Origin of the sequence: Psychromonas arctica DSM 14288 (assembly GCF_000482725.1) — a bacterium.
Classification (GTDB): Bacteria; Pseudomonadota; Gammaproteobacteria; order Enterobacterales; family Psychromonadaceae; genus Psychromonas; species Psychromonas arctica.
The window spans coordinates 318,173-433,515 of the sequence record NZ_AXWP01000001.1 but is presented as its reverse complement, the minus strand read 5'-3'; the positions used below and the strand labels follow the sequence as shown (position 1 = coordinate 433,515).

Genomic DNA, 115,343 nt, shown 5'->3' with positions numbered 1-115,343 from the left:
GTTGGTGCTATTTCCTATAACTTAATACTGGTTATAAACCATAAACCGGGCCGTTATAGCGCCAGATAGTACAAAATAATGGAATTAAAGAGCATGTGGTGTACCTGAATCGCATCGTTGTATTTCAATCAATCCAAGCTATATTGCATAATATGTTCGTAACAAAAATACCAATATAAAACCTAAAATCATCATAAGATAAGAGTTTATTTTATAGTTTGTATAATATCGGTCAAGGATGAAGCACATATGTTCAGGAACAAAGCGCTAGAAATTAAAATAATAACAACGTCATAAAAACCACTAAAACCATAGCCAGAAAATCAAAGAATTAACCAAAAAAAGGTAACACTAAAGGAGAGCAAAGGTCTCTCCAGTAAATACTACGTTTTTTGTTTTTAACCAAGCCAACGACGAAATGATCGCATATATTAATAATGTTGTGAGAAAAATTAAAATCATTGTCCCCCATTAAAATCACAGCCCCCAAGAAACATAGCGCCCTAATAACTGCCGTGTAGGTTGATGTTATTTTTGCGGCTTTTTCTTTTGCAAAGACGATGATAACCGTAATACATCCATTTAATTAACTTATTCCGTGGTTAAGTTATTGAAATTCATCACCAAGGTTTTCTCGTTTTTTATGGCCACATTTTTTACAAACAACATACCTGTCAATGAGATCTAACGAAGCTCCAGCGGGGCTCACTGTGCCTGCAAAAAATCCAGATAGGAAAGCTTTAAATTGTTCTTTTCTACTGTTACCGTACTTTGAAGGCTTCTGCTTGATAATTTCTCTATGCTCAGTTTCTTCACCGCAATGATCGCAAAATTGCTTTAACATTATTAAAATCCCTTTCCCAGGTTTATCAGCTAACGAGGCTTTATAATTTATCATTCTCGCTCGAATTTTAATTATAAAAATTGTACCACTATAAACACAGTATTTTATCTTTTATTGAGATTCAAATAGATTATTGAGTTTTCGATAAATGATTGATTAAATTGAGTTGTAAAGACGTTTGTGAGGCTAATTAGGCTGTGTTATTGAGCCTAAAGGGCTTTGCCCTTGGCTTGATGTAAACTATTCCTTAACTTTTCGTCGTTATAAGGAACAGTATGAACAAAACAGTGCATTTCACATTAACGATTTATTAGGAATAGACTTTATCTTGGCCCAGGTTCGTGAATTTATTAATGCCTTAATCACTTTAATATTAACTACCTTGTCGTTTCTATGGTTGATATTGCAGCATGTGTTATCCAAAGGGTTACAGCGAGTAAGGGGTTATGTTTTTTACGTAGGAGTCTAAAAAAATTGAGATTACGCATATTGATTAATTATGGATTAGCCAGACTCACTTAAAAAAGTTAAAAAAAACAAACCCACTAAAAATCAATTCCGCAATTTGCTATAAATAGTGATCAAATAAAAGCGTCACTTCCCATCAAGGAAGTAATAGATAATTCGGTAAACACCATGCTTCTCTTTACCCTAACTCGCGACTCGAATCTTCCGCAAACCATCTACCTTGAATCACATACCCTGCTTCGGATTTGACGATAATTATGATTTAAACAGTCTAAACTATTCATCACTGAGGTGAACATCTCGATATTTCTCATATGTTTTTTATTCTAAAAATATACATTTTATTAATTAAATGTACGTAAGTAAGTAAGGTATAAAAAGCCAGATGATACGAGATAAGAATGAGCTACAACGACGTATTAAACAGAATGCTTTCGTATTAACAGTGACCACTACACAGCGAAAATATGTGCTTAAAATTCTATGCAGAGTAAACGACCCAAGGTTGTATATATAGAATTCAAAACTATATTCACTTTGATCCAAAAAACGTCTATTTGCTCGTCATCATGCGAATGTGTTTTTTTCTTTCTAACCAGCTAGTATCAAGAAAGAGCTAAGAAAGCATCAAACAAGCATTCCTACTTCTATAGTTAACATAATAGCTATTTCTTTATATAAAATGATAGCTATCATTGGCTCTTATTGGATTGGTTTGTTGTTGTCGTTGTAGTTATAATAGTCGTTGTCGAGATTCAATTAAGTTAAAGAGAATATACATTATCAAATGAGCAATCTTATGCCCGCCATTTTATTGAGCAACCCATGCTCGGCGTTTGCTGTTCTGGGCCTTGGCCGGTGTTAGCTATCAAACGCATTGCATTGATTAGTTCAGGTACCCTATTTTCTGCGTCAGCCATGCGTGCATCGTCTAGTCGTCCTCGATATTGAAGTTCACCTTTGCTATTAAACCCAAAGAAGTCTGGCGTACATACTGCACCATATTGCTTAGCAATTGACTGATCTTTATCGATTAAATAAGGAAACGTAAAAGCATATTTTTCAGAAAATAATTTCATATTCTGCGGTGAATCAGCTTCTATATTGTCATAATCGTTAGACATAATGGCCAATACATTAATACCATCTGCAATCAGTAACTTTGCATCGTCTGCTAGGCGATGGCCAATGCGCTGAACGTATGGGCAATGGTTACAAATGAAGACAATTAATAAGCCTTTTTCTCCTAGTTGTTCGCTCATTGTGAACGTCTCACCAAAGGCATCTGTTAATGTAAAGTCAGTGGCTTTCCAGCCAAAATTACAAATTGGTGTATCGAGTAACATAATTAAAATCCCATTGTTAAGTTATAAAATGACTGTTTACAGAGCAATACTGTGAATAAATCTTAGATTCAAAAAACAAAATCTGATTTAGTAAAAAGTGGGAGAGCAGGTTCAAATCAACTTTATCTTCCCACTTTAGTATCATGATTAAACTATGTGATTCATAAGTAAATTAAGTGCACCTTCATTGTTAGACACAAACAATGAAGGTGCACAGAATAATTTTTAGTCTTTTTTAAGATAGCCAGCTTTGAAATCGCTTAAAAACCTTCTAAAACAATCTTACCAATTGAACGACCTGTTTCTAAAAGCTCATGCGCTGAACGTAGGTTCTCGGCATTAATCGCGCCTAAGTGTTGGCCCAAAGTTGTTTGGATATAGCCTTGGTCAATCAAATCTGCTACACGGTTTAGCAATTTACTTTGTTCATCCATATCTGCTGCATTAAACATTGAACGAGCAAACATGAATTCCCAATGTAGTGAAAGACTTTTCATCTTCAACTTAGTCACATCCAACGCTTCTGGATCATCAATCATCGCTATTTTACCAAAAGGTGCCAGTAGCTCTGTATAGCTTTCAAAGTAACTATCCGTGCTATTTAAACTAGCAACATGTGTTACTGAACCAAGGCCTAACGCTTCTATTTGTGGTAATAATGGTTTGGTATGGTCAACAACATGATCAGCACCTAATTTCTTAACCCAATCAGAAGAACTAGCACGTGATGCGGTCGCAATAACAGTGGCGCCGGTAATGGCTTTAGCTAACTGTACTAAGATAGAGCCAACACCACCCGCAGCACCAACCACTAAAATAACTTCTTTAGAAACATCTTTTGAATCTGGGTTTTGTTGTTTAATAGCAAGATGTTCAAACAATATTTCATAAGCGGTGATCGCCGTTAATGGTAATGCCGCTGCTTCAGCATCTGATAAGCTTTTTGGTTTGTTACCCACAAGACGTTCATCAACTAATTGGTATTCAGCATTACAACCTTGACGCGTAATATCACCTGCATAATAAACAGTGTCACCTGGTTTAAAGTTTGATACTTCGTCGCCAGTTGCTACGACTTCGCCTACTGCATCCCAACCAATAACTTTATGTTCGCCTTCTAATGGTGCCATATTTAAGCGCACTTTATAATCAGCTGGATTAACCGCAATCGCTTTGATTTTAATTAATAAGTCGCGGCCTGATGCAATAGGTTGTGGTAACTCGATGTCTGTTAAAGATGCAACGTCGGTAATAGGTAATGATTTAGTATATCCAATGGCTTTCATAATATGTTCCCGTTAAATGTCTGTCTTATGTTTAAATGAATGTTTAGATGAATGTTTGATGGGAAGTATAATAGCCCTTGTTTTATTCTCATTAAACAGCACAAGATTTGAAACATTATCAAAAAATATTGGAGAATATACTATTAGAAAATCTACAAGTTATTCTTAAAGTTGCAGAGTTTCGCAACAGTACCTCTGCACTACCTCAGCATGACAAGAGCCGCTGCGATATAACCACTGAGCTGTGCTTTATTTTTCATAATAAACTCTCGAACATACCCACCACACGAGTAATCCGCGATAGTTTGAAAGAAAAGCTCCCAATGTATCAAAAAGTGTTTTGAAAAGTTTTTTGAAAATCTATGTCTTAAAGAGTTGATTGAAAAAAGGATGATGAACAAATGTATTCTTAACTAACATTTTTTAACTAAGGTGATTCTGAGTTAAGAAAATGTTGGATAAACATTAGTCAACGTTTAAGTTAAATAGTGAAGTCATTGATAGATATTTACCTTCAATAAGGTAAACAACACTCACTACTCTTTAATGCCATGTTGTGAATAAAAGTGCATTGAAGAACACTTAACAAAAAAACAGCTTAATAGTGATAAAAACTCAATGTATGAACTTATAAAGATAATTCAACTTAAACAATTACAATTTATCGGTTTTAAAAACCAATAAATTGAATAATTACAGCTCACTTAAATACTAGGGATAATAATTAAAACCAGTCATCTTCACTTTCTAACACTTTAATCAGGTGTTGCTTTAAGTTTGCAATATTTAACTCTTTTTGAGCGTATCGAATCAGATACACAGGATAAGAAAACTGCGGAGAGTCTGGTGTCAATTCTAAGATGCCTTGCTTTATATATCTGTTAATGACCCTTGTACGAAAATAGCCGCTACCTCCACTTTTGAGCATCACTTGCAAAGCCACAGGCCCCAAACTAATCGAAATATTGCTTCTAGCTAACTCTGGTAAAGCAGAATCGTGTAATTTTTTGAACTTGTCACCCCAGTCTACAAAGAGATATGGGAAAGGTTTATTGACGGATTGAACCCTGACTAGCTTTTCATCTAACAAATGCTCTACCACAATAGGTGCGCTATATTCTGGTTGATGTACAAGCGCAATATCTAACCCACCAGCGCGTACTTTTTCACACATTTGCTTGTTATCACCCACCTCAATGGTTATTACCAACTCTGAAGATGTTTCGTTTAAATGAGAAATGAGTGTTGCAGCTATGGGGTTCCATAACGTTAAGTCTACGCCTATCGCTAAGCTGCCTTTGACGGTTTCCGGTAAGGGTAAATCTCGTTTTGCAGCGTCCCACGTTTGCACAATTTGGGTGGCGTACGATTTGAAATGCTCACCATTTTTAGTTAATGATGCCCCACTTTTGTTACGCGTAAATAAAGCACACTGTAAGCTTTTCTCTAACGACTTTATACGCGCTGTTACTGTTGTTTGTGTGACATTCAGCTCAACAGCGGCGGCACCAAAAGTGTTCAAGTCGCAAATAGTCAGAAACGTTTTGGCTAATACATAATCCACTACACCCACCTTTATATGAAAATATTGAATAATAAATCGATATATTATTCATTATACATGATTCATTCATTTCCTATATCCTAACGCACCAAAGAAGTGCTCACGACCAATAATGGTGCACACTTAAATCATCGATTTATTTCAGGAGAATTATATTAATCCTTTTAATATTGTTAAGTCGTCGAATCTTATTCATCTATTCACGTTATTCGGGGTTTCTATAAGCGGCACAACAAGCATTTTTATCTATTTGATCAAGACAGCGCTAACAATCGTCCAACTGGTTAATCGTAAGGTCACTTTCTGCTTGTTTTATCGATTTAGATTAGGAAATGACTGTAACACTCAATACAACGCGGTGGGTTTTACTGAATGATAAATAGCGCATTTACCAAAGAGATAAAATTATTTTTAGGTATCCCGACAATAGGCCCCACTTTTAAGGAGATCATTGTTTCATCATTCACTGCTTTATTAGCGACACTTTGTATTATTTATATCTCCAAAGATGTATTAAGTTACTTTAATGTGCATGCCAATATTTATATATTAATCCCTATTGCAGCCACTTCAGTTCTTGTGTTTGTTGTGCCTCATGGTGCCTTATCTCAGCCTTGGCAAGTGATTGCCGGTAATCTCATTAGTGCGTTTATCGGAGTGACTTGTTATCAATATTTAGGTCAAGATCTAGCAACCGCTGCGGCTTTGTCTGTATCAATCTCGATCATGGCGATGTCATTGTTGAGGTGTGTACATCCGCCAGGTGGAGCCACTGCATTGGGGGCCGTTTTAGGTGGTGATACGATCCACCAATTAGGTTATAGCTACTTACTGATTCCAACATTATTAAACTGCTTAATCATCATTTCAGTGGCTATTGCTTTCAACTATCCCTTTCACTGGCGTCGTTATCCGTCTCATTTATATTACAAGTACAACCTAACTACCACTATTTCACCGGGTGCCCGAACCAATGAAGTTACCGTTGAAGATTTTATGAAAGCGGTAACTGAACATGGATCATTTATCGATATGACCGATGAAGGTTGGAATGAAATCTTTGAAAAAGCCAAGCAACATGCTGAATATGATAACGTTCACCCGGACACGATTGAATTAGGTCAACGCTATAGCAATGGCAAAATAGGGAAAGAATGGGAGATAAGGGAAGTACTAGCAATAGATAGAAAAAAGACAATAAAATACCTGGTGTTGGCTGGCGAACACACCAATTTGTCTGGCTCATGCTCAGTTAACGCGTTTACGGCTTGGTCTAAGTTTAAAGTTACAAAAAATGATATCGGTATATGGTCAAGACTTCATTAAAACTTGGCCATATACATGCCAACTTTCATAACTGGCATCGCTAATTGCATGGAAAGCATTGATATAAGAGTTGATTAATCAAGTATCAATGCTTTAAAACATCTATCCACCCACCTAAGTGTCCCTCATGCATTAACGAGTCTCATTTTTAGGCTACTTCCTCACTGCATAAATTTATTTGAAATGCATTTTCAATGCTGGTATGTATAAATAACCTAAAAAACTCGCCTTTTAATACTGACACGTTACAATTATTTAATATTTCATTAACTAACAATAACGAGAGAAAAGCAATGATTGAACGTCAACAAACTAAACAACGCATGAGTCGTGTAGTAAAACATAACGGCACTGTATACCTATGTGGTCAAGTCTGTGCTGATGCGACTAAAGATATCAAAGAGCAAACACAAACTATGTTAGATAAGGTAGATGAGCTATTAAAAGAATCAGGTAGTTCACGTGAACATATGCTATCTGCCACTATTTACGTTAAAGATATGGCGTTACATTTTGCTGGCATGAACGAAGTTTGGGATGCTTGGGTTCCTGAAGGTCATGCACCTGCGCGCGCCTGTGTTGAAGCAAGTATGGCAAGAGATGTCTTGTTAGTTGAAATATCTGTGATAGCAGCGGTTAAATAACAATCGCTTTAACATTTGGCTGAATATGTTACCTGAGTAAACATGATGCTGAATAACCATATCGATGTTTACAGACCCTGTAAATAATAAGTGTGTACTGTAATAGCATCGATATGTTCTCCTCTTTTTTACCGTTAGGAAAACTGAATGAGTTCTTTATTGCCGACACTACATCCTGTATTTGTTTCACAATTACCTGCAGATACTGAGTTAAGTAATACCTGCCGTAGTGTGGAGCATGCTGCATACTCATACGTTACCCCAACCCCCACTAAGTTATCTAAAATTATATGCTGTAATACTGAACTTGCTTATACACTCGGCTTTAGTGACGCGGCATTACAATCAACTGAGTTTTCAGAGTTAATTAGTGGTAATAACCTGCCATCGACTATGCAGCCCTATGCAATGAATTACGGCGGACATCAGTTTGGTCAATGGGCTGGGCAATTAGGTGATGGCCGAGCGATTAACTTAGGTCAATATTCATTGCTTAATAATGGTGCAGAAAGAAAAGAATACGTCACGTTACAACTTAAAGGTGCGGGGCAAACTCCCTACTCTCGTCGCGCCGATGGCATGGCAGTACTTCGCTCATCTGTCCGTGAATATTTATGTTCTGAAGCTATGTACCATTTAGGCATTCCCACTACTAGAGCGTTAAGCTTGACCTTAACTGGTGAAGAAGTCGTACGCGACAAATTATACGATGGTAGCGCGGCTTATGAGCCCTGCGCCATCGTTGCCCGCGTTTCTCCTTCATTTTTACGTTTTGGTTCGATTCAATTACCCTCTACTCGTGGTGACTTGACCTTATTAAAACAAACCGTCGCATTTAGTATTAATAATGATTATCCAGAACTGCTGCCTTCATCGGGTGAAATTGATAAATCTGTTTATTTGCAATGGTTTCAAGAAATTTCTCAGCGTACTGCTCATTTAATTGTTGAATGGATGCGCGTAGGTTTTGTACACGGTGTATTAAACACCGATAATATGTCTTTAATTGGTGAAACTATTGATTTTGGTCCCTATGGCTGGATTGATAATTTTGACTTAAATTGGACTCCTAATACATCCGATGCAGCAGAGAAACGTTATCGCTTTGGACAACAGGGGTATATTGGGCAGTGGAATTTATTCCAATTAGGCAATGCTATTTACCCTTTAATTAATGAAGCAGAACCTTTGCAGAAATTATTAAATGATTACAATCATATCTACCAACAAAAATGGCTAGCAATGATGCAAGCAAAACTGGGTCTCGAAGCTAAGCCCAAAAACAGCAAGCAGAATGAAACGGATTTACTATTGTGTAAAGCGTTAGAAAAAGTAATGTCATTGGTTAATACCGATATGACGTTATTTTATCGTCACCTTGCTACTTTTTCTCAGCATACGGATATTACAGACCGAACTGTATTATTAACCCATTTTGCGGCGTGTTTTTATCAATTAGAAGAAATTACACCTGAATATTTAGAACAGCTTGCAGAGTGGCTAAGCCAATATCAAACACGATTAAGCACTCAACAAGTTAATGACGAGCAACGGAAAGAGGCCATGAATAAAGCGAACCCTTGTTATATTTTGCGTAACTTTCAAGTACAAGAAGCGATAGAACTCGCTGAACAAGGAGATTATTCTAGGGTGTTAACCTTGGCTGAATTATTAAAGGCACCTTATCAAGAACAGAAACAGTATCAAGAGTTTGCAGTAAAACGCCCGGATTGGGCGACTAATAAATTTGGCTGCTCTGCGCTTTCATGTAGTTCATAGTTTATTATGTAAACTCACAATATCAGCATAAATATAAGCCTCAATATTTAAATTTATGTTACTTTAAATAAATAGACTTTAAGTTGATATGTGTTGACATTTGGTATGTGTTGATATTTGACACTATAGTTGATATAAGACTCATATTATCACTTAATATACATCTCTAAATGGGTATTTATGGCCGAAACGATGACAGAGGCACTATCTTTATCAGTACAACATGTAATGTTGTCTCCTGATAGTTCACAGTTAACATTAAAGGTTTTTCAAACTGAATCAGTGATCTCTGTTGAGGATATTGTTCGTCTATTACAAAATCCTACACTACCACGCTATAAACTCAATATCGATGGCGTTAATAAAGCTATCGCCGTTTTTACTATGTTGCGTGAAGGATTAGGCGAAAGTGAGCAAGAACAAAGTATCGACTTCCCACCTATTGCGATAGCCAATAAAGTAGATGCCATATTACATATAGATATAGATAACGATAAAATGAGCGCTTACGCCAGAATTACAGTCGCCTATGGGGGGAAATCAATCACCTTAGAGGATATAAAAAAGCGTTGTGAGCAATTAGATATTAAGTTCGGCCTATCTACGCTGTATATAATTCAACTATTAGATATTTGCAGACATTCCTACCCTGGCAGAATATATACATTAAAGATAGCTAAAGGCCTGCCTCCTATTGACGGAACCGATGCTCAGTTTAAACAATTAGTCAGCACCGATAATCATCGTAAACCTGCTCCTACTATTCTGCCAAATGGCAAGGTTGATATGCTTAACCTTGGTGAGTTTATCACCGTTGACGTGGGTGCTGTGTTAATGCAAAAAACACCTGTTTATTTAGGAGAGCCTGGTAAAACAGTAACCTCAGAAACAGTACCGCAGCAACAAGGCATAGATCATCCTTTTGTCATAAATGACAATGTGCAAATTAACCCAGCTGACCCGCTGCAATTAATCGCGACTAAATACGGCGTACCAATCGAAAAACAAGGTTTTATTAGTATTGATGATGTACTGCTATTAGAGGAAGTCACTAACAAAACAGGTCATGTTGATTATAACGGTACCGTAGTGATCACTGGCGATGTAGAAAAAGGGATGAATGTTAATGTGCGAGGTGATGTAACAGTAATGGGAAGGGTTGATTCTGCTCATATAACCTGTGGTGGTGACTTAACCGTTCAGCAAACTGTTATTGGTTACCATAAAAATACTGAAGAAGAACAGTTTAGTTGTGAAATCAATTGCCAAGGTAATTTCACAGGCACTCTTGCGCAATATGCTCGTCTCAAAATTGGTAAAGATTTGTTGTTAAGTACTCAATTAATTCATTGTGATACTGAGTGTGATGGTTCAATTAAAGTACATAATAAGTCATTAACAAAAGGGTCGATTATTGGTGGGCTCACCAAAGTAAAAAGTAACATAATAACGGCAATAATAGGTACAAGTGGTAGCACAAAAACGATCATAGAGTTGAAGGGTGATGTATCTAATTTAGAAAAAGTGAAAGACGTTCAGTTACATGATTTACAGTTAGTAAATAATTTTTTAGATAAATTTAAACAAGCAGATAAAAAAGCAGATGCGATATTGAGCATCGCTGAACGTAAAAAAGCAAAGCGTCAAATTATGCTAGAAAAACAGCAGTATCGAGATGCGAGCGATCGAATTCAAAATGAGATGGCAATAACTAAATCCGACATCGAGGCAAGTTACAACTCCTCTTTTATTACAGCAACTAGAAAGCTATTTAGTGATACCACGGTGTCATTTGGGAATCAAACTTGGTGTAGTAATGAAGAATATGGGCCAAGTACGGTCTCATTATTTGATAAAAACCTACGCATATCACCTTATGAAGCTAGCTAGAATTTATTTCCTATCAACCGGAACATATATTTATATGTCATATTATGCTTATAAACATACAAAATTAACAATATCATTCTTTAATCCCTTAAATTTAGCGTTCCCCCTCTAGCACCGTAAGCAATTACAGGCTAAAATTCTTGCCATTATTTTTCCAGACAATCATTTTAAGAAAAAAGAGAGCATTCAGATGGGAAGAGCATATCAAAACAAAAAAGAGTCTATGGCTAAAACTGCAGGCGCTAAAACTAAAGTTTATTCTAAATACGGTAAAGAGCTTTATGTAGCCGCTAAAAATGGCGGCTTTGATCCAGAGGGTAATCTAACACTTCGTCGTTTGATCGACAGCGCTAAAAAAGACCAAGTACCTGCTCACGTTATTGAACGTGCTATTGAGAAAGCAAAAGGTGGTGGCGGTGAAGATTACGAACGTGCTAGTTATGAAGGTTTTGGCCCCGGAGGTTGCTCTGTCATTGTAGACTGTTTAACTGATAACGGTAACCGCACATGGACTGATGTACGTAACTGTTTTAATAAAACAGGTGCTAAAATTGGTTCACCCGGCACAGTTGCACATATGTTTGAACACCAAGCTGTATTTGTATTTGCAGGTGAAGATGATGAAGCCGTTTTAGAAGACCTTATGATGGCTGATGTAGATGTCGTTGACGTAGTCAGTGAAGATGGAAAGATTTCCGTGTTCTGCCCTCACACAGAGTTTAACAACGCTAAAATCGCATTGCATGCGAGTTACCCAGATGTAGAGCTTGAAGTTGAAGAGATCACTTACGTACCACAAACAGATACTGAGATAACAGAAGAACATGTCGAGAAATTCGAGAAATTTATCGAGATGTTAGAAGATTGTGACGATGTACAAAACGTATATCATAATGCAGTTTTGCCAGAGTAGTTATTAACAGTTACAGACTCTGATAAAATCGATTAAACCACACTCTGTGTGGTTTTTTTATACCTGTGATCTAATACTAACTCCGCTAATTAACTGCTCAACCTTGTTGGTTGAAATGATGCATTTTTCCTGCGTAATCTTTGTTCACATAATTAATGGGTTTGCTATCAATTAGTCGAGCACATTTTTTGCATAAAAAATGCCACTAAATAGTGGCATTTTAATAACTAACGAATAGTCGTTTAATGGACCAACGGTTTAACCATTAATTAATCAAGTGTTTTCAATTGTCTTTCATATTTATCGAACTGAGCTGTTACTTCAGCTGATGGTTCATCAGTGAATAAACTCACTGCTACGATAGAGATAGTAGCAAAAATCACCCCTGGTACAATTTCGTATAAATCGAATATACCACCAGATAACTGTTTCCAAAGAACAATTGTAATCCCCCCCACTAACATACCTGCGATAGCACCACTTCGGTTCATACGTTTCCAATATAAGCTTAAGATAAGTACCGGTCCAAATGCAGCACCGAATCCAGCCCAAGCATAAGAAACAAGGCCTAATACAGAGCTATCAGGCGACATTGCGAGATACAAAGCAAGTAATGAAATAAACACGACACCTAAACGACCTACCATTACAATTTCACTCGACGTTGCATTAGGTTTGATCAGTTGTTTGTAGAAATCTTCAGCTAAAGCAGACGAAGAAACTAATAATTGTGAATCAGCAGTACTCATAATAGCTGCTAAAATAGCCGCTAATAAAATACCAGCGATAACAGGATGGAAGATAGTGTTCACTAATACCATGAATATTTTTTCGTCATCTTCAAGGCCGCCAGTTAATGAGTTGTTCATATACAACATACCCACTAAACCAACTAATACCGCACCAGTCATTGATAATGCAGTCCATATCACAGCGATACGACGTGCAGTGGTTAAGTCTTTATTACTGCGTGTTGCTTTAAAACGCGCTAAGATATGAGGCTGTCCAAAATACCCTAATCCCCACGCAACTAAAGATACAATTGCAATCCAAGATAAAGGCTCACCATCAACACCATTCCAAATAGATAACAGCTCAGGGTTAATTGCATACAAGTCAGCAGATAATTGATCCACCCCACCGTTCATCGCTGCAATTGGCACAATTAATAATGCCGCTGACATTAATAAACCTTGCACTAAGTCAGTCCATGCTACCGCTAAAAATCCACCAAATAGCGTATATGAAACGACGCAGACAGTACCGATAATCACAGCAACCGTATAATCCATAGAGAATACTGTTTCGAATAATTTACCACCGGCCACTAGACCTGAACTAGTATAGAAAAGGAAGAACATAAGGATAAAGAAAGCCGCTAAGCTTTGCACTATTTTTGACTTATCAGCAAAACGACGTGATAAGAACGCTGGTAAAGTTAAAGAATCGTTAGCCGTAATACTATAAGTACGTAAACGTTTAGCCACGATCAACCAGTTTAACCACGTTCCAGCTAATAAACCGCCTGCCAGCCATAATGATTCTAAACCAGCAGCATAGGCATAACCTGGCAAACCTAACAACAACCACCCACTCATATCCGATGCACCTGCAGATAATGCTGCTGGCCATGGTCCTAGGCGGCGTCCACCTAGGAAGTAGTCCTTCGCATCAGAGGTACGCTTATAAGCATAAATACCAATAGCTAACATCATGACGAGGTACACCATAAATGTTGCTATTATAGTAAAATTATTTTCTATCATAGATCACTCCGTTTTTGATCATTAATGCTCTCATTGCTCACCGCAACCTAAAGCTAATAAAGTAGCGTTACCACCTACCGCAGTGACATTTGTCGACAACGTTTTTTCGGTAATAAAGCGTAATACTAAATGTTGATCTCGTACTGTTGGTAACAGTGCTAAATCCGTTTCTGCAATTAATTGAGCAATTTGTCCTGTTCGAGCTGCTAACGCTTGATTCAAACTAATTGCCTGTGCCTCATTACCTACATAGCCAACACCGGCAATATTAGGGTCTGAAATGATAGCCTGTAATGCTTCCTTTTCGTTTACGATGAACACGGGCATTTCAACACCAGATAATGAACAAGCTTGCTGTAAACTCGCGACAATTTCCTTATTATTAGAGTTAGATATTAATAAAACACTATTACCTGCAATTAATGCACAGTTTAATAGCCCCACTAATGCAGGAACGGAGGAGTCCTGTTCCATCATCATCAAAAATATGCCCCGACCAGAGGTGCTCAGTATATTGCTCTCCCCCGTTGGCCCTGGCATCATTTGCGATTCTGCGATTAACGAAACAGCTTGGCGATTATGAAATTCAATCACGTGTGCCGGCGTATCACCAATATTTGGATTATCTTTTAAACGCTCACCCCACTGGGCAGTGATCCCTATGCGTTGATGTATATTGATATCATTCCATGTTAACCATGATTTTTTTGCTTGCTTGATCATTACAGTTACTGATTCTGACATGGTACTTTCTCCTAACATGAACTTACGATTTGTTGAGTAAAACGATGTAAATAACGTGGACCACCTGCTTTAGGGCCAGTACCAGATAGACCTTGGCCACCAAAAGGTTGTACACCTACTACGGCTCCTACTTGATCGCGGTTGATATAACAGTTACCCACTCGGCTCATTTCTGCGATATGTGTATAAGCTCTTTCATTTCGGCTATGCACACCCATCGTCAAACCAAAACCAGTGTTATTAATCTGTTCAATCACGTTATCTAATTCAGCCGCTTTGAAACGGATCACATGTAAGATTGGCCCAAACTGTTCTTCACTTAATTGCCCAAGATTATCAATCTCGATCGCTGTAGGTGAAATGAAGTCACCTTTTGCACAACTGTCATTTAAAGCCACTTGTGCTAATAACTTATGTTCAGCGGTCATTTTTTTAAGATGCGCATTGAGTTTGTCTTTTGCTGTTTTATCAATAACAGGTCCCACATCGGTGCTATGAAGATAAGGTAAACCAACGGCAAGTTCTTGCATTGCTCCCTTAATTAATTCAATAACACGTTCTGCAACATCTTGTTGAATAAATAACACCCTTAATGCCGAACAACGTTGCCCTGCAGAAGCAAAAGCTGAACGAACAACGTCACGAGCAACTTGCTCTGGTAATGCAGTACTATCAACAATCATTGCATTCTGACCACCCGTCTCTGCTACAAAGGTAGCCGGTAATAATGGGCGTTTAGCTAGATTGCGGTTAATCACTTGCGCAGTCCCCGTAGAGCCTGTGAATACAACACCCGCAATACGATGATCAGCGGTTAGCGCAGAACCAATTTGGGCACCATTACCGGTTAATAATTGGATACTTTGGCTAGGGAATCCAGCTTCAAGCATCAATAAAACAGTGCGTACAGCAATTAACGAAGTTTGTTCTGCAGGCTTTGCAATCACTGTATTACCAGCCACTAACGCGGCACCAATTTGACCGAGGAAGATAGCTAACGGGAAGTTCCAAGGGCTGATGCAAACAAACACACCTTTACCTTGATGGCGAATTTGTTGCGTAATGCCATCAAAGCTGACATCTGTTTCAGCATTCGAGAAGTTATCAACGGCTTGTTGAGCATAATAACGACAGAAATCTACTGCTTCTCGTACTTCATCGATACAGTCATGAATTGTTTTACCTGCTTCATGGTGACATAAAGCAATTAACTCAGGCATATTCGATTCAAGTAAGTCAGCAAGTTTATACAAGTACTGAGCACGTTGCTGTACTTCGGTATTAGTCCACTCGGGGAAATATTGATGTGCAGTTGTTAGTGCTTGTTCAATCATCTGGGTTTCAGAAAACACAACAGACCCAACACTAATCGTACGGTCGTAGGGAGCTGTACATTGGTAAACGTCTGTTTTCTCAGTAACATCATTGTAATGAGTCCCATCAACAATCGGCCCCATTTTCCAAAAATGGCCTGTGAATGCTTCCACTTTTTTCTCAAAAGGAAGTGCTTCGCTTTCTATGTCAATATTTACACTGAACGAGTTTTTACGATCAGGGAAAATAGCAGGCGGTAATTCAATTAAACTATTATGCAATGATTGACGCTTCAATAATGTTTCAACAGGATGCTCAATAAGTTCAGCAATAGGACAATCAGCGTCAACTAAACGATGTACAAATGAACTGTTTGCGCCATTTTCTAATAAACGTCTCACCAAATAAGGTAATAGATCTTTGTGGCTCCCTACTGGGGCATAGATACGTACATTACTATTAGACATGGTCATTACATGGTTATATAACGCATCTCCCATGCCGTGTAATCTTTGAAACTCAAACTCTTTGTGAGTCGACATCGAATTGATAGCGGCTATCGTGTGTGCATTATGGCTAGCAAATTGCGGGTAAATAAGGCCCTTAACATGTTCGCATAAAAGAAAACGTGCACAGGCTAAATAAGAAACATCAGTTGCTTCTTTACGCGTATAGACAGGATAAGCCGGGTAACCATTTTGTTGAGATAATTTTATTTCACTATCCCAGTATGCCCCTTTCACTAAGCGTAAAGGAATAACATCACCTTGGGATTTAGCTAATGCAGCCAACCAAACTAAAACAGGTAAAGCACGTTTACTGTAAGCTTGCACCACAATACCGAACTTACCCCAGCCTTGCGTCTTTGGATCTCGGTATAATTTTTCAAATAATGCCAATGAAAGCTCAAGACGATCCGCTTCCTCTGCATCAATCGTTAAGCCAACATTTAAAGCACGTGCTCTTTCTATTAAAGATAACACCGAGTCAAACATTTCAGTCATCACGCGTTGTTTGTTAGCTGGCTCATAACGAGGATGTAACGCAGATAATTTAATCGATACCGTCGCGGCATTATTAGCCTGATTTTTATTAATAGACTTGCTGCCTACTGACTCTATAGCGGTTAAATATGCAGCGTAATATTTTTTGGCATCACTGGCAGTTAGCGCTGATTCACCAAGCATATCAAAGGAATAACTGCAGCCTTTGTTAGTAAACCCTTTACCGTTCTTTTGTGCTTCATCGATATTGCGGCCCAATACAAACTGGTGCCCCATTATTTTCATCGCTTGATGCATGGCTTTACGAATAACAGGCTCAGACATTTTATTAACCAAGCTATTAACAACATTGGTTGTACTATTGGTTCTCGTTTTCTTTAAATTAACAATTTTACCCGTTAATAAAAGACCCCAAGTTGAGGCATTTACAAAAATAGAATCTGATTTTTTAAGATGAGATTTCCAGTCAGCAACACTGAGTTTATCTTTAATTAAGGCATCTGCAGTTGCTGCATCAGGAATACGCATTAATGCTTCAGCTAAACACATTAATAAAATACCTTCTTTGGTATCTAAACTGTATTCTAGTAATAATGCATCAATCATCTGCACAGCATTTTTATCTTTACGCACACGCTTAATCAAATCCGTCGCATAATCTGCCATCGTATTTGATTCATCTTTAGATGGCGTAACAAGTGGTATTAATTGCTTTAAACAAGCAGACTCATCAACCATATACAATGGTGAAATATGCGCCCAAAGCGTTGCTAGCTCTGTATTTATAAAATCTTTGTGCAACACATCCGTTGCAATAAATGATGACATACCCAACTCTCCTAAAAGTCATAACACCTGTTAATGTTATGTTATGCAAATGTAACTAAGCACGGATAGTATTGGTAAAAGTTTTTAAGTTCTTACCTAAAACTACGATTTATATGTCAAAAAGTACGATCGATTTTTTTTTGTGACCTGAGTCATGGAAAATTATAATCCAGCTTTATAAAAAAATGATTAATTATGCGCGGATTTTAGCTATAAATAGCATTTATGCCCTCTGCTATAGTTATATGTTCTTAGCTCGAACATTAAGGTCAGGTTTAACCTGATGACTTTTGAAGTGGTGATTGACTATAAAGAATTGCAAGAGCCCCCCTCCCTACTTCTAAGCCAGTAAAGGCATCCGTTGAGGTAGAGAAGTTAATTAGTTTGAAGTAAAAAGGTTGTTGACGTTATTTCGATGGTTGAATTATTAGCGGTACCGAGAAGGAGAAGTTCCCTGAAACTTAGTGAAGGTGTGAGTAAAACTGCTTTGATTAGCAAAGCCACTGGCACTGGCGATCATCGCTAATGTCAAAGAGCGGTCTTCTAGTAGCTGTTTTGCAAGATTCATTCTCACTTGCATGATGTATTGATGCGGGGTCATGCCCATTTGTTGCTTAAATAATAAGTGAAATTGACTTTCTCCTAAGAACACACAACCGGCTAGCTGAGCGACACTGATCTTAGTGGTAATGTGTTGAATAATAAAATTATCAATCACTTCTATATTAATGCGATTCTTTTTACTTAGGTCGGTTTTAATATGACGCTGTAATAAAGCAATGATTGTATTTTTACATGCTTCTGCCACCAATATATCATCAGGGGCTTGGCGCATCTCTTTTACTAATAACTGTAATAGTATTTGAAACTGGGTATCTAATTTAAAATATTGATTAGAATGAATCAAAGGTTGAATATGTTGAGCGGTATAATTATCTAATTGAGACTCAGTGGGTAAATTTAGTGTTAATATTTCGGCAAAGCCTAAACCATTAAAAGCATGATCAGATGAGGCAGTCACCACACATCCCTGCCCTGGTATAATAATATTCTGCATACCTTCTATGCTAAATTCAGAGTTACCATTTAATGCAATCACTAATTGATGATGATCGTGGTCATGATGCTGTATTTCATTGGGTAAAGTTATGACTTCAGCCGGTCGGATTAAAACAGTTTCAATTAGATTCATAACTCACTCCTTGTAATGCGTAATATTAAAAATCCAAATATAAAAGCGAAATGTTGAATTACCTAATAAAAAAATTATATTTTTGAACGACTGTCATTAAGTGGTCATTTATTAGCAATAAAATGAGCGGTTGTTAAGCATTTTCAAAAGCTAGCTAACAACCAGCAACTTGTAACTGATAATTTATGATTGATGATTGATGATTGATGATTGATGATTGATAACAAGTACAAATCGAATTCATTGTTGTGCAACATGACATTACTAATAAAATTGTATACAGATTGATAAAATGGACATGAACAAAAATCAAAAGCAGTAAATTGATAGGAAGGTTAAAACGGGTTAATTAGAGTATGCAAAATGATAGAGGCTAGTGACACAAAGTAAACGTTTTATATCAACGAACAGGGGCAACTGACATCCAATCAGCCCTCAAAATAAAACACTGCCGGTCTCAAACGATTATGCTGCTAGGTAGACATTGCCCGATTGTAAAATTTAATCATTGTTGTATAAATTAAGAAAACCTTTAACACTAAAACCATTCAAGAACTGGTCGCCTATTTTCAATACAGGTACACCTCGGTATCCCGTTTTTGCAAACTCTTTTTGGCCAGCAGCACTTTTAACATCAACTAATCTAAAGTTTATTTTTTGTTGCTCAAGGTATTGTTTAGCTGTTTTACAATGAGGACAATTTGCCATCGTATATAATGAAACACGTTTCATTTTAGGGATTCCTTCGGTTCAAATAATAGGTGCTTAATTTGAAATTAAAACGCCTGTGAACATGCAATGAAGCATGGTGACGGCACCACTATAAACACAGGCGAAACTTGTAAGAACGCACATAAATAACAATCAAATGTGTAAAATTATTTGCGCTTTATGGTCTAATGACCGCAACCTCCTTTTGCATGTGCATGGCCGTGTGATAACTCATCTTCAGTTGCCGCACGTACGCTGACTACTTCAATGGCAAATGTTAAAGTTTTACCGGCAAAGGGATGGTTCAAGTCGCAATCTGCATTAAAACGTCCTACTTTAACGATGGTGACTTCTTGTTTACCCTGGTTAGATTCAACCACAGCAGTCATACCAGCAGTCCATTTCTTTGCACCTTGTAAGTGTTTAATCGGAATGCGTTGTAACGCACCTTCACGACGTTCACCATAAGACTCTTCAGGAGATAAGGTTACTTCAAATTTTTCACCAACTGTTTTATCTACAAAGGCTTGCTCCATTTTTTCAAATAGACCACCGCCGCCGTGTAAATAAATAAGCGGATCATTACCGTTACTGTCTTCTAATAACTCATTACCTTCTGTTAAGCGATAATGGAATTCAACGACACTGTTTTTAGCTATTTGCATTTTATATCCTTGTTAATTTTTTTGTTACTAAATAATTGATATTGATTAATTGTTACTAAACTACTTTACTAAACTATTGTCACTATGCTTTTTTACTAAGCATTTTTTACTAAACATTTCTTACTAAGTAATAGTTGTTCTGCTAATAACACTTAATAGGTTTAATTGAATAGTTCAACCACGGCCACAGGAATTTGGTGGGCTAAAATATGCTCTTGCTTAATGGTTTTTTTATGTTCACAAATTGTAACAAACAAAGTTTGACAATCTTCTGATAACGTTTTACTTTTCAGGTAATTAACTGATTGAATTTGATTATAAAAATCTTTTTCAATGCCGCTAATGTTGAAGGTTTCAAGCGACTTTGCTTGAACCGTCAAGATTTTATTCGCACCGCTACTTAAAGCAATTTCTAATCCTTTAGGGTCTACATCCGCAAAACATAATAGCTGATGTGAAGCTGTAAATGATCGAAAAAACGCATAGGCTTTATGGGTGCTTTGTATTGCTTTTTGATCACCGCGATACAGCCATAAAGCATTTTTTAAATGTGCTGCATTATCCATGAAAGCTAAATGTTTTAAATTAGCCATTACCGCTAGGTTTTCAACCAGCACAATATATTGATGTTCTACACTGTTAATTTTAGAGGCATTAACATATAAACCCAATGAAGAAATCGAACCTACCTCTATCTCCCGACCATTGAGCTGTAGTGTTTGTAAAGCGTTAACCAACACAAAGTCATTACTGACGGAGAAGGCATTAAATTTTTCATTATTATGGCTCAAAGCGTTATCGACACGCGTACTTTTATCCGGAAAGTGCTCAAAAAGCAAATCAATGTGTAACTCTCGTTGCACTAATTCAATGATAGCTGCCCTATCTTGTTCAGTATAAAACCACCACCCATCTTGAATACGCCCAAGACGATGAGTATCAACCATCCAACGGCAACTTTGGGTTGCTTTCACGGCACCGAGATCGGCGCGAAGATGCCTTGCAAAAAAATCATATTGTATTTTATTGAAATGGGAATGACTCATTCTATTCAGCTATTCATTATCGTTATTGCGCTTAGCTCTTTAGTTCAAGCAATGTCACTAATTATTAGCTTGAGAACTTCGATTCATATGGAATTTAATTGTTTACCTTTACAACAATATCACTGTACGACCAATTATGGGAAATACCCTGTAATTGCTGACCCTTAGGGCGAATATCTATCAATGCTTGTTGTATATTAGTTAATTTGCAATAACTACTAAACACTAATTCAACCCAAGGTGTCGGGTCGATATGCTGCTGTTCGCTGTGCCATTCCGGTAACGCTTGTTGCCAATATTTTATAGCAGAAACGGGGTTACCTGTGGTAATTGCTTGCTCAAATAAACGTTCTGTTTGCTCTTCGAAATAATCGTAACTGAAACTCATTGCAACATTAGCAATCAATTCAACTTCTGATGTTTCACGTGCATTAGGCTTAACTACTGAACTCAATTTACGCAGTGATTGCACAATTTCAATTAATGCAGTTTCATGCGCTGTCTCTTTAACATTGATATACGACTTAATCGGCATAGGCGCAGCAAAACGCAATGGTTTCGGTAACGTTTTGTCTTCAAACACCTGTTCATTAATTTCAAATTCAGGGTGTTTGTGAAGATACCGTGCCATATTGCGTAATAGGCTTGCCTGTTTTTCATCGCGTCTTAATTTAAATAAACTTAAGCGCATGCTATCAATGATGTAACGTAACCTTGGAAGGGTCTGATTAAACCAATAGATGAAACCACTAATTTTACGAGCCAGTTCAACCGGGCAAGCCCAATTCATCCATTCATAACAGGTTTCAGGGTCAATCTGTTGCAACTCAGTTAATAGCTTTTGTGCATAGGTTAAAGCACGTTCGTTTTCACGAACCTTGGCGCTAATAGTAGAGACAAAACCAAACTGACTAGAAATGGCATAATGCATATTATCTAAGCTGACATTTAAGTTATCTTTTGCTTCATAAAGTAGATCATCAAATTGATCTAAGTAATATTCTGCGTCCTCTTGTTGGTCACCAATCACTGATAAACGGTAGTCGTTGACAGTATCTTCCAATACATCAATCACTTTACCCATATCAGTAAGTTGACGATAACTACTTTGTTTGCGCATTAATCGGTTTAACATGCGTTTTAGTTCAGCACTAACACGATAATCACCGGGTTCATCGTCCGGCCTTAATAAAGATTTTTTATGTAAAGCAGCTATTTTACGTGCATCACCGCCATCGCCTTGTATCGATCCGAATACATAGGCTTCAGCAAGCAATTGGTCGTTTGAACCAAGTTGACGTAATAACTCCGCAACATCTTTAGTATCGTAACCAGCCATTAAAACAATAACTCTTCTTGTTGTTGCTGTTCCGTTTCGGGTAACTCTATACGCTCTGAGTCATTCAAAAACTCAATCAACAAATAGATCAAATCAAAACGAGCCGTCGCAAAATAACGACTACTTCCAGCATTCTTACGCACAAAATACCCTAACTCTTCAAGCTTATGAAAAACAAACACTAGCTGTTCGCGGCTTTCTAACTTATTGGTTTTAAAAGGCCGTATAGCAGTTAAATGACGCAGTTGCTCACGTAACGTTTGATCATGTTCAAAGGGATCAAACAGTTCATTAATATTAATGATTGATTTAGCGTGGATCGGTAAATCAGTTTGGCTGGCAGTCAGGATAAGCTCTAAGAATTCCACTAAAGGACGAAACATACCTCTAATATCAGTAAATAAAGTAGTCAGTTCGGCACTATTATTGGTATCCACTTCGTTAAAAGTACAATAATAGGCATCGGCACTGTCTAAGTACGTTAAATCACGATCTAAATTAGACAAAAAATCTGAGACACGATCCTGATTAGATTGAGCCTGTAAAAATAGGTATTCGTCGGCAAACCCTGTTTCACAAATGACCGCTCCTGTTAGTAGTTGCTGAACAGTTTGCTTAAACATTTTGTGGCTCCTTTGTGATCATATCTATATCAGTGCTTGATGCCGGCTGTTTACTCTCTGTATTAGTCTGCTCACGTTTTTCTTGTGTACTGACATTAACGCTTACGTCTGTACTTGCATTGTCATGTACTTGGCTATTGAGCTGTTCGGCTACTTTTTTACGTTGTAGCAACAATTCATCTAACCGAGAAGTTGGAATATGCGCATGAAAAATCTTATTATCTTTAATCTTATAATGACGTTGATATAAAGACAAAATATGCCTATCTGTAGAAGGTGAAGCTGATAGCATAGTGATCGCATTATCGTTAAACATGGTCAATAATAGGTCGATATTTTCTGCAGCAAGCTCACCTAATTCATCCACCGGTAAAATAATTTGTGTTTTTGCATCACTTTCACCTCGTAACATACCCAAAATACCCGCATATAAAGAAAGCATTGCTAAGTAGGATAAGCCAGTAGAACTGATTTTTTTCAATTGTCGCGCATTACGAGCATGTTTTAGTTGCCCTTTTTCTGAGATAGTAAACTCTATATCAAACAATTGGTGATGTGCTAATGCAAAACCATCGCTGGGTAGATAAGTAGATAATTTTTGCATCGCGACAATTAAGTCATCGGGAATATCACCCACCCCTTCTCGTAAATCATCACGATACTTTTCAAACAACTTTGCAAATTGTTGTAATGGGCCCCAATAATCAAGTTCTTCTTGTTTCATCACAGTATTAACATTAATGTCCGCTAATGCTTCGAAGTGAGCCAGCTTAGTTACGTTGCTTGATAACTGTTTGCCAATACTTTTGATACGGCGCGCAAAGTTTTCTATATGCTGATAAAACTCATTGATCATATTCGCATTGACTGTGACTAATTGATAAGTATTCTTTTGCTTTTGAGCGGCACTGCTTAATAAATCAGCAATTGGATGCTGGTACTTAAATAGACTACGAGCGCCTTCATAAATATCATTATCGGACACTAATTTGATCCAGTTTTCATACAATTCACTGTTGGCATTATGCTTAGCAAAGGCAGTATTAAACTGGGTAATTTGACTTTGTAGTCGTTTATCAATGGTTTTAAATTGTTTTATCCAATCGCCACAGAATGTCACGGTTAAATCGGCACTGTTATGCGGTTCAGATTCACTTAACGACGCTTCGATACCGTATTGCTCACACTCTCGTTGCGCTAACCCTAATTGTAATAACAGATCGGCATCGTCATTTAATTGTTGCGATACTTTCTTAAATTGTTTCTGTTGCTCACTGATTAAATTGTTTTTTTCAATTTTTAAATCCGCTAAGCTATTTTCTAAACCACGCTTTTGGACTTCTCGGTTTTGGTTTTTTTCAACTAATTGGTCACGATGCACATAACGTTCATTCATAAACTGCTGGTATTCACGGGCTTTACGCGCCCACACAGCACACTGTTCTAGTTTTTCAATTAACTCTACACGTTGTTTAATGCGCTTATCGACTTCACCATCAGGATCTAACTCTTCTAATGCCCGATCGCGTTGTTGCTTATAATCTTTTTGTCGTGTTTTAGCGCTATCTTTAATAGATGCTAACTGCTCTGCTAATTGCTCTAACTGGCTATCTCTATCGGATTCAATGACCATCCGTTGATCAAGCATTTGATTACTCAACTCAAAGCGTTGCTCTTGCTGCAATACTTTAAACTCTTCAAGCTTAGTATGTTGATTCTTAATTTGTGTCGTGAGCTTTTTAATATTGTCTTCAAACGCTAATGCCGCTTGTTTTAAATAATGTTGCTTTTTAAGCTCAAGATTTTCTTGTTGTACTTTGAATTGTTGGCGTTTTAATTCTACTTTTTGTAAATTTTGTTTACGTTCGCTGATTAAAACCTGTTGATTAGCTATTTGCTTCGTCAATTCATTAAGTTGAGACTCTAGATCTGTTACCTTTTTAATCAACGTTGCAATTTTTTGCTCTACATCACTTAATTTTTCTCTAAGTTCGTTTTCATTAAGTTGTAAATCATTGTCTTGCAGCTGATCTAAATCTATTTTCAATCCAAATAAGGTTTCTGCGCTATCCGCCTGAGAAACCCATTGAGGATTAAGATCTTTACGTGCTAACTGTTGAGCAGATAACACTCGTCCAATATTGTTTTTCCAACCTACCGCGTTTGGCTCATTGCTTAAAAAATGTTGAAGCGAGTTAACTTCTGGTAAGAGTTGTAGCTGCAATTGCTGGCGTGACTTTTTGACATCTTCAAGCTGGCGATTATGTTGTTTATGTTGCTCTAAGAGTTGAATACGTTGTTTTTCTAGCGTATTTAACTGATCATTATCAGAGCTTAATACCTGTAAGCAGTCACTCAAGTTATCTTTAACTTCTGACATACTGACTTGGTTTACTTCAATCTCAGCCCGTAAGCTTGCTTCAACGGTAATATTTTTCTTCGCTAACTGTTCCATTTTAAGCTGGTTTTGTAGCGTTTGCAGGTCCATATTTATTTTTAAAAATGACTCGTTAAGTTGTTCATTTAATTTACTTAACTGCCCTTGATAGTTTTCGGACACGACTGATAGTTGTAGGTTAGATTGCTCTTTAATATGTGAGACTTGCTCATTATTACGCGCTTCATCTTGTACTTTTTGCAAGGTTAACGATTGTAACAATGACTCAAACTTAGCTTGGACTTTATTTAAATTACCTTCAAATGCTTCAATAATTTCATTTACATCATTTAATGCTTGTTGGTAACGCGGTGCATTATCGGCTTGTAATTGATAACTCGCTGCGTCATTTTCATCAAACTTTAATTTATCGTCATCTAACAAATCAATACGGCTTTGATCTGCTTCTATCTTTGCCGCTATTTGGCTTATTTCAGTTTGCAGTAGCAGGCTTTGTTCTTTTAACTGTTTATCTAGGACCGTTATTTGATCTCTAAAGCGTGCTTTTTGATCACTACGTTGTTGTTGTAACTCAGTGATATTTTGCTGGTGCGCTAGCATTTCCGCATGCAAATGCTGCAGCTTAATCAATAAACTGTCTAACTGCGTAAAATCTGTTTGCCATAACGCAATTTTATCACTTACTTTTTGAATAGAGCGGCTAGCTTGGATGTCAGCTAACCATAAACTAATATCTTGTTTATTAAGGGTGATTTGTTCTTTTTCTTGCCCCACGCTGCGCGCGATGTGATCACTAGCGATAGCCACCAGCATTTGTTTAACCGCATCAAAGTCTAGATTTTTTTCAATCGTACCGTTCACTACTTTGTCTAGATGAGGAGTCGCTAAATCACTGAATGAGAAACGATTTTGTAATTGACGAACCTCTTTAACTTTACGACCACTACGTAAGTTTTGAATTACTTGTCGGTATTTATCAACGCCTAAATAGTTAGAGCATTCAACACCTAAATTTCGATAAGCTCTTTCAACTTCAGAGACGGTCAACGGGAAATGATTTTCACCAATAAATAATCCACTTTCAAAACCACTATCAATGAATTTAAATTGCACTCCGCGCCCATCTGAACTGGCAAGTGCCATACATGTTTGACCACCAGGTCGTTGGTATTCATAAACCAACATACTCGAGTCTCTTGGCAAATAATAATCAGCAAAGTTTTTAGCTTGATCCACTTTACTAACTATTTCACTGGGTCTCATACCATAAAAAAGTGGTAGTAAACGCATCAAAGATGTTTTACCAGCACCATTGGTACCTTCAAGTTGTGTATGACCAGATAAGTCTAATTCGTTAACCTGCCCTTTCCAAAAGCTATCGATAATAATAATGCGTAATAATTGATAGGCCTGTTCTGCCATGGAAAATCCTTGTTAACTTTAATTATAAAAACGTTTGTTTATGAAGCAGTCATATTTAAATGAATAAATACAACCGAAAAAACAGTGAAACTTATCTTGCTTAATAAGGTTTGTCGACCAGTTTCAAGCAACACTTCGTATTAATCTCTGTAAATGCAGAATATGTAACCAATACGATTGTTACTAGATTAAGAATCTGGTTTATTCAAGCTAATTATAAAAACACTTAAAAACATAAGTCCCCAAAAATAGACTTATTTAAAATACCAATTACTTATTAACTAACAAACAACTCGCTAGAAGATCAGCAAAAAAAGGGCTCCCCTTTTTATTTAAAAACGCAATATTTCTATCCGGAATCCCTTCCACATCCGGATGAGCGGCAATGGCTTTTTCCATACTACTCTCTCGAATGAGATGTAATGTAGGATGTGGTGAACGATTGCTATAATTAGACGCTGCACTTTCATCATCACCAGCAAAACAATAATCAGGATGAAAATGAGCTAATTGATAAACGCCTTCATAATGGCTCATTTGTAGAAGATGGTTGGATAAATACACCAGATCTAAAAAGTGTTCAAAATCACTACAGGCTTCACTCAAAATTAGTAATGTAGTTTCAGTCTCTGGATGTGTATCTAAAAATTCACATTCAACCGTTAATCTATCTAATACACCTTCAATTTCAGTACTGGCTTCTTCACAGTAACGAATACTGCCACGCTCCACCTCTCTTTTAGCAAATGGACAAATATTATATTTAACAATGACGTTGTTAACCCAAGATTGCGTACTACTAATTACGTCCACGTGTTTCCCTTTTTACAATGTTGCTCTTAACTTGAATGCTTGATTCTTAAATAGTGTCTAAGTGTAACGCTTTCTGTGCGCTTTGATAACCTAAGGCAATCATCTCTTTTGCACGGTCAAACTCTAAAGTGCCGCAAGCATTTCTAGGGATCACTATATTATAATCGGCAGGATAAGCCGCCAACTTCAAACGTGCAATAGTACTTTGCATCGCATCAAAGGCTTGGTCTGCAACATCATAAGCTTTCCATGTCGGAGGTTTACTATTTGTTAATGCTAAATTATCCCCAAACTGCTTGATATAGTGACCAATTTTTTGCTGCAATGGTAAATCTTCAATACTCTCTACAACATCTATTAAGGTGTCAGGTTCGACTCTATCTAGATCAATAACGCCGCCCAGATTAACTGCAACAGTAAAATCCGTATTATCGCTAAATGTAGGGGCAATAGGCACCGGGTTTAACACACCGCCATCAATCAACTGCACACCTTTGCGCTCAACCGGCGTAAAAAATAAAGGCAATGAAATAGATGCGCGTATTGCATCAAATAAGCAGCCTGAATTAATCCACACTTCTTTCTCATTCTTAATATCTGCGGCAACAGCTGTAAATTGAAGCGGCAGGGCTTCGATGGTTTGATCTCCTAATAACTTGAATAGCGTATCAATGATTTTATCGCCACGTAATAATCCACTAGTACTCCAAGAAAGATCTAATAATGAAATAATATCTAATTTACTTAGCCCACAAACCCATTGTTCAAATTCATCTAATTTTCCCGCAGCAAATACACCGCCAATCAGGGCTCCGATTGAGCAACCTGATATAGACTTTATTTGATAGTTGTTTTCAACTAACCACTTAATAATACCAATATGAGCCAACCCCCTTGCACCACCGCTACCTAACACCAGTGATATACATTTTTTTTGTTCGGGACTTATTTCAAGTACATGATTTTCAGTTACCATATTAAAATCCCTGTCGTTATGAACCTTGGCATATTAACCACCTTTTAATGTTTTGTAGCAATTCTGCATTAGGAACTTTACAAAGTGAACAACCATTTATATTATTGTTTTTATTTATCTAACACTCTACCTTTACTAACGTCAGCTATTAACATTGCTTTATTTGAACCAATGACATTTAATGATGGTCCTAGTACTTAGTTTTTGTCAGCATATAAAGTGTTCAGGCCTTATTTAACAACAACAAACAACAATTGCCTATCTTTGCTTGTCCGTAAGTACTTAGCCTGTCATACTTTTAGCTTACTATTTTTTTAATCATCAGGATAATCATGACTAGTTTCTCAACATCAATTCATCAAGTGGTCACTACTGCTTTAGCGGATTTGCATGAAGCACAATTAAAAGGGAAAATCCCTAAAAATCCACTCAGTGAAACGCATTTTCTAGCGGCATGGACAACCAATGCGATGAAGAAAAAACGTTTTGAAAGTGATGTGTTGCCGACGTTAAAAATTTGGCAACGTAAAGCTCGTAGTTTAGGAAAAAACGCGGCTTTAGTTGAAACTTTTCAGGCAATTAAAGCACACTACGAACACGTTTTTGACCAAGATTTAAAAGCAAAACCTGTTTATAAACAACAAATAATTGATTTTTGTGACAAATTAACTGGCCTACAATGGATGGTCAATACTGACCTTGAAGTGGGCGAAAAGTTAAATCGACATAGTGCAGGACAAGCATCAATGATTATTTGCAACCAACAATTCGAACAATATTTTGAAGATGGTTTATTAGTTAAACCTATTAGTTTATATATACGTGGTGATTTACCAGAAGCATTACAAGCCGCTTTTGAACAATCATTGTTACTTTACAAAGTGACTGATTATAAATCTAAGGTTAAATATCATGGCGAATATATTATTTACAACAATAACGAAGGTGAATTTTTACCTGAATTATTGATAGCTTAGTAATTTTAAAGTGTTTGCTTGGTATCACTGTGCAAACACTTTATCACTTTCTGTTTAACTGCAGATTAAAAATGTGTTTTAAATAAAAATATCAACATAAAAATTTATCAACATGATTAATTTAAGGCCTTCATAATCGTTATAGGTTAACTTCAAAATATCACAGACGCGATGAGTCTTTTATCTTCAATCAACAAAAATAAGATCAATAATAATGACAAAAAATACTGCCAACGATACCAATATTGATATTGATATCGAATCTCACTCTTTTATCGCGTCTGTATTGCGTCGTTTTATCTGGATCTATTTATTGATAGCAACAGCTTTGGCACTAACCTTGGCATACATCCAATTCCAATATACTCAAAATTTAGAAAAAACAATGCTAGCTCAAGAAGAAGCATTTGTGACTTCTACTACCCAAGCACTACAAAAAGAGATGCAAGTTCAATTGATGGTGTTACAAATGAGCACGCGTTCCAAAGCACTGGTTGATTTTCTCGAAAATGGCACCCTTGCAAGAAAAAAAGGCTTAGAGTCCCTATTTGCTAATTTAGCATCTACGTTTCTTCGTTACGATCAAGTAAGACTGCTGGATATTGAAGGTAACGAACGTATTCGAATAAACTATATCAGCCCTTCAGTAGAAATAGTCAAACCTGCTAACTTACAAAATAAAAAACATACGCATTATTTCCGAGAAGGTATTAAACAACCAAAAGGTAAAGTTTATGTATCTCCGATGGAGCTTAATGTAGAGCATGGTGAAATTGAATTTCCCTATAAACCTGTTATACGCTTTGCGACGCCGGTTATCAATAAAGCAGGTGAGACAGTCGGTTTAATGGTGATGAATTATCTCGCCACTGAATTATTACAAAACTTTAGAGACCAAATGGAGCTACGTATTAACGGTCAAGGTATGTTAATAGACCCTGAAGGTTACTGGATAAGTAATCATGATAGAAGCAATGAGTGGGGAGGAAGTCTTGATACGGTCACTCAGAAATTTCAAGATCAATATCCACAGGCATGGCCTACAATTCAACAAAGTGACAATGGCATCTATCGCTCTGATCGAGGAATATTTCGCTACATATCGATCAATCCTTTTAGTTTAGATAGCATCGGTAAATATCAAGCAGAACAAGCAATTAACCTTTCTGTAAGTGAACAATCTAGGCAACAAAATAATTGGAAATTAATTATTTTCTTACCCTATGATGTAATGAATCAAAGTTCTTTTTTTTATAAGCCTGTAGGCCGTGTGATCCTAGCTTCATTATTCATTGGTTCCGCTGCTATTTTGTTACTGCTTTTGATCATGTCAGAACAAAAACGTAGACGCCTACGTTACGACTTATTCATCAAAAATGAATTAATTGATTTATATGAGAACGCGCCCTGTGGTTACCACAGTTTAGATAAAAATGGCTCAGTGATAAAAATGAACCAAACTGAGTTAAATTGGTTAGGTTACACACGTGATGAAGTTATTGGATCATCTTTTACTGATTTTTTAACCAAAGATAGTGTCCCTGTATTTAAACAGTTTTTGAAAAATCTACACTTTGATAAAACCATAGAAGGTGTCGTATTAGAGGTTCAATGTAAAGATGGCCATACCTTTTTCGTCTCTACGTCGGCCACTTCAATTCTAGAAAAAGGTTATTTTGCTATCGCCCGCACCTCTGCATTTGATATTACAGAACGGATTGAACTGGAAAAGCGTCTTGACCACATTGCTAATACCGATGTGCTCACAGAAATCAGTAATCGTAGGCACTTTTTCAGGCAAGCGAGTCAAATTTTAGAAGCCGAAGATCATGTTTCTTTACTAATGATAGATGCCGATCATTTTAAAAGTATTAATGACAATTTCGGACATGATATCGGTGATGTAGTCTTAAAGTTTATTGCGACTTCACTTCAAAAAGCATTACCTGAGGGGGCTATTTTGGCTCGAATAGGCGGTGAAGAGTTTGCCATATTGACGACAGGAATAGATAAAAAAGACGCTTTCGAAGTAGCAAATAATATTTGCGAGCTATTAGCGAATAGCAAGATAAAAATAGATGATCAACTAACGATTGAAGTAACGTTATCAATCGGGATTACTCAACGTATTAACGCTAACGAAGATTTAAATGATCTACTTAAACGCGCTGACGTTGCACTGTATTTCGCAAAAACAACAGGACGAAATAAAGCAGTCCAATCCACAGAAGAAACTGAAGCCTAATACTTAGGTCTAAAAAGAGATCTTAAACTGAAGTTATTAATGTAACTTCAGTTATTTGCCTTCAGTTATCTGCCCTCAATTATATACCTTCATAAACCTACCTTCATAAACCTACCTTCATAAACCTTTCTTCAGTCAATAACTTAGATTCGTATAATAAGTCATCAGTCTAAGCTAAATTGCACTTTTATTTGTTGCATTAAATAGGTTTCTCTTTGAATTGATAAACCCTGCTTTTTGTCGTTTAGCATGGTGTTAATATTATGTTGAATAGCATCGTCGATGTTAACCCAGCACACTTGCATACCATTATTAATTTCATAGTCTTCCAGTTTATTGGCACCAAGTTGCTCTCCTATTTCGCAGCTGTAGCAATACGAGAGCATATGCATGATAGAACATTCAGGATTATGCTTATCACTCTTATGTGGCCGATACTCTTCATATAACCCAAAAGCTTGAACACCCCTTATTGCGACGGCACCGGTTTCTTCTGCCAGTTCCCTTTTAAAGCCAGTCAATAAATCTTCGCCTTCATCGACACCTCCCCCAGGTAAGGAATAGTCGTTATAGCGCTTAGTGAACATTAATAAAATTTTGTTATTTCTAATCACTATCGCTCTTGTTGCGATGCGAGTAAAACTTTGATGATGACAGGGGGACAAGTTATCAATTTGTATCGAAGGATGAACCACTCGTTGCAGTAAACGCATTACACTCTCTAAGTTTATTATATTTAATGCGTCCTATTTTAATGAGTAATGTTAAATTAACCAAAAAAATGAACAACCTAAAGCAATATAATGATTAATTTTTTATCTCATTCGCTTAAAAAATATACCTAACTACACGAGTGCCCTTAAAATATCGATAAGACATCTAACATAGAGCGTCATCACAGCTCAATAATAGGTGATGATGTATTTTTTGACCGAATAATTCGTATTTAACCTTAATGTGTATCATAATCACACGATTATTTTATATTAAAATTTAGGTAGTGGAGGAAATATATGGACATTAACGGCAGTATTAACCTACATAGTCAACCAATCACCATCTTAAGAAATACGCCTGAAACCTCTGATCTTAAATACCTAGCAGTAGAGACTCAAAAACAAACACAAAGTGTTGATGAAGTAACAACACAGCAACCAATATTACAGGCGCAAGCACCCAGTGAAGATGTGATCAGTTCAAGAGTTTCTGAATATCAATCGCTTACAGCGAATAATCAACTGCAAGATGATAAATCGATAGGCAGTTTATTAGACATAAAAATTTAAATTCATATTTACAGCAGGAAATTTGTGCAGTAATAAAGTTTAGTGATAAATCGGCATATAAATAGGAATAGCAAATTTATGGATATATCAACAGCTCTCCCACTTCCTATCAGTATTACAACAAACTCAAAAATAGCAGATACTGTCGTTTCCTCTGCCAATATTTCATCAGAGACAGTGAACGCTCAAGTAATAAACTCTAAATCAGTGCCAATACAGCCAAACTTACAAGGGCTCTCCCCCTCAATATCAACAAATCAAACGCCGACTTACCAAAGACCAACTATTGATGGCAGTATTAAAAATGCTAATCAAATCGCAACACCTCAAGAAAATAAAGGATCATCACAGTCTGATTCAGAAATAATTTAAGAAACAGAGCGAGTTGAAGATAGCAAACAAGAAACTAATAAAGAAGTCTCCGAGAACGATTCAACTAGCTATTCAAGTAGTCATTCAAGTAACGACCAAAGTCAGACATATAGCGAAGCTGAGTTAGCCGTAATAAGCTCTTTAAAGACACGTCATGATGAAGTAAATACCCATGAACAAGCGCATGCTGCTGCAGGAGGCCAGTATGCTGGCTCACCAAATTATAGCTATCAAACGGGGCCTGATGGTGTAAAGTATGCGGTGTCAGGTGAAGTTTCTATTGATACATCGCCTATTGAAGGCGATCCTGACGAAACATTAAAAAAAGCGCAACAAGTTAAAGCAGCAGCTCTTGCGCCTGCACAACCCTCATCTCAAGATATAAAAGTGGCGGCTGAAGCAGATCAAATGGAGACCCAAGCACGCAGTGATATCTTAGCAGAAAACCACCCTGATGCCTCTAGTGATAGCACTCATGAGCATTCGTCAACGGGCTCTGCAAGCGATTCTTCAGCTGATAACACAGATACACAACAAAACCTGACCAATTCTCAGAATATAGAAGCGACAGTTTCCAGTAATCAAAGAAGAAATAATAATGAGCTTGAAGATAAAAGCCAGGAAATAGCAACAAATAATAATATGATTGCGCGGCGTTTACAGATTAATAATGTATATCAAAGTATCAGCATTAGTTCTAAGCCCTATGCTAGCTTCAATGTCCAAGTATAAAGACGTAACAGATTTTAAATTTCACTATCCAATTCCAGTCTACATTTAGAAAAGCATTATAGAAAACAGTTATAGAAAATAACACTTCATTTTGTATTACAATTTAAACTTAGAATTGTGTACACCCTCACAAATATTGTACTAAAAATTCGGTATCTATTTTAAGTGTTTAATCATTATTGGAAATAAATGGCTCTCTCGTTATGCTTTCAACTACGTGCAGTTTAATAAAAAAACAGTACAAGCCACCAAACTAACCCTTTAAAAACAAAGCCATTTTTAAATGTCATTTATGCTCTTTATTAAATAATTACATTGCTGTCCATCTAATTCTTATTAAAGATTTACTCGTAATTTTTATAAAACAATATAAATGTGCGCTTCATTTTTTAAATACAGAGATAAGTGTTGATAGTGACTATTTACAAAAAATCAATTTGTATTACAATAAAATAATTGATGCGTAGGTATTTTGAGTATAAATTAACTATCAATCAACTTTAATCTACATTTTATCAATGAATAATGCTTCACATTTATTGCAGCATAAACTTAACAAGTAGTGAGAAAATAATATGTCTAAAAAAATTGCTTTAATCACTGGTGCAACTGGTGGTATTGGTTTCCAAGTAGCTAAACGTCTTGGTCAAGATGGTTACACTGTCGTGCTAAATGGTATTGAAGATGAAGTTGGTGCAGCACGTGTTGCAGAACTTAAAGCTGAAGGTATCGAAGCTGAATACTACGGCTTTGATGTCACTAATGATATCGCTGTTACTGAAAATGTTAATGCGATTGGAAACAAATACGGTCAAATTGATGTTGTAGTTAATAATGCAAGTGGCCTTGGTGGTCGAAGTTCTATCGAAGAAATGACGACTGAATTCTTTCGTTTTGTAATGGCATTAAACTTGGATAGTGCTTTCTTTGTCTCTCGTGCTGCCATCCCATTTATGAAAAAAACCGAAGGTGGCTCAATTATTAACTACACTTCAAATGCTGCTTGGAATGCAGGCGGACCTGGTGCTGGTATTTATGGCACATCAAAAGCTGCTGTTCACACCTTAACTCGTGCCCTGGCTAAAGAATTAGCACCAGCGGGTATTCGTGTTAATGCAGTTTCTCCAGGAACCATCGATACACCATTCCATCAACAAATTAAAGATACAAAACCCGAAGTATTTGCATCATGGAAAGATAACATTATGTTAGGTCGTCTAGGGCAACCTGAAGATGTATCTGGCGTGATCTCATTCTTAGTCAGTAAAGATGCAGCGTTTATCACCGCTGAAACAATCCAAATTGGTGGGGGTCAAGCTCTAGGAATTTAGCCTTAATTTAATAACATTATTTAAAGCATTAAAAACCTCATATCCCCTTCAAAGGGCCCAGAGGTTTTTAATGTTAATGCTGACAACGCTAGGTATAACAATTTCTGAATGCCGCTTAGCACATTAGTCTAAAACCTGCTCTGTTATGCCAGGAAATGATGACTAACATTTAACGAAACAAGTATCAGTTATTTAGGTACACAAGCTAAATTAGATGCTGCAGGTAATGTAAGAGAAAATTTTCTTTGGCGAGAATAAGCAATCCCAAATAACCCCACCGCTAACAAAATAATAGATACAGGTTCTGCAACACTTGTAGGTACAACAGCTTCACCCGTACTCACAAAGTTTCCACTAATATTTAGCGCATAATCCGTTACATTATTAGCACTATACCAATTATTGCGATAACCAAATTTGTTATTTTGAGAAGCGGTAATAGCAACGGAGTAATCACCCGCAGCAAGATTAACAGTTATAAAACTATCAAGACCGTATCCACTATCATCATCGTATTTAATAAGGTCCGCCCAACTTAAATCCCCATCGTCTTTAAACAAATATAAAATACTATCGAATTGGTTATATTTGTTGTATTTGCTATTCCACCAATAATAATTATTATTTTTTTCTGCTGCAGATATAGTTACCTTTCCCGTATCGAAGGTAGAAAAATCATACCAATCTGCTTCACCATATTTTAAAGTACCAGTCTCGGTTATCAGCCCTGCATATGTAATATTAGGCAGCAGTAAAAAAAATAGAATACCGATTATTGATTTTTTCATTGCATTTTCCTTCATAAAATTAACTGTTATACCAATCTGGGTAATAAATTGTCTATTGAGGCGTTAGGGAAAATGGATGATAGCAAGGCGTTGATTGCAGTAACTAGTTATTGTTATTGCAAAATCAACAAGGAAGCTAGGATTCATTTTAACAAGAATAAGTAACTAGATGATTACTTAGATTGGTATTATATTCAATTATTGTAAACTAATTTTTTGATAAGATAAAATAAATACTCAATAATGGCTACTTCCTAATAATAAAAAAAGAGAAACAATAAGTTATCGATTTGAAGTAATGAAGTAATAAAGTAATAAAGTAATAAATTGTGTTTTTATACCATATTTGTATTAGTTGACCAGGAGAGTTTGCAGTTGCGACATTCCTTTTTTTTCACATTGCACACTATTGCGTCCATTATTTTTAACGCGGTAAAGTGCTTGATCCGCTCGATGAAATAAGTCTTCAACCGTATCTGTATTATGATACTCACTAACACCAAAACTACAGGTTATATAGACTCCTTTTGATAATTCTGTCTGGCTAATTAATTGACGAAGTCTTTCGCTGAAATTTAATGCTGCTTCAATGGCTATACACGGTAATATTAAAACAAACTCTTCACCGCCCCATCGTGCAAAAATATCTACATCTCTGATATTATTAACCACTGCTGAAACCATATTTTGTAACACTTGATCTCCAATTTTGTGGCCAAATGAATCATTAATGAGTTTAAAATGGTCAATATCGAGAATGACCAAGCTTAATGCGTGTTCGTATCTGTTAGCGCGGGAGATTTCGCTGTTTAATGCTTCCTCGAATTTTTTACGGTTTGCAATGTTGGTTAAAGAATCAGTATTAGCTAAGCGCTCTATTTCAAGGATCTTTTCTTCAAGTAGTTTGTTTTTTGCTTCTAATTGCTCTGTTTTGATTGAGATTAATTTCTCGAGAGTGACATTACCTAAAGCTAACTGTTGGTTTTGTTCAAATAGTGAAAGTTGTGCTATTTTTTGTTGATGAATATCTTGATGAGCCCCAATAATTCTGGCAACAGAACCATCGGGGTTGTATTCAACTACTTTAGATCTATCGGTGATCCATAGGTAACTACCGTCAGATTTTCGGCAGCGATAATCTATACAATATGAATCAGTTTTCCGTGTAATTATTTTTTCAAAGCTCTGCATCACTTTATCATAATCCTCTTTGTGGATTACATTTTCCCAAGTATATACATTTTGTTGAAATGTCCCGACGTCATAACCTAGCATCTTAAACCAAGCAGTACTTCTAACTACCCTTCCCGTTTTACCATCCCAATCCCAAGAACCTTCTGCAATAATATCTAAAATACAATTCAAGGTTTTATCTGCATCAGCAATTGTTTTGTGCTGATAGGTTTTATGTTGATAAGTTATATGAGATGAGCTTGGATCAATTGATTTTGTATCTAAAGGATCAGGTGGTGATGAATGAGAATATGCATGAGGATGACGACTTGGATTACTTTTACTCATAGGGAATACTTTATCATTAAAATTTAATTATTAGGTTTAACGCATCAACAGAAAAATGCTAATTACTAAACCAATGTAAGCCTTGCATCAAAGGTAAAAAAGCGTTCAAAATAAGGAAGCTATAGAATCAATCAAATTTTACATCAATTATATCAATCGACACATACTGTCTATGCAAAAAATGAATTACGACCTCATGCTCGATTATATATTTTTATATAATCGATTTTGTAAGCTCAAGTAATCTTTTAAGGCCAGGCTTTCCAGTTTTAGTTCCCTTCTATTACTTTTATTCATTTTTTTATAATGGTTAATCAATTTATTTAAATAAGCTTCATGACTAGCTTCTGACTTCCAAAGCTTATTACCCGTTACAGATAGCGGCTCACCTTGCAGTTGATTAATCAACATAAGTTCGTAGCCTCGATTATTTTCAATAATCAATTGTTCTTGTTTCAAATTAAAGCCTAGCTCAATTAGCGTCAGTCGTAGCTTGTAGGTGTGTTGTACAGGGCACAAAAGAAAATCTATATTTTCTCCTGAATAGCGTTGCATTAATCGAGTTATTATATCAATCATCAATTCCCCACCGACACCACTGATAATGACTAAATTTGCAGGCAAAATTTTATCAGATGGAATATCGCGATTATCCATTTCATCATACTCATCGTTTAAGTCTGAACGCTTTTCGCTTTGTAACACGTATGATTCAAGCTTCCTTATGGGCTCCAATTTTAACTCTGCAACATCCTGACACAAGGCTTGCCATTGGCTTCCCGCGGGAAGGTGATGAGCATATTTAGTTAATTTTTGTGATAATGACTCAATCAGCTCAGGTACAACATCTACAAAATTAACCTGTTTGATTAATCCATTTGCTAAGATTTTAAAGCCTAATAATCCATGATCACAGCAACAATCCCAAACAACCTGATAAGGTTGATTGGCCATTTTTGACAAGGCTAATAAACGTTTGTTTAATTTCATTTTAAAAATCTTTATCAGCTAGGTTGTTTAATGTTTTTCATGGTCAATGCAATCCGTTTACGGTCTTGATCAACACTCACCACTTCCACATTAACTATTTGCCCAACTTTAACGACTTTATGAGGATCATCAACAAAACAGTCAGACAACATGGATATATGCACCAATCCATCTTGATGCACCCCGACGTCTATGAAAGCGCCAAAGTTTGCTACATTCGTCACCACACCTTGTAACGACATATCCACTTCTAAATCACTGATTTTTCCAATACTTTGATCAAATTCTGCAACTTTAAATTGTTCCCTTGGATCACGGCGTGACAGAGTCAACACGGCTAAAATTTCTTGATAAGCCGACATATTTGATTGTTGATGGCTATTTGGGAGCTGATTTATTGCCGAAAGTGACAATGCTTCTGCACCATTATTAAGTACAACGTCTTGAATTGTTTTATTATTAAGCGCAATTAATTGTTTTGCTAATGGGTACTGTTCAGGGTGAAGTATGGTTTCATCTAAGCATTCATCCCCTCCATTAACAGTCAAGAATCCTGCTGCTTGTTGAAACGCTTTAGTCCCTAAACGTGGCACTTTAGTTAATGCCTGACGTGATTTGAAACGGCCATGTTGCTGTCTATATTCAACAATATTTTGTGCTAGCCCTGCATTTAAACCCGCTACGTGTGTCAGTACATTCGGAGAGGCAGTGTTTAAATCGACCCCTACTTTATTTACACAATCTTCGACCACCGCTTGTAAACGCTTTGCTAATAAAGTTTGTTGAACATCATGTTGATAAAGGCCAACACCGATTGCCTTAGCTTCAATTTTGACTAGCTCTGATAAAGGATCTTGTAAACGACGAGCAATAGATACTGCCCCCCTTAAGGTAACATCCAGTTCAGGAAACTCGTCTGCGGCTAATGCCGAAGCAGAATATACCGATGCACCAGCTTCACTAACTGATATAGCTTGAATATCACTGTTCAAAGTCGTTAATATTTGTGCTATAAATTGCTCGCTTTCACGTGAAGCGGTACCGTTTCCGATAGCAATTAGTTCGACATTATGTTGCTTAATCATCAGTTCAACAACATGTTTCGCTTGCTTTGTTTGCAATTGAGGTTGATGTGGATAAATAGTATTAGTTGCAATTAATTGACCGGTTTTACCTACAACAGCTATTTTACAACCACTTCTAAAGCCTGGATCTAACCCCAATGTCACCTTTTCACCTGCCGGTGACGCCATTAATAATGCACTTAAATTACTAGCGAATTGTTCAATCGCGTCATGGTCAGCTTGTTCTTTTAATTGAACAAAAATTTGCTTTTCTAAACTCACTGATAACTTTGTTCGCCATGCCTGGTCAATGACTTGTCGGGTCCATGAGTCATGGTCATCTTTAGCAAGGTATATATTGAGATGTTTGGCTATTAAGGTTTGGCAATAACTATAAGCTTTTTTATCTTTTTGAAATGGATCTGCATTGATTTTAAGACGAAGATAACCTTCTGCTTTACCGCGTAACATCGCGAGTACACGATGTGCTGGTAGTCTATTTAAACGTGAATTAAAGTCAAAATAGTCTTTAAACTTAATTGCTTCATCACGTTTAGATTTTACCACCACTGAAGACACTTCGCCTTGTTCAAATAAATGCAGTTTTAATAAATTTGTTAATGCAATATCTTGAGCTAATTTATCAACTGCAATCGCTAATGCACCTTCTAATACTTGTGTACTAGTGGTAAAGCCTTTTGCACTATTAATATAACGTTGTGCGGCCTTAGTTAATGGTTGCTTAGGTGAAGTCCAAAGTTGATCGGCTAACGCATTTAATCCTGCTTCTTCGGCTAATTTTGCTTTGGTGATACGGGTAGTCTTAAAGGGCGCATAACAATGTTCAAGACTGACTTTATCTTGTATTGCTTGAATTTCATTTTTTAGTTTACTGGTTAATTTACCTGCTTTATCAATTGCTTTTAAAATGCTTTGTTTACGCAAAGCTAATTCTCTAAAATAAATTAGCTTTGTCTCTAATAAGCGTAATTGATTATCATCTAAGGATTGTGTTAGGTGTTTTCGATAACGAGCAATGAATGGCACTGTATTGCCATCATCTAATAAATGAATGGCAGCTTCTACTTGAGAGGGTGAAATCTGACATTCTTTTGCTAATTGATCTTTGAGTTCAGAGAGTTGAGTAACAGAATTAGGCATATTAACGATCTTATAATCAAATAAATAGCGGCTATTTTTAGCATACTTGCATGATGTTTTCGACTTACTTTTATTTTACTTTCTATGAAAAAGGATTTTCTCTACCACGGTTAGCACATTTTCCATGTGAATTTTAAAACAATAAAAGCCTTAAAATTACATTATTTTAAGGCTTTTATTGTGGGCTAATAAGGGGGTGCTAAGCAATTGAAGGTTTAATATTCCAGTTCGCATAGCTATCTACATTTTTCACTTTAAGGTCAGTTGACGTACTCAGGTCAATCAACTCTGTTTGCACGTGTTGTTTTGTCTTAGTATTAAAGAAAATCTCTACAATTGGTTTTAACATATTATCTTTTATTTCAATCACGGTTGCTAAATAATCATTGTTTAATAACACAATCGATCCCGCGGGATAGATACCTACCGACTGTATAAATTGTTGTACTAATTGCGGATTAAAATGACTGCCTGATCCTTTTAATAAAAATTGAATCGCTTCAGAAGGCTTTTTGCCTTTGTGGTAACAACGGTCTGCGGTTAGTGCATCGTAAACATCAACAATCGCCGACATTTGACCTGCCAAGCTTATTTGGTCTTTATCTAGACCAAGTGGATAACCGTTACCATCGTATTTTTCATGGTGCATCGCCGCAACATCCATTGATATTTGTGACAAACCTTCGGTTTTTTCAAGAATGATACGGCTATGTACTACGTGCTCTTTCATGATCACAAATTCTTCAGGCGTTAATTTTCCTGGTTTATTTAGTATATGATCTGGCGTGAGCGTTTTACCGATATCATGTAATAACCCACCTACTCCTACTGCACAAATAAACTCATCAGATTTGCCCATGCCTTTTGCGAAAGACATCATAAGCACAGAAAAACTGACCGAATGTTCAAAAGTATAATAATCCATATTACGAATATGAGTCAGTCCAAGCAAGGCATTTTCGTTACGTAAAACCGATTCGCTTAGTTTTTTAATGACGGGTTCAACTTGTTCTAATTCAACGCATTGCCCCATTTTTGCACTATTCATCACACCACTAATAAACTGTCTTGCATCTTCGAAGGCAACTTTAGCAGATTCCAATTCTTCTTTAGCACTTTTAGTTTGTTGTTTTACCGAGGCTTCGGCTTTTGATTGAACGGTTTTATCAAGTGAAACGCCTGACCCTTTAGTCGTATCAATTTCAACCCATTTTATTCCCGCATCACGTATTTTTGAAATATCATTTTTAGATTTAAGTAAGAACTTAGTCGAAGTAAAGGGATTGTTTAACCAACCAACCACAAGGTGATTAATGTACATACCAACTTGTAGTTGGTCTGTAGTTATTTTTTTTATCATTTTAATCCTTAACGACCAAAATATTGGTTAATAATAGCTTCTAGGTTATCTTCAAGCTGCTCTTCAAAATGCGTATAACTTTCACCAAATAGAGATAAATATTTTGTAGCCTGCTCTTGAGTCATTGTTTTATTGCCGAGTTGAAACTTCATTTCACTTAATGTTTTGTCAAATCTAGGTACAATAAACCAATTTAAATAATGCGATGCACTAGCTTGTAATTGCGTTTGAGCAAATTCACAGAACTCATTAACATATTCTTTTCCTTCTGGTCCTAGCGATCCAGGTTCCATTCTAAAAATGACCGTCATTTTTTTTTCTGGAGTAAGATTATTAAGCAATGACATTATCGACCTTTCATTAGTAGTGTTACAAAAATAAATCATATAAAAAAATTAATGATTTAAGAGTATAAAATTAGCATAACTTTTAGATTTTTGTGGCCCTTAACAAATTAAATTTTGTTTCAGATCAATTATTGAGAAAATAATAATTTTAAGAGTTAATAGTCTTTACTAGGTACAAATGGCTTGGTAAAGACTATTAACTCTTTATTTGCATAAACTACACTAGTTTTATTGAGTACAGAGTAGATACAAATGGTTAAGTTAAATGATTGAATGCTGTTTAAATTTATTTGCTAGTTGTAATAATGCCTTTTCACTAATCATTTCAACATTGTCTGCACTGATTATATTACCTTTGTTAATGAGCACAGTGCGAGGAAAACCATGTCCTCCAAATTGCTCAATTAACCCACCTATTTCAGGGCTGATATATTCTCCTTTAGTTTCTTGAGCAATTAACTCAAATACGGACAAATTATATTCTGCAACAGCAGCAACAAATGACTCAAGATTAAGGCGTTGATCTGTGCAATCAGAGCACCAAGTGGCAGCTACATTTAAAATGAATGAATCTTTATTTAATATTTTTTGTTCAAATTCACGAACGCTGAGGGTTGCGAGTTGGAGAGACATTTTGTATTTCCTATTTTATTGTTGTTTTTTATGCGGTTTTAAGTATTGAATAGAAGTAATAATTACTTGTGAGTGTGCATTCATTAACAAAAACAGTTGAATGCGAGAACAGTGCTTTGATCAGTAAAGTAATTTACGGATCACGCTGAATAAATAAGGATCACAGCGAGACATTCAATAGTAAAAATAGCATTCTGAAATAACCAAACTAATAACAAGTAAATAATATTCACTCATTCTATAATAACAAAATTGTATTTACTTAAATAAAAGACCGTAAAGCAATATTTAATAGCACATAAAAACCAACAATATAGTCAATGAAAAGCGTAGAACACAGTCTTTTTGATTAAAAAAACATTAGACTGATGCAAACAACAAATAGCAAAAATAACAATAGGAACGAATAAACACCGTTAATAAATAAAACACATTTATTAGCAGTTATGTTTTTCATACATTATAAATGGATTTTGTTATACTGCGCGTTGATTTTAAGCGTATAAATTAGGTAACAATATGAGTGTTGATGCAGCAGGTCTATCTGCGAATCTTTTAAAGGCAGTGAAAGCCTGTGGTTATTCAAAGCTAACCCCAATCCAACAACAAGCAATTCCAATCATCAAAGCAGGACATGATGTTTTAGCAAGTGCACAAACAGGTACCGGCAAAACAGCTGCATTCACCCTTCCTTTATTGGATATTTTAGCTAAAAACCAACCTGATAATATTGGCACTTCACGTACTATCAAAGTACTTATTTTAACACCGACACGTGAATTGGCATTGCAAGTAGCAGAGAATGTTAAACAATATAGTCAATTTCTGCCTCTTACATCAGGAGTGGTAACAGGTGGTGCAAATGTATCACCTCAAAAACAAATGCTTAAACAAGGTGTAGATGTGCTGATCGCAACACCTGGGCGTTTGATAGAACACGTTAACGCACGCCAAGTAGATTTAGCACATATTAAACATCTAGTTTTAGATGAAGCAGATCGAATGCTGGATATGGGGTTCCTAACTGATATTCAACAAATTACTAATATTATTAAACAAAAACATCAAACACTCATGTTTTCTGCGACTTTTTCTAATAAAGTAAAAACTCTAGCTAATAAAATTTTAAATACCCCAAAAAATATTGAAACAGCTAAGCAAAACTCAACATCTGGCAAGGTTAAGCAGCAAGTTTACTGGGTCAGTGAAGCGCGTAAACGAGAGTTATTATCTGAGTTGATAGGTGTTAAGAACTGGAAGCAAGTATTAGTTTTCGCGGGCACCAAAGAAAGTGCCAATATACTCGCACAAGAATTGAAGTTAGATGGCATCAAAGCCGCATTATGTCATGGTGACAAAACACAAGGTGCTCGTAATAAAGCAATTCAACAATTTGTAGAAGGCAGTGTTCGTGTTTTGGTCGCTACGGATGTGGCAGCACGTGGTTTAGATATTCCAGACTTACCTTACGTAGTTAACTTTCACCTTCCATTTTTGTCTGAAGACTATGTGCACCGTATTGGTCGAACAGGACGAGCAGGTAAAAGTGGTAATGCAGTATCGCTAGTAAGCCCTAAAGATGAACAATTTTTAGATAATATTGAAACATTAATTGGTCGAAAATTTGAACGAATTGTATATCCAGGCTACGAATTTAACAGTACAACGGAAGTACAACAAGATGGTAAATCGTTCAAGAAAAGTCGTTATAAAGCAACTCAAGAACGTAATCAGATGGTAGAAAAGCGTAAAGCAGAAAATAAACCGTCTGCCGTACGTCGTGCAAAAAACAAAGCCAGAAAAGCACGTTAATAAGCACTATTGGTAACACTGTACTACCTTATTACAGAAGTGAGGTAGTAACACAATTGACTAATTTAATTTTCAATCCTCTCCTATTAAAAACTATGCGTAATAATTCTTATCAAGGATCAGTAAATAGATTAAATTCAAAAAACTGTTTACACAACAACTTAGTGTTTAATGAGACAAACCTATCTGAATTTAAAACAGATAATTTACAAATTTGAATTATAGAAATAACGTCGACAAGCCCTTGCCTCCCCTCTTTAACAGCTTTAATGAAAATTTGTAAGTGTTAATTAAACCTATAACGCTAAGTCATTCCTTCTTCACATAAAAGGTAAAAGAAATGTGATATCCCTGTAATTCAAAGATATAGGGTTGTAACATTATTGAAATACCTTATTGCATGGAATTAATTATAAGAAACCCCTTATTTGTAATACAATATACCTAGAATTTTAATTTATTAGAACTAGCTCACACCTTTTTATGAGCAAATTTTATTATTTATACTTATAATAAAATTCCAACACTTATTGGAGAGAATATGATCACTTTAGGCGAGTACATTATTGAAAAACAACATGATTTCCCAGAAGCTAGTGGGGAGTTAACGGGGTTATTAGGCGCAATTCGTTTAGCAGCCAAAATTGTTAACCGAGAAATTAACAAAGCCGGTATTGCTGACATTATTGGTGCCACAGGTATTGAAAATGTCCAAGGTGAAACACAACAAAAACTAGATTTATACGCTAATGATAAATTTAAATGTGCACTAGAAGCTCGCGGCGAAGTTTGTGGTGTTGCTTCTGAAGAAGAAGATGACTTCGTAAGTTTTGACAGTGAGCGAGGTATAAATAGTAAATACGTTGTATTGATGGACCCACTAGATGGCTCTAGTAATATTGATGTGAATGTTTCTGTTGGTACTATTTTCTCAATCTACCGTCGTGTTAGCCCTGTTGGGACGCCTGTGACACTAGAAGATTTTTTACAACCAGGTGTTAAGCAAGTCGCTGCTGGATATGTCATTTATGGTTCATCTACCATGCTTGTTTATACCACCGGTAACGGTGTTCACGGCTTTACTTGTGATCCATCTCTAGGTGTATTTTACCTATCACATGAAAATATGAAGACGCCTGAAACAGGTAAGTGTTATTCAATCAATGAAGGTAATTACTTGAAATTCCCATTGGGTATTAAAAAGTATATTAAGTTCTGTCAAGAAATTGTACCAGAAGATAACCGCCCTTATACCTCTCGCTACATTGGTTCATTAGTTGCTGACTTCCATCGTAATCTATTGAAAGGTGGTATATTTATGTACCCATCTACGGCACAAGCTCCACTAGGTAAGTTAAGATTGTTATATGAGTGTAATCCAATTGCATTCCTTGCAGAACAGTCAGGTGGTATTGCAAGCACAGGTACGAAAAGAATTATGGAAATTGAGCCGTCTGAATTACATCAACGTGTACCATTTATTTGTGGAAGTGCTGGTATGGTAAAAGATGCTGAAAAAATGATAGCTGATTATCCTGAAGTATAAATGGTTTTGTTCTAACTATATAAACACCGTAAAAATGCCAAACTTATGTTTGGCATTTTAGTATCTATATTAAGACTTTTGAGCTAATTGATTCAGTCTTTTAACATTCATTAAAATGCCTAATAACAATTAAAGTCCACTGTAGTAGTAGACATAAGCGCTCCTTAATAGGAGAAGCTATACATGCGTATCAATATTATTACCTTTACTACCTTCCGGCATAGGCGGAATTGACTCTAATAATTGAGTTGCCTGTTGCTCGGCTTGGTCATTGCTCTTTTTTAATAAATTAACATTGACCGTTTCCAGCGTATTTATTTTAGTTTGTTCTGTTAGCACACTGCCAACGACACTCATATCCATCAATATTCTCCTTATCTGTACCTTTGATAGCTTCATTTTTTATGTCGAAATCTGTTAACTTCTATGCAGCTTATTTTTCATATTGACTTGTAACAAGCAGCTAAAAAGTAATTAAAAATGTAGCGGCATGATATGTTATCGACAGAAACTCATATTTCTTGAGTTTTAAAGATAAAAAAAGGAGCTAGGCTCCTTTTTAGTAGCTGAACTTCAGCATTAACTTAATTCAAGAAAAAAGCAATTAAATCTTAATGTCATTAACGTACTGTTGCTTCATCTTCTAATTCATTTTCTTGTTGCTCATGGTTTGGGTTTAATCCATCAACAATAACAGCACAAGCCGCGTCACCGGTAATATTCAATGCAGTTCGAATCATGTCAAAAATACGGTCCAATGCAAACAACAATGGTAACCCTTCTATCGGGATCCCTGCTGCTAATAAAACGGCAACGACTAAAAATGACGGGCCAGGAACACCAGCTTGACCAATAGCACCAATAGTGGCAGTAAAGATAATAGCGGCATAGGCTCCAAAGGTTAAATCGACATTAAATACCTGAGCAAAAAACACAGCTACTAGGCCGTAGTAAATAGCGTTACCGCTCATGTTAATAGTCGCCCCTAGGGGTAACACAAAAGAGGCTGTAGAGTTATTGATATTAAGTTCTTTCTCAACCACATCCATTGTCACTGGTAGGGTTGCCATAGAAGAAGCAGTGGATAATGCAACCGCTTGTGGGGCTTTCATTACCGATAAAAAATGACGTACAGAAACTTTAGACAGTAGTTTGATTAATAATGGGTAAAAACCAAAACCAAATATAAGGATTGCCACTACGTAAACGACAAATAACTTCATTACCATGGTAAGTACATCAAATCCAAACGTACCCACAGCTTCTGCCATTAGACCAAAAACACCAATGGGTGCAATACGCATCACTACATTAATCATCCAAACAAAAGCATCAACTAAAGCCGATAACGCAGACATTAATGGCGCTGACTTGTTTTTATCTACTTTAGACAGCGCAATACCAAGAAATAAACAAAAAACTAAAACTTGTAGAATATTTGCATCGTTTAAAGATTGAAAAATATTGGTAGGAATCATGCCTAATACTGTCGCAAAAAATCCAGGTACTTCACCTTTATCTGCATATTCATTAGAGAACATTGAATGCATGCTGCTTAAGTCAACCCCAACACCTGGTTGAAACAACTCACCTAAACCGATTGCTAACGCAACTGCAACAGCAGATGTGAGCATAAAAAATGCAAAAGTACTGATCCCAATTTTACCTGCCGCAGGGCTATCGCCTAAATTAGCGGCTCCGGTAATGATGGCAGCTGCTACAAGTGGTATCACTAACATTTTAATAAGATGAATAAAGATAGAGCCCAATGGAGCAAACACCTCTGCACCTGGTCCCATATAAGCACCTACAGCAGTACCTATTACCATTGCAATAACGACTTGAGTACCTATGTTAGAGAACACATTTTTCTTAATTTTAACCACGCTGAATCCTTTTATTGTTTTGATAACTAAATTAAACTAGCTCTAATATTGAGTAACAAACTACCCTAAATAGTGTAATTGAAACTGATAACGATCAATCTTTCTGCTACCAGTGATCATTGTCTCAATTTTATAGTGATAGATCACACCTTGATATACCAAAGCGAAGCAGAATCTGTCATATTGACCATATTTACTCAATTATTTATTTCGTCTCTTTTTATTAGGAAAAAACATATGAAAATCACAGGATTATTATTATCCCTGGCAATTAGCCCTCTCGCTTTTTCAGGTGAAATCATCGCCAATAACGGTATCAGTGTCCTAGCTGTAAATGGTGTAAAAGTGGAAAGCTCATTTTTAAGCGATAACACGATAGAAGTGAAAGATGGCAAGCAACAAATTGCCGTGAGATTCAGTAAGAAGTTTGATATTGACGATAATCGTTTTACAGAAAGTAGACCGTTTTTGTTAAATGTAGATGTGAACGGTAAAACAACTATTTCAACTGATAAAATGTATAGCGCTGTACAAGCAGGTCAAAAAATTCAAGCAGGTTTAAACTGGTATGTTACTAATGATAATGGTAAGTACCAAGTTGAAAACCCCACTGAATTACATGGTAATGGCTTGTTGCCATACAGTGATATCGAAGCATTAATCGCTGACACAAATCGAGATAACAATATAGATGTTAGTTCTGGCACCGTTAAAAAAGTAACCACAAATAGCTTAATTGATGAATATAGAGCAGCAACAGTTGAGCAAAAGAAACAATTTAAAATATGGTTGATCAACAACGAAACACGCTAAACAATTAGATAAAAAAATATTTTGTAAAATGCTTTATAACAATAGCTTTGCAGGAGATGGTTTATAAACAATGCATATTGAACATTAATAATACTGTTCATGGCAAATTAACCTCTCCTTATGCAGCACCACTTAGTATCACCGCATGCCGCGGTATAGCGACAATGCATGTGATAAGCGCTGTAATAATAGTTAAGACATAGTGGGTGAACAATACCTTGGTTACCTACTACGTCTAGTTTTTTGTATAGGTTAGCGATATAAACCTGGAGCAGAATAAGGCACTGACTCGAATTCCATATCTAGATTTGAAGTAATTTATAACTGTTACTTTTATGGTGAGCCAGTTATCTAGCAAGCTATTTTTTGTACCAAGCAAAAAAATTTAAAGCAAAACATAATCATTGTTTGCCCTTTACTATTTTTCTTTATCTAGTTTTTTATTTAAGGTGTCGATAAAATAAGGAGATTCATGTGATCACAGTAGAAACCCCTGCAAGTTTTGAATGGAACGAATCAAATAGTCAGTGGGTAAAAAATTATTTAATACCTAAAACCCCCCTATTATTATCTTTAACTCAGGGTTTAGGAATCGATATTAATAATATGTCTGAGACACAATTTAAACAACTTTGCCAGTTACTTGAAACCACGGCGGAAGGTCGTGAATTACGTAATAAAATGTTTAAAGCTTGGCGAAGTAAAAAATCACGTGATAGTGATGATGGAAAAAAGCTATATACCTTTAACTTATCTATTAAAGCGGGTGATCAGCTAAAAAAAGTTGCCAAAAACAAAGCGTTAAATAAAACCCTAGAGTCCCTTATTTTTGCCGCTAAAGAATCTGCACGTGATGAAAATAAAATGCAGCAAAAAATTGATAGCTTAAGTGTGGAAAATGATAGATTAAAACAGCAGCTATCCGAAACACAAAACCAAGCATCAAACGGCAGCGATATCAATAACCTTGAGTCTTTAATTAAAAATGACTTACAAGTTGCTGAATTAGCAAAGTTAGAAAAATCTCAGCTGATCAAACAAATTTTATTACTGAAGAGGAAGTTAAACAAATAGGTATAGTTGTTTAACTATTAATGGGCATAATAATAATATAGCTAAGCCATAACTATTTATGGCTTAGCTATCTATTTCTATCTCTTAATAATTTATTTCTTAATTATTAGCTCGCGAATTAAACGTTCCAAGGGTTACTTGGGTCATACTTAGGCTCCGCTTTATCAGCTTTTTTATTTGCCACTTTATTATCGCGCATCGGATGTTTACTATCTTGTCTGCGTGATTGATGACTTTGGCGCTTTTCATTTTGTCGCTCTTGAAAGGCCGATGCTGCTTTAGCTTGCGATAACTCTATTGATTCAATGGTTAGTTTCATTGGGGACAAAGGTACAATACCATGCTCAAAGCCTCGCTCACGAGGATCTAAGTGGAATTCAGCATCATTAGGTTTGGGCATACGTTTAAAACGATACAAGTAGAAACTCTCTAACTTTAAACGGGCCCATTCAGTTTTTTGTAAAAACTTCAAACTGCCTTTAATGCTTGGGTTCACGTCAAAACATTTGAAACGTGTTGCTGCAAATAAAATTTTCCAACCATAAAACTCTACTAGTTCTGTTAATAATGTTTCTGTTTTCAAACCATGAAGTGGGTTGTTTTGTTGTAATTCGGCAGACATGTTCTTTCCTAAGGGTATTAAAGGTATTTCAATAAACAGATTAATAGTTAATGAATCAAAGTATTAGATTAGTTCAGGTTTTAAATAAGCTAAACGATGACAGCATCTACTATTATTTTTCAACCGCATTATAGCAGTGATTTCAAGTAACCGTCATTGGCTTTATGACAACTGCGTGTTGATTAGCGTCATTTCTACATGTTCAATTCCATCTTCATCATAGGGTGATGAGCAAATAATAAAACCCAATGACTGATAAAAATGTTGCAGATGAGATTGAGCTGATATTTTAATAGCAGGTGCTTGCATTTCATCTTCTATGAAATGAATCGCCTTTTGCATTAGTTGCTTAGCAAATCCTTTGTTACGTGCATTAGGGGCAACGACTACTCTCCCTATGGCAACTTCTGGGTAACTTGTACCTGCAGGCAGTACGCGGCAATACGCTACTAAATCATCATCTTCTTCAGACATTAATAAGAAATGTAATGCCTGTTGGTCTAAATTATCGGTGTCTGCATACAAACATTGCTGTTCAAGTACAAAAACGTCTTGTCGCAGTTTTAACACTTGATATAAACGTAACGCAGATAATTCTGAAAAGAATTTAATTTCCCAACTTAACATGCGCTATTCCTTCACTATCTGCACTATTTAACACCCCAAGGATTACTTGGGTCATAAACTGGTTCCTTTTTAATGATATCTGCTGATTTTTCATAAATACGATATTTACAGGCAATATCAACACGGTCAATCATTGCATCGGTGATCGGTTTAGGTTCACCTGGCATTTGATCTTCTGGAATATTTCGGTCTCTAGGTGGTTTAGCTAATAACTTTGGTTCAGGATATGGATAAGCCTTAAATTCATACAAATAAAAAGTCTCGACTTTTTCACGAGCCCATTGATTGTTACGTAAAAACTTACTGGTTGATTTCATTCCAGTGTGAAAATTAAAGCGATCAATCAATAATGCATCACTCAAACCAGGCCACGTGTAATGTTCTGATATTTCAGTTAATAACACTTCTAATTTTAATCCATATAATGGATTGTTTTGTTTTTTTACGGTCATGTATTACTCTACTTTTATATTTGTCTGATACTTTCAGCATAACTTGGTATTGCTAATAGTTTATTTTATTAAGATAAAAAAGAATGTGCCGGATGATAATTTAATAAACTGTTGTGTACTGTCACACCTTGGTATTTGAGTTGATTGATACGTTCTAAATATGCCGCACCAGTTAATAAATGTAGTGCTACATCGACTGCATTACGTTGTTGGTAATCGACTAAATAACTGTCTTTTACCCAACTGTTAAAGGCGCCCAAACTCGGTCCAGCCCATATTTGATAGTCCATTTCACGCCCCTTTTCACCAATATTAGACCAACGAGATGACAATCCTAAATACCAACGAAAAATAAGTGCCATTTTACGTTTTGGGTCATTCAATGCTCTTGCTAACATGTCAGGGTCACGCTCATGGAAAAAGGCTTTGGTAATATCCCAAACTTGGTCGAGGTTTTGACGGAAGATTTGTTTCTCTACTTTCTCTCGCTCAAGTGCCGGTATTGCTTCGATACTAGGGTAGTTACTGTATAACTCATAAAGTTTATTCGCACGCATGGCAAACATTGAGCCACGTTTTACAACTTGAAGCTTAACCCCCATTTCAAACATATCTGCAGCGGGTGCCATGGTGACATCGGCCATCTCTATATTCGCCAATAACTTTCTGGTATGTTCTGACGCCCCTGCTTCTACACAGGCTTGATTGACAGAGCCTAACACAATATAAGCTGCGCCCATATTGAATGCAGCAAGCGCAGACTCGGGGGTTCCTATCCCTCCACCCGCACCAACACGCAGTGGCGTCACATAGTTATACTTGGCTTGAAGTTGATCTCGCTGTTTTAGAATTGTCGGTAACAAAGTTAAAAAGGGGCGATTATCCGTGTGCCCACCAGAATCAGCTTCAGCTGTTATATCGTCAGCCATTGGTACCTGCAGTGCGAGCTCTGCTTGTAATGCAGTAATTTTCCCCGCAGTAAGTAGTTTTGTTAAAAACTTTTGCGGTGCAGGTGACATAAAACGTTCAGCAACTTCAGTACGAGATACTTTTGCAATGACTTTATTTTTAATCGCAATACTGCCATCTGGATTTTGTGAAAGACCTGCGACTCTATAATGTACAATGTGTTCTGTTAAAGCTAAAAATGCGGAAGCTTCAACGGTGTTAACACCTAGTTTCAAAAATCGCTCTACAGCACCAGACTCTAATGCCGGTTCGCTAGGGGAATGAATTAAATTAACCGCAAAAGGTCCGTTAGGTAAAGCGACTTGAATGCGTTTAATTGACTCTTCAATGACGTCTGGAATAAGGCCAGCAGCGCCAAATGAACATAGCAAGCCAGCTTTACCTAGCGCAATTACCAATTCCACAGAGGCAATACCATTCGCCATCGCCCCACCGTGATAGGCATATTTAACGCCATGTGCTTTTTTAAACTCTGCAGAACCAAGTTCCTCTGCTTTAATCGATTGAGCAAAAGCCAGTACTGGTAAAACAGAAGCTGACTCAGGTTGTACATCCTCTTGATGGCTCATAAGTTGATGAGTTACTGCAATCTCATTATTCAGTTTAGCTAAATATAACGGCTTATCAGTGGCTAATAATGCTTTTTTTAGGCTAACAGGGTCATCGCTTAATGTTGAGGCTGCGACTTGCCAATTCCAATCAATTTGCTGTTTATTGATCTCGATAAGTGCTGCTTTATTAGTTGATTGTGTCATTATTTTTCTCTTTAAGCTTCAACGATACTTAGGACAATGTCTTTCACTTGATAAATTCGTAATCCATCTTTGGATAGATTTGCATCCCCTATTAAGCGAACTTCGGATGTTGTCGTGATAATTTCTTTTAAGTGAACATCTACGTTCATTTTTTTATTAAGTGGTGTAATTTGTCCTCGATATTTCCACACTACTTTTGTCGTCGGGGCGATAAAGCGAGGGGTAGTGAACTGTTTACCTAAATCATTTGTTAACGCATAACATTGTAGCAACTCGATAATGGCTTCAACCCCTAACGAGCCAGGCATCACCGGATCTTGATGAAAATGATAACGGAAGAACCAATCGCTCGCATCGATAGTACGCTCTCCATAAATATAAGCTAATTTGTGTTCACCGCCACCTTCTACAATACTAACGCTATCAACAAAATTTAATTGTCCACCTGCTAGACGGTAATTTGGTTTCTGTGCTGTGTCTGTGAATAAATTAAGCTTATCATCGGTGAGATCTATCTGCTTGATATCGGTTGCAGCAATATTATGATCAACAAACCACGGTTTAGTCACTTGACCGTTATCAATCCCTAGTTGGTTGGTCAATGATTCGGCACTAAAATAACCAAACACAGCACCACCACGGTAAATTGTGTCACCATCGACACTCAAATCAAAACTAAAACTTTGAATGATAGCGCCACCAGCCATGCTCGTCGACAATAAAACAGATTTATTGACAATGGTTTTACCTCGTAAATCGAGCTGTTTAAGGATTTCTCCGTGACCATCTAAATTACGAAAGTAGAGATCTTTTTCTGGGTACTTTAAGGTTGTCCCCATATAGGCTGAAATGAATCCATTAGGTTGTAGTGCAATTTCCATTAATAATGAATAAGGCATCCAATCGCTACAGCTGTTTTTAGTAAAATACCATGCATCGTCAGGTACTACATATTCCGCTGTACAGCTCGCTGGAGTTTTAAAGTCCATACGCTTGCCCTGCACGTCAATGACCTGAGTAACAACCTGTAAATCCCCGCAGGGTGTTCGTGGAGGCGTTCTACCTTGGTAAACATCAAAATCGTGCCCGAAGCATTGGCTTATATTACCCGTTGCAAACTCAAACATGTGCCAAGGTGAAAATGGCACGGTATCGGGTTGTCTGTTTTGACCACTAATATACGGTGCTGCAAAATGTTGAATGGGTACCACCCCTTTATTAGTGGCTGCATTAAAGTCAGATTCAACACGCATTAGAGGACGATTAGGATGTGAAAATGGTTTAATTCCTCTCTCATCAACAATCTGATAATTAGTACTTTGGTTTATCACTGAATCTTCGACTGCGCTATTCTTAGCAAAAGTAGTCGATTTAGCCGTAGGTATAGTAGCGGACTTATTAGCCTGTTGTGCGACGGTCACCTTTGTCACATTGTTAGGTAAGCTCACTGGAAAAGGACTAGTATCATCTTGTTCTTTGATTTCCATGCATAAATTTTTAAAATCAACGACCACTTTTCGATCCAAGATAATATCAATATTTGCTTTAATAAATGGACGCGGTGACATACCAATCGCAGTCACTTCCATTCGATAAGTTAAGGTATTTATTTGCGGCGTTACTTGCCCTCGGCAACGAACCGTTTGTGCTTCACCCGCCATCGGTTGGAAGCGTGCATTATTAACGTTACTATTCATGCCTAGCCACAGCATAAAGAACATTGCCATTTGACCACAGCCTTCGGACATTAACGATCCAGCCATGACTTGATCATCTTTAAAGTGGCAAGGGAAATACCAATGTTCAGGATCTAATTGTTTTTGCCCTTCTAATAAACCTAATCCCCAATGCCCACCATTTTTATCAATGTGAGTGATCCGTTCAATCATCAAGAATTTTTCAGAAGAAAATTTCAATGAAGGATTACGACCTTGTTGATCATAAGCATCACCAAAACATCCTTTTATATCACCATGCACTAATTTTAACATCGATTGATAATCGTATTGTGTTTGAGTATTAGCAATTAATGGACTAAATGATGATTTGACTGCACTATCGCATTGCGCTTTATCACTCGCAGTCGCAATAACCCCTTTGCCGTCGGCCAATTCTTCATCAGTGAAAAATCCTGCACAACCATTACGCATGATTAATACTTTTTTATCACCGACAAAACAATCGTAATGGAAGAAAAACAGTAATTGCTCTCCATTTTTAGCATAAGAATCGATATGAATTTCGTAACGTAGTGTTTCGCCACCAAAAGCCATCTCTTCTAAGAATGTTAATTCGCAATCTAATAACCGATAAACACGTTCCCCTTTGTTCTGGAAATCAATGCCGATATAAGAAATTAACATTAAATCACATTGTCCTGATTCAACTGAAACCGACCAAGGTATTTGCCCATCAATTAAAAAAGGAGCATCTAATGGGATATCGTATTCAGTGAACATGGATGATTTTTTGTATTGATGTATTTCTGCGTCTAATTCAGTGACTCGGCTAACTAATAAATAATCCGTTGTTGGTAAACGGACACGACGTTTATAGTTATCAATCACACGATATTGTTCACCAAATACATTACCTATTTTACCTTCAGCGAACTCAACTAATTGTGCATTATCAAAAACAACGTTTGAAGGTTTATTATATTGCGCCACAAGCTGCAGATCTGGATATTGATAACCATGCTGACCTTGAATGGGTAGTAGACCTAATCTTTTTGTTGCAGCCGTAGCCGAAACATTAGTTTCGTTCAAAGGTTCTATTTGATGTTGCACTTGCGTAACATTCTGAGCTTGCGTTGAAGAAGAGAGTGGGCTTGCAGTTGAAACTTGTGCCTGTAGCTTTATTAACGATGAAATCTGCTTTTCAGCCATAAATCGTGCACGCAAAAAAGCATGATGTGTTTGATTTTGTTGCTCTATCGTACTACTCACCTGAGTCAACACGTTGCTTTTACGCTCTCTATCCATTTCATTACCTGCATTTTCTTTATTGAATGCATTTTCTGCATTAATAGCATTTATTGTTATTTTTGGTTTATTTTCAGTCATCATTTCAACGTGCTTGCTGCTATCAGCTATCTTGATGGACGTGTTTAAATAAGCCTGCTCAGGCACTTTCAGCTGCTCATTAAAAGATCGTTGTACTTGTTTTATCAGAGGATTAGTTTTTTGTTGGCAAATCGCATCAAAGATTGATTTGCCTCCTAAGGTTACCGTTTTAATTAAACCAGGTTTGGTTGATGCTACAGCAGATGCAGTGATCGGTTTTGTCGCATAATTGTTTGAAAGAATAAGATGTGCAATGCTGTTGTCTAGCCCTAAACCATTAATAGCAACATAGCGGGGTGTTTCACTGTGCTCGCTTTCTTTAAGTGCTAAAACACTGGCAATTAGGCTCGCCATACCTGATGCATTGTAACAATGCCCGACTTTTTGCTTAGAAGAAACAACCCTTGCCTGCTGATATATGTTAGTTAGGGTATTATGCTCATTGCTTAATTGCTGCTCAGTGCCCGCAGCAAAAGCTTCCACTTGGCTAATTCTCTCTGCGCTGATACCCGCTTTTACTAAAGCTCGAGCAACAATATTCTGATTATTTTGTTGATTATTATTAGGTGTAAATAAACAAGCCTCAATATTTGCATACACGTTTTTCGAGTTACTTTTTACACTGCTTTGTTCAGCACTTTCCGCACCAGTCTTTGAGTCATTCTGATGACTCAGCTCAGCTGATTTTTTCTCCGAGGCTTTAACAACAATCGCACCGGCACCTTCACCCACTAACCATTGCAACTGTTTTTCTGGACTAGATTGTACTTGCCCATTTTCTGCGACACCATTAGCAACATAATTAGCGTTCGAGTGATAGCCACGATTGCTAAAGCGCTGTCTTAAAGAGATATTTTCGACGCTGCCCGCTAAATCAACGCTTGCTATAATAACCGCTTCGACTGCTGTTGTTTTTAATAAATTATCAGCAATATCTACACATTTATAGACTGAATTTTCTTCACTCGAGACCGTAAAGGCTGGACCACTGAAATCCCATAATGCAGAAATCCTTGATGCCATAATATTGCCAATAAAGCTGGTGTATTGATTAAGTTGCGCGGGGTCATTAATACTCTGTTTACTGATTGCCGTCAGTTCTGCGAGTTGCGGTGCAGTTAGTTCGATACCCTGTTGTAATAAGCTTTGCTGAATTTGGCTATGCAAATTAACTCGTCCGCGGTATTGGTGAAGGTCAAGCTCTAATCCCATAGCAACTAATACGGCCACATTACTACCTGGCGTTAAATTCGCATCTTTTGCGGCATTATCGGCTACTTTCATCATTAATAATTGCTGCGGAATTAAGCTGTCTTGTTCATTAGGAGGAATTTTAAAACGTAAGAAGTCAATTTCAAACTCACTAACATAATTACCTTTCGGCGCTTTTGTTAGCCCTAGTTTGTTTAACACCGGTAACTGCTTCTCAATACCTTGCCAACGTTGCGTTGGTAAATCGACAAAACAATCTTTTTCACTATTCAAAAGCTGTTGATAACTCAAAACACTATCAATCGAACCAAAATGACAATCTAACCCAACAATCGCAAGACTTTGAACATCATTAAGTCGATTAGTATTTTCTGCTTTGGGAGTATCTCCTGCTTGTAAAACTAGATGCGCATTACTGCCCCCAAAACCAAATACACTCACGCCTGCAGTATTTTGATGTTCAGCGTCAAAGAAATCTGACTTTTTCGGCCACGCAACATTCTGAGTTGGTATTTGTTGTGCTGAAAAATAACCTTGTTTAGTATTAATAGCATTATCAACATTAATGGTTGCAGGGATCATTTTTTCATTGAGGGCATAAATAGCTTTAGTCATTGCAGGCATACCGGCAGCTGTTAACAAATGCCCTAGATTAGATTTTGCAGAGCCTAATAGCGGTTTATGGTCGTATTGACTAAAGAATTGTTCCATTGAACTTAATTCGACTTTATCACCTTTGGGCGTTCCCGTGGCATGACATTCAATATAATCAATTTCACGTGGATCAATTTGCGCATCTTTATAGGCTTCTTGATAAGCGAGTATTTGCCCTTTACTGTTCGGGCTTAGTACAAATTCTCCTTTGCCATCATTGGTTAAAGCACCACCTTTGATCACTGCATAAACATGGTCACCATCACTTATGGCATCACTATGTCGCTTAAGCACCATCATGCCAGCCCCCTGAGCGGCAAACAGGCCTTGAGAGTCTTGGTCAAAAGGTGCATGTCGATTATTTTCAGGGAAAGCTTGGAAAATTGAAAAACCCATATTAACAAACAAAGAATCCGCAGCCGAGACAGCCCCTGCTAACATCATATTTGCTTTGCCCGTTTGTAAATAATCACAGGCTAATTTAACGCTATAGCATGAAGAGGCACAAGCAGCATCCAACGCAAAATAGTTGCCACCTAAGCCATTAACTTCAGCTAATAACGCAGCAGGATAACCAGCAACAAGTGCATTATAAGGAGATACATTTTTGGGCTTAGCAAAAGGAAGCAGGTTAAATCTTGAATCAATTGTTTGTTGTAATGCGAGTGCGACCACATCACGGTATAAATCTAAAAACAAATGATTTGATTGTTTTGTAGGGAAAGACAAATTACCTAAGATCAAACCACAATCACTTAACTTGTCACTTTGCCAGTACCCAGCATCTTGTAACGCACGTTTAGTGACGTACAGAGACCATCGATGCAAATCATCAAGTTGGTTTAAATCATTTGTTGTTAATCGATGACCATTAAATGATGAATCTGTAGATGGCATAGCCGGTAAATATTCAGTAGCATCAAATTCAAAGTCACGAATATAACCACCATATAGGCAATAATATTTATCATTTTCACCCTTTTTACCTAGGTATTCATGTGGGTTAACCCCTAGTTCATTTTCAGTAATGGAGGTTCTATTATCTTGCTGCTTAAGCAACTGTTGCCAAAATTCCTCAGGCGCACTTGATCCTGGAAATAAATTAGCAATACCCACAATGGCGATGTTTTCCATAATTACTCTCTATAATACTGAAACTGGTACTGAAGCAGACACTTTTTTAACCGGACGTATTAATGACCCATTAAAAAAAGGCTCTAAATTAATAGGATAACCAAGGCTTAACAATGGGCCAATGGTTTTTAAAATAGCACTATAATCATCTAAATTTTTCTGATTAACAGATAAACAAGTGATCGGCTTTGGATTGTTTTTTAAAATACGTTCAATCCAAGTACTCAATGATTTCCCCGCCCCCATCTCAATAAAAACATGTTCACCAGTGGCGGCTATTTTGTTTATCAAGCGTGGAAAATCAACCAACTCGGTTAAACATTTACTAATACTCACCGCAATCGCTTTCTCCGTAACAGGTACGGGTAAATAACAAGAACTAGAGAACAGTTGGCAACTTACTTTTTGTTTGATCGCTAATGAATACAATCGCAGCATGTTTTGATATTCACTTTTAGCGAGTTCACAGTGAATAATATTGGGTACATTCAATGCAATAGCGCGTAAGTTTAAAAATTTAGCTAATGCTAGACATTGTTTAGGATCACCAGCAATTACTAGACTCTCAGGCGTATTAATAATGGTGATATAAACGCCAGGGAAGCCATCAATCACTGATTCAACGTCTAAGATCCCCGCTTTGAGATGATACGATTCCCATTGGTCATTATTGAAGCTTGTTTGTGAAATGCTTTGTAGTCGTTTTAGAGGGCCAGATAACTGTTCAGTGAAAATGTGACTTTCTCTAAATCGTTGGCTCATTAACTGTGGGGTTTGCCAGCAATCAAGGGCAGCAAACATACTCACCTCCCCCATACTATAACCGGCTGCACTGGTCGCTTTTATACCTAGTTGCTGTTGGAATATGGCCGTTAATAAGCAAGCATAACTAACACCTGCTTCAGCAATATTCGCCAACTCTGCGCGTAACGACTTTTCTAATGCTACGGACATCTTAAAATCTGTTTCATGGACTAAACGAGGTGTCATTAAATTATCTTGCAGGTTATGTGCGAGATCATCACTGATCATCGACAAAGTTTGCCAACACTGCGGAAATAAACGCAATAGATCTTTGCCCATGTTGACATATAAAGCACCTACGCCTGGGTAGATAAAACTAGCTGGTTTAAGTTGTTTCGATGCGGTTATAGCTTGTCCGCAAAAATAACTGCCAACTGGCGTTTTCCACGGTTTATTATTTTGATGCGCAGTTACGACTCCAGATAACGCTAATTCAATTTGCTCGTTTAACGTTGAAAAAGAAGAGGCTAATAATACAACACAATAATAAGACTTAGCGTTATAGTCAGTTTTAGCATCGGTGAGCGTGTTGAAATCAGAAGATAAACTGTTTTGTTGTGTAACAAAGTCAGTAAAAGTGCCACGCTTCTTTGAAGGTAAAGTAGCTGTAGACTGTAGTAATACTTGCTTTAACTGATATGTTAATTGTTTGATGTTTGGCGCACAAAAAATAACAGGCTTCAAAGGCTGTTGAGCCAAAAATCCGTTAACTACTGTTAATGTTTCATTTTGTTTATTAGTCGCTGCAGACACACTAATTAACTCATGCATAGAGTTTAATTTAGCCGTCATCGGTATTGACGAGTCACTTGTTTGAGCTTGTTTAGTCTGCTCAACATTACTTACATTCTTACTTACACTTGTACTTATATGGTGGATATGGCTAACAATAATCTGACGGGGATTAGTCTGTTGTGTGCTTAAATAACTAGTGGAGTGAGGTAAATAATAAAATGGCGATTGCTGCCATTCCACAAAACGATCATTCTCAATATTGTTTTCTTTAACACTACTTTCTTTAAGAAAGTTTTCTTCTTTAACGTTGTCAGCTTTAGAAGCAGAGTTTTCATCCTTAACTGATCGATCAGCAGGCATCGGAACAATACTTTGTTTACAGCCCAAACGATAACGTTGATCCAAACACAATACAGCAGCAACTAATGATAATAACGCATCAAAATTAGCCGAATCGGTGTTAACACATTCTACTGTTGTTAGTTGAGTCGATTTTTCAGGGCTTGCTGCTTTATTACTAATAGTATCTTTATGTTTGTTAATACCTTTGAGATGGAATGTATCATCTTCAACAGATAAAGATTGAAAAGCACTTAACCAGCTTTGTTGATGTTCACTTCGAGTGACGCGATACTGAGAGTCAGCAAAAGACTGACCAGTAAAGACAGACTCAATGTCCTGCAGCTGATGAGTCGATATAAAATCTTGTATATGCTGACTCATCCCCTCCTCGACGGTAGCTTGTTGACCCGTTAATGGCTTGTAAGAGATTGCATTAATTTCCGCATAACAATGACACGAAGAAAATTGCCGTGAAGGGCTATTAACTGCTGGCTCGCTCAACAAAGGAGTGCTATATGAGGTTTTATCACACACTAATAGCGCAGCTACACCATCATTACCCTGTTGATTCACAGAGAGAATAATAACGGCTTTTCGCTCTAATGCTCTATCTTCAGACGTTGTTTCAGAGCAGAGGTGTTGAGCTGTTCGTAATGCTTGTGTAGTTGATAAAACAGGGGTTACACTAAAAACATCGGTCTCTAAGCCAATTTGCTCAGAGAGTGATGGCTTGCGTTCAAGAGAAGATTGTTGCGACGTTTCCTGAACTTGATCACTATTCTTACCATCAATCTCATCGACTATCACTAAATGAACATCTGACGCTAATAAATGATTAACTGTGACTAACTGTTTAATCACCTGCTTTGCATCATCCACTAGTTGTTGTGGATTAGCAGACCGTAAAAGCGAGATCGATTCATTATTGTAAAGATGATAATCGAATGCATCAGTATCATTAACTGATGCAAAACGTACCCATAAACCGATCACTGCAAGCATGATTAAGCGCTAGCCTTAAATAAATCACGTAAACTTGCACTACAGGTCACTTCAGCCGCTGTAATTTTACTAATAATACGATTTTCCTGATCAATTAACAAAACATCGCCAAGCACAGATTGTCCTGATTGCTTGATAATGTTCAGTTTGATAAAGAAGTCTTCACCTACTTTAACATCACGGAATAACTGCCACTGTTGCGTGCTAGTAGGCAAACTACCGGCATTCATTATTTTACTCGTCCAAACTAATAGGGCTTGATACACCAAATCATTCGCTAAAACGTTATTATCGGCGAGTGTAAATTCCCCTTGGGCAGCAACAGAAGTAGATTCAATAGCACATTCAATTAGTAATCCAGACTCATCTAATTGATGAACGTATTTAATACCCTGTAAACTTTTACCATGAAATAAACTGCCATCTGAATATAAGGCTTTAGCTTCCGGAGATTGTTTTTTAACACGTTGCGGAAGAATGCCTTGATACATTATTTGCTCTGCATTGGTATTGACGGCAGATTTAAGTAAATTAATGACAGCACGATAATGAAAAAATGGTTTAGCAGATTCTTTTTCACTACTCACAACCACTTCAATCGCAACAGATGCGTCAGACTCTGCAACTATTTTAGTATCGAGCACATATTGTTTAGCTTCTTGCCCATCAAAAACAATACCTTTTAATAATTTAAAGTGCTCAAGACTTTGATAACAATAATCAGGATATAACGCTTCGCAAGTTGAGCGCATCCACGCCATTGCACAAACAGTCGGTAATACCTGCTGTCCATCAATTTTATGGTCAGCAATGAATAAACTATCCCCGTGATTGAAGGATTTTGTAACCCGATGCGTTAAGGGAGTCACTGTTTCACTCACTTTATCTACTGCACTGTTCTGCAAATGCTCAGATTCAGTATCAACTTCAGCACCACTACCCGACATATCAGTGCCCACCACGATCTGTACACAACGATTACTGTTTGCCGCCAATTCACTGGCTAATAACATCGCCCCTGATTGAATAGGAATAATGTACACACCACGCTCATCAAACATACGTTTCAGCTCAGGTGTTACCATGCCGCCGTCCCAAGGTCCCCAGTTAAAACTAAGCACTTGTGCCGCTGGATATAAAGCTTTAAAGCGATAAGCAGCTTTATTAAGAATTTCATTGGCAATAGCATAGTCTGATTGCCCAGGGTTACCATAGAACCCAGCTGCAGAGGAAAATAAAACTAAGTGTTGCAATTGACTTAACTCACAACAAGCTAATAACGCATCTAAACCTTGTATTTTAGTGTTATAAACTTGATCAAACTCAGCCAGTGTTTTTTGCTCTATAAACTTATCTGCCAAAACGCCTGCACCATGTATAACACCAGTGATAGGTCCCCATACGTCACAAATAGGTTGAACGACTTTTTTAAGGTTATCTTGATCACACACATCTGCGCTAACATACTCAGCAATACCACCAAACGCTTCAATACTTTGTAGTGTTTGTGTTATTTCACGGTTTGCTAATACCGGCCCAATCAATTGTTTTATCAATTTAGGACTCGGTTTTTCACCGTTATTGAGTAAATATTGCATTGCAGCTTTCTTTAACTCACTTTCAGTGGCATGACTTAGTGACCAATCATCTTCCTTAGCTTGATAACTTGAACGTCCTAGCAAGATAAATTTACATTGATATTGCTTAGCAATTTCGATCACACAATGCGCCGTGACACCTTTTGCGCCACCACTGACCAGAAAAACTGCATGATGACCTAACTTACTATCGCTGTCTAATGCATAACTATCAGTGGTTTTAGCCACTAATGATAAACGCCCCTGTTGATTAAAACCGACTTCAACCGGTAGCATCTGTTTATCGTTAAGTTCACCCAGTACTATTTTCGCTACTTTCGCTGCGCCGTACTTGGTAGGGACATCAAGAATACGACAGAATACATTATCCCATTCGTGAGCTAACGTTTTCACTAAACCAGATAAACCACCTTGCACAAGATCTGCTTTTTTCTCGACATTATGGGTAGCAAAATCGCCACCTTGTCGAGTTAATACCAAAAATGATGCACGGTCACCATTATTTATTTGATTCAGTTTACTCAACTTCGCTAATAGAAAAGCAAGTTGTAACCCTTTCTTATTATCCGTAGAAAAGGTAATCCCCTCAATCACCGTTTTGGGGTGCAAATAGATGATGGATTGCCATTCGTTTTTGCTTTTTAATAAAGATTGTAATGAATCTTCTATTAAATCAGCCAAGATTAAATGCTCAATATCATCAACAAAACATTTAGTTATACTTTCTTCCACCCATGTAGGGGTAAGTACACTTACATTCCAACCTAATGCAGATAATTCATTTGCGATTAATACACCGCTGTCTAAACCATCATTAACCAGCAGTAAATTTTTGTTTTCAACACTTGAGTCCAAACACTCAAGTGCAGCAAGCTTTTTTATTTCTACCGTCGCACTAGGTGAAGGATTAGCCACAACAGTGGGTTCAAAGTTATTGTCTGCAGCCGTTGAAGGAGAACCGATAGTATGTAAAGGTGTTAAAGTCGGCAACTCAATTGAGCTTGATTGAACGGTATGCATATATTGAATAATTTCGTCTAATGTACGCATTTGCGATAACTGCTCAGCATCTAATTCAGGAAGGTCGGTAATTTCATCTTGCACTGCGCCTAAAATTTCAACACGTTTGATTGAATCAATCCCCAAGTCTGCTTCCATATCCATACCTAATTCCAACATTTCGACTGGATAACCGGTTTTATCCGCCACCACAGTCAGCATCACTTTCTCAATATGATTAAGATCCACTGTTATACGGTTAACAATATTTTCAGCACCGTTTACCTCATTATCATTGCCGTGTGCGCCAGGTGCAGGGTTTGGTATCAACACTGAATGCATATAGTTAACAATTTCAGCCAGAGTACGCATTTGTGATAATTGTTCTGCATCTAACTCAGGCAAGTCACTAATTTCATCTTGCACAGCGCCTAATATTTCAACACGTTTGATTGAATCGATCCCTAAGTCAGCTTCCATGTCCATACTTAGCTCAAGCATTTCAGTTGGATAGCCGGTTTTATCCGCCACCACATTGAACATGACTTTTTCAATATGATTCAAGTCAATACTCAAATAAGCAGTACTATTATCATTATTTTGCGACGTAACTTTGTCATTATTATTGACCGCTAAAGGTTCAATTGTATTGACTGTATTAGGCGTAGTCACTGAATGCATATAATTAACGATTTCAGCTAACGTACGCATTTGCGATAATTGCTCAGCATCTAACTCGGGTAAATCCGTGATTTGATCTTGCACTGCACCTAAAATTTCAACACGTTTAATGGAATCAATACCTAAGTCTGCTTCCATATCCATGCCTAATTCCAGCATTTCAGTTGGGTATCCTGTTTTATCAGATACTACCGATAACATGACACGTTCAATTGCATTGATATCGGTATGATTAGGTGTAAATATAGCAGTTGAATCTACGACATTTGACACTGAGGCATTCAATACGTCATCGTTGGTCTTTATGTTGCTATTCGCATGAACATTTACAGAAGCCATCACCTGATTCATATAAGTAACAATTTCCGCTAACGTGCGCATTTGCGATAACTGCTCGGCGTCTAATTCAGGTAAATCGGAAATTTCGTCTTGTACAGCCCCTAATATCTCAACTCGTTTAATGGAATCAATGCCTAAATCAGCTTCCATATCCATGCCTAATTCCAACATCTCTGTTGGATAACCGGTTTTATCAGCAACGACCGTCAACATAACTTTCTCAATCACGTCGATATCAACCTGAATGACAGGACTAACTTGGCCAGTAACCGATGTCATTACTTGATTCATGTAAGTGACAATTTCTGCTAACGTGCGCATTTGAGATAACTGCTCTGCATCTAACTCGGGCAAGTCACTAATTTCATCTTGCACTGCACCTAAGATTTCAACACGTTTGATTGAATCAATTCCCAAGTCCGCTTCCATGTCCATACTAAGTTCTAGCATCTCAGTAGGATATCCTGTTTTATCTGCCACGACCTCGAGCATGATTATTTCAATCGTGTTGATATCGACAAGGATTGAAGATGTTGCCGCTTCAAAATGCGCAGCAGAGTCGGTTGCGTTGGTAAAATTTTGCTTAATAGGCTCAGCAACCGTTGTCATCACTTCGTTCATATAAGTAACAATTTCTGCTAACGTGCGCATTTGAGATAATTGCTCAGCATCTAGTTCAGGTAAATCAGTAATTTGGTCTTGTACTGCCCCTAATATCTCAACTCGTTTAATCGAATCAATACCTAGGTCCGCTTCCATGTCCATGCTTAGTTCTAACATTTCAGTAGGATAACCAGTTTTATCAGCCACGACCTCGAGCATGGTGGTTGCAATCGCTTGAGCATCAACAGAGGCAACTGGCACTTTAACTAAGTCAGCCGATGCCTTAGTTTGCTGAGGTTGAATAGTTTGGTGTGTTGCATTTAATTGTTGTAGAACATCCAGTTGAGATGGACTCGTACGGGCAACGTCATTTGACTCTGCTATTGCAGCAGAACTATTTGTATTGTTCGATGAATTTTCCACTGCATTATTTGCTGTAATGCTTGATGCGATACTTGATGTAATGTTCGATGAACGCTTAGATGTGGTGTTTACAGCATTATTGTCTAGCGTATTATTTGACTGTTCAGAACCTAATTCAATAGCTGAGACATTGTTCAACATTTGTTGCATGTTATCAGTTTGGTTATTCAAGTAAGTTTCATGTACTCGTAATGTTTCTGTTTGGAAATCATGGTACATAGCTAACGTTCTATCTAAACCGTCGGGCAATTTTTGTTGGCCCGCTTGTGCAGTAAGTACCGTTTTAAAGGTATCAGCATATTGATTTGGGCCTTCTAAATAGGCTTGGTGCACAGATAAAAGTTGTGATTGATGTTTAACAAATTGCTCTACGCTAGTTTCAATACTAGAAGCTAGTTGTTGGATATTATTAGGAGTATTAGTAGATAATTGAGGACTATCTTGGCCTTGAATATTCGCGCCTGTTTGATCAGCTAAAGGCTTACCTTGGCTATCAACATAAACAATTTTTTCTACCACCCTCTCTACTATTTTTTCAACCACTTTTTCAACAATAACTTCTTTAATTTCTGGATCTGCAGACGCTGTTGCTTGTGCCACTTTCCAATCATCAGTTAGCTCATCTTGAAATGCTTTTTTAGTTTTTTCACTAACATAAGAAGCACCCGACAGCTTCATTGCAAGCGGTGATTTTTTAGGTGCAAATGTTGGGCGAGCTACTGCAGAATAAGGGTCTATATTGTCCAGCTCAAGGCCAAGCACTGCCATTTGAATAGCGGCTAAACGTAATTGCAAATCAGAACACTGCTTAGCGTTATTATTGGTTGCAATGGTCACCACATCTTTTTTATCACCTAAAATATTATCAACTAATCGTGTTAATATATTTTTGGGACCAAACTCAACAAAGATTCGGCCACCTGCATCGTACAAGCTATTTATTTCTTTACTGAACTGCACTGATTGTAAAATATGATCTTTTAATGCTGATTTAATCTGCTGCTGATCTTCGCTGTGTGCTTGACCTGTTGCGTTGGAATAAACGGCAATTTTAGGTTTATTAAAAGTAACAGAGTCAATCGCGTCAGCAAAAGGTTGCTGTGCATGCTCAACTAATGGCGTATGGAATGCAGCTGAAACCGGTAATGCAATCACCTTAAATCCACTGTCCATTAACTGCGTTGTTGCAGTTTCAATTGCTGCCGTTGTACCGGCAATAACGGCTTGATTATTTGCATTGTAATTAGCAATGCTCACGCCATCAATAAGCTTAATTTGAGATTCAATGACAATTACATCTCCAATGACTGCCGCCATTTTTCCTGAATCATAGTTACTGTTAAGTTTTTTGTTGTTCGCTTCAGTGTCAACATTCACATCGCTGTTAGGTGCAGCCATCGCTTGCCCACGAGCCATCGCAAGCTTCATGAAGTCAGTTTCAGATAATACACCTGCAGCCCATAAAGCGGTCAACTCACCAAAACTATGGCCTGCGGCAAAATCAGCTTTAAATCCTGCTTGTTTAAAAGTATTGAATAGCCCAACAGAGAAGCTACCAATAGCAGGTTGAGCATACTGTGTCGCTCTTAACGCTAACTCTTGTTGAGCATGCTTTTGCTCATCGAAAACAGGGATAGGATATACAAACTGCGATAAGCTATTTTCACCAGCTTGATGAAACTGTTGGTCTATCGATACTTGACTCGCCATCATACTTGGGAAATGACAAACTAACTCGCGCCCCATATTGACATATTGAGAACCTTGACCAGAAAATAAAGCCACTACTTTTCCAGTTGTCTGCATGCCCTGTTCTCGGTAATAAAGTCCACTAGGTGCTGACCATTCACTACTTTGGTCAATGCTTAATTGCTGGATCATTTGTTGCAACAGTTGGATGGTTTGCTCAATCCCTTTTGCAACAAAACCACAACGAGCTTGTTGCTCAGCAACTTTCTTAATAGGGTAAGAAAGGATCAACTGATTAAGCGCATAAGGTTGTAGTTCAATGTCTACTTGTAATAACGCTAACTCAGTTTGTAAGGTATTAATCAATGCTTGTTTATTATCTGCAGTAAATAATAACGTTTGTGCTACCTCATTTAAGCGGTATGCACCTTGTTGACTTTGTGTGTATTCTTCTAATACTAAGTGAAAATTAGTCCCACCAAAACCAAATGAGCTAACACCTGCTTGACGTTTTACACCATCAGCACGTTGCATCCATGGTCTGGTTTCAGTGTTGATATAAAGCGGTGTATTTTCGATGTCTAAATTTTGATTTGGTTTATCAACATTAATGGTCGCAGGTAACACTTTATGGTGTAAGGCTAATGAAGCTTTAATCAAGCCTGCCGCACCTGCTGCTGCCTTAGTATGACCGACTTGAGATTTAACAGACCCCAGAGCAACATGTTGTTTTTGATCGTTATTCTCACTAAATAGTAACTCTAACCCTCTAAATTCAGCTGCATCACCGGCTTTGGTGCCCGTTCCATGTGCTTCAATTAATCCACAGGTTTTTGGGTCAAACCCAGCATCTTGATAAGCACGTTTTAATGCTTTTAATTGGCCTTCAGGTCGCGGCGCATAAATAGATTTAAATTTACCATCCGATGAACTACCGATACCTTTAATAACCGAATAGATACGGTCACCATCACGTTCAGCATCTTCCAAACGTTTTAAAGCGATCATTCCCACACCTTCACCTATCATCATACCATTTGATTTATCATCAAAAGGACGAATACAATCACCGTCAGTAAACGCGGGCGTTTTAGAGAATGACATGTACATAAAGGGCGAGTTATCACAACAAATACCGCCCGATAACATCATGTCTGAACGATATTCTAATAGGTCTGAGACGGCCATTTTAATGGCTGATAAAGAGCCCGCACAAGCAGCATCAACCACGCAGTTAGTACCGCCGAAGTTAAAACGATTGGCAATTCGTCCAGCAATGACATTACCTAACATACCAGGAAATGAATTTTCCTCCCAAGGGATATAAGCTTTCTTAAATTTATCGACGATAACTTGCGTATCATCTTCACTCAAACCCGATGCTTTTAATACTTTTTCAAGCACAGGCCCTTGTAAGCGAGACATCAATTGTCCCCCTTGTTTTTGGCCACCACCAACGCCTAGCACAATGCCCATTTTATCGCGATCAAAACTACTTTCATCACTCACGCCCGCATCTGCTAATACATCTCGAGCAACCACCAAAGCCATTAACTGAGTAATGTCTGTTAGTTCTAATAAGTTAGGCGGTAAGCCAAATTCCATTGGATCAAAATCAATTTCAGGTAGAAAAGCACCCCGTTTACAATAACTTTTATCCGCTTCTTTTTTGTCAGCAGAATAATAATCATCGATTGCCCATCTATCTTCAGGCACATCTTGAATGCCATTCACAGAATTGACGATAGTATCCCAAAACTGTCCCAGGTTTTTACTTTCAGCAAAAACCGAAGCCATACCAACAATTGCAATCGGCGTTTCTTGCAAGCGAGAGTTGAGTCGCTTATCTGACGCAGGGTTGGTGGTTTGCTTTTTTGACATTATTTTCTCCAATGGCATTACTATTAATTTGCTAACTGTTTACTGTTCAGTTAACAAATGAAATCTGCTTAAAAATTCATTATAATTTGCCGCTAATAAACGGCGGATATGGAACGGCGCGTGCTTCAAAACATATTGCATATAACGTCTAGCAGCATCGGCTTCATCGTCTTGATATAAATCCACATAAACCCATTGGCTATCAAGGTCATGTGCAATCAATAAACGATGTTTCTTGATTTTATTATCGCTATGCTTGTTACTTAATTTTTTATCAAGTTCAGGCAAAGTTGTTACACTCACTTGCACCACGTCAGAATAGGTTAAATGACGGGTATTCGCATTTCTTGCTTGATCCGCAAGTTTACTGCTTTTAGGAGTGTTCGCATCTTCCAAACGTAATTGATTTAATACTTCCAACATGGCTTGTGGATTCACCACTGAACTCATGACTTTATCGGAATTATTATCCTGAATCGCCACCGACACCTGCTGCTCTAATTTGATCAATTCACCAGCAGGATCGATATCTGCCAATTTTGAAACACCATGACGTTTTAAACAACGCTGTAGTCCAGCACGAGAGGTGTTTGCGTTAATAAATTGGCGACAAACTTGTAGTAAACCATCAAGTGACAACATCAATCTTGTACGTAATTGCACGACAACGTATTGTTGTTGTAAGGTCAGTGTTGTTTTCGAATTTTTTGGAACATGAGAGGCATCTTCTAGAGTTTCGCGTTGACGCCACTTACGCACCGTAGATTCAGATATTTTTAACAGACGCGCTAATACCGCCGTAGGCAGTTCAGATGCACGAATAAAAGCTCTTATTTCTGGGGTAGTTGTCGCGTTTTTATGCTGTTTGGCGGTCAATAGAAGATTCACTAAAACGAAAAAGTATGCCTAATATACACAGGTATCATGCCCTATACAATCTACCGATACCTATATATTTTTATAGTCTGGTCAAACACGCACTTTTAGGGATATAACTTAAAATAAAATAGCAATAAGATAGTCACAACATTGCCTAGAAAACCAAAGTACCTGTCATTTAAAAAGTTTTTGCTTTTCCTTTTCCTTTTAAACAGTGGAAATGGAACAACTTACAACTCCCTTCTATATATAAAAAGGCTTAGTTAAGAATATGAGTTTTAAACTTTTAAAGCATTTATTTTATTAAGCAATGCAAAAAGTACCGCCACCAGCATCGCAAAACTAAGTGATACATAACAGAGTGCAATGCCCATGCTACCTTTAGGGCAGATATCACCCTGGTTCAATTCAAATACACTGCCCACAAATGCCAGTAACACAACCGGTGTCCACCCTGCGATGAAAAACCATTTAGCCTTATTATTGTGTGCTAATAACGTTGCGCCAAACATTAATAAATAACCCAGCGTCACCAGATAACAAGCGGGAATATTAACAACCGTTGGACAAGGTGCAATATCAGTTACGGTCAAATAAGAGACAGTTAACGCACCGTATAAACCGATGCTCAACAAAACCATTAAAATTACTTTTATTAGTCGCTGCATATTAATTATCTTTTAAATATTTTAAGTTAGACCTAGAGTGTTTATATGCACGATGTAATGCGTAAAGTGAGATAGAAAAAACAACCAAATGCACTACATTCATCGCCGCGGGTAATAACCACACACCAATACTTAAGCCAGTAAAGTAAGTGCTAAAGATAAGCCCTAATAATAAAGCAGGACTGAACAAAGCGACCCAACGAGGGTAAAGCGTTTTACCGATCACAATCCGCCATATCCATAATATAGACACGACCACCATTGCGAGACGTAATGCATTAACAAGCGGCTCATTATGTACGCCAAATTCACTTAACAATGACTGTAGTTGAAGTACGATACTAGGATCCGTTGTCTCGGCTATTTCATGGGCAGTAAGCGCCAAATATATTCGACCTCCTAACCAAGCATTGCCTACCATAAAGGCATAACCACCCAATAATGTAATGATCCAACCATGTGTTTTACTCCCACCATGGATAAACATTTGTCCAAGATGCCAATAACCTAAAATATACAAGGGTGCCGCTAAAGTACTAAAAAAATGCCCTGTGGTTAACTTATCTTTAGTGACATTTGCAAAATAACCATAGCCTTCTGTTTCATAACCGCCGAGAGGAGAAAACTGTAATGTAAACTCTCCAATACCAACCAACAAAGCAGCCAGAAATCCAGCAATTCCCGTTAGCAATAATGTGTTATATGTTTTTTTATCCACCGTTTAACTCTCTTTTTAAGTGTGTATATTGCCTATAATTAGTAAGATGATACTGTCAAACTAAATCAGTAACTTAAGCTAGCTCGCTAAAATTAGCGGTCTAGAATGCGGGCTCTAAAACTAATATTCTGACAGCTTAATAGTTGAGTCAACTTTGGGTGAATCAATGTTCACGGTCTTGCCACTCTGATACTTCACTTGTACTGATTTAATTTGTGTCTGCTCTCCTAAACCAAAAAACACATCACTAGTTTGATCCGATCCTAAGCCTTCGCTGCTATAAAATTGATTGGTGTAAGTCTGACCATTATTCATCGTCAATATCACCAACGCTCCGATAGAGTTTGTCTCATCTTTAAAGGCAACCTTAAGCCAATGCCGAGTGCCTCCTTTGTTAATAAATGCACGTAATTTTCCATTTAAATTACCAATCACTGCATCAGGCCAACCATCTTGATTAAAATCTGATACCACAGTAGTAACACCAAAATGCTTATTACTAATACCAGCCACCTTTTCAACTGGTTTAAATGAGGTTGATTCGTATTGTTGTAATAGATTACCGGGGTAGAGATCTAGATGTTCAACACCTGGGAAACGAATATAATTCTGAGTAATTAAATAATCAGCCAATGTATCGTTATTAAAGTCATAAGAGACGAGCCCCCAACCAAACCCGTATTTTGCAGCATTATTTTGTAACGCAGTATCTTTAAAATTAAAGTCGCCTTGATTCTCTAATAAAATGTAATCTTTATTTAATGTTTGTTGTTCTGTTAAATCACCTCGTACTAGAAAGTCAGGTAAGGTTTTACCAACATTACTAAAGTACAAATCCATTAAGCCATCATTATTATAATCACTAACCGCAATGCCCATTGGGTAACTGTAAGTAACGGGCAGTTTGATACTTTCAAATGTTAAGTCGCCGTTATTTTTAAAGATGCGAACAAAGCCAGTATCTTGAGCAACGACTAAATCGCTTAACCCATTATTATTTAAATCCACAAGAACTGCGGTAAAAGTATTGTGTTGTTCATACACACCAGAAGCTTTTGTAATATCAGTAAAAGTATTGTCACCGTTATTTAAGAGTAAGTTACTAATGCCGCCATATTCTTGATTAAAGATCGTTTCACCTTCAACATATTCAGGTCGAATATAGTTAGACACATATAAATCCACCGCACCATCATTATTAATATCAGCAAATGAAACCGATAATGGCAGTGATTTTTTATCTAAAGGAAAGTCTATTTTCTTTCCCGTAAAACCTGCTCCGGTATTTTCATAAAAATAGACACCACTACTTCTTGTAACAAACAGATCCACTAAACCATCGCTATTCGCATCGATCGATGATGCGCCATAGGTAGGATCGTTATCGTCTTTGTCGAACCAGTTTTCAGAAGGGATACGCACTAACGTATTATTGACATATTTTTGTAAGCTATCTTGCTGTCCAATCCCCCCACCAACAAAGATTTCATCGACATTATCGTTGTCTATATCAATAGCAGATAAGGCCATAAAAGGTAACGCAGCAACAAAGTCAGATTGATGTGTGAATTCGGTACTAATTTCACTAAAACGTAAGTCCGTTTCACCTTGCTCTTGTTCAGCACCTTGTATGACGTAGGTGACTATCTTTGTAAAAAAGAATCCAACACAAATTAAAAGGCCAATCACAATCAGCAATATTTTCATCCATTTATTCATAACTCTCTCCGGTTAATTTAACCATTTTATGCTTCCCTTTAAGCCTTGTTATCAATAAGACCCGAGCAAACACTTTAATCATTCAAGTTTTTAAAATTGATTAAAGTGTTGAGTAAAATAGAGGTCTTTGTAAACTTAAGTTTTTATAGTATGGAATAAAGAGTAGGTTAAAAATTGAATAAAGCAGAATCAATACAGCATTAATTAAAGAGGTACGGTAAAGGTTTATGATGTCGAGTACGGATTATCGAATATAGGCGAAGGCTTGTCGCCATTGAAGGCAAACACAAACAAAGGCTGACTAGGATATAGTGATGTAAATAAACAAAGTAAAATAACAACAAACCAAACCTGAGGGCTTAGTTTGTTGCTATACAAAATGATTCCCCCCCATTAAAGCGTTATAATGGATTACTGTTAGCAGTAGCTAAGTAGACTGTGCCTAACGCCCTTGCAAATTAATTTATTTTAATAAGGCTTGCGCCAACCATGATTTAAATTGCGCAGCGGGTAAAGCACCGTTTACTGTATCAACTATCTTACCCTGTTTAAAAACCATTAGAGTTGGAATACTGCGAATATTATATTTTGCACCTAATTGTTGTTGGTCTTCGGTATTTACTTTCACAAATAAAACGGACATTTGCTGTTTTGCAACTTCAGTAAATGTTGGCGCAAAGTTAATGCATGGACCACACCACGGCGCCCAAAAGTCAACGACTACGGGTTTTTCACTATTAATCAACGCAGCTAAATTGGCATCGGTACCTTCAACGGGAGCACCTTGCAATAAATCTTTTTTACAACGTCCACAGCTTGGGTTCGCATCAATTCGATCAATGGGTAAACGATTCATTGAATGGCAATGAGGGCATCTAGAAGTGATTATATTCATTATTATGTTCTCTTTTAAGTCGATGGTTCAAAATTTATTTACTTGAATGAACTATTTTTAAATAGATGAATTATTTTTTTATGCCTTTCTCTTATTCTCAATTTCTTGGTTCATTCAATACTTTACTGATAAGTACTTTATTAAAGCATTTGTTTAAAACTACTCCTTACGATAATGCTACTTAAAATACAGCGAGGTTTAAAGAGAGGAAGAGAATAGTGCAGACAATTAATACGAAAATAAGTGTTATCTCGCTTTATTCAAAAATATTTACAACATTTAAGAAGCAAAATCTACAGATTACTAGCAACGAGCTTCACCTTACCTATGTATATCCGTTAAGCCTTGATCTGTGGCATTTAAATTTATTCATTTTACCACTTACTCATTTATTATTTTGAATGACAAGGAGTAATCTAATTGCCATTTTGTGAAGTGTATTTCATTGATGTTTATTAGATTTCTGCTACCCCCTTAATTTTATTGTGGAATATGATAGTGTACTTATCTTGTACTTAGCGTTATTCATCAAATGTAATTTTAATGGAGAACTACTCATGGCCACAACGACACAATGTTTAAAACAACTTCAAATTAACGGTAGCATTTACAACTATTATAGTTTTGATGCATTACAAGATAAGTATGACCTATCACGCTTACCCTTTTCCGCAAAAATATTATTAGAGAACCTACTACGCCATGCAGAACGAGATTTTGTTCAGCCAGAGGATATTGAAACGTTAGCAAAATGGGACGTGGATAACTGGCAAGATACTGAAATCGCTTTTGTTCCTTCTCGCGTTGTTCTTCAAGATTTTACAGGTGTGCCTGCGGTTGTCGATTTAGCCGCGATGCGAGATGCTATTGTAAAAATGGGCGGAGAAGCAGATAAGATCAATCCACTAAACCCTGTTGAACTCGTTATTGATCACTCTGTAATGGTAGATGTCTTCGGCCAAGCCGATGCTTTAGAGCAAAATACAGCCATTGAATTTCAACGTAATGGTGAACGTTATAAGTTCTTACGTTGGGGACAACAAAGCTTTGATAATTTTAAAGTCGTCCCTCCTGGTCGTGGTATCGTGCATCAAGTCAACCTCGAATATTTAGCACGCGTGGTGTTTAAAAATTCCGAACAAAACAATTTGTTATATCCTGATACTTTGGTTGGTACAGACTCACATACCACCATGATCAATGGTCTTGGTGTTTTAGGCTGGGGAGTTGGGGGCATTGAAGCTGAAGCCGCTATGTTAGGCCAACCAGTCACCATGCTATTACCTGAAATTGTGGGGTTTGAATTAATCGGAAAATTACCCGCGGGGACGACTGCGACGGATCTCGTATTAACGGTAACAGAACAGCTACGTGCAGCAGGTGTTGTGGGCAAATTTGTCGAATTTTTTGGTGAAGGAGTCAATCAATTAACTTTAGCAGACAGAGCAACCATTGCCAATATGGCGCCTGAATATGGAGCGACCTGTGGTATTTTCCCTATCGATCATCAAACCATTGATTATTTACAATTAACCGGTCGTAGCAGTCAAGATATTGCACAAGTTGAGGGTTATTTAAAAGCCATGGATATGTGGGGTATAGAGTCGCAAAAGAATGCGGTTTATCACAGCCGATTATCATTACAACTTGATCAAGTCGTCCCTTCTATTGCAGGCCCTAAACGACCTCAAGACAGAATATCACTGGACCAAGCAGGATCAGCCTATCGTGATTGGTTAGCATTACAAAAAGGACCACAACAAGCGGAGCCTGATCAAGCAAAAAGTGGTTTTGAAAGTGAAGGAGGACAAGCGTCCACTATACTGCCCGCGAGCGATGGTCGTGCTGGAGTTGCTTGTCAATATAACGGTAAAGACTTTATTTTAAAACATGGTTCTGTTGTCATTGCAGCAATCACGAGCTGTACTAATACTTCCAATCCCTCGGTATTGATTGCAGCAGGTTTATTAGCAAGAAAGGCAAGGCAACTCGGCTTAAATGTTAAACCTTGGGTTAAAACTAGTTTGGCACCGGGTTCACAAGTGGTCACTGACTATTTAGCGAAAGCTGGTTTAAACGAAGATCTCGATGCGCTCGGATTTCAGTTAGTAGGTTATGGCTGTACGACCTGTATTGGAAACTCTGGTCCTTTACCGACTGAAATTAGTGACGCAATACACCAAGGGAATTTGTCCGTTACTTCCGTATTATCAGGAAACCGTAACTTTGAAGGACGTATACACCCCGAAATACAAGCTAATTATTTAGCGTCACCGCCTTTAGTGGTTGCCTACGCATTGGCAGGTAACATGGAAATAGATATTACGACCGAACCCTTAGGAAATGATAGCACTGGTAAGCCTGTATACTTACAAGATATTTGGCCAGATAATAACGAAATAAAACAGGTGATGGAAAAAGTTATTGATAGCTCAATGTTTATATCCCGTTATGCTGATGTTTATAGCGGTAATAAAGATTGGCAAGCATTGGACGTTGTACAAAGCCAAAAATATGACTGGCCAGATTCGACCTACGTTAAGCTCCCTCCTTTCTTTGCTAATATTACTGCTGAAGTACCAGAAATTACTGATATTAAGAATGCACGCTGTTTGTTAAAACTAGGTGATAGTGTCACAACAGACCACATATCTCCAGCCGGTTCTATTGCGCTTGATAGCCCTGCTGCAGCCTACTTAGAAAGTGAAGGTATCGCGGCAAAAGATTTTAACTCCTATGGCTCTAGACGAGGTAATCACGAAGTCATGATGCGAGGCACTTTTGCGAATGTACGTTTACGTAATTTATTGGCCCCGGGCACCGAAGGTTGTTGGACGCGCATGATGCCATCCGGAGAACAAATGAGTGTATTTGATGCGGCGATGCAATATCAACAACATAACATTGCTTCCATTGTGTTAGCGGGTAAAGAATACGGTACAGGTAGCTCACGTGACTGGGCGGCAAAAGGACCTGCATTATTAGGCGTTAAAGCCGTCATAGCACAAAGTTACGAGCGAATTCATCGCTCAAACCTTGTGGGTATGGGTATTCTACCATTACAGTTTATGGAAGAAGATAGCGCCGATTCTTTAGCGTTAACCGGAGAAGAGCAATTTACTATTCCAGCGGTCAGTGCAGGACAGAAAACGGTGCGAGTAACAGTCACTGCTGAGGATGGAAGTGCACGAAGCTTTGATGCACGCATTCGAATAGACACCCCCAATGAGTTTAGCTATTACCAGCACGGTGGCATCTTACACTACGTGCTTCGTAACTTATCTGCTTAGCAGGTTATTATTGAAGTAGCCAGTTTGTAAGTGATTTAGAAAATGGCGTGTTTAGCTGCTTATTGCTTAGCAGCTAAACACTTGTCCAGTTAGGTAATTATTAACTAGTGAAACGATTAAGCAGTTGAGCACTTAAAAAGCTGAATAATCAAACACTTAAATAAGCGTCCGCTCATGATATTTGCTTATCGATTGATAAAAATACAGATACTGACGTAGCAAATCATTTACCTGTTTTATTCCATGAAAGCATTATTGAAATTTAAGAAATCACTGAGTATTGCTAAACTAGAAGCAAGTTTATTGAACCTTATCAAATACTTTTATATTGGGTTCTGCAAATACAACTTGGTCCCTCCCCTTATGCTTAGCTTGATATAACGCATTATCAGCACGTTCAAAAGCGACCTCTGTATCATCAGATTCACAAAATGATGTGTAACCAATTGAGACCGTGATCGATACCTGATCATTTTTAAATTTAAAAGGAATATTTTTAATACGTTCTCGTAATTTATTTAAAACATAAGCAGATTGTTGCTCGGTAATTTCTGGTAGTAATAGCGTAAACTCTTCGCCTCCAAAACGTGCAATGTAGTCGTTTTTACGAATTGATTTTTGTAACGTTTGTGCAATAACATGAAGGACTTTATCACCCGCTAAGTGACCAAAATTATCATTAATTCGTTTAAAGTTATCAATATCAATAATCGCAATATTAAGACGTTTTTGGTAAGTTTTAAAACGTAGCATTTCTATTTCTAGTCGTTCACTCCAAGCTGCCCGATTAGAGATTTTTGTTAAAAAATCCACGTGTAATTGTTTATTTTGCTGCTTAAGCGTTTTTTGATAACTCTGTGTTTCGTTTTGCAATTTTTTAATTTGTCTCACCATACTTTGAAACTTATGCCGGAATTTTTGCTCCTTCTTTTTTTCTTGAGCGGTAATGACATGTTGAACTTCACTTACATAGTTTTTAATGTGAGCACGCAAATTTGCGAGATCTTGTATCTCTTCACTTTGTTGTTTTAATAGTTGAGCATTTGACTCAATGGAGATAAAGGTTTCTTTTTGTTGAACGAACCCAGCCTCAGTGCTACTTAATGTCTTACTAAAGTTTGAATAAAACTCACTTAAATTATCATTTAACATATACAAAAAATGGCGAGAAGCCGTTCGCTCCTCACGTGTACTTTTAATGATCAGTTTAATCACTTGTAAACAATGATATGGCAACTGGGAGTGATCATCTTCATTGCAAATCTTAATTCTAAGTTTTTCAAGATCTTTAACGTGAGACTCACCTATATCCAATTCAAGAATGACTTGTTGCAGCTCTTTGTTGATGAAGGCGACATCATTTTTATTATCACAATCAGATTGCATAGAGCGTTGACTCAATTCAATTACGGCCTTTTGATAAATTTTTATCAGATCATTTAACTCAACCTGATGCTCAATAACACTATAAGCAGCGCTATTCTGCATATCATTAAGCTTACTTTTAATCGAGTTAGACAAAGAAGCGACTTGTCGTAATTGTCTTATGGAATGGCGTGAAATGAATCGCCCTTCCGATAACTTATCTTCTAAGGCATTAGGGATTGCTGATAACTGTTTACTACATTCTTTTAAAAGTGCAGCTTCTTCTTCATCATTAGATATATTTTGGAATTTTTTCAAAAATTTTATCTGATATTTATCAAACGCTTTATCCTGTCGATAGTGACGTTTGAATAATTGTTGGAGCAGTTCCAACAGTGCTAATGATGAGGCCATCAATTTAAATCCTTTAAATTATTGATTCAATTATTGATTCAATTATTGATTGTTAATTGAATTTTAAAAAACAGTATAGCTAAATACTATATTTTTGATCATGCTTTTTACTTAAAAAACAATTTAAATGTACAAAAAATTGACCAAGCCATAACTTATGAGAATTACCTTATAATCTTGACGTATATTACACTATGTCAAATAAAAATTAATTACATCAATTACTTACTGCCGAATGATAACTAGTTACTTGTTAGTAAATTGTTTTAACTGTCTTCAATGCCTTTGAGGAAGAATAACAACATATTAAATAACAAAAAATAACCGCAGTTATTTTTAGCAAAGTAAAGTCAATTTATATAAATTTTCTCCTTATAAATTTTATGATAATGATAATATTATTTAAAAATTAATTATCGTTAAATTTAGTTTTATGAGTAGCTAATCAATAGATCAGTCCGTTATTATTCTTATGGCTACAATATATATAACAAATTACAATTTCATCCATCTAATTAACCACCCAACATAAAGAATCAATAATATGACGACTTATTTTATTCAAGCAGCGCTGTACCTTTTGGTCGCAGTAATATGCGTACTTTTAGCCAAACGGTTTGGATTAGGTTCCGTCCTTGGTTACCTGAGTGCAGGTGTGATCATTGGGCCGATCACAGGGTTAGCAGGAGAAGAAACCAATACTATCCAACATTTTGCTGAATTTGGTGTAGTCATGATGCTATTTATTGTCGGCCTTGAGCTTTCACCGAAAGCCTTGTGGAATATGAAAAATAGGTTGATTGGCTTAGGTGGATTACAAATTGGCTTAACCACGTTGATTATCACCTCATTGGGTATTGCCTTTGATTTCCCATGGCAGCCTTCGCTTGTGGTCGGACTTATTTTCTCATTGTCATCCACAGCGATTGTTATGCAAAGTTTTGCAGAAAAATCACTTAACAAAACAGATGGTGGGCAGGCAGCTTTTTCTATTTTGTTATCTCAAGATATTGCCGTCATACCGATGCTCGCCGTAATTCCACTATTAGCTATTCCCGCTTATTTTGGCATGCCAGAAACTGTTTCCTTAGTCTCAGACCATGGCAATATTTCACTGGTTGAAAATTTGTCAGGTTGGCAATATGCAGGAGCAATCGTCATTGCCATTACCTTAATTGTCGGTGCGGGACATTACATCTCTAAACCCTTGTTTACATTGATTGCTAAAACAGGACTTCGAGAACTTTACACCGCTACCGCATTGCTCTTAGTTATCTCTATTTCTGCATTAATGAGTGTAGTGGGTTTATCGCCTGCTCTGGGCACCTTTTTAGCCGGTGTAGTATTAGCAAATAGTGAGTTCCGTCATGAATTAGAAAGCAATATCCAACCTTTTAAAGGGTTATTATTGGGCTTATTTTTTATCACTGTGGGTGCAGGTATCAGCTTCGCGGTGATTAGCGATCACTTCTTCTTAATCAGTGGTTTAACGATTGCCGTGATTGCGGTTAAAGCAGCGGTATTATTAAGCTTAGCGATTATCTTTAAGATTAAAAAGTCAGATGGTTGGTTATTAACATTAAGCCTAGCGCAAGCGGGTGAATTCGGATTTGTGGTATTGAGTTTTTCCTCGCAGAGTCAGGCATTACCACCAGAGTGGGTGTCAATACTGTCACCGGTGATCACGCTTTCTATGTTTTTAACTCCGTTACTGTTTATCTTCTATGACAAAGTGATCACAAAAAAATATATCGTCGTTCAAGCCAATAAAGAAGCCGATAATATTGATAAAAAAGGCCAAGTAGTTATCGCTGGGATTGGTCGATTCGGGCAAGTGATCAACCGTTTGTTAATGGCAAATGGCTTCGAAACAACAGTCATTGACCGCTCAACAGATATGATTGACCGTGTTAGAAAAATTGATATTCATGCTTATTACGGTGATGCAACAGATTCCAGCCTGCTTTATACCGCAGGCCTTGAAGAAGCATCACTTCTGGTAATTGCCATTGATGGGCAAGAGAGCATACTGCACTTGGTAAAGCATGTGAAACAGTTTCATCCACACCTACCTATAGTTGCGCGCGCTTATGACCGTGGCCATGGCTATCTACTTGAAGAGGCTGGCGCAGATCATGTGTTTATTGAATCTTACTTTACGGCGTTAGAAATGAGTAAAACCTCGTTACAAGTCTTAGGGTTTGATGAGAAAAAAGCTGAAAAAGAAAAATCGCTTTATTATCAAACAGAGCTTGAACATCATGACGACCTTTATAAAGCCTGGGGTGATGCGAATAAAGAGAGTTATCTGTTCAACAACTTTATCGAACTATTTGTGTCATTAGAGCATGAGATGAGAGCTGCAATGACATCTCAGGTTAACAACGACAAAGAAGAGTCGTAACATTACCCAAATTCCGTTCATTTTTATTGTTATTTACTATCAATGAAAATGAACGGCCTTTTGTTAAAGAAAGAACATTGCTCAGAAAAGGAAAATAGAAGCACTTTAATAACACTGAAATAAGCTGATTACTTTTTATCAAAAGCATTAACACCTGCGATAAAACCAAGCGCCCCACCTAGATAATAGCCAAGCATATAAATACCATTAATGCGACTTTGTAAACTTGGATCAATACTAAATACACTTACCTGAACTGCAACTTGGGCACTGAAAATGGCAAGGTCGGTCAAGATAATCCCGAAAATTAATACGAACCAATTACCTGCACAAAAAAACGTGTGTGTAAGTTATATAGTACAAGCTGCCATTTTATCACTTTAGAAAATATTGGCACACATATTCCAGTACAGATTCAATAATAAGTGAAACAACAACAGCGCCACGGTAAAAGCATTTGTAGGAATTGTTTTAAAAGCGAGAGTTAAAATTTCTGAATTGCCAGTACCCGCACCTGAATATGCATGTTATCAAGTGACTAAGCGCAACCCTAAAGTGAGTAAATTAAAAGCCATTGAAAAATTTACTACCGCCTTAGGCAATTATATGCAAAAAGATATTTTTATTAACAGTGTCCAATAGTTTAAGGCTATGATTTAAGCCGCGTAACGCAGGTTAAGTGATATAGGTTCCCCATTTAGTCACAGTGTTCGAGCTTCATAAAATCAACAATCAGGAACTTAAATATTATATAATTTAGTATTAAAAAGATACGAAACCAGACTATTTTTGCAGCTGTCTTTCTAAAATTGATTTTAATAGCGCACACTAGCAAACATAGCCATTAGGCAGAAGATACCAACGCCATTAAGATAGAGTTGGTATTAGTTCAGCATATAAATCAGACAGTCAGTTTTAATCATCTAATAAAACGGATAGTTGAGCAAATTGTGCTTTTAATTGTTCAAGCTCTTGCTCTAATTGTGTCACTCTTGCTTCGAGTTTATCCTGTGAGATCGGTTGTGGTGCATGCTCAGATACAGACGTTCGTTCACCCAGCGTTACATGAGACTCAATATCAGCAAAAAGATGGATATATCTAGACTCTCTTTTACCCGCTTCTCTCGATAATTTTTGCACTTTAGGTTGTTCATTCAAGTTTTGTAATTGTTCAAGCGCCGCTTCTACTTCAGTAACATTATCAAACTCAGCTAAACGCTGAGTTCGAGTTCTTAACTCTCCCGGAGTTTGTGGCCCTCGTAGAAATAACACACATAGAATCGCCTTTTGTTGTTCTGTTAATTGTAAATTACCAAAAGTAGTATTACAGAAGCGATGCTTGTATTTATTGACTCGCCCATGTGCTCCTGTATCTACCATTAATTGATTTAGTGCTATTAACTCATCAACCACATTTTGTACTTCTGATTCAGTCAATGACATCACAGGATCTCGGTTACTCTTTTGATTACAACCATTGGTTAATGCATTTAACGATAAAGGATATTGTTCAGGGGTAGTGATCTCTTTTTCAAGCATCACGCCAATAATACGAATTTGCAAAGCAGTTAATGTCATCATCTACTCAGATTCCTTAAGAGTAAAAATTTAAGATATGAAAGTGTTGCAGCTAATAGAGTGGGTGATAGCCTGACAACGATTTTATGTTTGAGCATTACTTGAATAATGTCCCCAAGCTATTAAAATTAAAAGTATTATTATAAAAAAATATTCACTTATGCAGGATCAATAACATTTCTACATCTCTTATGATTATAATTTATCACTGCTTCAGGCTATATTTTAAAAGGTTGCGCTAATGCAGAGTAGTTAATCAGTTAGTAGTGACTTGGCAATTCAAAATACTTCAAAAAATTAACTCATCTACTAACTAATACAACTTTTTTAAGGGTCAGGATATTATCTAACCCAAGTCCGAACCTAAAAATCACATACCGTACACAAAAGGTTTTCCTTTTTCTAACATGGCCAAATGAATGGGTTTAAGCGCCTGAGCGTAAGTGGCTAATAGCTCCATTGTATATTGCGTTCGTTGTTGCATATGTTCGTTATTACAGCTTAGGCGGTGATCTAACGTTGTTTCAATATCACGAAAAATAAGGTGATCAGGCAGCAAGCAAACGTGATTGTTTTTACTGGCAGTCATTCTTAGTTCACTGATTGGGTACACACCATTAACACTAGCAGAAACACTGACTGCTAAAGCAGGTTTATGAGACAACTCCTTTGCAGTGGTCAATAATAAGAAGTTTTTTAATGCCGGCGTCGCCATACCATGCCATTCTGGCGTGATAAAAATAAATGCATCAGAGGTGTTAAGTTGTGCAGCAACCTCACGCCATGGATCCCATTCTTCACTACCACTCCATACTCCTTCATTCCATAGCGGCAAATTCAAGGCGTGTAAGTCAATAATATCAATACCTGCAAAATGTTCCATGGCGACTTTATTCAAGTAATGTGCAACCTTTAAAGTTTGTGAATTTGCACGCTGACTACCGGCTATTATTGTTAATTTCATATCTGTTCCTTTCTCAATGGTGTTTTTGCTGTGTGTTTAAATAATGAGTTAAATTAATGGTTAAATTGCTAGTTAAATAGTTAGTTTAAAAAAGTGTAATACATGTTTTGACTGACGTTTCAATTCGGCTTTATCCTGAATGATTAACTTCAACATTGTTGTTCTAAGCATTGTTGACCCGTGGATTATGCTCCCAAAGATCAAAAAAGCTGGTTAGTTAAAGGAGCTTAATGTCGAGGTGAAGACTGTTTAGATAAGGCTACGGTTTTAGGAGTCGCTAATATAATGGCGATAAAAATCCCCGCTGCCCCCAAGCACTGTAATGAGGTCAATGATTGCCCTAAGAAAATGTAACCAAGTACCACCGCCGAGACACTACTTAAAAAACCTAAAAAAGAGATCGTGATCGTAGGGAGTTTATCGATGCCATTAAACCAAAGTGAGTAAGCAAGCATTGCCCCAACAACACATAAATAAAGATAACCAATAATATTGTCAGTGCTAAATTGTTCAGGGAAACCTTCAAACCACCAAGCAACAGGCAGTAACATTCCACCTCCTAAAAGCAGTTGCCATCCAGTAAAATTTAACAAGGTCATATTACGAGGGCGTCCCCAGCGTTTGGTCATCACAATCCCTGTTGCCATGCTAATTGTGCCTAGTAAGCCCATGATTAAACCACGACTACTGAGTTCGGCCTGATTATTGATTAATAACAAAGCAATACTGCCAATAGCAACAAAGCTTGCTAGTACCTGTTGCACATTCAACTTATTGCTCAGTAGCAAATAGCTGAGAGCAATCACTAAAATGGGCTGGATGGACATGACTAAAGCGGCCATACCACCTGGCAAATGGGTTGCTGCAAAGAATAAACAATAAAAGAAAAAGCCAATATTAAGGAACGCTAATACCACTAAACGCCACCACCAAATACCAATAGGAAGAATACGAGTGATCATCACTAACACCAACCCCGCCGGTAATGCACGTAAAGTTGATGCGAGTAACGGTGAATTAGCAGGCAGTAATTCACTGGTCACAATATAAGTACTTCCCCAAACGATCGGTGCTATCGCCGTAATGGCGAGAGTTATTAAAAGTTGTATTTTGTTCATAGCGCCCTCTTTTTATTTATGTTTCGTGAGTTAATCTCTGTTTGTTGGTATTGGTTGCTTATTACTTTTACTTGTTAATGGTCACAATCTATTACTTGCTGACTGACTACTTGTCATTAGCGCTTTATCATTTGCTATCGATTGCTAACAGCAACACTTTGCAGTCATTGCGAGTGCTTATTTTATTTGGGCATAACGCCACCTAGACCTTAAAAAAGATGCTTTTAAAAAAGATACTTTCAAAAAAGCCATATAAGTAAAGTAATAGCTTTTTAGTTTTTAATCAAGTATCTTTTTGAAAAGTTGTATTTTAAATGTTAACTACTTTATGAAATGAATTTTTTATGGGGACAAAAATGAAAGATCAAGTTGATGGAATTTTGCAGCAGTGGAAACAGATTAAACCCGAACTAGACTGTAGTTCAATGGGCGTGGTAGGACGTTTACGCCGAGTCGATAATCAGTGGAAACAGCAGCTAGATACCGTATTTAAAAAGCAGGAGATGAGCAGTATTGAATTCGATATATTGGCGACATTACGCCGAAGTCAGATACCACTTACGCCAACAGAACTTTACAAAACACTAATGTTATCTTCCGGAGCAATGAGCACTCGTATTGAGATGTTAGTAAAACGGGGGCTTATAGAGAGAGTGTATAGTGAACAAGATCGTCGAAGTTGTAAGGTTATGCTAACAGATCAAGGTATAACAATTATTGATCTGGCTTTACACGCACACCTGGAAAATATGGATAATTTACTGAAGCCACTGAACAACGATGAAAAAAATCAACTAGCAGCGCTATTGAAAAAATTATTGCTTGCTCAGCAGTGATGCGACTATATGGCTGATACAATTTATGCTTAGTCAGAAACGATAATTAATTGCCAATAGTTCCTATAATTAATTGAATATAAAGATAAAAACTGAACTGATTTTAACTTTATTTAACTTAACTTAGCGTTTCATGCTAATTCCACTCTATTTATAAGATTAATTAATGCGTTGAGTTTTGTAACTCCTATCAGCAATGCCTTATGACAGCTTTATTCAATTTGAATAAAGCTGTCATAAGGCATTCAAAATAAGCACTGATTATTGTCACTTTAGCCGCATCAATAACATTTAGTCACTGCGCTAGGGCTATTCCAATGTTATTTAAGGACTCAGGATTTTAGGGTTGATAAAGCAAAAAATCAAGATGTTGCTTGTGTCTACTTTGATTCTTTTGATTCAGCGATGGCAAAACCATTTAATAGATCATCAATTTCAGCTCTGTATTTTTCAACTAAACTAGCGCCAGTAAATGTTACATACTGCGTTGAGCCAGAAGCATCTGAGTAATAATATCCTAAATACTGAAACTCAATGCCTTTCATGGTGCCGACCATTTCCATATAAATCATTTTCTTGCCGTTGACCATACGATATTCTTTCTTGATCACCTTAGCATTTGGAGCTACATTCTTAGCGTTATCAAGTGCTATTTCAGTTAATTCTTTATTATTAATCTGAATACGTTCAGTGATCACCCTTGCATACAAATCACCTGCTTTAAGCGTTAAAGCATATTCTATAGCAGAGTCATCAGTTGTGCTTTTTTCAAATACCCACTGCTTAGTGTTAAAAGCAAAAGTGGCATTATTTTTTTTACTTTTTAACACAAAATTGGCGCTAGCTGGCGTTTTGAATACACCTGGGTTATTACTAATTTCAAATTCTTCTATCGGCTTATCCTCTGCATAGAACCAAGTTCCATCACTATTCAATACCACCACGTCCCCTTCATCAGTTATCCCTTGTAGCGCAGCAGAAACATTAAAAGAAAAAAAGCATAACAGTAATGGTATAAATAATTTCATAATAAACCTTAAATGTGAGGGACCGCATCGCAGCCAAATTGTGTACTCAAACTCGTCAATAAAGTAACTTGTTCAAAGCGATTAGCGTAACGATAACAAGCTTTGGTTTTTAATCAATCTATCGATACAAAAATTAAAATATTCGTGAACTAAATAGAGAGAAATCATCTTTTACTAATACGCTTAATACACATTTCCCATCCACTATTTGTTAACTTAATTGTGGTAACACTGACGCTATTGATCTTTATAGAATCGTTTTTGATTAAAATAATTTACTGATTAGAAGATGATTTAACTTAGAAACATGTAAAATTAGTGGTGTTGTATCGATTTAATTATCCTGCATTCAAGTTATTAATAAAAACATATAAAATAAATTATTTATTTTATATGTACTTCACAATCGCAACAAAAATTATCAAATAATCATATTTAAATTATGTAGAATAATTTGCATACTTAATGATACTCAGTAATGATAAAGTTGAATACATTGCTTTTTTGTATATGAATATCAGTGTTTAGGAAGCCCCACCCACCAACATAAGTGAAGGAAGACTATGAAAAAAATACTAATTGCCGTTGCAGCTACTGCAATGATCATTCCTGCTGTATTTGCGAATAATTTCGAGAAAACAGACGATTCGATTGAATACCGACAAGCTGCTTTTTCCTTAATTTCATACAACTTTGGAGATATGGGCGCAATGCTAAAAGGCCAGAAACCTTTTGATGAAGCTACATTTAGTATGCGTGCTGATAATGTAGCTGCCCTATCTAAATTACCCCATGAAGGTTTTATTGAAGGTTCAGACAAAGGAGACACTCGTGCACTGGCAAAAATATGGCAGGATAAAGCAGACTTTGATAGCAAAATGAAGACATTTATAGATAATGCGGCAGCCTTAGCTGTTGCGGCTAAAACAACGGATCAAAGCACCATTAAGAAAGCATTTGTCAATACAGGTAAAAGTTGTAAAGCCTGTCATGATGGTTTTAGAGAAGATTAATCAAGATATAGCTAATCGTTTAAGCCGTTACATTAAACTCGTCAATTAACCACATTCTAGTAAGCACTTAGTATAAAGCCCGTTATTGATGTCATAACGGGCTTAATTTTATTTAATAAAAACTCACTACGATAAAAACTAACGGAGATTTATTATAACAAGGTCATAACAAGCGAACTTCAGCGTTCATATAAACATTAAGCAATATTTAGCACTATAAACACCTTTGAAAAGTTATAAAAAGCTCACTACAGGCGCTAATAAGTAAAACCATACCAACGAAAATATTATGGCAATGATAATCAACGCTAACAATGGCGAACATAATTTAGGCGCCACAATACTAGCTTGCATATTTTTATAGCCACTAAACATAGCCTTGATTAAATTCTCTCCTTTTAATAAATGCACAGCAACGGCAAGAATATGAACGGCGGACATCGCAATGATAAGATTAAAGTTATTCTTATGCAGCCAAGTCAACCAACTAGCGGTATCAGAAGAGACCAAATACATCAGAGGCCCTTCAGTAAAAACATCATCGGTTGCAAATAACCCAGTCCCTAACTGCAGAATGATTAAAGTCAGCAATAGCACCACCATATAACCACCCAACGGATTGTGTCCAATGGAGTTAGGTTTAGGTTGCTGCAATGTATATTGAACCACCCGCTTGGGCGAAACCAAAAACTGTTTAAATAAAGACGTTTCACTACCAAGAAATCCCCACACCAATCTAAATACAACGAGGACCATCAATAGATAAGCGCAAACTTGATGCCATTGCATTTCTCCATTTTCAGCCGTCCACCACAGACTCACTAATAGTAAAACCATTGCCCAATGAAAGAACCGAGTTGGGAAATCCCATACTTTTATTTTATTTGATTGTGAATTCATCTATCGCCCTCTTATGGTGATCAAACTACGAATAAATTTTATTTATAAATTATAAGCATATCGATTAAAAATAAAACTACTCTATCTCACCTAATACTAATTTCATTAAGTATTTGAGCAATGATTGGCAGAGAAAAATACATCAATACAAGGTAGAAATTGAGTCAAAAGCTAGTTCCCTTAGCAAAATCCCTACGCACAAGTGATCTGTTTTGACCGACAAGAATGATCAAGTATTTCGCAGAATTAAGGGTATAACACAGTCTTTTATACTAAGGGATTATTAGCGAAGTGAGTAACGGTATTCTAGCCATCTCATCATAAACATCGAGCGTAAAAGATAACAACTGCAGTCTATTTATGAGGCCTATTGATGTCGCTATTATGTATTTTTTTAACTATATGTCTGTGTATGTTTTTAGCTAAGTTACTGTGTAGGTTGTTGAGATACACTCTTAAGTTTACTGATCATGTGCATCAAACCAAGTTTGATAAATCGCCAAATATTAGTCAGCCTCGATGAAGCTTTTTGGGAGGGATGATGCTGGTCTAAGAAGGTTAAAACATGATCACGTCCAAACATTGCAGCCCAATCCCGGACCTTCATTTTAGTTTTATTTTCAAGCGACATGTCGGCACTAAAATCCAGCAATAACATGATGATATTAAGATCACCTTTATAAGCCGCGGCCATCAATACTGTATTCCCCATAGGATCGGTAGAATTTACATCTGCCCCCGAACGTAAAAGCGCTTCGCAAAAATCTTTTTCAGCGTTATAAACGGCTAACATCAATGCTGAATAACCACGTTCATTGGTGGCATTAATATCCAGTCCATTGTCTTTCATTAAAAGGTCTGCAAAACCTCTTAAGTCGCCTATTCGAGCAAAATCAAAAAGGGTCGGCTCGATTCGATAAGTTTGCTTATACGCTTTCCAGGTTTTCATTTTTTCCTTTATTTTTAATGCCAGTACATTCAATCTCGCGATATTCACTTAACAGTAAATATTGTCATTTAGTAATTAGTAATTAGTAATTAGTAATAACGTACCATTAAAAATCTACTCATCTCAACACTTAAAAGCAATGCAGATCTAGGGTAGTGCCAGTAACTAGCAATAATAACGAGTAACCAATAACCCATAGACCTGTAAAAAGTGAAATCACTTATTTAATGTAATTAATGGTATACCATTATAAAGCGATCGTTTTTATATCAATATCTAATGCTTTAGCAACACCTTCACCATAAGCAGGATCAGCTTTATAACAATTGGAAATATGACGGTGCTTAACTTCAATTAAAGCAGGGCTAATACTTCTTGCTGTGTTTTCAAATAATACTTGTTGTTGCGCATCTGACATCAAATTAAACAGCTTACCCGGTTGGCTATAATAATCACTGTCATCTTCACGGAAATCCCAGTTATAAGCATCACCATTAATGGCTAATTTAGGTTCTTTTTCGTCGGCTTGTTGTTGCCATAACCCTAAATTATTTGGCTCATAGCCTTTAGTGCTACCATAGTTTCCGTCAACACGCATCGCACCATCGCGGTGGTATGAATTAACCGGGCAACGAGGTTGATTAACTGGAATATGGACATGATTTACGCCTAAGCGATAACGTTGAGCATCACCGTAAGAGAATAAACGACCTTGTAGCATTTTGTCTGGAGAATAACTGATCCCAGGGACAAAGTTAGCAGGGTTAAATGCTGCTTGCTCTACTTCAGCAAAGTAATTATCAGGGTTACGATTTAGCTCCATCACCCCCACATCAATCAATGGGTAATCGTCATGTGGCCATACTTTAGTCAAGTCAAAAGGATGAACTTGATAAGTTTCAGCTTTTTTTTCAGGCATAATTTGAACTTTGACATTCCATTTAGGGAAGTCTGCATTTTCAATGGCTTCGTATAAATCTTGTTGATGACTTTCACGATTCTTACCAACTAATTCTTCAGCTTCCTGATCCGTAAGGTTTTTAATGCCTTGTTGAGTTTCTAAATGAAACTTCACCCAAAAACGTTCATTATCTGCATTAATAAAGCTAAAAGTATGGCTACCAAAACCATGCATATGGCGATAGCTGCTTGGGATCCCACGGTCACTCATAACAACAGTTACTTGATGCAATGCTTCAGGTAATAATGACCAAAAATCCCAGTTTGTATTCGCATTACGAAGATTCGTACGAGGGTCTCTTTTTACTGCATGATTTAAATCAGGGAATTTTAAGGGATCACGTAAAAAGAAAACCGGGGTATTGTTCCCCACTAGATCCCAATTACCTTCTTCGGTATAAAACTTGATTGCAAAACCACGGATATCACGTTCAGCATCTGCTGCGCCACGTTCGCCAGCGACTGTAGAGAAGCGAACAAAAAGTTCTGTTTGCTTGCCAACTTCAGAGAAAATATTTGCTTTAGTAAATTGAGAGATATCATGCGTCACCGTAAATGTGCCATAAGCGCCAGAACCTTTAGCATGCATACGTCTTTCAGGAATTACTTCTCTGTCAAAATGCGCTAATTTCTCCAGAAACCAAAGATCCTGAAGTAACATAGGGCCTCGCGGTCCTGCTGTTTGTGCATTTTGGTTATCTGCGACTGGTGCACCATTTGTTGTCGTAAGCTTATGTTTATTGGTCATGATTATCTCCACTTCTTTAAAATTGGGGGGTTAAAGATAAAGTAAATAATTAACTTCATTGCGATGAAGAAAATCATCTTTATGCCATATCTGCCTGGAAAGGTATTTATTGAATATACCTCTCTGGAAAGGTATTGTACAAGCAAATATAGGAAATCTTATGTCTCACACACAATTACAATTTGAAAACTTTATCAACCTAATGAAAACAAATTGGCCAAATGCCTATCAAGGCCTTTTCCTTCTTTTTCCTCGAGTAGAAAGAATTGCCAACAACCTTGATGATCATATTGATAAACTAATGAGTGAACGAGGTTTATTATCCAGTGACTTCCATTTAATTACCGCCATTAGGCGCAGTAAAAGTGCCCCACCTTACGAACTAAAGCCCTCTGATTTATGTAACTACATGTTATTTAGTTGGGGTGGTTTAACTAAAGTGATGAAACGCTTAGAAGCTAAGGGCATTATTACGCGAATTAATTGTGAAGATGACAAGCGTATTTGTATGATCAGATTAACCGATCTAGGGATCAGCATTGTTGATCAGTCGGTTGTTGAATTACACTGTATACATCAACAGTTATTAACAGATTTTACGCCAGAAGAGATAGCATTGTTAGATAAACTACTTGCTAAATTATTGAATAATGTAGAGTCACAACCGCTACCATAAAAACACACTGGTTGATAAACTATACGAACCTTTAATCAACAACGAATAACGCTCCCCTCTTACTATTATTTATAAACATCAGGAACAAGATGAATAAACCCTTAGAAAAACAGCTAATTACATGGTTAAAAAAACAAAAGTATGCGTGCGGTTTTTACCTTAAGTTAACCGTATTATTTGGTTTATTAACGGGATTTTCATTAATTATACAAGCCTATCTCATCTCTACTATCTTACATGGCATTATTATCAATGACTTACCAAAGTCGGCATTCAGTAATGAATTTATCTTTTTATTTATTTTGATCCCAATTAGAGCATTATTAGCATTTGCCCGAGAGCGTTGTAGTTTTGAAGCTGGTAAACGATTACGTTTACAGGTTCGTGCCGCAGTGTTAGATAAAATGAGCGAATTAGGCCCTGCTTTTATCAAAGGCAAACCTGCCGGAAGCTGGGCAAGCATAGTGCTTGAGCAAGTTGAAGATTTACACGATTTTTATGCACGTTACTTACCACAGATGTTGCTTGCTGGTTTTATCCCATTAACCATTTTAGTGGTTGTATTTCCATTAAACTGGGCAGCAGGTTTGATCTTATTCTGTACAGCGCCTTTAATTCCTATTTTTATGATTTTAGTAGGGACTGGAGCAGCAGATGCAAACCGTAAAAATTTTAAAGCATTAGCACAACTAAGTGGCCATTTCATGGATCGTTTAAAAGGACTGAATACGTTAAAGTTGTTTAATAGAGGTAATGCAGAGGGTAAAGAGATAGAAGCAGCATCAGAAGCATTTCGTAAAAAAACCATGGCGGTATTACGCTTAGCTTTTTTGAGTTCAGCAGTGTTAGAGTTTTTTGCTGCCGTTTCAATTGCAGTATTAGCGATCTACTTTGGCTTCAGCTTTTTAGGTGAACTCGATTTTGGCGACTATAACGGTGGCGTGAGTTTATTTGTAGGTATGTTTGTATTAATGCTTGCACCTGAATTTTACCAACCTCTTCGCGACATGGGCACACATTATCATGCTAAGGCTCAAGCGATCGGCGCAGCGGAAGAGTTAAAAGCACTTCTTGAATATCAAGTTGAAATAGATAATAGCAATACATTAACAACTGACAACACACACGATGATGTTAAACAAAGCATCACGACAAAGTCACTCAATAATATCGGCATTAAGACAGTCGAGCGCCAACAAGGTATTACATTAATTGCCTCTGATCTAACTATTAAAAGCCACTCGGGCACTATCCTAGTTGGTCCCATTTCATTTAAACTCGAAACAGGTCAACATATCGCAGTGGTTGGCCCTAGCGGTGCAGGGAAAAGTAGTTTGTTGAATGCTTTACTGGGTTTTTTACCTTACCAAGGTTCACTCACAGTCAATGGCATTGAATTAAATCAGTTATCTATCACAAATTGGCGCACACACCTCGCTTGGCTTGGTCAAGAGCCTCAACTATTTCACGGCAGTATACGTGATAATGTTGCTTTAGCAGATCCCAATATGAGTGATGACAAGATAAATACGTTGCTAGCAAAAGCTAAAATACTCGACTTCGTTGAACAACAACCATTAGGTTTAAATCACCCTATTGGAGAACAAATGGCCGGTGTCTCGGTCGGTCAAGCGCAACGAATTGCCTTAGCACGCGCTTTAGGCCAACAAGCTTCATTATTCTTACTTGACGAACCGACTGCTAGTCTAGATAGAGCCAGCGAAAATGCAGTACTTGCTTCTTTAACCGAAGCCATGCAAGGAGTAAGTTGTTTGATGGTGACACATCGAATCGATCAGTTGAGTAGAATGGATAGTATTTTGGTACTTGATAAAGGCAAAATTGTGCAACAAGGTCACGTAGATAAACTGACACTCGAGGATGGATTATTTAAACAAATGCGAAGTGAGCAATTTAATTCAAACGGTGTAAAAACTGAGGAGCAAAATGTATGAAAACGTTACTCCCTTTTATAAAGTTATTTCGTCACCAATGGTTGATGATGGCAATCGGATTGCTATTAAGTATTACTTCTTTGATGGCAGGGATCGGTTTGTTGTCACTTTCAGGTTGGTTTTTGTCTGCCTCGGCGGTAGCAGGTTTAACCTTACTTGCGACACAAACCTTTAACTATTTAACTCCGAGTGGCGGGGTTCGCTTTCTTTCTATAGCGAGAACAGCAAGCCGTTATGGTGAGCGATTGGCTACTCATGAAGCTACCTTCAAGTTATTGACTCAGCTTAGAGTTTGGGCTTGGAAAAAAGTGATACCACTTAGTGCAAAAAATATGCAAGGATTACGACAAGGTGAATTATTAAACCGCTTAGTCGCGGATATAGATACACTTGACCACCTTTACCTACGTTTGATAACACCTCTCTTTGCCGCCCTATTGATGCTACTTTGTTTATACTTTTTTGTGGCTTGGATAGACACAGATTTAGCACTTTTGATCTGTGGCAGCTTATTATTAATTTGGTTGCTATTACCTTGGTGTTTTTATTTTCTGGGTCGAGCACCTGGTATCAAACTACTACAAAGCAAACGCCTATTACGCATTCAGATACTTGAATTTGTACAAGGACTTGCAGAGATTTCATTATTTGGAGTAGAGCTGCGTTTTCGAGAAAAATTAGCGCAATCAGAAGCCGCATTATTGGATAGCCAACGTGCGATGGCCAATATAACTGCATTGAGTCAAGCCGCATTAATCTTATGCCACGGTTTTGTTATGTTAGTGGTACTTTATGTGGCTGCTTCCGGTGTTGGCGAACATCAACCACCAGGTGCCATGTTAGCGATGATAACGTTTATGGTTTTAGCTTGTATTGAAATGTTAATGCCTATTGCCGGTGCTTTTCAGCATCTTTCTTCCTGTGTTGATGCTGGTAAACGGGTTAATGATTTAGTACAACAAACACCTGATATCATTTTCAATGATCAACATACCAGCATTATCAACAAAGGTGCTTTAGATTTGAAAGATATTGTTTTTTCCTATCAAAAGATTGAATATAACACTGGGCAAAGTGAAGAAAAAAGTGTAGATCAAGCTGTACTTAAAGGCATCACACTAACCATTAATGCCGGTGAAAAAGTCGCATTACTAGGCCAAACAGGTTGCGGAAAATCCAGCCTGTTAGCTTTGATCACACGTGAATGGGAAGCTAATTCAGGGCAAATATTGATCGATGGTGTCGATGTTAAACGATACAGTCAACACGCTTTAAGCAGCGGCCTTTCGATAGTAAGTCAGCGTATTTATTTATTTACAGGTACCCTTAGAGACAATTTAACATTGGCACAAGCAGAGGCTATTAAATTTGATAACTACAAACAGCAGATTGCCGCGCAAACAAACAACGACAAACAGTTGATAGCGGTTCTTGAAAAGGTTGGTTTATCTGCGTTAACCCAGGGAGAGTCTCCACTTGATGCATGGATAGGTGAAGGAGGAAGGCAACTCTCTGGCGGCGAACAACGTAGAATTGGCGTTGCACGCGTGTTATTACGTAATGCACCATTGTTGTTACTGGATGAGCCGACAGAAGGCTTAGACAAACGCACAGAACGAGAGATTTTATCGCTTTTATTTGAATTTGCTAAAGATAAAACCCTATTAATGATCAGTCATCGACTAACAGCAATAGAAAAAATGGATCGAATATATTTAATGGAAGATGGCTTATTGCGTATTTCAGGAAAACATAACCAACTATTGGCAAGTGATCAGTATTACGCCAGTTTACACAAACAGTTAAGCTGAGGTTATTGTAAGTTATGCGAAGAGAAAGTTCGATAAAGTTATAGTAAGTAACTTATATTCACGTGACTTACATTCAGGTGACTTACAAAGCAGATAGCCTATTAGTATTTCCTTTCAATCACCAAATCCAAGGGATGAACGCCTTGGATTTTTTTTGGTAAGCACGATATTCAGGATGATGTAGAGATAAAGCTTTTTCTTCATAGCGCGCTTTAAGGCACAACACAATAATCAACAGTAACCATGCAATCAGTTTGTATTCACTAAACTGAAAAAATAGTACTCCTAGTCCGCCCAAAAAAAGAGAGGTATACATAGGATGACGGATATATCGATAAGGTCCATGAACGATCAAATTGCCAGTTGGTTTTGGATCGGGTCGAACATTAAAGTTTCCAGGACGGTTGGTCATTAAAGCCGACAATGCAACTAACATAGCACACAAAACAAGCAGTAACCCTAACATCGATAGCTTTAAGTTCGCGATAGGCCACACAATAAAAGCTAATAGTATAAATTGTGTAATCACATAAATCATTGTAGTTTCCTCAATCTATAGCAAATACAGACTAGCCGCGTTAAGAATCAAGAGGCATTCTGTAGTCAGTGAATTAGACATCCAGGAAACAAATAACATGACAACTTTTCGAATTGTTAACTATTATTCAGCGAGTTTTAAATGGGCGCTGTATTTTATGTCATCACATATTAGCGTTAATACTTCAAAGTCTTTAAACATGGCTACATCAACACTATCAAATAACCAAATAGAAAAAATAAAGTTCTCATCTATCGTGGCTCTTGCAAAAGGGTTAATTAATCCTACACGTTGATAGTTATTTACGCTCAATGCTGCTTCACAGGAACCGTGCTTTTCATTGCGTAACTTCGCTTTTTGCTCGCTATTATAAAGTGACTTATCAATTTGAAACATCAAGGTTGGAATGCCTAACTCTGTGATCAAAATAAACTCACCAAAGTCACTAGACTTAGAATACCCTGGTACATGCTTCCAGCTACGAGTTTTAGCTTTTAATAATATTTTAGGTTTTACCGGCAATGTTTCGGGCATAGAGCTAATAAAGAATCGAGGCGTAGGTAAGATTGAATCTTCTTCTTCATTCAATGATGTCATTAGCAGAAGCGAGCCACAAACCATCACAATAAATAACGTTGTTAATACAAATTTAAGTTGCTTTGCGACTTTAGCAACATCAGAATCCGCAGTTAGTTTTCGAATTTCAGCGTTAGCTTCTGTTAAACAATCTGTTTTTATTTTGATGTCCTCAAGTAGCTGATGGACTTTTATACGTAAAGACTCTGCGTCTAGTTTGTCTTCATCAACAACAATCACCTCAGAAGGTAAATAAACGAAATGTTCATTACCTTTCCCGCTGGTGATATTTTTATAAGCTATATGCACTATTTTAAATAATTCACTTGTGCCCGATTTATCAGGGTGAATTTTTAATGATAGTAGCTTAAATTGCCTACGAATCGCTTTTTGTGACCAAGAGTCATTTGTCCCTAAAATATCATGGTTATTCATATCTATGAAGTATTTACCTACTAGGAGAAGAAAAAATAATGCGCTTAAAATGTCGTTATTTATTTAACCACTTAATAAAAAAGTTCCATCTTTAATGGCTAGAGTTTGACATCCACTTTAAACAAAATCAAAAAAAAAACCACAAAACAAATCAATATCTTAATAAAATAATGAATAATGTGATTTTTTAAACGCTATTGGATATTTAGTCGTAAATATCAATCAAAACGGGCCTAAAAAAGCACTCATAAAGAAATAGTAAAAAAATACGACTATGTTTGTATTATCGAGCGAAGACAAATAAAAGGCATATAAAACATATATTTTAACTGTTTTGTTAATACCAAAGTAATAACAAAACAAATAAAAAGCAACACCAATAATAATAAGGTTTAACAGGATTATGAGTACTGCTATATTTAATAGCCCCACTTATTATTGACATAGTGAAACCTAAATATTCACGTTCGATATAGCACTTTAATAATATGCCAGCCAAATTTTGTTTTTACTAAATGAGGAGTGATCAACTCGGCACCAAAACAAACTTTATCGAAAGCAGGTACCATTTGTCCTTTTTTAAACTCACCTAAATCCCCCCCTTTTTTACCCGAAGGACAAGTAGAATATTTTTTTGCTAGAGTTTGAAATTTTGCCCCTTTTTTTAATTGAGCAAGAATATCTTCTGCTTTCTCTTGGTGTTTTACTAGAATATGTAATGCGGATGCAGTGTTAGCCATGTTATTTATCTCTGATTATTAAAACGTCGCTATGATAGCAAATCAGATCGAAATGAATGCATTTATGTTGAGGTTAAACAGTTATTTTAAAATATTTTTTATAGTCATTTGTTGGAAAATACTAATTTGAATAAAATACAGATGCTAATACTTGCTTAAGTACTTTGTTCATGAGTATTAAGGTACTGGTATTAGATATCAAAATTGAAGATACATTTATTAACTAGCAGTGAATGATCAGGTCACCTTATTATAGGCATGTTGGAGGTGAGCCAACAATTACTGATGTAATCAACTCGCTTAGTATTTTAGTATTTGAACTAGTCAAAAGTCGATATAATTTGATTATTGCCAAAGCGATAGCCAAAGATCTGGGCTCATCGTTCAATTAACTTATTAAACCTTTCACCTATCACCCCTTAATCAAAACTCACAGCGTATTAGATATTTATTATCTTATTCCCGAGGACCAGCTTTAATGATATTTTTAATAAAATAATAAGCAATATAACCCACAATTAAACAAGTACCCGCGATAACAGCAACACCAGCGCCGACAATAGGGTCATTCAACAACATCGATAAAAAATCCATTCTTACCTCCTAAATTAACTAATAAGTAAATGTCTTAATAGTTAATGTAGTTAAGAAGCTAAAAATAGACTTTGATTTAAATCAGTTTAAGGATTGTTATAATAATTACTTCTAGAAGATGCTATACACCTCTCTTTATTGCGGTTATTTAACCAAAAAGCAATCTAAACTGGATACCGTTCAAATTAAATAGACTACTTTTTTGTTATTCATAAAGTATTCATTTTACTATTTTTAAAAGCGTTAACAGCATTTACCTTTCAACAATATCCAACAATTTAAATTAACCACATCTAACGCTCAAATATCCGAAGCTAACTAATACGTTAGATGTGTAAATAGCGTTTAATTTTTTTTGTCGGTGTTTTAATAAAAGGTTCAGCCTGTTCAACCACTGAACTAATTTTAGAAAACGAAGCTAAGCTTTTATTTGTCTCATTTCTAATGCTTTCTAATAAAGAAACGATATCTTTATGTAAATCAAAATCACTTTGTGTTTTTAAATTATGCTGTTCATCAAACAGGTCATAATCGATATAAATTTTAGCCACTAATTTTTTATCTACTTCATAGACCATAGAATCAATGACTAACGGGTGCTGTTCAATCACAGACTCCACCGACTCTGGGTAAATATTTTCACCACTCGATCCAATAATCACATTTTTACTGCGGCCACTAATAGTTAAAATCCCCATATCATCGACATAACCTAGATCACCCGTATTAAACCACCCTTCAGCATCTAAGACCTCTTCAGTTCGCTCTTTCTCTTTATAATACCCGAGCATCACATTAGGGCCACGCACATGTAATTCGCCATCACGATCCTGTTCATTTTGTTTTACAAATCGATATTCTATTTCTGGCGCAAAAACGCCGGTTGTACCAATGCGTGTTTTACCCGGCACCGCACCAGCGATAATAGGTGCAGTTTCAGTCAACCCGTAACCGATGGCATAAGGAAAACCAGCTTCTAATAAAAACTGCTCAACAAACTTTGATAACTTAGCCCCGCCAATACCAAAGAATTTAATTTCTCCGCCAAAGCTTTGCATCAATTTTTTACCGGCCACTTTATTTAATTGTTTACGTACAAAGCTAATGTTTTCATACATAAATTTTGTTACTTTATTCTTATTAATTTCGGCGATAACTTTGCTTTTATAAATTTTTTCAATCACTAATGGCACACTTAACATACAAGTTGGTTTAACTTGCTGCATTGCCGCTAAAATGATCTTTGGTGAAGGAACCTTGTTGATGTAATGTACCGAAGCACCGTTTGCAAAAGGTACTAAAAGGCCAACTGAACATTCAAAAGTATGCGCTAAGGGCAAGATTGATAAAAATCGGTCTGTCTCAATGATATCCGCTAAGGTGTTTGCTTGATACAATTGCGCCATTAAGTTGTAATGACTTAGCATCACACCTTTTGATTGTCCCGTTGTGCCTGAGGTGTAAATAATAACTGCAACATCGTTTGGATTGATAGTTAATGAATTATCGATTTCACTCATTTTCAAGAGCTTTTGCTGCTTTGCAAACTGTATGGCTTTATCTTTCATCTGCGCAATAGTTTGTGCGCCTTTAATAAATAAATCCGAATGTTTAGGCGTTTTATCCTCTATTATATCTAATGTTTCCATTGAAAAAACATAAGAGAGGCTAGAGCTAAAGTCATCTTCATTAAGCCGTGTGCATATTTTGTTTGAAACAAAAATAGCTTGCACCTGCGAATGCTTAATAATGTGATGAATTTCATTACTATGAAAATCTGGCAAAATAGGAACCGCGATAGCTCCCATTGCAGTTATTGCAAGATACACTATGCCCCAATGTGGCATATTTTCACTGCATATCGCTACCTTATCTCCTTGTTTTATGCCTAAATCTTTAAACATGGCTTGCAGTTGAATGACTTTTTCTCCTGCTTGCTGATAGGTGAACCCTTCTTCTCCTACATTTGTCAAAAAGGTATTCGATGCATACTTTTTAAAAGTATAATCAGCTAAAGACATTAAGTTATTATGTGAGAGGTTAAGCGACATAGTTGACCTTTAAGTTGAAAGAAATGTGTATTTGCTTAGCACACCCCTTCTCTGAAAAATTAGTTTTATTATTACTTCAATTTTACACCAATAAATTAATACAAAATGACAAAAATACGGGTTATTAACTGCTTTTCAGAGGGTTAGCTCAAATTTATTAAAAAAAGTAATTTAATTAAATCGAAAAAGGTAGTTATAGCAACACTTCAAGCTGTGCTAAAATCCTCTTTTTTATTTATTGGAACAATCCTATGGCACGTCAAGTCACCTATTTTTACCAAGGCACCAAAAAAACAATCTCATTTTCTTTTAGTCAACACTTTGATATTTTTGAAGCGGTTGCAGCGGCTGAAGGTGTTGATTTAAAGTCATTTTGGGCAATGGAAAAACAGCTAGAAATGAGCTCGCGTGGCCAGGGAATAATGAAAAATTATCGCGCTAATGAATTTGAACGCATGGGTTTTTCTGAGATTAAATTTGTACGTGATGAGACAAAAGATAAAAAAAATAATAAAGACAATAAATAAACTCAAGAGAGGCTTCATAGCCTCTCTACTTTCACGGAAGAGATGACGTGCTAACGCAAAATAAAACCTTACAAAAAATATCAACAATCGAACACAAACAATTAACTGACATTCTCCTTACTTTACCCGTTCCACAAAAACGTTACTTGAAAGCGGCATTAAATACAGCAGTATTTTGGGTGTTTTCCCTTGCTGCTTTTTGTATCCTTTGGTTCATATCTAGCCTATTAGTGGCTAGCTTCAGTACTTTAGATATTGGAATAAGCAGCCAGTATGCCACCTTTATATTTCCAACGGCTATTGTATTAGCAGCTATCTTTGCGATTAACTCGACGAGAAAGTGGTTAGCTGAATCAGATAATTTATATACGCTGGTTAAAGCGGATTTAAAAGCACAACAAGTGTGCAAAGCATCATTTAAAGTGATGGGGGTTAAATGTTTTAAAGAACCGGAGCATGGCGGAGTGTTATATTGTTTATTACTACAAACGAACTCAGTCACAGGAAGTTCTGATACTCAATGCAAAGCGAATATGATTAGAGTCATTTATGATTATCAAAGTCAACAGGCGAAAATTGATCCTACTACCTTGTTAAAACCAAGCGACAATATAACGATTATTACTGCTCCTCAGTCACTATTGGTACTCGATAATATTTTTGAGGGTGAACGATTGGCCGATATCAAACACTTTGCTTTGACATTACCACCAGAAAAGTGGCCAAAACCAGATAGTTGGTTAGATGAAGATTGGCAGGAGCTAGAAAATAGTTATTCTGCTTAACGGGTTAATTAAATGCTGTATTTATACCACTTCCGCTAAATTGCTGATCATTTTTTGTTGCTTAAAACAGATCATTTCTGCATTAGAAATTTTGCGAACAGAGCAGCTATTTGACGCGATTTTAGCCTTAAATTGATGTATTTTTACTTGCCAATAATTGATCATAAACTTAATGAAATTGATATTATTAAGTCCTGCAGTAAAGTAGGAAATAACAGTGAGTTTAAACATCAAGAGGTCCTCCCTTTGAACTTATTGATGTTTTACTCTGCAATCAATTGCTAGATTCAGACTTAAACGTTGTTAAACCTTAACGATTTTTATGCAATAGCTGATTGTGCTGGTATTTTGATGATCCGCTTCTCTAATACTTTTAATAGCACACCATAGGCAGGTAGGAATAAACACAAACTAACCAATAGTTTAAAGCCATAATCGACCATTGCAATTTCAGGCCAGTTTACCGCCATAAAACTATCCGTTGAAGCATAGAAAGCTAATGAGAAGAAGACTAGCGTATCAAGTAAGTTACCTAATAAAGTTGATGCAGTAGGTGCAACCCACCATCTTTTAGTTAAACGCAGATTAGCAAATACCTTAATATCTAATAGCTGTCCAAAAAGATACGCAGCAAAACTTGCACCTGCAATCCGCAATACAAAGCTATTATATTCAGCGAGCGCATCCATACCTTGAAATACACCTTGATGGAATAAAACGCCAATCACATAGGAAACAATCAATGCAGGTAACATCGCTTTGAAAATAATGCGTCGAGCATCTTTTTGACCAAATATTCTTACGGTCAAGTCAGTTGCTAAGTATACAAAAGGAAAGCTAAAAGCCCCCCATGTTGTATGCCAACCAAATAGCGTAAAAGGGAGCTGTACTAGATAATTACTAGCACAAACTATAATGATGTGAAATCCAACCAATAGCGTTACAGCACGGCGAATTTGCGTGTTTGAAAGTGATAACATATTTTGACCTTTTTAAATTCAACAACGGGGTGAGGGAACCCGCTTATTATTTATCCCAAATGGGGTCGCATATTATAGGGTGATCATTTGGTAATACAAGTCCTTTGATAACATTGATTTTATCTCGTCTCAACAAGCACGTGCAATTTTACACACAATAACGTTATACTGTATATAAACACACTTAAGTGAGTCAATTATGTTTGCAAATAAACCTATTAAGATAGCAAAGGATATTGAAGGCGTTCGTCGTAGTGCTTTTTGGCACCTATCCCGTCGAGATCATAGCGAAGCTGAATTAATAAAAAAGTTGCAACGTAAAACTGACAATCAAGAGTGGATTGATACGGTCATTAATGAATGCTTAGATTATAACTATCTTAATGATCAGAGATTTACTGAATCTTTTTTACGTAGCTCTCGCAATAAAGGTTATGGTGAAACACGCATTAAACAAGACCTTAAACAAAAAGGGATCGGCGAGCGTTTAATTAAACAAACCCTTGATGAAAATGAGTTTAATTACATAGATGCCGCGCAACAACTATTAGAGAATAAATTTAATGAAGCAATTGTCACTCAGCATCTAAAGCAAAAAGCGATGGGATTTTTACAAGCTAAAGGACATAATTTTAGTGATATTGCATTAGCCATTGAATCACATAATGAAAACTTCCCAACTCCAAGCTTTAACGATCTCGACGAAGCATGTTTATTACTTTCTAAAAAATTCAGAGTCTCTATCGACGATCAAAAACAAAAGAGTAAAGCGCTACGTCATTTAACTTCTCATGGTTATGACTATGCTAAATCAAACCAAGCGATTAAATTATTTAATGAAAATATAGCGTTAGATAAATAGTACTTATCTAAGCAAACCTTAGATGAACAACAGACTTTAAATAAATAGCAACTTTAAACCCTGACTATTTAACAACACCCGCTTTAAAATACGGAATCTATAATGGCTAAAGCAAAAACAAAAATATCATATGTTTGTAGTGACTGTGGTGCTGACTATACCAAATGGCAAGGCCAATGTGGGGAATGTAAAGCTTGGAACACCATTACCGAGTTTCGAGAAGCCTCAAGCACCACTAAATCAGTCAATGCGGCAATCAACCGTAATAACGTCGGAGGGTATGCAGGTGTTACCACTAATGGTGTTAAACGCATCTCTTCAGTACAAGTCGAAAATGCACAACGAGTATCTACCGGCTTAAGTGAGTTAGACCGTGTGTTGGGTGATGGTATTACCCTTGGGTCAGTAGTATTAATAAGTGGTGACCCGGGCTCAGGTAAAACCACCCTCCTCACTAAAGTTGCCTCAGTTATGTCACAAACTATGTCCACGTTATATGTCACTGCAGAGGAAAGTTTAAGCCAATGGGCAAAGCGTGGCATCGAACGTTTGAACTTAAATTTTAATGAAGCTAACTTTTTATTATCTGATACCGACAGTATTGAAGATATCGTAGACCAATGTATTGAGAATAACGTACGATTTTTAATTGCTGATTCAATACAAGCATTTGAATCTAATTCTGTTGATGGTTCAGCCGGTGGTGTGACACAAGTTAAAACCTGTGCAAAAATATTAAACCGATTATGTAAGCAGCATGGCATAACATTAATTTTAGTGGGCCAGGTAAACAAAAACTCACAAATGGCTGGACCGCAAACACTTAAACATATTATCGATACTGCCATACATATTGAGGTTAATGATGCATCAGTACGTATTTTACGTGCAGATAAAAACCGCTTTGGAGACACAGAACAAGTTGGTATTTTTCAAATGACCGAAAAAGGCATGCGCTCTGTTGATAACCCAAGTCGTTTATTTTTATCGGGTAGTGAAGAACACTTTGAAGGTTCTGCTATCTCAGTAATTAAAGATGGCGCTCGAAATTTACTCATCGAAATTCAAGCATTAGCCACTGAAGTTGAAGGTGAAAAATCAATTCGTAACTGTATTGGTGTTTCCTATAGTCGTTTATCATTAATTACCGCCGTATTAAAAAAACACGGTGGCATCCCAACCTATTACGATATTAATATCAGTTTAGTAGGAGGTTTAAAGATGTCCGATTCTGAAACATCAACGGATATGGCAGTTACTGCTGCGTTACTCAGTTCTATTAACTCCAAACCCTTGCCTAACGATGCTGTGTTTATTGGAGAGTTAGCATTAACCGGTGAATTACGTCAAATTCCACAAATTGTACCTCGAGTAAGAGAAGCATTAAGTCACGGTAAAAAGCAAATATTTATCCCTTCGGTTGCCTATCATGCATCCATGCAACAATTTGTTAAAGGTGACCAAAAAATCATCGCACTTAAAAACGTAAAAGAACTTATTGAAGCACTACAGTGATTTATTCTATGTAAATGGCGTTAAAGTAAATGCAATCAAATAAGATCTATCGAACAAAAAATATATAAACAGCAGTAAGGTTAAATAATGGTAAGTGCACAATTGTTACAAGACCATCAACATCTATTCAAAGCAGAGCAAGGACAAGTGCTAGATTTAGCCTGTGGTAAAGGCCAAAATGGTTTGTATTTAAAACAGCATAACATTGATCTGTTGTTTGCCGATATTCAACAAGTGCATCTAGCTAATTTAGTTACACATGAAGATGTTGAACAGAGCAATGTGTGGTGTGCTGATTTTGAATCTGAAACACAAATTGATGCAATCAAACTCAGTAAAATGCAGTTGCAAGGTGTGATAGTTTTTAGGTATTTACATCGACCATTATTTGATGCGTTAAAAAAATCGGTTAAACCCGGTGGGTTTGTCATTTATGAAACATTCACTAAACAAAACAAACAATTTAGCCGTCCAAATCGCGACCAATTTTTATTAAAAGAAGGTGAACTAAAATCACTTTTTAAAGATTGGGAAATATTATTTTATTTTGAAGGCATCAAGCACAACCCTGATCGTGCGGTTGCGCAGATTGTCTGCCAGAAACCTTAAGGCTTACATTGTATTAAATTAATGAAACTAAAAATTAAAATAGCTAAATCAAATACAAACAGTTAGGTATGAATAGACATACCTAACACTATCTATGCTTTATGACGTTAACTTTTATACTGCAATTCTACTAATTCAATAAACCGTGATAACTCATTCCTCGGTAAATTATTAATCCCAGCAGCGGCGGCCCTACCTCCTCCAGTATCAAATTGACTACAAATATCACCCGCACCTTGTTTATTATTAAGCGGTGCTCTAAGTGAAACAAGATAATTATTTTCTGAATTTTCTGTTAATACTGCAAACGCACTATCAGGTTGTTGGTTGGCTAATAAATTACCATAAACACCGCTAATTCGGCGAGACCAAGCCTGGTCTGGTAATTCAAAGATACTTAATAATGCAGAGCTGTATTGCGATGAAATCGCTAATGCTTTATTAAGATCGGCTTGGTAAGCCAATTGTAGCTTTGAAAATGGAGAATTTGGATCAGCGATCACATCAAAGGGAGAGACGTAGTTTAACAACAAACGGTATAGCTCCGCAGGATCATAATGCAGATCCGATAACTGACTGCCATAACCATTATAATTAATTAACGTGCCTAGCTCTTGTAGTTGTGCTCTTTGTTGCTGATCGTAACCTGCCGCTTTGGCAAGCTGATCTGCTTTGGCAATTAAGTTGTCCCCGTAGGCTGCGCAAATCGCCCAACTATGAAATTGTCTGTTTAGATGCTGATCAATAATCAATGCTGTACAAGTATTTGCGTCGAGATCTATTAACGCGGTTAAGTTTTTATTACTAGGAATATCGCCACAACGATGATGATCCGCATAGAATACATCATGCCCTTTATTTAACATTTCAATTAAACAGGCACTATTCTTTTCCATTGAAATATCTAATACAGTAACAGTATCCTGCGCGGTTATTTCAATCTTTTTTAATAATTGAATATCTCTTTTAACACCAGTTACCAAGGTTGCCTGTAAAGGATTACTTAGGCGCAATTGAATCAGGGATATAATGCCATCGGCATCACCATTAAAGACATCATAATGCATTATAAATACTCATTTTCTTTCAGGTAATCAATTACTTGTTGAGCACATGCTTGAATAGATTTTCGTTCAGTTTGAACATGTATTTCAGGATTCACCGGTTTTTCATAGGCACTATCAATACCCGTAAAGTTTTTTATCTCACCAGCACGTGCTTTTTTATACAAACCTTTTGGGTCACGAGATTCACACACGGCTAGCGGCGTATCGATAAACACTTCGATAAACTGGCCTTCTGGTAATTGTGAACGAACCATTTCGCGATCGGCAACAAAGGGTGAAATAAAAGCCGTCGAGACTAATAAACCCGCATCAGCAAACAACGAAGCGACTTCGCCTACACGACGAATATTTTCAACGCGATCAGCATCTGAAAAACCCAAGTCCCCGTTCAAACCATGGCGTACATTATCGCCATCTAATACGTAAGTTTTAGCTTGGTGCTGAAACAACATCAAATCCACTGCATTAGCAACCGTCGATTTTCCTGATCCACTTAAACCGGTAAACCATAATACTGCTGCTTTATGTCCATTTAAGTGACAATGATCTTGATGAGAGACACTTGCTTGATGCCAAACGACATCCGATGATTTTTCGCCATCAACATCTTTTTCTATATAAGGGTTGTTCATATTAATTCTCTCTTAAAGTCGTTATCAATTATTTCAATACGGCAGTCCTTGGTGATGCTTTGGCCGCATGTTTTTAAACACGTTATTTTACAATCCAAGCACAGTTACAGACCAAACACAGTCACAATCGCAATAATACAAGTGACGCTATAAACTAGACTGACCGGCACGCCTATTTTAATAAAATCTTGTAACTTATATTGCCCAGCATTAAAAACCATCAAGTTGGTTTGGTAACCATAGGGGCTGATGAAACTCGCACTTGCTCCAAATGCAACCGCCATAATAAAGGCAATGGGGTTAGCATCAATACTCACAGCTAATCCATAGGCAATAGGAAATATTAACGCCGCAGCTGCATTATTAGTGACTAACTCTGTCAATAATAACGTAATCATATAAACGGCTATAAGTGCCATCAGCGGGTTATGTAATATTGAATTATGACTGATCATTTGATTAAAATTATCGATCACCCCACTATTTTGTAACGCATAAGAAAGTGCAATTGCAGACGAAATAATCACCCAAATATCGGTGGGGAAACGTCTCACTAATTCACTACTGGTTAAACAGCCAGATAATAACAATACGCCTAATAATAATAAAACCGATTTAAACAGCGGCACCAAACCCAACGCGGCTAAGGTAATGGCAATAAAAAAACCTGCAATCGCTAATATTTCTTTTTTACCTGATAGGCTCGAGTCTAATTCAACATCGGATAACAATATAAAATTCTTTCGAATATTTCTACGTGATTTAAAATCTTCACCCACCGCAAGTACTAAGAAATCACCTGGTTTTATTTTTAACTTACCAATTTTGCCAGAAACTTTTTCACCATCGCGTTTAATCGCCACCACTGCAGCATCAAATAACGAGCGAAAACCAACCGACTTAAGGGTTTTACCTCTTAAAATACTTTCAGGTCGTACCACTACTTCTCGTAAATTATCTATGGGTAACCCGCTGTGTTCGGCAAAGATAGACAGTCCATCAAAGGATCGTAATTGACTTACTTTAGAAATATCACCACTAAAAATCAGCCTGTCGTTAGCTTGTAGCACTTCACTTGGTGTGATTGCAGTGAGCAGTACTTCGCCACGCATAATTTCAACTAAAAATAAGGACTGCAAATGGCGCAGACCATTTTGATCAATACTTTTGCCTATCAAACTTGATTCAGGATTTACCTTAGCTTCAATAAAATAAGATTGTGCTTTACCAAGCTTCATATCTCTATCGGGTAAAATACTGCGGCATAAATACAGGGTAACCCCACAGGCAGCCACAAGACATAATCCAACTAAGGTAAAATCGAAAAAACCGAGTGAGGGTAAATTAGCATCCAATACTAGACTATTAACGATCAAGTTAGTTGATGTGCCCACTAGGGTTAACGTACCACCAAGGATCGCCGCATAGGATAAAGGAATTAATAATTTACTAGCACAATGATTAGGGTTGTTACGGATCGGCGCCAACATTGTAGACACAACAGCCGTGTTATTCAGAAGCGCTGAAGAAATAACGGTAAAACCAAATAAACGCATCCACGTTGCACTATAGCTAGGCCGGATCACTTTCATAGCAACCAAACGTAACAAACGTGTTTTTTCAAGCGCGATTGAACACAGCATTAATAAAATAAGCGTCAATAAACCTTCATTTGAAAGGCTTTTAATAACTTGATCAGTAGTTACCATCTGAGTTGAAAATAAGGTTAATAATGCAACACCAAAAACAAAGCTTGGACGTTGTTGGAAATTAATTAACCCAATGATAGTAGAGATGAAAACAGCAAGTACAAAATAGGATTGAAGTGTCATGAATAAGCCGTCAGTTAACTGCGCGTTTAGTTGCCAGTATAAACTGGCAACCAGACACTATTGAGCAACTATCCTTTTAGGATATCTTTTGCTTCCCAATGTGGGAAATGTTTACGAACTAATGCATTAAACTCAACTTCAAAATCACTGTAAGCTGGTTTAGTTGATGCTTTAGCGTCAACGGCCTGTTTGATCATACCCGCACCCACAGTACCGTTAGTAAGGCGATCAATAATGATGAAAGCACCTGTTGCACGGTTTGATGCATAGGCATCGAACTGTACTTCCGTTGCAACTTCAAAATTACAACTACCAATTTCATTCAATGCTAATTGATTTGCAGGTTTTTGTTCAATGGTATTAACATCTGTTTGATAATTAATCGACGTAACAGAACCTACTGTTGAATTACTACCAACCTTAATGATGTATTCACGATCAACATTTAATGGTGTTTCGTCCATCCAAACTACGTCAGCTTCAAAGCTCTTAGTCGACTGAGGTTTTTCATGTGGACGAACAATCATATCACCACGACTGATATCGATTTCATCTTCAAGTGTTAATGTAATCGCCATACCTTGATAAGCAACATCAATGTTACCGTCAAAGGTTACAATCTCTTTCACTTTACTTTGCTTACCCGATGGTAATGCTTCAATCGTATCACCAACACGAATATCACCTGATGCAATCGTACCAGCAAAACCACGGAAATCTAAGTTTGGACGGTTAACGTATTGCACGCCTAAACGGAATTGATCATTTGCATTGCTGTTAATTTCAACTGTGTTTAGTAAACGTAATAATGGTGAACCTGGGTACCAAGGCATATTTTCGCTTTGGTTTACGACGTTATCACCTTTAAGTGCAGAAATAGGCACAAAACGCACATCAGCAATGTTTAATTGCTTAGCAAATTCACGGTAGTCCGCTTTAATTTTTCTGTATATTTCTTGATCATAACCCACTGCATCCATTTTATTGATAGCAATAACAACATGCTTAATACCCAATAAAGAACAAATGTATGAATGACGACGCGTTTGCACTTGGACACCGTGACGAGCATCGATCAAAATAATGGCTAAATCACATGTAGACGCACCTGTTGCCATGTTACGCGTATATTGTTCATGTCCAGGCGTGTCTGCAATAATAAATTTACGTTGCTCTGTTGCAAAATAACGGTAAGCAACATCAATAGTAATGCCCTGCTCACGCTCTGACTGTAAACCATCTACTAATAACGCTAAATCAAACGTGTTATCAGTTGTATTGAATTTTTTTGAATCTTTTTCGATTGCGGCCATGTGATCTTCAAAGATCATCTTACTGTCATATAATAAACGGCCAATTAATGTTGATTTACCGTCGTCGACACTGCCACAGGTGATAAAACGCATCATGTCTTTATTTTCATGCACTCGTAAATATTCTTCGATATCTGATGCGATTAGATTTGTATCGTTAGTCATTTTTTTTCCTTAACTCTCTATAGGACTGGGTTATTTAAGCGTTGGCCTAAAAGTAACCTTCCATTTTTTTCTTTTCCATTGAACCTGCAGAATCGTTATCGATAACTCGACCTTGACGCTCTGAAGTAGTGGTCAGCAACATCTCTTGAATAATTTCAGGTAATGTTTTGGCTTCAGACTCAATCGCACCGGTTAATGGGTAACAACCTAATGTACGGAAACGCACATTTTTAATTTCAGGCACTTCACCTTCTTCAAGTGGCATACGTTCATCATCAACCATAATCAATGAACCATCACGCTCAACAACAGGACGCGGTGCAGAGAAATATAAAGGCACCATCTCGATTTGTTCTTGATAGATGTACTGCCAGATATCAAGCTCAGTCCAGTTAGACAATGGGAATACACGAATACTTTCTCCACGGTCTACTTTTGAGTTATAGATGTTCCACAATTCAGGGCGTTGATTTTTTGGATCCCAACGGTGCTTTTTATCACGGAAAGAATAAACACGTTCTTTGGCACGAGATTTTTCTTCGTCACGACGCGCGCCACCAAATGCAGCATCAAATCCGTAATGGTCTAATGCTTGTTTTAGGCCTTGTGTTTTCATCACATCAGTATGTTTTGCAGAACCATGTGTAAACGGCCCCATACCCATTGCAATGCCTTCAGGGTTTTTATGAACTAATAAATCGAAATCATACTTTTCCGCTAAATTATCGCGGAACTGAATCATTTCTTTAAATTTCCAGTCGGTATCAACATGTAGTAGCGGGAAAGGAATTTTTCCCGGATAAAATGCCTTACGCGCAAGGTGTAATAAAACAGATGAATCTTTACCTATTGAGTACAACATTACAGGATTATCAAATTCAGCAGCTACTTCACGCATAATTTGAATTGATTCAGCCTCAAGCGCTTTAAGGTGAGTTAGTCTTTTATTGTTCATGTGTTTCCTTACAAAGTCACAAGATATGTATAATTTGAAAGCATTATGCAGTGTTCTCTTATAAATCGGCAGTAACGAATTCAGATAGGATATAGAAAATAGTTATAAGGCCGATTCATCATTCAATTCATTGAAAGCATTTCATATTTATCAAGTATATTGATTTTTATTTACAATAACGAGGGTAATGATTCGATGTTATAAGGCAGGATTATAATAAATATACATTTAAACATTTAAACATTTAAACATTTAAACATTTAAACATTTAAACATTTACATCAATCTAAGATACATTATGAGGATTGAAAAAAGTATTATCAGCCAGTGACCTTATTTGTATCTGCTATTAATATTTGAATCTAAGTTTTATAATAAACTGCATTATCACTTCATTAATTTTATAAACGATTATTCAAAATCTTTCTTTTTACTAACAGCACATATGACACTAGTACAACAACTTCTCTATTAATTCGAGACTTTAATGACCTTAATATCTATCTGGTTCAGGGCAAAATCATACTTGTTCAATAATTAGCCGAATATGATTTTTTCTCTAACTTCATCAGACCACCCGGCTTGCTTAAGCTTGCCTTTAATACTATCTTTTATTGGACTTAATCGTGCTAAATTCATAGAAAATCGCCTGAAAGTTGCCATATTTTCAGGCGCGTCTCCCCGACGAATTCGTGATTCATCTTCCTTAAAAGTCATATCGAGTACCCAATGCGACGAATTTTCAATCGCCCAATGCCCTCTAATTACTCTAGATATCTGAGCTAAATCTACTTCCAGTGAGCTAATATAATAGGATATTTCAGTTGTCTCTTCTTCTTTGATTATTCGCGTTC

The 115,343-nt window shown here is 36.9% G+C and carries 88 protein-coding genes and 1 pseudogene (1 of these 89 cut by a window edge); 29 read left to right on the top strand and 60 right to left on the bottom strand.

What is annotated here, in order from left to right; all coding sequences use genetic code 11:
• Positions 1–69: the end of a YitT family protein gene (locus H592_RS0101835; protein WP_028867239.1), read on the top strand. It extends 537 nt beyond the left edge of the window; 69 of the gene's 606 nt are visible here — the last part of the coding sequence; its start codon lies beyond the left edge, outside the window; it ends in the stop codon at positions 67–69.
• A 538-nt stretch (positions 70–607) separates the two neighbouring features.
• Here the strand turns inward: H592_RS0101835 and H592_RS0101830 are convergent.
• Complete coding sequence (locus tag H592_RS0101830; RefSeq protein WP_028867238.1) at positions 608–844, bottom strand: hypothetical protein; 237 nt, start codon at positions 842–844, stop codon at positions 608–610.
• Positions 845–1,217: 373 nt separating this feature from the next.
• Between H592_RS0101830 and H592_RS24865 the strand changes: the two are divergent.
• Positions 1,218–1,339, top strand: a pseudogene (locus H592_RS24865) (IS91 family transposase); the annotation flags it as partial.
• A gap of 770 nt (positions 1,340–2,109) precedes the next feature.
• Here the strand turns inward: H592_RS24865 and H592_RS0101825 are convergent.
• The 3 genes from H592_RS0101825 to H592_RS0101815 form a co-directional block, all read right to left on the bottom strand.
• Positions 2,110–2,658: a thioredoxin family protein gene (locus H592_RS0101825; RefSeq protein ID WP_028867237.1), complete on the bottom strand. Its 549-nt coding sequence runs from the start codon at positions 2,656–2,658 to the stop codon at positions 2,110–2,112.
• 260 nt (positions 2,659–2,918) lie between these two features.
• Positions 2,919–3,944, bottom strand: a complete 1,026-nt coding sequence (locus H592_RS0101820; RefSeq protein WP_028867236.1) for a zinc-binding alcohol dehydrogenase family protein — start codon at positions 3,942–3,944, stop codon at positions 2,919–2,921.
• 724 nt (positions 3,945–4,668) lie between these two features.
• Positions 4,669–5,508, bottom strand: coding sequence for a LysR family transcriptional regulator (locus H592_RS0101815; RefSeq protein WP_028867235.1), 840 nt, complete (start codon positions 5,506–5,508; stop codon positions 4,669–4,671).
• A gap of 372 nt (positions 5,509–5,880) precedes the next feature.
• Here H592_RS0101815 and H592_RS0101810 point away from each other — a divergent pair, with 372 nt between their 5' ends.
• The 5 genes from H592_RS0101810 to H592_RS0101790 all read left to right on the top strand — a co-directional run bounded on the left by H592_RS0101810 (position 5,881) and on the right by H592_RS0101790 (position 12,060).
• Entirely contained in the window at positions 5,881–6,834 is a 954-nt protein-coding gene (locus tag H592_RS0101810) for an HPP family protein (protein ID WP_028867234.1), read from the top strand.
• A gap of 293 nt (positions 6,835–7,127) precedes the next feature.
• Positions 7,128–7,478, top strand: a complete 351-nt coding sequence (locus H592_RS0101805) for a RidA family protein (RefSeq protein ID WP_028867233.1) — start codon at positions 7,128–7,130, stop codon at positions 7,476–7,478.
• 147 nt (positions 7,479–7,625) lie between these two features.
• Complete coding sequence (locus H592_RS0101800; protein ID WP_028867232.1) at positions 7,626–9,257, top strand: protein adenylyltransferase SelO; 1,632 nt, start codon at positions 7,626–7,628, stop codon at positions 9,255–9,257.
• A 180-nt stretch (positions 9,258–9,437) separates the two neighbouring features.
• Positions 9,438–11,147 (top strand): flagellar assembly protein A, encoded by a 1,710-nt coding sequence (locus H592_RS0101795; protein WP_028867231.1) that lies wholly within the window; start codon positions 9,438–9,440, stop codon positions 11,145–11,147.
• A gap of 190 nt (positions 11,148–11,337) precedes the next feature.
• A complete protein-coding gene (locus H592_RS0101790) occupies positions 11,338–12,060 on the top strand; it encodes a YebC/PmpR family DNA-binding transcriptional regulator (RefSeq protein WP_028867230.1) in 723 nt (240 codons plus the stop codon).
• A 269-nt stretch (positions 12,061–12,329) separates the two neighbouring features.
• On the opposite strand, the gene putP is transcribed toward H592_RS0101790, so the two are convergent.
• The 12 genes from putP to H592_RS0101730 all read right to left on the bottom strand — a co-directional run bounded on the left by putP (position 12,330) and on the right by H592_RS0101730 (position 28,901).
• Positions 12,330–13,826, bottom strand: a complete 1,497-nt coding sequence (gene putP, locus H592_RS0101785) for a sodium/proline symporter PutP (protein ID WP_028867229.1) — start codon at positions 13,824–13,826, stop codon at positions 12,330–12,332.
• A gap of 30 nt (positions 13,827–13,856) precedes the next feature.
• Positions 13,857–14,570 carry a hypothetical protein gene (locus H592_RS0101780; protein WP_028867228.1) on the bottom strand — a complete coding sequence of 238 codons (714 nt, stop codon included), beginning with the start codon at positions 14,568–14,570 and terminating at the stop codon, positions 13,857–13,859.
• Positions 14,571–14,581: 11 nt separating this feature from the next.
• On the bottom strand, positions 14,582–17,716 hold the full coding sequence (gene putA, locus H592_RS0101775) for a bifunctional proline dehydrogenase/L-glutamate gamma-semialdehyde dehydrogenase PutA (protein ID WP_028867227.1): 3,135 nt from the start codon (positions 17,714–17,716) through the stop codon (positions 14,582–14,584).
• Positions 17,717–18,143: 427 nt separating this feature from the next.
• Positions 18,144–18,908 (bottom strand): AraC family transcriptional regulator, encoded by a 765-nt coding sequence (locus tag H592_RS0101770; RefSeq protein WP_028867226.1) that lies wholly within the window; start codon positions 18,906–18,908, stop codon positions 18,144–18,146.
• Between the two features lie 501 nt (positions 18,909–19,409).
• Positions 19,410–19,640: a glutaredoxin family protein gene (locus H592_RS0101765; RefSeq protein WP_028867225.1), complete on the bottom strand. Its 231-nt coding sequence runs from the start codon at positions 19,638–19,640 to the stop codon at positions 19,410–19,412.
• A gap of 164 nt (positions 19,641–19,804) precedes the next feature.
• Entirely contained in the window at positions 19,805–20,284 is a 480-nt protein-coding gene (locus H592_RS0101760) for an FKBP-type peptidyl-prolyl cis-trans isomerase (protein WP_028867224.1), read from the bottom strand.
• A gap of 161 nt (positions 20,285–20,445) precedes the next feature.
• Positions 20,446–21,330, bottom strand: a complete 885-nt coding sequence (locus H592_RS0101755) for a DUF7281 domain-containing protein (RefSeq protein WP_037070693.1) — start codon at positions 21,328–21,330, stop codon at positions 20,446–20,448.
• Between the two features lie 94 nt (positions 21,331–21,424).
• Positions 21,425–22,669 (bottom strand): hypothetical protein, encoded by a 1,245-nt coding sequence (locus H592_RS0101750; protein ID WP_028867222.1) that lies wholly within the window; start codon positions 22,667–22,669, stop codon positions 21,425–21,427.
• Positions 22,669–23,292, bottom strand: coding sequence for a hypothetical protein (locus tag H592_RS0101745; protein WP_028867221.1), 624 nt, complete (start codon positions 23,290–23,292; stop codon positions 22,669–22,671). Before H592_RS0101745 ends, H592_RS0101750 begins: the two co-directional genes overlap by 1 nt.
• Entirely contained in the window at positions 23,285–27,112 is a 3,828-nt protein-coding gene (locus H592_RS0101740; RefSeq protein ID WP_028867220.1) for an ATP-binding protein, read from the bottom strand. Before H592_RS0101740 ends, H592_RS0101745 begins: the two co-directional genes overlap by 8 nt.
• A gap of 270 nt (positions 27,113–27,382) precedes the next feature.
• Positions 27,383–27,925: a DUF1415 domain-containing protein gene (locus tag H592_RS0101735; RefSeq protein ID WP_028867219.1), complete on the bottom strand. Its 543-nt coding sequence runs from the start codon at positions 27,923–27,925 to the stop codon at positions 27,383–27,385.
• Between the two features lie 46 nt (positions 27,926–27,971).
• Complete coding sequence (locus H592_RS0101730) at positions 27,972–28,901, bottom strand: patatin-like phospholipase family protein (protein ID WP_051368882.1); 930 nt, start codon at positions 28,899–28,901, stop codon at positions 27,972–27,974.
• A 332-nt stretch (positions 28,902–29,233) separates the two neighbouring features.
• On the opposite strand from H592_RS0101730, the gene H592_RS0101725 reads away from it, so the two are divergent.
• Both H592_RS0101725 and H592_RS0101720 read left to right on the top strand, forming a co-directional pair.
• Positions 29,234–29,878 carry a DUF2913 family protein gene (locus H592_RS0101725; protein ID WP_028867217.1) on the top strand — a complete coding sequence of 215 codons (645 nt, stop codon included), beginning with the start codon at positions 29,234–29,236 and terminating at the stop codon, positions 29,876–29,878.
• 214 nt (positions 29,879–30,092) lie between these two features.
• Positions 30,093–32,123 carry a sensor domain-containing diguanylate cyclase gene (locus H592_RS0101720; RefSeq protein ID WP_028867216.1) on the top strand — a complete coding sequence of 677 codons (2,031 nt, stop codon included), beginning with the start codon at positions 30,093–30,095 and terminating at the stop codon, positions 32,121–32,123.
• 164 nt (positions 32,124–32,287) lie between these two features.
• Here the strand turns inward: H592_RS0101720 and H592_RS0101715 are convergent, their stop codons facing one another.
• Complete coding sequence (locus tag H592_RS0101715) at positions 32,288–32,836, bottom strand: NUDIX hydrolase (RefSeq protein ID WP_028867215.1); 549 nt, start codon at positions 32,834–32,836, stop codon at positions 32,288–32,290.
• Between the two features lie 300 nt (positions 32,837–33,136).
• Between H592_RS0101715 and H592_RS0101710 the strand changes: the two genes are divergently transcribed.
• From H592_RS0101710 to H592_RS0101695, 4 genes are all read left to right on the top strand, one after another.
• Entirely contained in the window at positions 33,137–33,409 is a 273-nt protein-coding gene (locus tag H592_RS0101710; RefSeq protein WP_028867214.1) for a hypothetical protein, read from the top strand.
• Positions 33,410–33,487: 78 nt separating this feature from the next.
• On the top strand, positions 33,488–33,781 hold the full coding sequence (locus H592_RS0101705) for a hypothetical protein (protein ID WP_028867213.1): 294 nt from the start codon (positions 33,488–33,490) through the stop codon (positions 33,779–33,781).
• Between the two features lie 132 nt (positions 33,782–33,913).
• Complete coding sequence (locus tag H592_RS23130; protein WP_245600349.1) at positions 33,914–34,513, top strand: putative metalloprotease CJM1_0395 family protein; 600 nt, start codon at positions 33,914–33,916, stop codon at positions 34,511–34,513.
• Positions 34,514–35,088: 575 nt separating this feature from the next.
• A complete protein-coding gene (locus tag H592_RS0101695) occupies positions 35,089–35,844 on the top strand; it encodes an SDR family NAD(P)-dependent oxidoreductase (RefSeq protein ID WP_028867212.1) in 756 nt (251 codons plus the stop codon).
• A 188-nt stretch (positions 35,845–36,032) separates the two neighbouring features.
• On the opposite strand, the gene H592_RS0101690 is transcribed toward H592_RS0101695, so the two are convergent.
• The 7 genes from H592_RS0101690 to H592_RS0101660 all read right to left on the bottom strand — a co-directional run bounded on the left by H592_RS0101690 (position 36,033) and on the right by H592_RS0101660 (position 43,708).
• Positions 36,033–36,632, bottom strand: coding sequence for a DVUA0089 family protein (locus tag H592_RS0101690; RefSeq protein ID WP_028867211.1), 600 nt, complete (start codon positions 36,630–36,632; stop codon positions 36,033–36,035).
• A 351-nt stretch (positions 36,633–36,983) separates the two neighbouring features.
• Positions 36,984–38,153 (bottom strand): sensor domain-containing diguanylate cyclase, encoded by a 1,170-nt coding sequence (locus H592_RS21325; protein ID WP_084296173.1) that lies wholly within the window; start codon positions 38,151–38,153, stop codon positions 36,984–36,986.
• Between the two features lie 204 nt (positions 38,154–38,357).
• Complete coding sequence (locus H592_RS0101680) at positions 38,358–39,143, bottom strand: tRNA (adenine(22)-N(1))-methyltransferase TrmK (protein ID WP_028867210.1); 786 nt, start codon at positions 39,141–39,143, stop codon at positions 38,358–38,360.
• A gap of 14 nt (positions 39,144–39,157) precedes the next feature.
• Positions 39,158–41,368 (bottom strand): Tex family protein, encoded by a 2,211-nt coding sequence (locus H592_RS0101675; protein WP_028867209.1) that lies wholly within the window; start codon positions 41,366–41,368, stop codon positions 39,158–39,160.
• Positions 41,369–41,567: 199 nt separating this feature from the next.
• The gene (locus tag H592_RS0101670; protein ID WP_028867208.1) at positions 41,568–42,728 is read right to left on the bottom strand and encodes a cyclic di-GMP phosphodiesterase; all 1,161 of its coding nucleotides are present in this window, start codon (positions 42,726–42,728) and stop codon (positions 41,568–41,570) included.
• Positions 42,729–42,736: 8 nt separating this feature from the next.
• Complete coding sequence (locus tag H592_RS0101665) at positions 42,737–43,075, bottom strand: hypothetical protein (RefSeq protein ID WP_028867207.1); 339 nt, start codon at positions 43,073–43,075, stop codon at positions 42,737–42,739.
• Between the two features lie 261 nt (positions 43,076–43,336).
• On the bottom strand, positions 43,337–43,708 hold the full coding sequence (locus tag H592_RS0101660; protein ID WP_028867206.1) for a TlpA family protein disulfide reductase: 372 nt from the start codon (positions 43,706–43,708) through the stop codon (positions 43,337–43,339).
• Between the two features lie 519 nt (positions 43,709–44,227).
• On the opposite strand from H592_RS0101660, the gene H592_RS0101655 reads away from it, so the two are divergent.
• Both H592_RS0101655 and fbp read left to right on the top strand, forming a co-directional pair.
• Positions 44,228–45,520 (top strand): DEAD/DEAH box helicase, encoded by a 1,293-nt coding sequence (locus tag H592_RS0101655; RefSeq protein WP_028867205.1) that lies wholly within the window; start codon positions 44,228–44,230, stop codon positions 45,518–45,520.
• A gap of 541 nt (positions 45,521–46,061) precedes the next feature.
• A complete protein-coding gene (gene fbp / locus H592_RS0101650) occupies positions 46,062–47,066 on the top strand; it encodes a class 1 fructose-bisphosphatase (RefSeq protein WP_028867204.1) in 1,005 nt (334 codons plus the stop codon).
• Positions 47,067–47,243: 177 nt separating this feature from the next.
• Here fbp and H592_RS0101645 read toward each other — a convergent pair whose 3' ends face one another.
• A complete protein-coding gene (locus H592_RS0101645; RefSeq protein ID WP_028867203.1) occupies positions 47,244–47,429 on the bottom strand; it encodes a putative motility protein in 186 nt (61 codons plus the stop codon).
• Positions 47,430–47,686: 257 nt separating this feature from the next.
• A complete protein-coding gene (locus tag H592_RS0101640; RefSeq protein ID WP_211235600.1) occupies positions 47,687–48,952 on the bottom strand; it encodes a dicarboxylate/amino acid:cation symporter in 1,266 nt (421 codons plus the stop codon).
• A 237-nt stretch (positions 48,953–49,189) separates the two neighbouring features.
• Between H592_RS0101640 and H592_RS0101635 the strand changes: the two genes are divergently transcribed.
• Together H592_RS0101635 and H592_RS0101630 are read left to right on the top strand one after the other, a co-directional pair.
• The gene (locus H592_RS0101635) at positions 49,190–49,765 is read left to right on the top strand and encodes a DUF2057 family protein (protein ID WP_028867201.1); all 576 of its coding nucleotides are present in this window, start codon (positions 49,190–49,192) and stop codon (positions 49,763–49,765) included.
• Between the two features lie 474 nt (positions 49,766–50,239).
• A complete protein-coding gene (locus H592_RS0101630; protein ID WP_028867200.1) occupies positions 50,240–50,839 on the top strand; it encodes a hypothetical protein in 600 nt (199 codons plus the stop codon).
• A gap of 118 nt (positions 50,840–50,957) precedes the next feature.
• On the opposite strand, the gene H592_RS0101625 is transcribed toward H592_RS0101630, so the two are convergent.
• The 12 genes from H592_RS0101625 to trxC form a co-directional block, all read right to left on the bottom strand.
• Positions 50,958–51,461, bottom strand: coding sequence for a VF530 family protein (locus H592_RS0101625; protein WP_028867199.1), 504 nt, complete (start codon positions 51,459–51,461; stop codon positions 50,958–50,960).
• 162 nt (positions 51,462–51,623) lie between these two features.
• Complete coding sequence (locus tag H592_RS0101620; RefSeq protein ID WP_028867198.1) at positions 51,624–52,088, bottom strand: GNAT family N-acetyltransferase; 465 nt, start codon at positions 52,086–52,088, stop codon at positions 51,624–51,626.
• Between the two features lie 23 nt (positions 52,089–52,111).
• Entirely contained in the window at positions 52,112–52,540 is a 429-nt protein-coding gene (locus tag H592_RS0101615) for a VF530 family DNA-binding protein (protein ID WP_028867197.1), read from the bottom strand.
• Between the two features lie 68 nt (positions 52,541–52,608).
• Positions 52,609–54,264, bottom strand: a complete 1,656-nt coding sequence (locus H592_RS0101610) for a PfaD family polyunsaturated fatty acid/polyketide biosynthesis protein (RefSeq protein WP_037070689.1) — start codon at positions 54,262–54,264, stop codon at positions 52,609–52,611.
• A gap of 11 nt (positions 54,265–54,275) precedes the next feature.
• Positions 54,276–60,329 carry a hotdog fold thioesterase gene (locus tag H592_RS0101605; protein WP_028867195.1) on the bottom strand — a complete coding sequence of 2,018 codons (6,054 nt, stop codon included), beginning with the start codon at positions 60,327–60,329 and terminating at the stop codon, positions 54,276–54,278.
• Positions 60,330–60,338: 9 nt separating this feature from the next.
• Positions 60,339–63,212: a PfaB family protein gene (locus H592_RS23125; protein WP_051368877.1), complete on the bottom strand. Its 2,874-nt coding sequence runs from the start codon at positions 63,210–63,212 to the stop codon at positions 60,339–60,341.
• Between the two features lie 2 nt (positions 63,213–63,214).
• Positions 63,215–71,425 carry a type I polyketide synthase gene (locus tag H592_RS0101595; protein WP_028867194.1) on the bottom strand — a complete coding sequence of 2,737 codons (8,211 nt, stop codon included), beginning with the start codon at positions 71,423–71,425 and terminating at the stop codon, positions 63,215–63,217.
• A gap of 39 nt (positions 71,426–71,464) precedes the next feature.
• Positions 71,465–72,301 carry a transcriptional regulator gene (locus tag H592_RS0101590; protein WP_051368876.1) on the bottom strand — a complete coding sequence of 279 codons (837 nt, stop codon included), beginning with the start codon at positions 72,299–72,301 and terminating at the stop codon, positions 71,465–71,467.
• Between the two features lie 281 nt (positions 72,302–72,582).
• Positions 72,583–72,972 carry a hypothetical protein gene (locus H592_RS0101585; protein WP_028867192.1) on the bottom strand — a complete coding sequence of 130 codons (390 nt, stop codon included), beginning with the start codon at positions 72,970–72,972 and terminating at the stop codon, positions 72,583–72,585.
• Position 72,973: 1 nt separating this feature from the next.
• Complete coding sequence (locus H592_RS0101580) at positions 72,974–73,690, bottom strand: DUF6796 family protein (RefSeq protein WP_028867191.1); 717 nt, start codon at positions 73,688–73,690, stop codon at positions 72,974–72,976.
• 120 nt (positions 73,691–73,810) lie between these two features.
• Positions 73,811–75,409, bottom strand: coding sequence for a CRTAC1 family protein (locus H592_RS0101575; RefSeq protein ID WP_028867190.1), 1,599 nt, complete (start codon positions 75,407–75,409; stop codon positions 73,811–73,813).
• A gap of 463 nt (positions 75,410–75,872) precedes the next feature.
• The gene (gene trxC / locus H592_RS0101570) at positions 75,873–76,304 is read right to left on the bottom strand and encodes a thioredoxin TrxC (RefSeq protein ID WP_028867189.1); all 432 of its coding nucleotides are present in this window, start codon (positions 76,302–76,304) and stop codon (positions 75,873–75,875) included.
• Between the two features lie 557 nt (positions 76,305–76,861).
• Between trxC and acnA the strand changes: the two genes are divergently transcribed.
• A complete protein-coding gene (acnA, locus tag H592_RS0101565) occupies positions 76,862–79,594 on the top strand; it encodes an aconitate hydratase AcnA (RefSeq protein ID WP_028867188.1) in 2,733 nt (910 codons plus the stop codon).
• Positions 79,595–79,894: 300 nt separating this feature from the next.
• On the opposite strand, the gene H592_RS21315 is transcribed toward acnA, so the two are convergent.
• Positions 79,895–81,373 (bottom strand): diguanylate cyclase, encoded by a 1,479-nt coding sequence (locus H592_RS21315; protein ID WP_051368874.1) that lies wholly within the window; start codon positions 81,371–81,373, stop codon positions 79,895–79,897.
• Positions 81,374–81,917: 544 nt separating this feature from the next.
• On the opposite strand from H592_RS21315, the gene H592_RS21310 reads away from it, so the two are divergent.
• Positions 81,918–83,777 (top strand): cation:proton antiporter domain-containing protein, encoded by a 1,860-nt coding sequence (locus H592_RS21310; RefSeq protein ID WP_051368872.1) that lies wholly within the window; start codon positions 81,918–81,920, stop codon positions 83,775–83,777.
• Positions 83,778–83,905: 128 nt separating this feature from the next.
• Here H592_RS21310 and H592_RS23820 read toward each other — a convergent pair whose 3' ends face one another.
• The 4 genes from H592_RS23820 to H592_RS0101530 all read right to left on the bottom strand — a co-directional run bounded on the left by H592_RS23820 (position 83,906) and on the right by H592_RS0101530 (position 87,437).
• Entirely contained in the window at positions 83,906–84,070 is a 165-nt protein-coding gene (locus H592_RS23820) for a hypothetical protein (RefSeq protein WP_245600347.1), read from the bottom strand.
• A 622-nt stretch (positions 84,071–84,692) separates the two neighbouring features.
• Positions 84,693–85,358, bottom strand: a complete 666-nt coding sequence (locus H592_RS0101540) for a YceH family protein (protein WP_028867187.1) — start codon at positions 85,356–85,358, stop codon at positions 84,693–84,695.
• Positions 85,359–85,725: 367 nt separating this feature from the next.
• Positions 85,726–86,319 carry an NADPH-dependent FMN reductase gene (locus tag H592_RS0101535; RefSeq protein WP_028867186.1) on the bottom strand — a complete coding sequence of 198 codons (594 nt, stop codon included), beginning with the start codon at positions 86,317–86,319 and terminating at the stop codon, positions 85,726–85,728.
• A gap of 227 nt (positions 86,320–86,546) precedes the next feature.
• Positions 86,547–87,437 (bottom strand): EamA family transporter, encoded by an 891-nt coding sequence (locus tag H592_RS0101530; RefSeq protein WP_028867185.1) that lies wholly within the window; start codon positions 87,435–87,437, stop codon positions 86,547–86,549.
• 344 nt (positions 87,438–87,781) lie between these two features.
• Between H592_RS0101530 and H592_RS0101525 the strand changes: the two genes are divergently transcribed.
• Positions 87,782–88,273 (top strand): MarR family winged helix-turn-helix transcriptional regulator, encoded by a 492-nt coding sequence (locus tag H592_RS0101525; protein ID WP_028867184.1) that lies wholly within the window; start codon positions 87,782–87,784, stop codon positions 88,271–88,273.
• A gap of 380 nt (positions 88,274–88,653) precedes the next feature.
• On the opposite strand, the gene H592_RS0101520 is transcribed toward H592_RS0101525, so the two are convergent.
• On the bottom strand, positions 88,654–89,301 hold the full coding sequence (locus H592_RS0101520; RefSeq protein WP_037070685.1) for a hypothetical protein: 648 nt from the start codon (positions 89,299–89,301) through the stop codon (positions 88,654–88,656).
• Between the two features lie 563 nt (positions 89,302–89,864).
• Between H592_RS0101520 and H592_RS0101515 the strand changes: the two genes are divergently transcribed.
• Entirely contained in the window at positions 89,865–90,314 is a 450-nt protein-coding gene (locus H592_RS0101515) for a c-type cytochrome (RefSeq protein WP_028867182.1), read from the top strand.
• Positions 90,315–90,548: 234 nt separating this feature from the next.
• Here H592_RS0101515 and H592_RS0101510 read toward each other — a convergent pair whose 3' ends face one another.
• From H592_RS0101510 to H592_RS0101500, 3 genes are all read right to left on the bottom strand, one after another.
• The gene (locus H592_RS0101510; protein ID WP_028867181.1) at positions 90,549–91,214 is read right to left on the bottom strand and encodes a cytochrome b/b6 domain-containing protein; all 666 of its coding nucleotides are present in this window, start codon (positions 91,212–91,214) and stop codon (positions 90,549–90,551) included.
• A 427-nt stretch (positions 91,215–91,641) separates the two neighbouring features.
• The gene (locus tag H592_RS21305) at positions 91,642–92,163 is read right to left on the bottom strand and encodes an ankyrin repeat domain-containing protein (protein WP_051368870.1); all 522 of its coding nucleotides are present in this window, start codon (positions 92,161–92,163) and stop codon (positions 91,642–91,644) included.
• Positions 92,164–92,410: 247 nt separating this feature from the next.
• Entirely contained in the window at positions 92,411–93,871 is a 1,461-nt protein-coding gene (locus tag H592_RS0101500) for a catalase (protein ID WP_028867180.1), read from the bottom strand.
• A gap of 160 nt (positions 93,872–94,031) precedes the next feature.
• On the opposite strand from H592_RS0101500, the gene H592_RS0101495 reads away from it, so the two are divergent.
• The 3 genes from H592_RS0101495 (at position 94,032) to cydC (ending at position 98,313) form a co-directional block, all read left to right on the top strand.
• A complete protein-coding gene (locus tag H592_RS0101495) occupies positions 94,032–94,547 on the top strand; it encodes a MarR family winged helix-turn-helix transcriptional regulator (RefSeq protein WP_028867179.1) in 516 nt (171 codons plus the stop codon).
• An 89-nt stretch (positions 94,548–94,636) separates the two neighbouring features.
• Complete coding sequence (gene cydD, locus H592_RS0101490) at positions 94,637–96,502, top strand: heme ABC transporter permease/ATP-binding protein CydD (protein WP_028867178.1); 1,866 nt, start codon at positions 94,637–94,639, stop codon at positions 96,500–96,502.
• On the top strand, positions 96,499–98,313 hold the full coding sequence (cydC, locus tag H592_RS0101485; RefSeq protein WP_028867177.1) for a heme ABC transporter ATP-binding protein/permease CydC: 1,815 nt from the start codon (positions 96,499–96,501) through the stop codon (positions 98,311–98,313). Before cydD ends, cydC begins: the two co-directional genes overlap by 4 nt.
• Before the next feature lie 118 nt (positions 98,314–98,431).
• On the opposite strand, the gene H592_RS0101480 is transcribed toward cydC, so the two are convergent.
• From H592_RS0101480 to H592_RS0101460, 5 genes are all read right to left on the bottom strand, one after another.
• Positions 98,432–98,851: a methyltransferase family protein gene (locus H592_RS0101480; protein ID WP_051368868.1), complete on the bottom strand. Its 420-nt coding sequence runs from the start codon at positions 98,849–98,851 to the stop codon at positions 98,432–98,434.
• Positions 98,852–98,974: 123 nt separating this feature from the next.
• Positions 98,975–99,862 (bottom strand): J domain-containing protein, encoded by an 888-nt coding sequence (locus tag H592_RS0101475; RefSeq protein ID WP_028867175.1) that lies wholly within the window; start codon positions 99,860–99,862, stop codon positions 98,975–98,977.
• 461 nt (positions 99,863–100,323) lie between these two features.
• Positions 100,324–100,602 carry a peptidylprolyl isomerase PpiC gene (gene ppiC / locus H592_RS0101470; protein WP_028867174.1) on the bottom strand — a complete coding sequence of 93 codons (279 nt, stop codon included), beginning with the start codon at positions 100,600–100,602 and terminating at the stop codon, positions 100,324–100,326.
• Between the two features lie 456 nt (positions 100,603–101,058).
• Positions 101,059–101,196, bottom strand: a complete 138-nt coding sequence (locus H592_RS23815) for a DUF3149 domain-containing protein (RefSeq protein ID WP_156916050.1) — start codon at positions 101,194–101,196, stop codon at positions 101,059–101,061.
• 326 nt (positions 101,197–101,522) lie between these two features.
• Positions 101,523–103,247, bottom strand: coding sequence for an AMP-binding protein (locus H592_RS0101460; RefSeq protein ID WP_051368866.1), 1,725 nt, complete (start codon positions 103,245–103,247; stop codon positions 101,523–101,525).
• Positions 103,248–103,498: 251 nt separating this feature from the next.
• On the opposite strand from H592_RS0101460, the gene H592_RS21300 reads away from it, so the two are divergent.
• Positions 103,499–103,774 (top strand): DUF2960 domain-containing protein, encoded by a 276-nt coding sequence (locus H592_RS21300; protein WP_037070683.1) that lies wholly within the window; start codon positions 103,499–103,501, stop codon positions 103,772–103,774.
• A 47-nt stretch (positions 103,775–103,821) separates the two neighbouring features.
• Positions 103,822–104,559 carry a hypothetical protein gene (locus H592_RS0101450; protein WP_028867172.1) on the top strand — a complete coding sequence of 246 codons (738 nt, stop codon included), beginning with the start codon at positions 103,822–103,824 and terminating at the stop codon, positions 104,557–104,559.
• A gap of 21 nt (positions 104,560–104,580) precedes the next feature.
• Here the strand turns inward: H592_RS0101450 and H592_RS0101445 are convergent, their stop codons facing one another.
• Positions 104,581–104,790 (bottom strand): hypothetical protein, encoded by a 210-nt coding sequence (locus H592_RS0101445; protein ID WP_028867171.1) that lies wholly within the window; start codon positions 104,788–104,790, stop codon positions 104,581–104,583.
• Between the two features lie 89 nt (positions 104,791–104,879).
• Positions 104,880–105,539 carry a 7-cyano-7-deazaguanine/7-aminomethyl-7-deazaguanine transporter gene (locus H592_RS0101440; RefSeq protein WP_028867170.1) on the bottom strand — a complete coding sequence of 220 codons (660 nt, stop codon included), beginning with the start codon at positions 105,537–105,539 and terminating at the stop codon, positions 104,880–104,882.
• A 199-nt stretch (positions 105,540–105,738) separates the two neighbouring features.
• Between H592_RS0101440 and H592_RS0101435 the strand changes: the two genes are divergently transcribed.
• The 3 genes from H592_RS0101435 (at position 105,739) to H592_RS0101425 (ending at position 108,525) form a co-directional block, all read left to right on the top strand.
• Positions 105,739–106,401 carry a regulatory protein RecX gene (locus tag H592_RS0101435; RefSeq protein ID WP_028867169.1) on the top strand — a complete coding sequence of 221 codons (663 nt, stop codon included), beginning with the start codon at positions 105,739–105,741 and terminating at the stop codon, positions 106,399–106,401.
• Between the two features lie 102 nt (positions 106,402–106,503).
• A complete protein-coding gene (radA, locus tag H592_RS0101430; protein WP_028867168.1) occupies positions 106,504–107,916 on the top strand; it encodes a DNA repair protein RadA in 1,413 nt (470 codons plus the stop codon).
• An 87-nt stretch (positions 107,917–108,003) separates the two neighbouring features.
• A complete protein-coding gene (locus tag H592_RS0101425; RefSeq protein ID WP_028867167.1) occupies positions 108,004–108,525 on the top strand; it encodes a class I SAM-dependent methyltransferase in 522 nt (173 codons plus the stop codon).
• Positions 108,526–108,632: 107 nt separating this feature from the next.
• Here H592_RS0101425 and H592_RS0101420 read toward each other — a convergent pair whose 3' ends face one another.
• The 6 genes from H592_RS0101420 to H592_RS23810 all read right to left on the bottom strand — a co-directional run.
• Positions 108,633–109,592, bottom strand: coding sequence for a hypothetical protein (locus H592_RS0101420; protein WP_028867166.1), 960 nt, complete (start codon positions 109,590–109,592; stop codon positions 108,633–108,635).
• The gene (gene cysC, locus H592_RS0101415; protein WP_028867165.1) at positions 109,592–110,224 is read right to left on the bottom strand and encodes an adenylyl-sulfate kinase; all 633 of its coding nucleotides are present in this window, start codon (positions 110,222–110,224) and stop codon (positions 109,592–109,594) included. The genes H592_RS0101420 and cysC overlap by 1 nt, the downstream gene beginning before the upstream one ends.
• A gap of 104 nt (positions 110,225–110,328) precedes the next feature.
• Positions 110,329–112,056 carry an SLC13 family permease gene (locus tag H592_RS0101410; RefSeq protein ID WP_028867164.1) on the bottom strand — a complete coding sequence of 576 codons (1,728 nt, stop codon included), beginning with the start codon at positions 112,054–112,056 and terminating at the stop codon, positions 110,329–110,331.
• 68 nt (positions 112,057–112,124) lie between these two features.
• Positions 112,125–113,534: a sulfate adenylyltransferase subunit CysN gene (cysN, locus tag H592_RS0101405; RefSeq protein ID WP_028867163.1), complete on the bottom strand. Its 1,410-nt coding sequence runs from the start codon at positions 113,532–113,534 to the stop codon at positions 112,125–112,127.
• Between the two features lie 46 nt (positions 113,535–113,580).
• A complete protein-coding gene (gene cysD, locus H592_RS0101400) occupies positions 113,581–114,489 on the bottom strand; it encodes a sulfate adenylyltransferase subunit CysD (RefSeq protein ID WP_028867162.1) in 909 nt (302 codons plus the stop codon).
• A gap of 537 nt (positions 114,490–115,026) precedes the next feature.
• Positions 115,027–115,343: ISAs1 family transposase (locus H592_RS23810; protein WP_211235599.1), on the bottom strand; the 317-nt coding region annotated here is incomplete at its 5' end.

Bases quoted from the DNA above. Each gene is read 5' to 3' on its own strand.
- H592_RS0101830 (WP_028867238.1), bottom strand. From the start codon at position 844: ATGTTAAAGCAATTTTGCGATCATTGCGGTGAAGAAACTGAGCATAGA.
- H592_RS0101825 (WP_028867237.1), bottom strand. From the start codon at position 2,658: ATGTTACTCGATACACCAATTTGTAATTTTGGCTGGAAAGCCACTGAC.
- H592_RS0101820 (WP_028867236.1), bottom strand. From the start codon at position 3,944: ATGAAAGCCATTGGATATACTAAATCATTACCTATTACCGACGTTGCA.
- H592_RS0101810 (WP_028867234.1), top strand. From the start codon at position 5,881: ATGATAAATAGCGCATTTACCAAAGAGATAAAATTATTTTTAGGTATC.
- H592_RS0101805 (WP_028867233.1), top strand. From the start codon at position 7,128: ATGATTGAACGTCAACAAACTAAACAACGCATGAGTCGTGTAGTAAAA.
- H592_RS0101800 (WP_028867232.1), top strand. From the start codon at position 7,626: ATGAGTTCTTTATTGCCGACACTACATCCTGTATTTGTTTCACAATTA.
- H592_RS0101795 (WP_028867231.1), top strand. From the start codon at position 9,438: ATGGCCGAAACGATGACAGAGGCACTATCTTTATCAGTACAACATGTA.
- H592_RS0101790 (WP_028867230.1), top strand. From the start codon at position 11,338: ATGGGAAGAGCATATCAAAACAAAAAAGAGTCTATGGCTAAAACTGCA.
- putP (WP_028867229.1), bottom strand. From the start codon at position 13,826: ATGATAGAAAATAATTTTACTATAATAGCAACATTTATGGTGTACCTC.
- H592_RS0101780 (WP_028867228.1), bottom strand. From the start codon at position 14,570: ATGTCAGAATCAGTAACTGTAATGATCAAGCAAGCAAAAAAATCATGG.
- putA (WP_028867227.1), bottom strand. From the start codon at position 17,716: ATGTCATCATTTATTGCAACGGATGTGTTGCACAAAGATTTTATAAAT.
- H592_RS0101770 (WP_028867226.1), bottom strand. From the start codon at position 18,908: ATGAATCTAATTGAAACTGTTTTAATCCGACCGGCTGAAGTCATAACT.
- H592_RS0101765 (WP_028867225.1), bottom strand. From the start codon at position 19,640: ATGAAACGTGTTTCATTATATACGATGGCAAATTGTCCTCATTGTAAA.
- H592_RS0101760 (WP_028867224.1), bottom strand. From the start codon at position 20,284: ATGCAAATAGCTAAAAACAGTGTCGTTGAATTCCATTATCGCTTAACA.
- H592_RS0101755 (WP_037070693.1), bottom strand. From the start codon at position 21,330: ATGAGTCATTCCCATTTCAATAAAATACAATATGATTTTTTTGCAAGG.
- H592_RS0101750 (WP_028867222.1), bottom strand. From the start codon at position 22,669: ATGGCTGGTTACGATACTAAAGATGTTGCGGAGTTATTACGTCAACTT.
- H592_RS0101745 (WP_028867221.1), bottom strand. From the start codon at position 23,292: ATGTTTAAGCAAACTGTTCAGCAACTACTAACAGGAGCGGTCATTTGT.
- H592_RS0101740 (WP_028867220.1), bottom strand. From the start codon at position 27,112: ATGGCAGAACAGGCCTATCAATTATTACGCATTATTATTATCGATAGC.
- H592_RS0101730 (WP_051368882.1), bottom strand. From the start codon at position 28,901: ATGGTAACTGAAAATCATGTACTTGAAATAAGTCCCGAACAAAAAAAA.
- H592_RS0101725 (WP_028867217.1), top strand. From the start codon at position 29,234: ATGACTAGTTTCTCAACATCAATTCATCAAGTGGTCACTACTGCTTTA.
- H592_RS0101720 (WP_028867216.1), top strand. From the start codon at position 30,093: ATGACAAAAAATACTGCCAACGATACCAATATTGATATTGATATCGAA.
- H592_RS0101715 (WP_028867215.1), bottom strand. From the start codon at position 32,836: ATGCGTTTACTGCAACGAGTGGTTCATCCTTCGATACAAATTGATAAC.
- H592_RS0101710 (WP_028867214.1), top strand. From the start codon at position 33,137: ATGGACATTAACGGCAGTATTAACCTACATAGTCAACCAATCACCATC.
- H592_RS0101705 (WP_028867213.1), top strand. From the start codon at position 33,488: ATGGATATATCAACAGCTCTCCCACTTCCTATCAGTATTACAACAAAC.
- H592_RS0101695 (WP_028867212.1), top strand. From the start codon at position 35,089: ATGTCTAAAAAAATTGCTTTAATCACTGGTGCAACTGGTGGTATTGGT.
- H592_RS0101690 (WP_028867211.1), bottom strand. From the start codon at position 36,632: ATGAAAAAATCAATAATCGGTATTCTATTTTTTTTACTGCTGCCTAAT.
- H592_RS21325 (WP_084296173.1), bottom strand. From the start codon at position 38,153: ATGAGTAAAAGTAATCCAAGTCGTCATCCTCATGCATATTCTCATTCA.
- H592_RS0101680 (WP_028867210.1), bottom strand. From the start codon at position 39,143: ATGAAATTAAACAAACGTTTATTAGCCTTGTCAAAAATGGCCAATCAA.
- H592_RS0101675 (WP_028867209.1), bottom strand. From the start codon at position 41,368: ATGCCTAATTCTGTTACTCAACTCTCTGAACTCAAAGATCAATTAGCA.
- H592_RS0101670 (WP_028867208.1), bottom strand. From the start codon at position 42,728: ATGATAAAAAAAATAACTACAGACCAACTACAAGTTGGTATGTACATT.
- H592_RS0101665 (WP_028867207.1), bottom strand. From the start codon at position 43,075: ATGTCATTGCTTAATAATCTTACTCCAGAAAAAAAAATGACGGTCATT.
- H592_RS0101660 (WP_028867206.1), bottom strand. From the start codon at position 43,708: ATGTCTCTCCAACTCGCAACCCTCAGCGTTCGTGAATTTGAACAAAAA.
- H592_RS0101655 (WP_028867205.1), top strand. From the start codon at position 44,228: ATGAGTGTTGATGCAGCAGGTCTATCTGCGAATCTTTTAAAGGCAGTG.
- fbp (WP_028867204.1), top strand. From the start codon at position 46,062: ATGATCACTTTAGGCGAGTACATTATTGAAAAACAACATGATTTCCCA.
- H592_RS0101645 (WP_028867203.1), bottom strand. From the start codon at position 47,429: ATGGATATGAGTGTCGTTGGCAGTGTGCTAACAGAACAAACTAAAATA.
- H592_RS0101635 (WP_028867201.1), top strand. From the start codon at position 49,190: ATGAAAATCACAGGATTATTATTATCCCTGGCAATTAGCCCTCTCGCT.
- H592_RS0101625 (WP_028867199.1), bottom strand. From the start codon at position 51,461: ATGTCTGCCGAATTACAACAAAACAACCCACTTCATGGTTTGAAAACA.
- H592_RS0101620 (WP_028867198.1), bottom strand. From the start codon at position 52,088: ATGTTAAGTTGGGAAATTAAATTCTTTTCAGAATTATCTGCGTTACGT.
- H592_RS0101615 (WP_028867197.1), bottom strand. From the start codon at position 52,540: ATGACCGTAAAAAAACAAAACAATCCATTATATGGATTAAAATTAGAA.
- H592_RS0101610 (WP_037070689.1), bottom strand. From the start codon at position 54,264: ATGACACAATCAACTAATAAAGCAGCACTTATCGAGATCAATAAACAG.
- H592_RS0101605 (WP_028867195.1), bottom strand. From the start codon at position 60,329: ATGGAAAACATCGCCATTGTGGGTATTGCTAATTTATTTCCAGGATCA.
- H592_RS23125 (WP_051368877.1), bottom strand. From the start codon at position 63,212: ATGCTTGCAGTGATCGGTTTATGGGTACGTTTTGCATCAGTTAATGAT.
- H592_RS0101595 (WP_028867194.1), bottom strand. From the start codon at position 71,425: ATGTCAAAAAAGCAAACCACCAACCCTGCGTCAGATAAGCGACTCAAC.
- H592_RS0101585 (WP_028867192.1), bottom strand. From the start codon at position 72,972: ATGCAGCGACTAATAAAAGTAATTTTAATGGTTTTGTTGAGCATCGGT.
- H592_RS0101575 (WP_028867190.1), bottom strand. From the start codon at position 75,409: ATGAATAAATGGATGAAAATATTGCTGATTGTGATTGGCCTTTTAATT.
- trxC (WP_028867189.1), bottom strand. From the start codon at position 76,304: ATGAATATAATCACTTCTAGATGCCCTCATTGCCATTCAATGAATCGT.
- acnA (WP_028867188.1), top strand. From the start codon at position 76,862: ATGGCCACAACGACACAATGTTTAAAACAACTTCAAATTAACGGTAGC.
- H592_RS21315 (WP_051368874.1), bottom strand. From the start codon at position 81,373: ATGGCCTCATCATTAGCACTGTTGGAACTGCTCCAACAATTATTCAAA.
- H592_RS21310 (WP_051368872.1), top strand. From the start codon at position 81,918: ATGACGACTTATTTTATTCAAGCAGCGCTGTACCTTTTGGTCGCAGTA.
- H592_RS0101540 (WP_028867187.1), bottom strand. From the start codon at position 85,358: ATGATGACATTAACTGCTTTGCAAATTCGTATTATTGGCGTGATGCTT.
- H592_RS0101535 (WP_028867186.1), bottom strand. From the start codon at position 86,319: ATGAAATTAACAATAATAGCCGGTAGTCAGCGTGCAAATTCACAAACT.
- H592_RS0101530 (WP_028867185.1), bottom strand. From the start codon at position 87,437: ATGAACAAAATACAACTTTTAATAACTCTCGCCATTACGGCGATAGCA.
- H592_RS0101525 (WP_028867184.1), top strand. From the start codon at position 87,782: ATGGGGACAAAAATGAAAGATCAAGTTGATGGAATTTTGCAGCAGTGG.
- H592_RS0101520 (WP_037070685.1), bottom strand. From the start codon at position 89,301: ATGAAATTATTTATACCATTACTGTTATGCTTTTTTTCTTTTAATGTT.
- H592_RS0101515 (WP_028867182.1), top strand. From the start codon at position 89,865: ATGAAAAAAATACTAATTGCCGTTGCAGCTACTGCAATGATCATTCCT.
- H592_RS0101510 (WP_028867181.1), bottom strand. From the start codon at position 91,214: ATGAATTCACAATCAAATAAAATAAAAGTATGGGATTTCCCAACTCGG.
- H592_RS21305 (WP_051368870.1), bottom strand. From the start codon at position 92,163: ATGAAAACCTGGAAAGCGTATAAGCAAACTTATCGAATCGAGCCGACC.
- H592_RS0101500 (WP_028867180.1), bottom strand. From the start codon at position 93,871: ATGACCAATAAACATAAGCTTACGACAACAAATGGTGCACCAGTCGCA.
- H592_RS0101495 (WP_028867179.1), top strand. From the start codon at position 94,032: ATGTCTCACACACAATTACAATTTGAAAACTTTATCAACCTAATGAAA.
- cydD (WP_028867178.1), top strand. From the start codon at position 94,637: ATGAATAAACCCTTAGAAAAACAGCTAATTACATGGTTAAAAAAACAA.
- cydC (WP_028867177.1), top strand. From the start codon at position 96,499: ATGAAAACGTTACTCCCTTTTATAAAGTTATTTCGTCACCAATGGTTG.
- H592_RS0101480 (WP_051368868.1), bottom strand. From the start codon at position 98,851: ATGATTTATGTGATTACACAATTTATACTATTAGCTTTTATTGTGTGG.
- H592_RS0101475 (WP_028867175.1), bottom strand. From the start codon at position 99,862: ATGAATAACCATGATATTTTAGGGACAAATGACTCTTGGTCACAAAAA.
- ppiC (WP_028867174.1), bottom strand. From the start codon at position 100,602: ATGGCTAACACTGCATCCGCATTACATATTCTAGTAAAACACCAAGAG.
- H592_RS23815 (WP_156916050.1), bottom strand. From the start codon at position 101,196: ATGGATTTTTTATCGATGTTGTTGAATGACCCTATTGTCGGCGCTGGT.
- H592_RS0101460 (WP_051368866.1), bottom strand. From the start codon at position 103,247: ATGTCGCTTAACCTCTCACATAATAACTTAATGTCTTTAGCTGATTAT.
- H592_RS21300 (WP_037070683.1), top strand. From the start codon at position 103,499: ATGGCACGTCAAGTCACCTATTTTTACCAAGGCACCAAAAAAACAATC.
- H592_RS0101445 (WP_028867171.1), bottom strand. From the start codon at position 104,790: ATGTTTAAACTCACTGTTATTTCCTACTTTACTGCAGGACTTAATAAT.
- H592_RS0101440 (WP_028867170.1), bottom strand. From the start codon at position 105,539: ATGTTATCACTTTCAAACACGCAAATTCGCCGTGCTGTAACGCTATTG.
- H592_RS0101435 (WP_028867169.1), top strand. From the start codon at position 105,739: ATGTTTGCAAATAAACCTATTAAGATAGCAAAGGATATTGAAGGCGTT.
- radA (WP_028867168.1), top strand. From the start codon at position 106,504: ATGGCTAAAGCAAAAACAAAAATATCATATGTTTGTAGTGACTGTGGT.
- H592_RS0101425 (WP_028867167.1), top strand. From the start codon at position 108,004: ATGGTAAGTGCACAATTGTTACAAGACCATCAACATCTATTCAAAGCA.
- H592_RS0101420 (WP_028867166.1), bottom strand. From the start codon at position 109,592: ATGCATTATGATGTCTTTAATGGTGATGCCGATGGCATTATATCCCTG.
- cysC (WP_028867165.1), bottom strand. From the start codon at position 110,224: ATGAACAACCCTTATATAGAAAAAGATGTTGATGGCGAAAAATCATCG.
- H592_RS0101410 (WP_028867164.1), bottom strand. From the start codon at position 112,056: ATGACACTTCAATCCTATTTTGTACTTGCTGTTTTCATCTCTACTATC.
- cysN (WP_028867163.1), bottom strand. From the start codon at position 113,534: ATGACTAACGATACAAATCTAATCGCATCAGATATCGAAGAATATTTA.
- cysD (WP_028867162.1), bottom strand. From the start codon at position 114,489: ATGAACAATAAAAGACTAACTCACCTTAAAGCGCTTGAGGCTGAATCA.